Source organism: [Mycobacterium] fortunisiensis, from assembly GCF_019050325.1.
In the GTDB taxonomy this organism is placed as follows: domain Bacteria; phylum Actinomycetota; class Actinomycetes; order Mycobacteriales; family Mycobacteriaceae; genus Mycobacterium; species Mycobacterium fortunisiensis.
In genome coordinates this window covers 171,645-286,987 of sequence record NZ_VOMB01000002.1, presented here as the reverse complement: position 1 = coordinate 286,987, position 115,343 = coordinate 171,645, and the positions used below count along the sequence as shown (strand labels likewise).

Annotated in this window: 106 protein-coding genes (2 of these 106 cut by a window edge); 67 read left to right on the top strand and 39 right to left on the bottom strand. The window is 66.9% G+C overall.

The window, feature by feature from the left end; translation table 11 throughout:
• Together FR943_RS01815 and FR943_RS01810 are read left to right on the top strand one after the other, a co-directional pair.
• Nucleotides 1–37, top strand: partial view of a serine hydrolase gene (locus FR943_RS01815; protein WP_218045189.1) — the 3' end only. The gene continues 842 nt to the left of window position 1, outside the view; only the last 37 of its 879 coding nucleotides appear in the window; its start codon lies off the left edge, out of view; it ends in the stop codon at nucleotides 35–37.
• Nucleotides 38–170: 133 nt separating this feature from the next.
• Nucleotides 171–1,193: a coiled-coil domain-containing protein gene (locus FR943_RS01810; RefSeq protein WP_217154754.1), complete on the top strand. Its 1,023-nt coding sequence runs from the start codon at nucleotides 171–173 to the stop codon at nucleotides 1,191–1,193.
• A 4-nt stretch (nucleotides 1,194–1,197) separates the two neighbouring features.
• On the opposite strand, the gene FR943_RS01805 is transcribed toward FR943_RS01810, so the two are convergent.
• On the bottom strand, nucleotides 1,198–1,554 hold the full coding sequence (locus tag FR943_RS01805; RefSeq protein WP_308170411.1) for a DUF2834 domain-containing protein: 357 nt from the start codon (nucleotides 1,552–1,554) through the stop codon (nucleotides 1,198–1,200).
• Nucleotides 1,555–1,629: 75 nt separating this feature from the next.
• On the opposite strand from FR943_RS01805, the gene FR943_RS01800 reads away from it, so the two are divergent.
• A complete protein-coding gene (locus tag FR943_RS01800; protein ID WP_308170410.1) occupies nucleotides 1,630–2,235 on the top strand; it encodes a TetR/AcrR family transcriptional regulator in 606 nt (201 codons plus the stop codon).
• Between the two features lie 27 nt (nucleotides 2,236–2,262).
• A complete protein-coding gene (locus tag FR943_RS01795) occupies nucleotides 2,263–3,474 on the top strand; it encodes an acyl-CoA dehydrogenase family protein (protein ID WP_217154564.1) in 1,212 nt (403 codons plus the stop codon).
• A 24-nt stretch (nucleotides 3,475–3,498) separates the two neighbouring features.
• On the opposite strand, the gene FR943_RS01790 is transcribed toward FR943_RS01795, so the two are convergent.
• Nucleotides 3,499–3,765, bottom strand: coding sequence for a YdeI/OmpD-associated family protein (locus FR943_RS01790; RefSeq protein ID WP_217154563.1), 267 nt, complete (start codon nucleotides 3,763–3,765; stop codon nucleotides 3,499–3,501).
• 152 nt (nucleotides 3,766–3,917) lie between these two features.
• On the opposite strand from FR943_RS01790, the gene FR943_RS01785 reads away from it, so the two are divergent.
• Nucleotides 3,918–4,586: an SDR family oxidoreductase gene (locus FR943_RS01785; protein ID WP_217154562.1), complete on the top strand. Its 669-nt coding sequence runs from the start codon at nucleotides 3,918–3,920 to the stop codon at nucleotides 4,584–4,586.
• Nucleotides 4,587–4,616: 30 nt separating this feature from the next.
• Here the strand turns inward: FR943_RS01785 and FR943_RS01780 are convergent, their stop codons facing one another.
• The 5 genes from FR943_RS01780 to FR943_RS01760 form a co-directional block, all read right to left on the bottom strand.
• Nucleotides 4,617–5,711, bottom strand: a complete 1,095-nt coding sequence (locus tag FR943_RS01780) for a tartrate dehydrogenase (protein WP_217154561.1) — start codon at nucleotides 5,709–5,711, stop codon at nucleotides 4,617–4,619.
• 83 nt (nucleotides 5,712–5,794) lie between these two features.
• On the bottom strand, nucleotides 5,795–5,962 hold the full coding sequence (locus tag FR943_RS01775) for a hypothetical protein (RefSeq protein ID WP_217154560.1): 168 nt from the start codon (nucleotides 5,960–5,962) through the stop codon (nucleotides 5,795–5,797).
• Between the two features lie 179 nt (nucleotides 5,963–6,141).
• Nucleotides 6,142–6,996: a thioesterase family protein gene (locus FR943_RS01770; RefSeq protein WP_217154559.1), complete on the bottom strand. Its 855-nt coding sequence runs from the start codon at nucleotides 6,994–6,996 to the stop codon at nucleotides 6,142–6,144.
• On the bottom strand, nucleotides 6,993–9,902 hold the full coding sequence (locus tag FR943_RS01765; RefSeq protein WP_217154558.1) for an MMPL/RND family transporter: 2,910 nt from the start codon (nucleotides 9,900–9,902) through the stop codon (nucleotides 6,993–6,995). The genes FR943_RS01770 and FR943_RS01765 overlap by 4 nt, the downstream gene beginning before the upstream one ends.
• Nucleotides 9,899–10,333, bottom strand: coding sequence for an MmpS family transport accessory protein (locus FR943_RS01760; protein WP_217154557.1), 435 nt, complete (start codon nucleotides 10,331–10,333; stop codon nucleotides 9,899–9,901). The genes FR943_RS01765 and FR943_RS01760 overlap by 4 nt, the downstream gene beginning before the upstream one ends.
• A gap of 241 nt (nucleotides 10,334–10,574) precedes the next feature.
• Here FR943_RS01760 and FR943_RS01755 point away from each other — a divergent pair, with 241 nt between their 5' ends.
• Together FR943_RS01755 and FR943_RS01750 are read left to right on the top strand one after the other, a co-directional pair.
• Complete coding sequence (locus FR943_RS01755; RefSeq protein ID WP_246584756.1) at nucleotides 10,575–11,195, top strand: TetR/AcrR family transcriptional regulator; 621 nt, start codon at nucleotides 10,575–10,577, stop codon at nucleotides 11,193–11,195.
• 151 nt (nucleotides 11,196–11,346) lie between these two features.
• Nucleotides 11,347–11,910 carry a VOC family protein gene (locus FR943_RS01750; RefSeq protein ID WP_217154556.1) on the top strand — a complete coding sequence of 188 codons (564 nt, stop codon included), beginning with the start codon at nucleotides 11,347–11,349 and terminating at the stop codon, nucleotides 11,908–11,910.
• A gap of 1 nt (nucleotide 11,911) precedes the next feature.
• On the opposite strand, the gene FR943_RS01745 is transcribed toward FR943_RS01750, so the two are convergent.
• The gene (locus tag FR943_RS01745) at nucleotides 11,912–13,081 is read right to left on the bottom strand and encodes an aromatic ring-hydroxylating oxygenase subunit alpha (RefSeq protein ID WP_217154751.1); all 1,170 of its coding nucleotides are present in this window, start codon (nucleotides 13,079–13,081) and stop codon (nucleotides 11,912–11,914) included.
• A 63-nt stretch (nucleotides 13,082–13,144) separates the two neighbouring features.
• On the opposite strand from FR943_RS01745, the gene FR943_RS01740 reads away from it, so the two are divergent.
• The 12 genes from FR943_RS01740 to FR943_RS01685 all read left to right on the top strand — a co-directional run bounded on the left by FR943_RS01740 (nucleotide 13,145) and on the right by FR943_RS01685 (nucleotide 23,538).
• Nucleotides 13,145–13,765, top strand: a complete 621-nt coding sequence (locus tag FR943_RS01740) for a TetR/AcrR family transcriptional regulator (RefSeq protein WP_217154555.1) — start codon at nucleotides 13,145–13,147, stop codon at nucleotides 13,763–13,765.
• 241 nt (nucleotides 13,766–14,006) lie between these two features.
• A complete protein-coding gene (locus tag FR943_RS01735) occupies nucleotides 14,007–14,882 on the top strand; it encodes an MlaE family ABC transporter permease (RefSeq protein ID WP_217154554.1) in 876 nt (291 codons plus the stop codon).
• Nucleotides 14,882–15,724, top strand: coding sequence for an MlaE family ABC transporter permease (locus tag FR943_RS01730; protein WP_217154553.1), 843 nt, complete (start codon nucleotides 14,882–14,884; stop codon nucleotides 15,722–15,724). Before FR943_RS01735 ends, FR943_RS01730 begins: the two co-directional genes overlap by 1 nt.
• Before the next feature lie 7 nt (nucleotides 15,725–15,731).
• Nucleotides 15,732–16,757 (top strand): MlaD family protein, encoded by a 1,026-nt coding sequence (locus FR943_RS01725; RefSeq protein WP_217154552.1) that lies wholly within the window; start codon nucleotides 15,732–15,734, stop codon nucleotides 16,755–16,757.
• Nucleotides 16,754–17,776, top strand: coding sequence for an MlaD family protein (locus tag FR943_RS01720; RefSeq protein ID WP_217154551.1), 1,023 nt, complete (start codon nucleotides 16,754–16,756; stop codon nucleotides 17,774–17,776). The genes FR943_RS01725 and FR943_RS01720 overlap by 4 nt, the downstream gene beginning before the upstream one ends.
• Before the next feature lie 5 nt (nucleotides 17,777–17,781).
• Nucleotides 17,782–18,741 (top strand): MlaD family protein, encoded by a 960-nt coding sequence (locus FR943_RS01715; RefSeq protein WP_372448065.1) that lies wholly within the window; start codon nucleotides 17,782–17,784, stop codon nucleotides 18,739–18,741.
• Nucleotides 18,742–18,752: 11 nt separating this feature from the next.
• Nucleotides 18,753–19,817: an MlaD family protein gene (locus tag FR943_RS01710; protein ID WP_246584755.1), complete on the top strand. Its 1,065-nt coding sequence runs from the start codon at nucleotides 18,753–18,755 to the stop codon at nucleotides 19,815–19,817.
• Entirely contained in the window at nucleotides 19,814–20,818 is a 1,005-nt protein-coding gene (locus FR943_RS01705) for an MlaD family protein (protein WP_217154549.1), read from the top strand. Before FR943_RS01710 ends, FR943_RS01705 begins: the two co-directional genes overlap by 4 nt.
• Nucleotides 20,815–21,771, top strand: a complete 957-nt coding sequence (locus FR943_RS01700; protein WP_217154548.1) for an MlaD family protein — start codon at nucleotides 20,815–20,817, stop codon at nucleotides 21,769–21,771. Before FR943_RS01705 ends, FR943_RS01700 begins: the two co-directional genes overlap by 4 nt.
• 39 nt (nucleotides 21,772–21,810) lie before the next feature.
• A complete protein-coding gene (locus FR943_RS01695) occupies nucleotides 21,811–22,434 on the top strand; it encodes a hypothetical protein (protein ID WP_217154547.1) in 624 nt (207 codons plus the stop codon).
• 59 nt (nucleotides 22,435–22,493) lie between these two features.
• On the top strand, nucleotides 22,494–23,081 hold the full coding sequence (locus tag FR943_RS01690) for a hypothetical protein (RefSeq protein WP_372448064.1): 588 nt from the start codon (nucleotides 22,494–22,496) through the stop codon (nucleotides 23,079–23,081).
• On the top strand, nucleotides 23,068–23,538 hold the full coding sequence (locus FR943_RS01685; protein ID WP_217154546.1) for a hypothetical protein: 471 nt from the start codon (nucleotides 23,068–23,070) through the stop codon (nucleotides 23,536–23,538). Before FR943_RS01690 ends, FR943_RS01685 begins: the two co-directional genes overlap by 14 nt.
• 4 nt (nucleotides 23,539–23,542) lie before the next feature.
• Here the strand turns inward: FR943_RS01685 and FR943_RS01680 are convergent, their stop codons facing one another.
• On the bottom strand, nucleotides 23,543–24,073 hold the full coding sequence (locus FR943_RS01680) for a hypothetical protein (RefSeq protein ID WP_217154545.1): 531 nt from the start codon (nucleotides 24,071–24,073) through the stop codon (nucleotides 23,543–23,545).
• A gap of 79 nt (nucleotides 24,074–24,152) precedes the next feature.
• Here FR943_RS01680 and thiD point away from each other — a divergent pair, with 79 nt between their 5' ends.
• Nucleotides 24,153–24,959, top strand: coding sequence for a bifunctional hydroxymethylpyrimidine kinase/phosphomethylpyrimidine kinase (gene thiD / locus FR943_RS01675; RefSeq protein WP_217154544.1), 807 nt, complete (start codon nucleotides 24,153–24,155; stop codon nucleotides 24,957–24,959).
• 54 nt (nucleotides 24,960–25,013) lie between these two features.
• On the opposite strand, the gene FR943_RS01670 is transcribed toward thiD, so the two are convergent.
• Nucleotides 25,014–25,595 (bottom strand): TetR/AcrR family transcriptional regulator, encoded by a 582-nt coding sequence (locus tag FR943_RS01670; protein ID WP_217154543.1) that lies wholly within the window; start codon nucleotides 25,593–25,595, stop codon nucleotides 25,014–25,016.
• Nucleotides 25,596–25,712: 117 nt separating this feature from the next.
• Here FR943_RS01670 and FR943_RS01665 point away from each other — a divergent pair, with 117 nt between their 5' ends.
• The 3 genes from FR943_RS01665 to FR943_RS01655 all read left to right on the top strand — a co-directional run bounded on the left by FR943_RS01665 (nucleotide 25,713) and on the right by FR943_RS01655 (nucleotide 28,211).
• Nucleotides 25,713–26,651, top strand: a complete 939-nt coding sequence (locus tag FR943_RS01665; RefSeq protein ID WP_217154542.1) for an SMP-30/gluconolactonase/LRE family protein — start codon at nucleotides 25,713–25,715, stop codon at nucleotides 26,649–26,651.
• A 59-nt stretch (nucleotides 26,652–26,710) separates the two neighbouring features.
• A complete protein-coding gene (locus FR943_RS01660; RefSeq protein ID WP_217154541.1) occupies nucleotides 26,711–27,490 on the top strand; it encodes an SDR family NAD(P)-dependent oxidoreductase in 780 nt (259 codons plus the stop codon).
• Between the two features lie 82 nt (nucleotides 27,491–27,572).
• Nucleotides 27,573–28,211, top strand: coding sequence for a hypothetical protein (locus tag FR943_RS01655; RefSeq protein WP_217154540.1), 639 nt, complete (start codon nucleotides 27,573–27,575; stop codon nucleotides 28,209–28,211).
• Here the strand turns inward: FR943_RS01655 and FR943_RS01650 are convergent, their stop codons facing one another.
• The 3 genes from FR943_RS01650 to FR943_RS01640 form a co-directional block, all read right to left on the bottom strand.
• On the bottom strand, nucleotides 28,212–29,189 hold the full coding sequence (locus FR943_RS01650; protein ID WP_217154748.1) for a glycoside hydrolase family 6 protein: 978 nt from the start codon (nucleotides 29,187–29,189) through the stop codon (nucleotides 28,212–28,214).
• Nucleotides 29,190–29,239: 50 nt separating this feature from the next.
• Entirely contained in the window at nucleotides 29,240–29,809 is a 570-nt protein-coding gene (locus FR943_RS01645; protein ID WP_217154747.1) for a TetR/AcrR family transcriptional regulator, read from the bottom strand.
• A gap of 83 nt (nucleotides 29,810–29,892) precedes the next feature.
• Nucleotides 29,893–31,152 (bottom strand): lipase family protein, encoded by a 1,260-nt coding sequence (locus FR943_RS01640; protein WP_246584775.1) that lies wholly within the window; start codon nucleotides 31,150–31,152, stop codon nucleotides 29,893–29,895.
• Nucleotides 31,153–31,434: 282 nt separating this feature from the next.
• Between FR943_RS01640 and FR943_RS01635 the strand changes: the two genes are divergently transcribed.
• Genes FR943_RS01635 through FR943_RS01625 form a run of 3 tightly spaced genes read left to right on the top strand, consistent with a single transcriptional unit; the run spans nucleotide 31,435 to nucleotide 32,795 of the window.
• A complete protein-coding gene (locus FR943_RS01635; RefSeq protein ID WP_372448057.1) occupies nucleotides 31,435–32,142 on the top strand; it encodes a DsbA family protein in 708 nt (235 codons plus the stop codon).
• A gap of 42 nt (nucleotides 32,143–32,184) precedes the next feature.
• The gene (locus tag FR943_RS01630) at nucleotides 32,185–32,415 is read left to right on the top strand and encodes a type II toxin-antitoxin system Phd/YefM family antitoxin (protein ID WP_217154538.1); all 231 of its coding nucleotides are present in this window, start codon (nucleotides 32,185–32,187) and stop codon (nucleotides 32,413–32,415) included.
• Nucleotides 32,412–32,795: a type II toxin-antitoxin system VapC family toxin gene (locus tag FR943_RS01625; RefSeq protein ID WP_217154537.1), complete on the top strand. Its 384-nt coding sequence runs from the start codon at nucleotides 32,412–32,414 to the stop codon at nucleotides 32,793–32,795. The genes FR943_RS01630 and FR943_RS01625 overlap by 4 nt, the downstream gene beginning before the upstream one ends.
• 14 nt (nucleotides 32,796–32,809) lie before the next feature.
• Here the strand turns inward: FR943_RS01625 and FR943_RS01620 are convergent, their stop codons facing one another.
• Complete coding sequence (locus FR943_RS01620) at nucleotides 32,810–33,187, bottom strand: ArsR/SmtB family transcription factor (protein WP_217154536.1); 378 nt, start codon at nucleotides 33,185–33,187, stop codon at nucleotides 32,810–32,812.
• Nucleotides 33,188–33,254: 67 nt separating this feature from the next.
• On the opposite strand from FR943_RS01620, the gene FR943_RS01615 reads away from it, so the two are divergent.
• A complete protein-coding gene (locus tag FR943_RS01615) occupies nucleotides 33,255–33,674 on the top strand; it encodes a DUF5313 domain-containing protein (RefSeq protein ID WP_217154535.1) in 420 nt (139 codons plus the stop codon).
• Nucleotides 33,675–33,683: 9 nt separating this feature from the next.
• On the opposite strand, the gene FR943_RS01610 is transcribed toward FR943_RS01615, so the two are convergent.
• Together FR943_RS01610 and FR943_RS01605 are read right to left on the bottom strand one after the other, a co-directional pair.
• Nucleotides 33,684–33,935, bottom strand: coding sequence for a hypothetical protein (locus tag FR943_RS01610; RefSeq protein WP_217154534.1), 252 nt, complete (start codon nucleotides 33,933–33,935; stop codon nucleotides 33,684–33,686).
• Nucleotides 33,936–33,997: 62 nt separating this feature from the next.
• A complete protein-coding gene (locus tag FR943_RS01605; protein ID WP_217154533.1) occupies nucleotides 33,998–34,720 on the bottom strand; it encodes an IclR family transcriptional regulator in 723 nt (240 codons plus the stop codon).
• A gap of 95 nt (nucleotides 34,721–34,815) precedes the next feature.
• Here FR943_RS01605 and FR943_RS01600 point away from each other — a divergent pair, with 95 nt between their 5' ends.
• The 3 genes from FR943_RS01600 (at nucleotide 34,816) to FR943_RS01590 (ending at nucleotide 40,304) form a co-directional block, all read left to right on the top strand.
• Nucleotides 34,816–35,772 carry a TauD/TfdA dioxygenase family protein gene (locus FR943_RS01600; protein WP_217154532.1) on the top strand — a complete coding sequence of 319 codons (957 nt, stop codon included), beginning with the start codon at nucleotides 34,816–34,818 and terminating at the stop codon, nucleotides 35,770–35,772.
• A 328-nt stretch (nucleotides 35,773–36,100) separates the two neighbouring features.
• Nucleotides 36,101–38,143, top strand: coding sequence for a toprim domain-containing protein (locus FR943_RS01595; protein ID WP_217154531.1), 2,043 nt, complete (start codon nucleotides 36,101–36,103; stop codon nucleotides 38,141–38,143).
• Nucleotides 38,144–38,159: 16 nt separating this feature from the next.
• Nucleotides 38,160–40,304, top strand: a complete 2,145-nt coding sequence (locus FR943_RS01590) for a DNA gyrase subunit A (protein WP_217154530.1) — start codon at nucleotides 38,160–38,162, stop codon at nucleotides 40,302–40,304.
• A gap of 10 nt (nucleotides 40,305–40,314) precedes the next feature.
• Here FR943_RS01590 and FR943_RS01585 read toward each other — a convergent pair whose 3' ends face one another.
• On the bottom strand, nucleotides 40,315–40,887 hold the full coding sequence (locus FR943_RS01585) for a Uma2 family endonuclease (protein ID WP_217154529.1): 573 nt from the start codon (nucleotides 40,885–40,887) through the stop codon (nucleotides 40,315–40,317).
• A 194-nt stretch (nucleotides 40,888–41,081) separates the two neighbouring features.
• Here FR943_RS01585 and FR943_RS01580 point away from each other — a divergent pair, with 194 nt between their 5' ends.
• Nucleotides 41,082–41,891, top strand: coding sequence for a DUF1906 domain-containing protein (locus FR943_RS01580; RefSeq protein WP_217154528.1), 810 nt, complete (start codon nucleotides 41,082–41,084; stop codon nucleotides 41,889–41,891).
• On the opposite strand, the gene FR943_RS01575 is transcribed toward FR943_RS01580, so the two are convergent.
• A complete protein-coding gene (locus FR943_RS01575; RefSeq protein ID WP_443732530.1) occupies nucleotides 41,842–42,486 on the bottom strand; it encodes a TetR/AcrR family transcriptional regulator in 645 nt (214 codons plus the stop codon). The two genes, FR943_RS01580 and FR943_RS01575, sit on opposite strands and share 50 nt — an antisense overlap.
• A gap of 130 nt (nucleotides 42,487–42,616) precedes the next feature.
• Here FR943_RS01575 and FR943_RS01570 point away from each other — a divergent pair, with 130 nt between their 5' ends.
• A complete protein-coding gene (locus FR943_RS01570) occupies nucleotides 42,617–43,291 on the top strand; it encodes a class I SAM-dependent methyltransferase (RefSeq protein ID WP_217154526.1) in 675 nt (224 codons plus the stop codon).
• Nucleotides 43,292–43,324: 33 nt separating this feature from the next.
• Complete coding sequence (locus FR943_RS01565; RefSeq protein WP_217154525.1) at nucleotides 43,325–43,750, top strand: PPOX class F420-dependent oxidoreductase; 426 nt, start codon at nucleotides 43,325–43,327, stop codon at nucleotides 43,748–43,750.
• A gap of 32 nt (nucleotides 43,751–43,782) precedes the next feature.
• Here the strand turns inward: FR943_RS01565 and FR943_RS01560 are convergent, their stop codons facing one another.
• Nucleotides 43,783–44,625, bottom strand: coding sequence for an NHL repeat-containing protein (locus FR943_RS01560; RefSeq protein ID WP_217154524.1), 843 nt, complete (start codon nucleotides 44,623–44,625; stop codon nucleotides 43,783–43,785).
• A 168-nt stretch (nucleotides 44,626–44,793) separates the two neighbouring features.
• On the opposite strand from FR943_RS01560, the gene FR943_RS01555 reads away from it, so the two are divergent.
• From FR943_RS01555 to FR943_RS26585, 3 genes are all read left to right on the top strand, one after another.
• Nucleotides 44,794–46,641, top strand: coding sequence for a metallopeptidase domain-containing protein (locus FR943_RS01555; RefSeq protein WP_217154523.1), 1,848 nt, complete (start codon nucleotides 44,794–44,796; stop codon nucleotides 46,639–46,641).
• Between the two features lie 145 nt (nucleotides 46,642–46,786).
• Entirely contained in the window at nucleotides 46,787–47,044 is a 258-nt protein-coding gene (locus FR943_RS01550) for a hypothetical protein (protein ID WP_217154522.1), read from the top strand.
• Between the two features lie 268 nt (nucleotides 47,045–47,312).
• Nucleotides 47,313–49,655, top strand: coding sequence for a cellulase family glycosylhydrolase (locus tag FR943_RS26585; protein ID WP_217154521.1), 2,343 nt, complete (start codon nucleotides 47,313–47,315; stop codon nucleotides 49,653–49,655).
• 65 nt (nucleotides 49,656–49,720) lie between these two features.
• On the opposite strand, the gene FR943_RS01540 is transcribed toward FR943_RS26585, so the two are convergent.
• A complete protein-coding gene (locus FR943_RS01540; protein ID WP_246584754.1) occupies nucleotides 49,721–50,248 on the bottom strand; it encodes a GNAT family N-acetyltransferase in 528 nt (175 codons plus the stop codon).
• 310 nt (nucleotides 50,249–50,558) lie between these two features.
• On the opposite strand from FR943_RS01540, the gene lysE reads away from it, so the two are divergent.
• Together lysE and FR943_RS01530 are read left to right on the top strand one after the other, a co-directional pair.
• Complete coding sequence (gene lysE / locus FR943_RS01535) at nucleotides 50,559–51,158, top strand: L-lysine exporter (RefSeq protein ID WP_217154520.1); 600 nt, start codon at nucleotides 50,559–50,561, stop codon at nucleotides 51,156–51,158.
• 62 nt (nucleotides 51,159–51,220) lie between these two features.
• Entirely contained in the window at nucleotides 51,221–52,138 is a 918-nt protein-coding gene (locus FR943_RS01530) for an alpha/beta fold hydrolase (protein WP_246584772.1), read from the top strand.
• Between the two features lie 238 nt (nucleotides 52,139–52,376).
• Here FR943_RS01530 and FR943_RS01520 read toward each other — a convergent pair whose 3' ends face one another.
• Together FR943_RS01520 and FR943_RS01515 are read right to left on the bottom strand one after the other, a co-directional pair.
• Entirely contained in the window at nucleotides 52,377–53,231 is an 855-nt protein-coding gene (locus FR943_RS01520; RefSeq protein ID WP_217154518.1) for an SDR family NAD(P)-dependent oxidoreductase, read from the bottom strand.
• A 22-nt stretch (nucleotides 53,232–53,253) separates the two neighbouring features.
• Nucleotides 53,254–54,576: a cytochrome P450 gene (locus FR943_RS01515; RefSeq protein ID WP_217154517.1), complete on the bottom strand. Its 1,323-nt coding sequence runs from the start codon at nucleotides 54,574–54,576 to the stop codon at nucleotides 53,254–53,256.
• Nucleotides 54,577–54,728: 152 nt separating this feature from the next.
• Between FR943_RS01515 and FR943_RS01510 the strand changes: the two genes are divergently transcribed.
• Nucleotides 54,729–55,304, top strand: a complete 576-nt coding sequence (locus tag FR943_RS01510) for a TetR/AcrR family transcriptional regulator (protein WP_308170407.1) — start codon at nucleotides 54,729–54,731, stop codon at nucleotides 55,302–55,304.
• Between the two features lie 84 nt (nucleotides 55,305–55,388).
• On the opposite strand, the gene FR943_RS01505 is transcribed toward FR943_RS01510, so the two are convergent.
• Nucleotides 55,389–55,988 (bottom strand): carboxymuconolactone decarboxylase family protein, encoded by a 600-nt coding sequence (locus FR943_RS01505; protein ID WP_217154516.1) that lies wholly within the window; start codon nucleotides 55,986–55,988, stop codon nucleotides 55,389–55,391.
• A gap of 81 nt (nucleotides 55,989–56,069) precedes the next feature.
• Nucleotides 56,070–57,548 carry an amidase gene (locus tag FR943_RS01500; protein ID WP_217154743.1) on the bottom strand — a complete coding sequence of 493 codons (1,479 nt, stop codon included), beginning with the start codon at nucleotides 57,546–57,548 and terminating at the stop codon, nucleotides 56,070–56,072.
• Nucleotides 57,549–57,675: 127 nt separating this feature from the next.
• On the opposite strand from FR943_RS01500, the gene FR943_RS01495 reads away from it, so the two are divergent.
• Complete coding sequence (locus tag FR943_RS01495) at nucleotides 57,676–58,569, top strand: crotonase/enoyl-CoA hydratase family protein (protein WP_217154515.1); 894 nt, start codon at nucleotides 57,676–57,678, stop codon at nucleotides 58,567–58,569.
• A 17-nt stretch (nucleotides 58,570–58,586) separates the two neighbouring features.
• Here FR943_RS01495 and FR943_RS01490 read toward each other — a convergent pair whose 3' ends face one another.
• Nucleotides 58,587–59,087 (bottom strand): GNAT family N-acetyltransferase, encoded by a 501-nt coding sequence (locus FR943_RS01490; RefSeq protein ID WP_217154514.1) that lies wholly within the window; start codon nucleotides 59,085–59,087, stop codon nucleotides 58,587–58,589.
• 29 nt (nucleotides 59,088–59,116) lie between these two features.
• Between FR943_RS01490 and FR943_RS01485 the strand changes: the two genes are divergently transcribed.
• The 13 genes from FR943_RS01485 (at nucleotide 59,117) to FR943_RS01425 (ending at nucleotide 73,273) form a co-directional block, all read left to right on the top strand.
• On the top strand, nucleotides 59,117–59,686 hold the full coding sequence (locus FR943_RS01485) for a Fic family protein (protein ID WP_217154513.1): 570 nt from the start codon (nucleotides 59,117–59,119) through the stop codon (nucleotides 59,684–59,686).
• A gap of 55 nt (nucleotides 59,687–59,741) precedes the next feature.
• Nucleotides 59,742–61,661, top strand: coding sequence for a flavin-containing monooxygenase (locus FR943_RS01480; protein ID WP_217154512.1), 1,920 nt, complete (start codon nucleotides 59,742–59,744; stop codon nucleotides 61,659–61,661).
• A gap of 2 nt (nucleotides 61,662–61,663) precedes the next feature.
• Complete coding sequence (locus FR943_RS01475) at nucleotides 61,664–62,689, top strand: alcohol dehydrogenase catalytic domain-containing protein (protein ID WP_217154511.1); 1,026 nt, start codon at nucleotides 61,664–61,666, stop codon at nucleotides 62,687–62,689.
• Nucleotides 62,690–62,837: 148 nt separating this feature from the next.
• Complete coding sequence (locus FR943_RS01470) at nucleotides 62,838–64,790, top strand: universal stress protein (protein ID WP_217154510.1); 1,953 nt, start codon at nucleotides 62,838–62,840, stop codon at nucleotides 64,788–64,790.
• Nucleotides 64,791–64,890: 100 nt separating this feature from the next.
• The gene (locus tag FR943_RS01465) at nucleotides 64,891–65,841 is read left to right on the top strand and encodes an ABC transporter substrate-binding protein (protein WP_217154509.1); all 951 of its coding nucleotides are present in this window, start codon (nucleotides 64,891–64,893) and stop codon (nucleotides 65,839–65,841) included.
• Between the two features lie 27 nt (nucleotides 65,842–65,868).
• Entirely contained in the window at nucleotides 65,869–66,570 is a 702-nt protein-coding gene (locus FR943_RS01460; RefSeq protein ID WP_217154742.1) for a queuosine precursor transporter, read from the top strand.
• A gap of 74 nt (nucleotides 66,571–66,644) precedes the next feature.
• Entirely contained in the window at nucleotides 66,645–67,319 is a 675-nt protein-coding gene (locus FR943_RS01455; protein WP_217154508.1) for a 5-oxoprolinase subunit B family protein, read from the top strand.
• Between the two features lie 25 nt (nucleotides 67,320–67,344).
• Nucleotides 67,345–68,229, top strand: a complete 885-nt coding sequence (locus FR943_RS01450) for a 5-oxoprolinase/urea amidolyase family protein (protein WP_217154507.1) — start codon at nucleotides 67,345–67,347, stop codon at nucleotides 68,227–68,229.
• Nucleotides 68,230–68,385: 156 nt separating this feature from the next.
• A complete protein-coding gene (locus tag FR943_RS01445; protein WP_217154506.1) occupies nucleotides 68,386–68,976 on the top strand; it encodes a GNAT family N-acetyltransferase in 591 nt (196 codons plus the stop codon).
• Between the two features lie 110 nt (nucleotides 68,977–69,086).
• Nucleotides 69,087–70,502: a nitrate/nitrite transporter gene (locus tag FR943_RS01440; RefSeq protein ID WP_372448056.1), complete on the top strand. Its 1,416-nt coding sequence runs from the start codon at nucleotides 69,087–69,089 to the stop codon at nucleotides 70,500–70,502.
• A gap of 34 nt (nucleotides 70,503–70,536) precedes the next feature.
• Nucleotides 70,537–71,688 (top strand): uroporphyrinogen-III synthase, encoded by a 1,152-nt coding sequence (locus tag FR943_RS01435; RefSeq protein ID WP_217154505.1) that lies wholly within the window; start codon nucleotides 70,537–70,539, stop codon nucleotides 71,686–71,688.
• Nucleotides 71,685–72,380, top strand: coding sequence for a sirohydrochlorin chelatase (locus FR943_RS01430; RefSeq protein WP_217154504.1), 696 nt, complete (start codon nucleotides 71,685–71,687; stop codon nucleotides 72,378–72,380). Before FR943_RS01435 ends, FR943_RS01430 begins: the two co-directional genes overlap by 4 nt.
• Before the next feature lie 641 nt (nucleotides 72,381–73,021).
• On the top strand, nucleotides 73,022–73,273 hold the full coding sequence (locus tag FR943_RS01425; RefSeq protein WP_217154503.1) for a Fur family transcriptional regulator: 252 nt from the start codon (nucleotides 73,022–73,024) through the stop codon (nucleotides 73,271–73,273).
• Here FR943_RS01425 and nirD read toward each other — a convergent pair.
• The 3 genes from nirD to FR943_RS01410 all read right to left on the bottom strand — a co-directional run bounded on the left by nirD (nucleotide 73,258) and on the right by FR943_RS01410 (nucleotide 77,766).
• Entirely contained in the window at nucleotides 73,258–73,629 is a 372-nt protein-coding gene (gene nirD / locus FR943_RS01420; protein ID WP_217154502.1) for a nitrite reductase small subunit NirD, read from the bottom strand. The genes FR943_RS01425 and nirD overlap by 16 nt on opposite strands.
• The gene (gene nirB / locus FR943_RS01415) at nucleotides 73,626–76,211 is read right to left on the bottom strand and encodes a nitrite reductase large subunit NirB (RefSeq protein WP_217154501.1); all 2,586 of its coding nucleotides are present in this window, start codon (nucleotides 76,209–76,211) and stop codon (nucleotides 73,626–73,628) included. The genes nirD and nirB overlap by 4 nt, the downstream gene beginning before the upstream one ends.
• Nucleotides 76,212–76,353: 142 nt before the next feature.
• Nucleotides 76,354–77,766: an aminotransferase-like domain-containing protein gene (locus FR943_RS01410; protein ID WP_217154500.1), complete on the bottom strand. Its 1,413-nt coding sequence runs from the start codon at nucleotides 77,764–77,766 to the stop codon at nucleotides 76,354–76,356.
• On the opposite strand from FR943_RS01410, the gene FR943_RS01405 reads away from it, so the two are divergent.
• The gene (locus tag FR943_RS01405) at nucleotides 77,765–78,673 is read left to right on the top strand and encodes a DMT family transporter (protein ID WP_217154499.1); all 909 of its coding nucleotides are present in this window, start codon (nucleotides 77,765–77,767) and stop codon (nucleotides 78,671–78,673) included. The two genes, FR943_RS01410 and FR943_RS01405, sit on opposite strands and share 2 nt — an antisense overlap.
• A 36-nt stretch (nucleotides 78,674–78,709) precedes the next feature.
• Here the strand turns inward: FR943_RS01405 and FR943_RS01400 are convergent, their stop codons facing one another.
• Entirely contained in the window at nucleotides 78,710–79,174 is a 465-nt protein-coding gene (locus FR943_RS01400) for a hypothetical protein (protein WP_308170406.1), read from the bottom strand.
• 123 nt (nucleotides 79,175–79,297) lie between these two features.
• The gene (locus tag FR943_RS01395) at nucleotides 79,298–80,056 is read right to left on the bottom strand and encodes an isocitrate lyase/PEP mutase family protein (protein ID WP_217154497.1); all 759 of its coding nucleotides are present in this window, start codon (nucleotides 80,054–80,056) and stop codon (nucleotides 79,298–79,300) included.
• A gap of 199 nt (nucleotides 80,057–80,255) precedes the next feature.
• Here FR943_RS01395 and FR943_RS01390 point away from each other — a divergent pair, with 199 nt between their 5' ends.
• From FR943_RS01390 to FR943_RS01370, 5 genes are all read left to right on the top strand, one after another.
• The gene (locus FR943_RS01390) at nucleotides 80,256–80,552 is read left to right on the top strand and encodes an Rv0250c family protein (RefSeq protein ID WP_217154496.1); all 297 of its coding nucleotides are present in this window, start codon (nucleotides 80,256–80,258) and stop codon (nucleotides 80,550–80,552) included.
• A gap of 52 nt (nucleotides 80,553–80,604) precedes the next feature.
• Nucleotides 80,605–81,426: a succinate dehydrogenase subunit SdhC gene (gene sdhC / locus FR943_RS01385; protein ID WP_217154495.1), complete on the top strand. Its 822-nt coding sequence runs from the start codon at nucleotides 80,605–80,607 to the stop codon at nucleotides 81,424–81,426.
• A gap of 62 nt (nucleotides 81,427–81,488) precedes the next feature.
• Nucleotides 81,489–83,405 (top strand): fumarate reductase/succinate dehydrogenase flavoprotein subunit, encoded by a 1,917-nt coding sequence (locus FR943_RS01380; protein ID WP_217154494.1) that lies wholly within the window; start codon nucleotides 81,489–81,491, stop codon nucleotides 83,403–83,405.
• A complete protein-coding gene (locus FR943_RS01375; protein ID WP_217154493.1) occupies nucleotides 83,402–84,151 on the top strand; it encodes a succinate dehydrogenase/fumarate reductase iron-sulfur subunit in 750 nt (249 codons plus the stop codon). The genes FR943_RS01380 and FR943_RS01375 overlap by 4 nt, the downstream gene beginning before the upstream one ends.
• 295 nt (nucleotides 84,152–84,446) lie before the next feature.
• Entirely contained in the window at nucleotides 84,447–84,602 is a 156-nt protein-coding gene (locus FR943_RS01370) for a hypothetical protein (RefSeq protein ID WP_217154778.1), read from the top strand.
• 1 nt (nucleotide 84,603) lies between these two features.
• On the opposite strand, the gene FR943_RS01365 is transcribed toward FR943_RS01370, so the two are convergent.
• Nucleotides 84,604–85,089 carry a flavin reductase family protein gene (locus FR943_RS01365; RefSeq protein WP_217154492.1) on the bottom strand — a complete coding sequence of 162 codons (486 nt, stop codon included), beginning with the start codon at nucleotides 85,087–85,089 and terminating at the stop codon, nucleotides 84,604–84,606.
• Nucleotides 85,090–85,175: 86 nt separating this feature from the next.
• Between FR943_RS01365 and FR943_RS01360 the strand changes: the two genes are divergently transcribed.
• A complete protein-coding gene (locus tag FR943_RS01360) occupies nucleotides 85,176–85,838 on the top strand; it encodes a GAP family protein (RefSeq protein WP_217154491.1) in 663 nt (220 codons plus the stop codon).
• 30 nt (nucleotides 85,839–85,868) lie between these two features.
• Here the strand turns inward: FR943_RS01360 and FR943_RS01355 are convergent, their stop codons facing one another.
• The 4 genes from FR943_RS01355 to FR943_RS01340 all read right to left on the bottom strand — a co-directional run bounded on the left by FR943_RS01355 (nucleotide 85,869) and on the right by FR943_RS01340 (nucleotide 93,348).
• Complete coding sequence (locus FR943_RS01355; RefSeq protein WP_308170433.1) at nucleotides 85,869–87,614, bottom strand: AMP-binding protein; 1,746 nt, start codon at nucleotides 87,612–87,614, stop codon at nucleotides 85,869–85,871.
• A gap of 64 nt (nucleotides 87,615–87,678) precedes the next feature.
• Nucleotides 87,679–88,791 carry an acyltransferase PE gene (gene pe, locus FR943_RS01350; RefSeq protein ID WP_217154490.1) on the bottom strand — a complete coding sequence of 371 codons (1,113 nt, stop codon included), beginning with the start codon at nucleotides 88,789–88,791 and terminating at the stop codon, nucleotides 87,679–87,681.
• 57 nt (nucleotides 88,792–88,848) lie between these two features.
• Complete coding sequence (locus tag FR943_RS01345; protein WP_217154489.1) at nucleotides 88,849–91,860, bottom strand: MMPL/RND family transporter; 3,012 nt, start codon at nucleotides 91,858–91,860, stop codon at nucleotides 88,849–88,851.
• Between the two features lie 66 nt (nucleotides 91,861–91,926).
• Complete coding sequence (locus tag FR943_RS01340) at nucleotides 91,927–93,348, bottom strand: condensation domain-containing protein (protein WP_217154488.1); 1,422 nt, start codon at nucleotides 93,346–93,348, stop codon at nucleotides 91,927–91,929.
• Between the two features lie 170 nt (nucleotides 93,349–93,518).
• Here FR943_RS01340 and FR943_RS01335 point away from each other — a divergent pair, with 170 nt between their 5' ends.
• Nucleotides 93,519–104,633 carry a type I polyketide synthase gene (locus tag FR943_RS01335; RefSeq protein WP_217154487.1) on the top strand — a complete coding sequence of 3,705 codons (11,115 nt, stop codon included), beginning with the start codon at nucleotides 93,519–93,521 and terminating at the stop codon, nucleotides 104,631–104,633.
• A 74-nt stretch (nucleotides 104,634–104,707) separates the two neighbouring features.
• Here the strand turns inward: FR943_RS01335 and FR943_RS01330 are convergent, their stop codons facing one another.
• Nucleotides 104,708–105,787: an NAD(P)H-dependent amine dehydrogenase family protein gene (locus FR943_RS01330; protein ID WP_217154486.1), complete on the bottom strand. Its 1,080-nt coding sequence runs from the start codon at nucleotides 105,785–105,787 to the stop codon at nucleotides 104,708–104,710.
• A 236-nt stretch (nucleotides 105,788–106,023) separates the two neighbouring features.
• Between FR943_RS01330 and FR943_RS01325 the strand changes: the two genes are divergently transcribed.
• The 4 genes from FR943_RS01325 to FR943_RS01310 all read left to right on the top strand — a co-directional run bounded on the left by FR943_RS01325 (nucleotide 106,024) and on the right by FR943_RS01310 (nucleotide 110,178).
• Complete coding sequence (locus tag FR943_RS01325) at nucleotides 106,024–107,862, top strand: acyl-CoA dehydrogenase (RefSeq protein ID WP_217154485.1); 1,839 nt, start codon at nucleotides 106,024–106,026, stop codon at nucleotides 107,860–107,862.
• A 100-nt stretch (nucleotides 107,863–107,962) separates the two neighbouring features.
• Nucleotides 107,963–108,598 carry a DUF1361 domain-containing protein gene (locus tag FR943_RS01320; protein ID WP_217154484.1) on the top strand — a complete coding sequence of 212 codons (636 nt, stop codon included), beginning with the start codon at nucleotides 107,963–107,965 and terminating at the stop codon, nucleotides 108,596–108,598.
• 63 nt (nucleotides 108,599–108,661) lie between these two features.
• The gene (locus FR943_RS01315; protein WP_217154483.1) at nucleotides 108,662–109,315 is read left to right on the top strand and encodes a TetR/AcrR family transcriptional regulator; all 654 of its coding nucleotides are present in this window, start codon (nucleotides 108,662–108,664) and stop codon (nucleotides 109,313–109,315) included.
• The gene (locus FR943_RS01310; RefSeq protein ID WP_217154482.1) at nucleotides 109,312–110,178 is read left to right on the top strand and encodes a metal-dependent hydrolase; all 867 of its coding nucleotides are present in this window, start codon (nucleotides 109,312–109,314) and stop codon (nucleotides 110,176–110,178) included. The genes FR943_RS01315 and FR943_RS01310 overlap by 4 nt, the downstream gene beginning before the upstream one ends.
• 13 nt (nucleotides 110,179–110,191) lie before the next feature.
• On the opposite strand, the gene FR943_RS01305 is transcribed toward FR943_RS01310, so the two are convergent.
• On the bottom strand, nucleotides 110,192–111,103 hold the full coding sequence (locus tag FR943_RS01305) for a TIGR03564 family F420-dependent LLM class oxidoreductase (protein WP_217154481.1): 912 nt from the start codon (nucleotides 111,101–111,103) through the stop codon (nucleotides 110,192–110,194).
• 428 nt (nucleotides 111,104–111,531) lie between these two features.
• Nucleotides 111,532–112,869, bottom strand: a complete 1,338-nt coding sequence (locus FR943_RS01300; RefSeq protein WP_372448063.1) for an acetyl-CoA C-acetyltransferase — start codon at nucleotides 112,867–112,869, stop codon at nucleotides 111,532–111,534.
• 73 nt (nucleotides 112,870–112,942) lie between these two features.
• On the opposite strand from FR943_RS01300, the gene FR943_RS01295 reads away from it, so the two are divergent.
• A complete protein-coding gene (locus FR943_RS01295; RefSeq protein WP_217154480.1) occupies nucleotides 112,943–114,295 on the top strand; it encodes a 3-oxoacyl-ACP reductase in 1,353 nt (450 codons plus the stop codon).
• 12 nt (nucleotides 114,296–114,307) lie between these two features.
• Nucleotides 114,308–115,123, top strand: a complete 816-nt coding sequence (locus FR943_RS01290) for a MaoC/PaaZ C-terminal domain-containing protein (protein WP_217154479.1) — start codon at nucleotides 114,308–114,310, stop codon at nucleotides 115,121–115,123.
• A 32-nt stretch (nucleotides 115,124–115,155) separates the two neighbouring features.
• On the opposite strand, the gene FR943_RS01285 is transcribed toward FR943_RS01290, so the two are convergent.
• Nucleotides 115,156–115,343 carry the 3' portion of an ATP-binding protein gene (locus tag FR943_RS01285; protein WP_217154478.1) on the bottom strand. Its footprint extends 3,175 nt past the window's final position, so only the last 188 of its 3,363 coding nucleotides appear in the window; its start codon lies off the right edge, out of view; it ends in the stop codon at nucleotides 115,156–115,158.

Below are 115,343 nucleotides of genomic sequence, written 5' to 3'. Positions count from 1 at the left end.
GGCGGTCAAGACGATGTTCCCCGGCGGGCACATCTAGTCGGATGCTCGGGCTCGCCGATTGGCGACGGAGCACAACGGGTGGACATCGACCGGACCAGTTCGTAGCCTGTCCGGGAGATATACAGCCGGGCCAGGAGCGGTCCTCGCAATGAAGGATCGTGACAGTTCGAATGACCCGGGTGCGCCATGTGGTTCGGCGAACGGTGTGCGCCGCGGCGGCCGCGGTCTTGGTTCTGACGCCGATCGGCAACGTGAAGGCCGACCCTTCCTCTGACGGGCTGGCCAAGCTGAACGAGTTGTCCCGCCAGGCGGTCGAGAGCCGCGAGGCCGTCACCGCCGCCCAACGCGACGTCGATACCAAACTTGCCGAGCAGGCGGCAGCCGCAGAGCGTCACCGCGCCGACCTGGCAGCCCTCGAGGCCGCGACCACCCAGCTTCAACCCCATCAGGCTGCCGTCGACCGAGTGGCGGCGATGACCTACAAGAGTGGACGCACCGGCCAGGTGGCGGCAGTGCTCACCGCCGGCTCCCCGCAGGACCTGATCGACCAGATGTCGCTGCAGCGGGCGGTCGTCGACCGGGCAGCCGACCAGTTGCAGGCCTATCAATCCGCGCGCGAGGACGCGGCCACCGCCGCCGCGGAGTCAGAGAAATCGGCCGCTGATGCCCGCGCCGCGGCCGAGCAGGCCTCTGCGGTGCGCGCGGACCTGCAGGCCAAGTGGCGTCAACTGTTGCGTCAGATCGCCGAGGCGGAGGCACAGTACGGAGCGTTGACACCGCAGCAGCAGGCGGTGGTCGACAGCGCCCAGGCAATCCCCGGTGGCGGAGGCGACATCCCGGAATCGTTGCCGGTCGGCGTGGCCAACGAGGTCGGGTTGCAGCCCAACACCATCGTGGCGGCCCGGGCGGTCAGCGCACGGTTCCCGCAGATCGCCGAAATCGGCGGGGTCCGGCCGGACTCGAAGCCCTGGCATCCCAGCGGTCTGGCGATCGACATCATGATTCCCAATCCCGGCAGCCCCGAGGGCATCGCGCTCGGCAACGAGATCATGGCGTTTGCGCTGAGCAACGCGGCCCGGTTCGGGTTGCAGGACGTGATCTGGCGCGGCACCTATTACACGCCGGCCGGTCCGCAGGCATCGGGGTACGGCCACTTCGACCACGTGCACATCACCACGACGCCCCGGCACTGAGCGCTTACCCAAGTGGTGGTGGCCGCCGCCGCGCCAGCACCATCTGCCGACGGATCAGGTACAGCGGGAACGCAACGCTCACGGCGACGACCGCGCTGAGCACCAGATAGATCCACACCTTGGGCACACCGATCCGGCGCGCCTCGACGATCATGAACACGAAGGCCGCCAGGGCGAGCAGGATCAGGTCGTTGCTCAGCGAGGACGATCCGTAGTTGACGTAGCCGCTGCGGAACAGGTCGACGATGCTCGTGCTCTCGGTTCGGAAGAACGCGATGTTGTTCCACCAGGTGGCGACCAGCGCGATGACCGCCACCACGGCATACACGGCGCACAGGATTTTGTCGTTTCGACTCAGCACCCGCAGAACCTATCCATCCCGGGGCCGCCATGGGGCGGTTTGTCCGACGATGAGGTGAGTGAGTACTCTCTCACCGTGGCATCGGGACGGGACCGCCTGTTGGCGACGGCGTTGAAGCTGTTCGCCGCCAAGGGCTACGCCGCGACGTCGGTGGCCGAGATCCAGCAGGCCGCCGGCCTGGCCCCCGGCTCGGGTGCGCTCTACAAACACTTCGGGTCCAAACGCGAACTCCTCGAGGCCGCGGTGGCCCACCGCATCGACGCGATCGTTACCGCCCGCGAGCAGTACGACGCGGGCAATCCGGCCGGCGTCGAAGAAGCGGTGCGCAGTGCCGGGCAGTTGATCTGGACCAACCTGACCCAGAGTGAGGAACTGCTACGGGTCATGTTGCGGGAACCCGACGAGCTCGGTGAACTCGACGAGAAGACCTGGCAGGTGATCACGGACAACGCCTATCAACGGTTCGCCGATGAGCTGGCCGCCTCCAACCGGTCCGGGCGCACCCAGATCCCCGATCCCGAAGCCACCGCTGCCGTCGCGATCTCCGCACTCTCCTACGCCGCGACCCTGCGGGCCTTGAACGGGCGCGCCCCCGGCAACGTGGACCACGACCGCTTTTTCGAGGCCTGGGTCACCCAGACCGTCAGCGTCATAAACCAGTACCGAACGCAAAACAACTGATCACCAACATATTTCAGGAGCAATATCGTGACGTTCTCCCTGCAACTGAGCGACGACGTGATCGAGGTGCGCGACTGGGTGCACCAGTTCGCCGCCGAGGTCGTACGTCCAGCGGCCGCCGAATGGGACGAGCGTGAGGAAACTCCATGGCCCGTCATCCAGGAGGCCGCGAAAGTCGGGCTGTACTCCCCCGAACTGTTCGCGCAACAGGCCGGCGAGCCGAGCGGGCTGGGCATGCTGACGGTGTTCGAGGAGCTGTTCTGGGGTGACGCGGGTATCGCGCTGTCCATTCTGGGCACCGGGCTGGCCGCAGCGGCCTTGGCGGGCAACGGAACTCCCGAGCAGCTCGGACGCTGGCTCCCGGAGATGTTCGGCACCGCCGACGAACCCAAACTTGGTGCGTTCTGTTCCTCGGAGCCGGACGCGGGCTCCGATGTCGGCGCCATCCGCACCCGGGCCCGGTTCGACGAGGCCACCCGCGAGTGGGTGCTCAACGGCACCAAGACCTGGGCCACCAACGGCGGCATCGCCAACGTCCACATCGTGGTGGCCTCGGTGTATCCCGAACTCGGCTCCCGCGGCCAGGCCACATTCATCATCCCGCCCGGCACCCACGGTTTCCTGCAGGGACAGAAGTTCAAGAAGCATGGGATCCGCGCCTCGCACACCGCCGAGGTGGTGCTCGACAACGTCCGGTTGTCCGAGGACCTGATCCTGGGCGGCCGGGAGAAGTTCGAGGACCGCATCGCCCGGGTGAAGTCCGGCGCCTCGGCCCGCGGCCAGGCGGCGATGAAGACCTTCGAGCGCACCCGCCCCACCGTGGGCGCGATGGCGGTCGGGGTGGCCAGGGCCGCCTACGAGTACGCCCTCGACTACGCCTGCCAGCGTGAGCAATTCGGCCGCAAGATTGGCGAGTTCCAAGCCGTCGCATTCAAGCTCGCCGACATGAAGAGCCGGATCGACGCCGCCCGGATGCTGGTGTGGCGGGCCGGCTGGATGGCGCGCAACAACCAGCCCTTCGACAATGCCGAGGGCTCGATGGCCAAACTGGTCGCCAGCGAGACCGCGGTCTACGTCACCGATGAGGCGATCCAGATCCTCGGCGGCAATGGCTACACCCGCGACTACCCGGTCGAGCGAATGCACCGCGACGCCAAGATCTTCACGATCTTCGAGGGCACCAGCGAGATCCAGCGCCTGGTGATCTCCCGGGCCGTCACCGGGTTGTCGATCCGGTAGCGCCGGGACCCCGGGCTGCCGGGGCTACCGCCCGGTGCGTTCCCGGTGCTTGCACCCGGGCCAGCAACACGGGCGTCGCTGCCCGTCCTCCAACTCCTCCTGGGTGCGACGGATCCGCCGCTCGCGGGTGGCCTGCTGCTTGGCGTCCTCGACCCAGCAGATGAACTCGTTGCGCGCGAGCGGCGTGATGTCGTTCCAGGCGGCTAGCGCCGTGTCATTGCCGATCAGGGCGTCGCGCAGGTCCGTCGGCAACTTGTGGACCACCCCGCCGGGCACGCGTTGACCAGTCACCAGGCCAGGCTAAACCCAGGCGGTCAGCAACCGGATCGCGACGCGACATAGTCCTCATCGTGACCTTAAAGGGGTCTTATTTTTCTTAGAGTTGGGGTACGGTGGGCACTCAGGGCGGTCATCCGCCTCGGCAGTGACGGAAGGAACCCGACATGCAGCCTGCAGCCCCCACCCGGATTGCACTGGTCACCGGCGCATCGCGGGGTATCGGCGCCGACGTCGCACAGCAGCTCGCCGCCTCGGACACCCACGTCGTGGTCAACTACCGCGAGAAAGCCAAACGCGCCGACACCGTCGTCGACGCCATCCGCCGCGCAGGCGGCCAGGCGTCTTCCATCGGCGCCGACATCTCCGACGAGGCGGCCGCGACCGCGCTGATCGAACGGATCGGCCGCGAGTTCGGTCGGCTGGACGCCTTGGTCCTCAACGCCTCATGCGGTCTCGATCTGGGCGTCGATCCGGCCTACGCCATGCGGGTGAACCGCGATGCCCAGCGACGGCTGGCCAAGCTGGCACTGCCGCTGATGCCGGCCGGCGGGCAGATCGTCTTCGTCACCAGCCACCAGGCCCACTTCTTCCCCAACAAGGCGGTGCCGAAGGGGTATGCCCCGATCGCGGCGAGCCGGCGGGCCGGCGAAACGGCGCTCTACGCCATGCGGCCGGAGTTCGACCGACGGGGAATCGATTTCACCGTGGTGTCCGGCGAGATGATGTCGGCCGGCGAGTTGGCCACCACGATCACCCGGGCCGCATCCGCGCCGTACCCCTCCGGGATCGTCTATGTCGGCGGCCCCTACTACCTGCACCAGATGTCGGCCTGACCCTTAGCGGAGCCTGTTCGGCTTCGAGACCTATTGCGAACCAGCGATATTCGCCAGCAGCTGGTCGCGGACCGCGGTACCGAGTGCGCCCGTCGTCGCGGTCCCACCCATGTCGGGGGTCAGGATCTCTCCTCCGCGGGACAGTACATCTTCGACGGCTTTCAGGATCGCTGCTGCCGCGTCCCGCTCGCCCAGATGGTCGAGCATCAACGACGCGCTCCATATCTGTCCGATGGGATTGGCGATTCCGCGCCCGGCAATGTCGGGGGCCGAACCGTGGACCGGCTCGAAAAGACTCGGAAATCGCCGTTCGGGGTTGATGTTTCCGCTCGGGGCGATGCCGATGGTGCCGGTGCATGCCGGCCCCAGGTCCGACAGGATGTCACCGAAGAGGTTGCTGGCGACGACGACGTCGAACCAGTCCGGATGCAGAACGAAATTCGCCGCGAGGATGTCGATGTGGAACTTGTCCACCTCGACATCGGGGAACCGCTCGCTCATCTGCTCGACGCGTTCGTCCCAGTACGGCATCGTGATGGAGATGCCGTTGCTCTTCGTCGCCGAGGTCAGGTGCCGGTCGGGCCGCCGTCGGGCAAGCTCGAACGCGTACTTCAGAATCCGGTCGACACCCACTCGGGTCATCACCGTCTCTTGCAGCACCGTCTCGCGGTCCGTTCCCTCGAACATCTTGCCGCCGACGCTCGAGTACTCGCCCTCGGTGTTCTCCCGTACGACGACGAAGTCGACGTCGCCGGGCCCGCGACCGGCCAGCGGACTTTTCACCCCGGGCATCAGTTTGACCGGACGTAAGTTCACATACTGGTCGAAATGGCGCCGGAACTGCAGCAGGCTGCCCCACAGCGAAATATGGTCGGGCACAACGTCGGGCCAGCCGACGGCGCCGAAGTACACCGCGTCGAACCGGCTCAACTCCTCGAACCAGCCGCCGGGCAGCATGGCGCCGGTGTCGGTGTAGTACTCGGCACACGCATAATCGAACTGCTCGTAGTCGATGGCGAAACCGAAGGCCGCCGCCGCAGCCTCCAGCACCTTGAGGCCCTCGGGGACCACTTCCTTACCGATACCGTCGCCCGGGATCACTGCCAGCCGGTGGGTGGTGGTCATTCCGCCACCTTACGTTCCGGCGGTTCGCCACCGACGACAAGCGAGGGGCGCCCATCGGAGGCACCCCTCGCTGGTGTCGTGTGTCAGCGGCCGTCGCCGAATGTCGAGGTGACGGCGCTGGTGCTGGCGTGCTGCTGGATGTCGTGCACCCACTGGTGATGGGTGACATCAGCTTGGGCCGGGGCGGCCAGGCCGACGATGGCGGCAGCGAAGCCAGTGGCGATGATCCCGGCAAAACCAAACTTCTTCATGTCGAAGCCCTTCGTTCTGGGCGTTCGAGCCGTGGCGTGGCAGTCGCGGTTCGGACGTCTGTCCACCGGTTCGGGGGATTCCTACCCGGTCTGACTTCCACAACACGCTGCTCAGGACGGTTAGTTCCGTTGGCAGAAATTGACCGGCCGATGGCAGCAATCGCGCGACTCCGCTGGTTTCAGGCGCCCTTCGGGATCATCGCCAACTGACGGCTCTGCACGACAACCGCACCGGTCGCATCGAGAATCAGGTGATCCTCTTCGAACCAGGTCGTGCCCATGACCGTCGAGCTGGCCATCACCCGCAGCCACCCCGGCGACGGTCGCCGACGCAGGTAAGTGGTCAGCTGGACGGTCGGCGCCCAGCCGAACATGCCCCGGTTCATCGTCACCGGCGCGCTGATGTCACCGGCCATCAGCGCGAACAACAGCGCGGTGTCGGCTTCGGCTTCGTCAGCGGCGAACGGCCGCAACCACATCCGGTTGACCGGGTCCCCCTGTCGACCGCTCAAGAACAGCGCCGCCGACGGGTCCACCCGCAGATCGCATCCCTGCGCGACGTGCACGATCTGGCCCATCGGATGCTCGGGCGTCACGTGCACGGCCTCGGCTGTCGGCTCGGCGGGCAGCTGGGTCAACGGCACTGTCTCCTGATACCGAGGCTCCCCGCCGTCGAGGCTGCCGAGCGTGACCGCGGCCGTGACCGCCACCCGACCCGCTTGTGACAGTTGCACATCCACCGCACACACCTGCCGACCCATCTTGCGCACGCTCGTACTCACGTGCACCTCACCCGGATCGGGCGCGGCCAGGTAGTTGGCGCTCACCGCGATCGGCTGCAGCTCGGCGCCACCTCCGGCGATGAGAACGGAGCGACGGGCGGCAGCGGCGCAGATCGCCATCATGCAGCCGCCGTGCACCTTGGGCCCGATGGTCCATATCGGATCAACCGTCGCGCCGAAGCGCTCCGGACCCAGCTCGCGCAACGCGGTCAGCTCTGTGAACGGTCTGGTGCGGGTGAGGATCTCGGTCATGGGGTTCCTTTCGGGATCTGCACGGTGGGCTCGTCGTCGCTGAGGCCGCCGGCAGGCGCTGGAACAGGTTGCGGCACAGCCGGACCGGTAGGCACCGGGCGGCTGCGGACCTTGAGCGGCCACCAGAACCAGCGACCGAGCAGCGCGGCGATCGACGGGGTGATGAGCGAGCGGACGATGAAGGTGTCGAACAACAGTCCCAGCCCGATGGTGGTGCCGATCTGGCCCACCGAGCGCAGGTCGCTGGCGATCATCGAGATCATGGTGAAGGCGAACACCATGCCGGCCGCGGTGACCACCCCGCCGGTGGCGCCCATGGCCCGGATGAGCCCGGTCTTGATGCCGCCGCCGAGTTCCTCCTTCATCCGGGAGACCACCAGCAGGTTGTAGTCCGAGCCGACCGCGAGCAGCACGATCACCGACATCGCGATCACCAGCCATTGCAGTTCGATGCCCAGGATGTGCTGCCAGATCAGCACCGACAGCCCGAACGAGGCGGCCAGGGAGAGCACGACGGTTCCCACGATCACCATGGAGGCGACCAGGGCCCGGGTGATCAGCAGCATCACGACGAAGATCAGGATGATCGCCGCGATGGCCGCGATGAACAGGTCGTAGTGCGCGCCTTCCTGGATGTCCTTGTAAGTGGCCGCAGTACCGCCGAGGTAGAACTTCGCGTCGGCCAACGGGGTGCCCTTGACGGCTTCCTTGGCGGCCAGTAGTTCGGCGTCAACGTGTGAAATGCCTTCCAGCGTGGCGGGATCCACATCGTGGGTGATCAGGATTCGGGCCGCCTTGCCGTCCGGGGACAGCATCAACTCCATCCCGCGCAGGAAGTCCGGGCTGGAGAACGCCTCGGGCGGCAGGTAGAACATGTCGTCGTTCTTGGCGTCGTCGAAGGTCTGCCCCATGGCCGACGCGGTGTCGGTCATCTGCTCCATCTGGACGAGCATGCCGTCGAAGGTGCTGTGCAGCGTCAGCATCAGGTCGCGCACCTGGGTGGAGAGGGTGATCATCGGCGGGATCTGCGCGGCGATCTGCGGGGTGAGCCCGTCGACCTTGTCCATCTCGGTGGCCAGTGCTCTGGTGTTGTCGGCCAGTTTGTCGAAGCCGTCGGTGGCATCGAACACCGACCGCAGGGCGTGGCACACCGGAATGTTGAAACAGTGCGGTTCCCAGTAGAAGTAGTTGCGCACCGGCCGGAAGAAGTCGTCGAAATCGGCGACCTGGTCCCGCAGTTCGGCCATGGTGGCTTCCATGTCGTGGGTGGCCCCGACCGCACTGTGCGTGGCGTCGGACAGTTGCACGCTCAGATCGTGCAGGTGCTCCATGATCGCGATCATCGAGCTGAGGTGATCGGTCATCTTGAGGGTGTCGTCGAGCCGGGCCCGGACGAACTGCAAGGTCTCCCGTATGGTCACGCCCTGCGCACTGACCTGGAACGGCACCGAGCCGTGTTCCATCGGCGGTCCGAGCGGACGGGTGATGCTCTGCACCCGGGCGATGCCGGGCACCCGGAAGATGTTCTTGGCGATGCGATCGAGCACCAGCATGTCGCGTGGATTGCGCATGTCGTGGTCCACCTCGACCATGAGCATGTCGGGATTCATCCGGGCCGAGCTGAAATGCTTCTCGGCCGCTGCGTGCCCGATGTTCGACGGCACGTCGGCCGGGACGTAGTGCCGGTTGTCGTAGTTGGTCCGGTAGCCGGGCAGGGCGAGCACCCCGATCAAGGCGATGCCCGTGGCCGCGGCCAGGATCGGCAGTGGCCAGCGCACGATCGCCGTGCCCACCCGGCGCCAGCCGCGAGTCTTGGTGGCCCGCTTGGGATCCAGCCGGCCGAACCGCACACACACCGCCAGCACCGCCGGGGCGAAGGTCAGGGCCATCACCAGGATCACCAGCATGCCCAGCGCACAGGGGATCGCCAGGGTGTTGAAGTAGTTCAACCGGGTGAAGTGCAGGCACAGCATGGCCCCGGCGATGGTCAGGCCGGAACCGGCGATGACGTGGGTGACGCCCGAAATGGTGGTGTAGTACGCGGTTTCACGGTCCTCACCGGCGTTTCTGGCCTCGTGGTAGCGGCCGACCAGGAAGATCCAGTAGTCGGTGCCCGCGGCGATGGCCAACGCGGTGAGGATGCTGACCACGAAGGTGGACAGTCCGAAGACGTGCGCGGAGCCGAGGACCGCGATCAGCCCACGGGACATGCTCATCTCGGTGAGCACGACCACCAGCGCGATCAGCATGGCCCCGATGGAGCGGTACACCACGAGCAGCATGATCGCGATGACCAGCAGCGTCACCCCGGTCATCTTCACCATGCTCTTGTCGCCGGCTTCGTTGGTGTCGGCCACGAGCGCCGCCTGGCCGGTGACGTAAGCCCGGATCCCCGGGGGCGTGGCGGTGTGGTCGACGATCTCGCGGACTGCGTCGACGGACTCGACGCCCTGGGTCGAGCCCTGGTTGCCGGCCAGGTTCACCTGGACGTAGGCGGCTTTGCCGTCCTCGCTCTGCGAGCCGGCCGAGGTGATCCGATCGCCCCAGAAATCCTGCACGTGCTCGACGTGCTCGGGGTCGCGTTCCAGGTTGGCCACGAGTTCGCCGTAGTAGCGACGCGCGTCGTCGCCGAGCGGTTCGTCGCCTTCGACCACCACCATCAGGCTGCTGTCGGAGTGGAACTCCTCGAACTTCTCCCCGATGTGCTTCATCGCGATCACCGCCGGCGCATCGTGCGGCGACAGCGACACCGCGTTGTCCTTGCCGACGATCTCGAGCTGCGGCACCAGCACGCTCACTGCGATGGTGGCCGCCAGCCAGAACAGGATGATCGGCACCGACAGGGTGCGGATCAGGCGCGGATAGAGCGGCGGTTCGGTGGCCCCGGCACCGCGGTGCCCGCTCATGCTGCCTTCACCAAACAGCTTGTGGTGGCCGTGAATCCGTCGGCGGACCGCTCGTCACGCAGCTCGCCGTTGACGGTGATGCGGCAACCGAGCGCAGCGCTGTCGCCCTGCGCGACGACGTTCGCGAACACACTGGGCACGGTGGTGGTCAGGGTCAATGTCCACGGCAGGTGGCTGAACTGCGCCTCCTGCGACTGCGCGCGCTCATCGACGTAGCTGACCATCCCCGAGGTGTCGGCTGGCCCGTACACCTCGTAGGTGACGTACTTGGGCACCGTCGAGACGATGTTGTCGGCACCGGCCGCTCCACCCGGTCGCGGTGCGCCGAACACTCCGTGGAACCGGTTGATGACGAAGCCGCCGGCTCCGACCACGACGACGATCACCAGCAGGATCCACATCCGCGCCAGCGCATTCACCAGTGACTTCATGGCTTGCACCCCGCTACCGCACCTGACATGAGCGCTGACCTTACAACCATAAGCAAACAGCTGTAAAGTTGAGATACAGAAAGGCCGGTTGACGTTCGTTTACGCCGAACCGGCTTGGCGACAACCGTTTTGACCGGACCGATTCCGATGGCAGAGATCGGACCGGCACCGACGGGCCTATAGTGATCGAGAGCACCGGCGTCGCTCGCGCCCTAACCTAACGCGCGTTAACATACGGGTCATGGCCCCAACCCCGCGCCGACGCAACATGCGCGGCCAGGGCGCTCTGCTCCGCGACGAGATCCTCTCGGCGGCCACCCGCGTCATCGACGCCGCGCAGAACGAGGCCGAGGTGTCGCTGCGCAGCATCGCCCGCGAGGCCGGCATCGCCGCACCGTCGGTCTACGCACATTTCGCGGATCGCGACAGCGTGCTCGACGCGGTCGCCGAGGCCGGCTGGGCACAGGTGTCCGAAGAGATCACCCGCCACCGCGACTCCGACCAGACGCCGCGCGAACGGCTGTTCCAGGGTTGCCAGACCTACGTGTCGTTCGCCGAGCGACACCCCCTGCGCTACGCCCTGATGACCCAGATCACCGACACCTCCCCGGCTGCCCAACAAGCCCTGGCCGTCGTCACCCGGGGCCTGCTGGCGTGCCGCGGCGGCGACCCGCAGACGCCGCCGTCCTCCGAATCCGATCGGATCGCCGCGGCGCTGTCGGTCGCGGTGCACGGGGTCGCGATGCTGCACCGCACCGACACCCCGAACCTGTGGCTGAGCTCGTTCTCCACCGACGAGATCATTCGCACCCTGATCGATGCGGCCATCCTGCAGCTGGACCACGCCGCCGGAAATCGTTAGCGCGAGCGCCGTTTCGTCCGCCGGTTTTCTACGGCAGGGCGGCTGCAACCCAACCGGAACGACCCAGCGGTAGAAATCGGCGCGCCCGCAGCCCTTCACAGCCCGCCCACGGGGTACTACATTCCGTAGTAGTCGACTCTCAGGGGGCACCATGCGGTGGCGGGGCGTATGTCATGTCGAGTTCGCAGTCTTGGACTACGACGAATCGATCGCGTTTTACGACGCGATGCTGGGGTGGCTGGGGTACCACAGCTTCTCCTCACTCAACATGGAGTACCAATCGGTCTACTACATGACACGATTCGTCAACCCACACAGTTACATCGGCATCCAGCCGGCGCGTACCGGGGACAAGTTGACCCATACCGATCAGGCCGTCGGGATCAACCACATCGCGCTGTGGGCCCGAAACAGGAAGGAGATAGACCGCTTTCATCGTGACTTCCTGATCGCCCGGGGCATCCCGGTGACCGATGAGCCCAAGGACTACCCGCAGTACTGGCCCGGCTATTACGCGGTCTTCTTCGACGACCCGATCAACGGCATCCATTGGGAACTGGCCTGGGTACCGAAAGTTCCATCGCCACGGCAACTGTGGTCGTATTACCGCGCGCTGCGGACCTTCGCCAAACAACGCGCGGACCTGGCGAACTCGGTGCCCGGTCTCACCCGGCAGGCGATGCGCACCCTGCCCGGCAAGGAGAGTTGGACCTGAGTTAGCCCAACGCCACACCCAACTCCTGGGCGAACACCTTGATCATGTGCTGGACCGCAATTTCGTTGCGGCCGATGATCATATGGTCATGCTGGCCGTGCCGGACACCTTCACCGCACTGCGGCAGCATCGCGAAGTCCTCGTCGCGTACGGCGGCGTGCACACCTTCGTAGACGGCGTCATAGCCGGCCCGCATGTCGTCGTTGGTGGCCGGAACGCGGCCCATCCAGCTGTGCCGCACGGTGCAGCGGGTGGGTTCCCCCTCGGGCAGCATGTCGATGATCTCGACGCCGACCGGGCTGTTGGCCAGGATGAGGTTGGGATAGACCCAGTAGATGACACCCATGTTCGCCGACGGATCGAAGCTGCCGCTCGGATCCTCGCCGAGGTTCTTGATCCAGGTGAACGGGAAACCGATGCGGTGATGCTTGCCGAACTCGTCGTAGATTGCGGTGTTGGGCAGGGTGTTCTGCCCAATCAGGCTCTCCCCATGGACAAATGGGAAATGGTAGCCCTCGGCGAACGCCTCCAGCGCACCCTTCCAGGACACCTCCGAAGAGAATTCGCGTTCGGTGTGGTAGCCGTAGGCGTCGTAATTCCACTGCGCCAGTTCGGCGTTCAGCGGGCCGAGGTGGGCGTCGAGGTCGATGGTCGCGTCGGCGGTGAGCACCGCCCAGACGAATCCGTGACGTTCCTCCGACGGCAGCTCCACCAAGCCGTACTCCGCGGTGTCCATGGTGTCGAAACCGGCTTTGCCCGGGACCATGAACAGCTCGCCGGTGTTGCGGTAGGTCCAGGCGTGATACGGGCAGACGAACCGCGACGCATTGCCGGATCCGCAGGCGGGCATGGCGCCGCGGTGGCGGCAGTAGTTCAAAAACACGTGGGTGGCCCCGGTGCGATCCCGGGTGACCAACAATGAGTCGCCCAGCACCGAACGGACCACGAAGTCGTTGTTCTCCGGGATCTGCGCCGAGGGCACGATCGCCAGCGGTACCCGGCGCAGGATCTGCGACTCCTCGATCTCGGTGATCTTCGGATCCCGGTAGTAGTGCAGCGGCACCTTCAACACCTGATCGGCCATGTCCGTCGTGCCGTCGAGGGCGTGACGCAGGGCGCGGCGGGTCAGTTCCTCATCGGTACTGCTCACTGGGCTGATGATCATCATCAGACCATACAATGGTTATCGACTGTATTGTCAAGAATCGATCCCGATCCGTGCGACGATCATCGGATGCGCAGGCACGGCTGGTCGGGAGACATTCCCGCCGACGACGACGAAGCGGCCCGCCGCATCATCGCCGCCGCGCGCCAGGCCATCGATGCGCGCGGCACGGTGAGCGTGTCGGAGGTGGCACAGACCCTCGGGGTGACCCGCCAGACGATCTACCGGTACTTCCCCACCCAGGAAAGCCTGATGGCGGCCACCGCACTGTCGGCGGTGGACGGCTTCCTCGATCGGCTGGCCGCACAACTGGGCTCGATCACCGACCCCAGCGACGCCGTCGTCGAGGGCATCGCCTACACCGTCGAGCAGCTTCCGCACGACCGCTACCTCGGCCTGGTGCTGCAACCCGGCAAAGCCAGCGCGTTCACCGCCGGGGTGACCTCGGATCTGGCCATCGAGTTCGGCAAATCGATCGTTCAGCGTTTCGATATCGATTGGGCGGCAGCCGGTTTCGATGGGCACAAGCTCGACGAGCTGGTCGAATTCATGCTGCGGACGCTGCAGTCGTTCATCGTCGACCCGGGCGGGCCGTCGCGCCGGGATGCCGGGCTGCGCACATTCCTGCGGGATTGGATCGCACCGGCCATCGCCGCGCAGGCGCGCGCTTCTTCGCAACCGGCAAAATAACTGGACCGTCAGTTATCGATCGGGGTCGACCTCGGCCCGCGTCGTCGTCCACGCCGGCTGCACCCGCCACGACAGCCGCAACAGGCTCGCCACCGGCGGATTTACGAGAGTCAGACCACAACGGGGGCAGCTTGCTGACAAGTAGCTGAGGCTAACCTGACAACTTCAGACCTGCGCAAGTACGCTATCGCGGTCGCGGCACAATCCCCGCGACCTGCACGGCAGCAAAGAACGGGGAAGCATGGGGCTCGACGTCCGGACCGCTGGCGATGCGGTCCCGCCGTCGGGGCTGGACCGCGTGCGGCACACGGCCGCGCGCTCCGCGTCGCGGGCCGGCAGCATCCCGGCCCGCAGCGTGGGCACCATCGGCCGGGGCGTGCTGCTCGCCGGCGCGGTGCTCAAGTTCACCGCACGCGACCTGGTTTCCCTGCGCCTGCCGGTCGGTGAACTCCTGGTCCAGGCCTGGATGCTGCTCAAGGTGACGGCCACCCCGGCGATGCTGATGGCCGTCCCGATCGGGGCGGTGGTTTCGGTGCAGGTGGGCGGCTTGGTCAACCAACTGGGCGCGAGCAGCCTGGTCGGCGCCGCCAGCGGGTTCGGCGTGATCAGACAGGGTGCGCCCATGGTCACCGGGTTCCTGATGGGCGGGGTCGCCGCGGCCGCGATCGCCTCCGACCTCGGCGCACGACAGGTCCGCGAAGAACTCGATGCGCTCAAGGTGATGGGGGTAGACCCGGTCCGCCGGCTGGTCGTCCCGCGATTCCTGGCGCTCGTGCTGATCGCTCCGCTGCTGTGCTGCGTGATCATCGCCTCGGCGGTGTCGGCCTCCTATCTGATCGCGGTCGGCGTCAACGGCATCACCCCGGGCAGCTTCTGGATGTCCTTCGGCTCGTTCGCCAAGGTCCTCGACGTGTGGTTCGCGCTGGGCAAATCGATCGTGTTCGGCGCGATCGTCGGCATCATCTCGTCGCTGCGCGGCATGGAGGCCAGGCGCGGTCCGCGCGGCGTGGCCGACGCCGTCAACTCGGCCGTCGTACTCAGCGTCGTGTGCATCGTCATCGCCAACGTCACCATCACCCAGCTGCAGACCATGTTCTTCCCCGCGGAGGTCTCCTGATGCCGGCCGCCGGCACCGCCCTGGCCGGCTCGGTGCGGGGCTCGGTCTCCGAGTGGCTGCGCACCGTCGGCCAGTGGGCGGTCTTCATCGCCCAGACACTGTGGTTCCTGCCGTTGACCGTGCGGCATTACCGCCGCCAGATTTTGGTCGCCATGAACGGGCTGGCCTGGGGCCGCGGCTCGATCATCGTCGACGGCGGTGTCCTGAGCGTGCTGCTGATCATGGGGACCGCGATGGGCGCCTCGGTGGCGATCGAGGCCTACTCCACGCTCAACCTGATCGGCTTCGGCGCCCTCTCGGGCATCGTCGGCGGCGTCGCCAACGTCCGCGAGATGGCCCCGATCGTCACCGGCATCGCCTTCGCCATCCAAGTCGGATGCCGCATGACCGCCGAGATCGGCTCCATGCGGATCTCCGAGGAGATCGACACGACCGAGGCCATGGGGCTGCGGCCGATCCCGTTCGTGGTGGGCACCAGGCTGATCGGTGCGCTGCTGTGCGTGATCCCCGGCTACTTCATCGTGCTCACCGCGAGCTTCTACATCGCCCACGCCGTCGTCGCGGTGTTCCGGGGACAGCCCAGCGGCACGTACAACCACTACTTCGTGCAGTTCCTGTCCCCGACCGACATCGGCTACTCGTTGACCAAAGCCGCGGTCTTCTGCGTGCTGGTGACCCTGATCCACTGCTACTACGGCTATTTCGCGCACGGCGGTCCGGTGGGTGTGGGCCAGGCCTCCGGCCGTGCGGTGCGCGCCAGCCTGGTCACGATCGTGGTCGTGAACTTCACCCTGACCGTGGCCATGTGGGGCCTGCGACCCGAGTTCGTGTTCAAGGGGTGAGCGGGCCATGCTGTTCTTGACGACGACCGAGCGCGAGAGCGCGCTGCTGGTGCGCATCGGCCTGGCGCTCGTGGCGTGCGTAGCGGTGGCCGGCGCACTGATCGTGGTCAACCCGCTGGCCGACGGCGCCGCCGACGGCAAATCGATCACCATCGATTCGCCCTACGTCGGTCAGGGCGTGGTGCGCGGTACCCCGGTGCTCCTGCACGGCGTGAAGGTGGGCGAGGTGGCGTCGGTGGCCAACCGGACCGAAGGCGGTGTGCGGCTGGGACTGTCGTTGCAGCCGGAACCGACCGCCGGCATGACCGATTCCCTCGCCGTCGACTTCCGGCCGTCCAACTACTTCGGCGTCACCGGCGTGAACCTGATGCGTGGCCCCGACGGCGGCCGGCCACTGGCCGACGGGATGCGCATCGAGCTGCTGCCACGTGGCAACTTCACCATGCAGGCCCTGCTGTCGCGGCTGAGCGAGATCACCCACGGCGTGGTGACCCCGGAGCTGGTCTCGGTGCTGGACCGGGCCACCCGCTACGTCGACGGCCTGAACCCGATGTTGGAAACCGTGCTGCTGGTCGCCGACACCATCGCCAAGGTGCAGACGGTCAGCACCGCGCAGCTGGTCCGCAACGGTGCCGGAATCGCCGTCGCGGCACCGTCGTTCGTCGACGGCCTCACCGACCTGGCCGACCACGTGGACCACGGCGGCCTCGACGGCGACGAGCAGTTCTTCCAGGATCGTTTCCTGGCCACCGTCCAACTGGCCTCGACTGGACTGTTCGGCGCCGTCGGCGGATTGCTGTCCTCGCATGTCAACGAATTGCTTCCGGTGACCGAGGTGGTGCGGACCCTCACCGGGCCCATTCCCGGCATCGCCCAAACCCAGAACATCTCGGCGACGTTGGTGGAGTTGCGGACCCGGTTCGAGCGAATGTACGGAGGATCACCCGACCAGCGCGCCCTGCAGGTCCGGATCCTGCTCGACAGCCTGCCGGGCGTGGCCGCCGCGGTCCCGGCGATCGGGGCGCCGCGATGAGCAACCGCACGATCGTCATCAAACCGGCCGCGGCCCTGTGGCGGCTGGCGCTCAGCGCCGTGGTCGCCATCGCGCTGGGCGTGGTGGTGGTCAATGTGCTCCGGCAGCCGGTGGACGGCCAAACCCGTTCCTACACCGCAGAGTTCACCGATGCCTCGGGGCTGCACGTCGATGACGACGTTCGGGTGCGCGGAGTGCGGGTGGGCAAGGTCGAATCGGTGAAGCTCGTACGCCGGGCCGGCCAGAGCGTCGCGGCGGTCGGCTTCGGTCTTCAACAGCGGTTCGGCATCGTGGATTCGTCGCGGTTGGCCATCAAGTTCCAGGCCTTGACCGGTGCCCGTTATCTCGACATCGTCGCCCCGTCCGTGGGTGCGACGGCCGAGCCGCTCGTCACCCTGGTGCCCACCTCGATGACCCAGCCCTCGCTGGACATCACCACGTTGTTCAACGGGCTGCAACCGGTGCTCGCGACTTTGACTCCCGAGGAGATCAACACCTTCACCGACAACGTGACGACGTTCCTGGCCGGCGACGGCAGCGGGCTCGGCCCGATGCTCGACAGCATCCGCAAACTCACCCAGTTCGTGTCCGACCGGCAATCGGTCATCTCGACGTTGATGCAGAACCTCAGTGCGCTTTCCGATTCCGTGGGCGGCCGCTCGCGAGAGTTCATCCAGCTGCTGGAATGGGCCAACCGGCCGATCGACGCGGCGATGAGTGTCCTCGATGAGTTCCGCAAGTCCGATCTGTACGGCCCACAGTTCACCCAGGCCGTCGTGCGGTTGTTGAACCACCTGGGTTTCCAGCCCGGCGCCGATGTCGACGACGGACTCGACCGCGCGCTGACGAACTTCAACAACGCCATCGACGGATTCAAGATGATCCCGGTGGTGTGGGAGAACATCGGACCACCGAGTCAAGCCGGCGAACCGATGCCGTGCTCACGCGGGCGGGCCCAATTGCCCGCGACGATGGACGTGCTGCTCAATGGCCAGAGGGTGGTGCTGTGCAATCCCTGAAACGCCTGAAATGGCTGGGCAATCCCCATGTTCTGGGGATCTGTGCGTTGCTCATGGCCGGGATCGTGGCGGTCTCGGCCGCGATCGTCTACCTCAGCCCGCCGGGCCAGAAGCTGGTCTCGTTCTACACCGACGATGCGGCCTCGGTCCGGCCCGGAGACTCGGTGCGGATCGCCGGGGTGAATGTCGGCCGGATCAAGGATCTATCGATCGAACCGGACCGGGTACGCGTGCGGGCGTCGGTGGACAACGAGGCCTTTGTCGGCGATCAATCGCAGATCGAGGTGCGCATGCGCACCGTCGCCGGCGGCTACTACACCTCGATAACCTCGCTGGGCGACGAGCCCTTGGGTGACACGGTCATTCCCGTCGAGCGGGTCACCATGCCCTACAACCTGATCCGTACCGTCACCGATGCCACCAAGGTCACCGACAACGTGTCGGCAAAGTCCATCCGGGAATCGCTCGATGAGCTGCAGCGCGGTCTCACCGACAACAACGTCGACACGCTGGCCGCCATCATGGACGCGGGCAACAGCCTGACCGCGGCGATCGATCAGCAGCGGGGCCAGATCTCGTCGATCCTGAACCTCTCCGACGAGTACATCCACGCCCTGAGCAACTACAGCGACCAGCTCACACAGATGCTGATGAAGGTGTCGATCATCGAGCAGACCCTGGTGCTGTATTCGGCCGGGTTCGGCCAGGCCCTCAAGGGGATGGGCGACCTTCTCGATTCGATCAATCCGCTGGGCCAGTTCTATGCCGGCCACCGCGACAAATTCATCGAAAAGGTGCGCAACTGGCAGGAGATCGTGCAGACCTGGGCGGACCGCAGTGGCCTGGTGGTGCGGGGACTGCGGCGGGTGCGCAACAAGTTAGAGCGGGTCCTCGACGCTCAGAACGCCGGGCCGGATCTGCTGGCCACCGACCTGTGCATCCCAGTTCCGGGAAGTGCGTGCTGATGAGGGTGTCGATGCGACGACTGGTCGCGGTTGCCGCTGTCCTGTGCACGGTCGGGGCCAGCACGTCCTCGTGTGGCACCCGCTCCGCGGAATCCGCGCCCGAGTACTGCGCCGTCATGCCCGACGCCGTCGGCCTGTACGCGGGTAACCCGGTGACCCAGATGGGCTTTCAGATCGGCAGCGTCACCTCGGTGACGCCCACCGCCGGCGATGTCCGGGTGACGTTCACCGTGGCGGACCGCAAGATCCCGGCCGAGGCCAAGGCCGTCATCCGGTCGATGTCGATTCTGGCGGACCGTTCGCTGGAGCTCGTCGGCAACTACTCCGGTGGCCCGGAACTGACCGCTGGTCACTGTATCCCGCTCGGGCGCACCGCAACCCCGCAGAGTCTGTCGCAGGTGGTGGGCTCGATCGCGAGTTTCGTCGACACGGTGAGCCCCGAAGGGTCGAACAATGTGGCCGACACCGTCGCCGGCCTGGATCAGCTGCTGCAGGGGCAGGGTCCACGCAGCAACGAGTTCCTCACCCGGTTGTCCAGTGTCCTGGACAGCCCGGATCAGGCGATCAGTGACACCGGATCGGTCGTGTCCAACCTGGCACAGCTCACCTCTGAGATCAGTGGTGTCCGGGACACGCTCAAGCAGGTCCTCACCGACGCCGAGGCCACCACGCCAGACCTGGTGCTGGCCACCGACGGAGTGAAGCGGATGACCGCGACGCTGCCGCTGATGATCACCATGGTGGCCGATCTGGAACGTGAACTCGGCGGTCAGACCCAGCGGGTGCTCGACACCGTGTCGGTGGCACTGCGCAAGGCCAGCCCGCATGCCACGGCGATCTCCGACCTGCTCAATCCGATACCGGGATGGATCATGACCGCATCGGACCGGTTCAACGTGCAAGGGCTGCAGCTCAAGTGGCGTCCCCCGATGTACCGGATCCGAACCCAGGACGGGTTGCTGTTGTGCGGCACCATGAATGCACGGGTGCCGGGGAGCTGCGCCGACGTGGCCGGCACCCCGTATGCCGTGGATGTCGCCCTGCTGCAATATGCCCTCACCGAGGCGAGCCGATGAAAGCCCTGCTGCGCCGCCTGCCCGCGCTCCTGGTGGCCGCCGCGGTGCTGTGCTCGTGCGCCTCGGTCAACGTCACTTCCCTGCCGGCGCCCGGGACCGTGACCGACGGCTACGACGTGCTCATCGAATTTGAGAATGTGCTCAACCTGCCCGACCGGGCGAAAGTGGTGATGGACGGCGTCACCGTCGGTACCGTGACCGGCGTCCGGGTGGCCGGTGACCGGGTGGCCGTCACGTCGCGGATCCGCCCCGAGGTGCGCATTCCCGCCGACAGTCACGCCGTGCTGCAGCAGGCCACCGTGCTGGGAGAAATCTATGTGGCCCTGCAGCCTTCGGAGCACGCGCAGGCGCCGGCACCTCAGATGCCGGCGCTGGGTCCCGGCGACACGATTCCGCTGTCGCGCACCACCGCACCGCCCCAGATCGAGGACACGATCGCCAGCCTGGCCAACTTCGTGGCCAGCGGTTCGATCCAACGGGCGCAGAACACCCTGATCGGGCTGAACCGGCTGGCCGAAACCAGCGATGTGGAGCTGAGTGAGGTGGTGTCACGCGTCGCCGTCGACCTGTCGGAGCTGGCCGACAACATCGAGACCGTGGACCTGGCTTTGCAGGGATTGTCCGATACCGCAGCGGTTCTCGACAGCAAGCGCTCGGCCATGCAGTACTGGTTCTCGCCGGCGGGCATGTTGGGCTTCGACCGTGCCACCCAGGTGATGTCCCGGCTGAGCGTGATGATTCCCTCCATCGGCAGCGTGTACAGCGGGGGCTTCTGGCTGGTGCCGATGCTCACCACGCTCGGCGACGCCGCCGGCGCGGTGCAATCGTCGAAGTGGGCGGTAGAAGACGAGATCCCACGGTGGAGAACGTTGTTCACCGACTACTTCCTGCCCCAGGACAAGTACCCGGCGATCAACATCACCTCGATCGTCGGCCCCGACGGACGTGAACTGTCCGGCAATGTCGCCGATGTCCTGCGGATCCTGGGGGCGGCGCCGTGAGAATCCGCAACCTGGTCTCCTTTGCCGCGCTGGCCGCGATCATCGTGGTGGCCATCGGCTACATCGCCGGTCTCGGGGTCCGGCTCTCCCCGCCGGACCACCGCACCAACCTGTCGATGGCGGTCGAGAGCACCAACGGTCTGGTGGTGGGCTCCAACGTGTTGTTGCGTGGCGTACCGGTCGGCAAGGTGACCGCGATCCGGCCGACCGTCGACGCGGCCGCCGTCGATTTCTACATCGACGGTGCCCATCAGGTGCCGGTGGACAGCGTGGTGCGGCTGGACAATCTGTCCGCGCTCGGTGAGGCCTACATCGGTCTGTTTCCCCGGACCTCGGCAGGGCCGATGCTGACCGACGGGCAGCGCATCGCGACCGAGTCGGTGCAGCAACCTCCCTCGATCGCCGACCTGGCGGTCAGCGTGGGACGGCTGCTCGAACAGGCCGACCCCGAGCAGCTCAAACGGATTGTCGCCGAAGCGGATACCGCGCTTCCGGACCCGGACGCGGTACTGCCCAACATCTCCCGCGCCGGCGCGCTGCTGCGCAACGAGACGACGAGCATGAACGGCCGGGGCCAGCAGCTGCTGGACAACATCCAGACCTTGCTCGCCGAGGCCGGCTACGTCGGCCCGGCACTGGCCGGCCTGGCCCCGCGCCTCCACGAACTCGGGCCCAACATGCAGGCCATCTTTGCCGGTGCGATGGGTATCGTGCTGGCCGGTTCACCGGAATCGCTGCAACGCTTCAAGGATTATCTGGACCGGATTCAGAACTTCCTCGACACCCGGTCCCCCGACGTCAAGGTGCTGGCCGAAACCCTGTTGCCCAACATCCGTTCCATCGGTTCGGCGTTGACGAACTTCGACACCGGTCAACTCCTGGGCAACATGCTGCGCGGAGTACCGGCTGACGGCGCCATCAACCTTCGCGTCACCATTCCCCCGCCCGGGTAGCCCGCACACGTTCTCAGATTTCAAGGAAGGCAGAGACACATGGTCGAGCAGGACACCGAAGAAGCCGCCACCCCCGAGGGTGATGACGAGGCCGCCGAGGCCGCGCCCGTCACTGCGGGAAAGCCGCCCGCCGCGGCTCCCCGTCAGATCTCGGTTTCACTGCGCACGCTGGTGGTCAGTGCGCTGATCGCCGTGCTGGCCGTCGCCGTCGGGGTGTTGAGCTGGTTGTACCTCGACGCCAGAAGCGAACTCGGCGAGCAGGCCCGGCGCACCGCAGACAACCAGCGGGCCGAACAGGTCGCGCTGGACTACGCCGTCAACGCCGCACAGATGGACTACCGCGATCTCAACGCCTGGAAGGCCCGTCTGGTGGCCGGCACCTCACCGGAGTTGAAGGCCAAGCTCGGCGGGGCGGCCGATTCCATGGAGCAGATCCTCGGCCCGCTGCAGTGGCAGTCCACCGCCAAGCCGCTGACCGCGGTGGTGCGTTCCAGCACCGGCGGGGTGTATGTGGTGGACTCGTTCGTCAGCGTGCTGACCAAGACCACGCAGGCCCCCGACGGTCTGCAGTCCACCGCGACCTACAGCGTGACGATCGACAGCAACGCGGACTGGTTGATCACCGATGTCGGTGGCATCGACGCTGTGGTCGGGGCCCGGTAGCCATGTCCGCAGATCTGTTGCCGCCCAGGGCCGTCACTGCGGTGCGCCATCTCGCCACAGTGGCGCTGTGCATGGTCGTGGCGCTGTGCGGTGGCACCGTGCTGGGCGGGCCGGCCGGCGCCGATCCCCCGGGCCCGGTCGGTCAGGAACCCCCGCCACCGCCGCTGCCGGTCATCGTGCCGACGGCCTCTGATTGGCAGCCCATGTTCCCGTTCCCCTATGACCAGACACGCGAGTTCGTCACCGACGCCGACATCAACGCCCAGCGTGAGATGTGCCAGTGGTACAACGCCCAATATGAAGAGCTGATGCGCCAGATCGACCGGTTCAACATCAAGCTCATCAGTCGCAACGGCAACTGGAACATCGACGACATCCCCGCGCACGCGGATGCCGTCGTGGCCAACATCGATCAGTCCGTCGCATTCCTCGCCCCGCGTACCCAGGCCCTGACCCAACGCCGGGATTACGTCGGTGACAACTACTTTCCGCTCTACCAGGGTGAGAGCTTCTTCCTGATGTGGCAGCACCTGTCGAACGTCGGCAACGGGCTGCGTGCCCGTCAACCCGCGTGGTTCAGCGGCCCGTCGCTGCGCCGGGTCCAGTACTGGGGCAGCAGAATCAACCGGTCTCATGTCTGCCGCTGAGCGCACAGCCGGGCGTCGTACGCTGGCCGGGCTGTCGAGCATCTGCGCCGTCGGGATGCTGTGCGCGCCGATGGCGGGCGCAGAACCCGACGAAGGATTCGACCATGGCATCGCTTCGGTGCGAGCCGCCGGTTCCTGTGCCGCGCTGATCCGCGATCCCCTGGCGCAGAAGGTCGCCGAGATCTCCAATCGGTCCACCGAGGACTACCTCAACCACACTGCCCGCCACGTGCCGGTCGCTGATCCGCTCGCGGTGCTCAAGGATTTCGGCAGCGACGCCGGAAAAGCCGTGCAGCTCCAGGGATATGGCCGAACCGACGCCGCCGCCATCAAGGGCGCGTTGCTGCAGGGCCACACCGCACTGCCCGACTGCTCCTACACCACGTTCGGCAGCAGCCTGATCCGCAACCCCGAGCGCGGTCAGGTGCTGGCGGTGGCAGTGCTGGCCGGCCCGTGACCGACTACCTCCGCAGGTCCATCCACGGCGGGGTCAGCCAGGTGCCGGCCGGGGTGATCAGGAACTTCAGCGGCCCACGCTCGCAATAGGTTCCGTTGTCGTCCGTGACCGCGCAGGTGGTTCCCTGGTGTTCGACGACACTGCGCGGCGGCAGCGCCGCCAGCGCCCGGGTGGGTGGCATCCGCAACGGCACGGTCCAGTCATAGTGCATGGCACGGTCCCCGGTCACCCAGCCCACGGCCCTCGTCCCCGCCGGGGCACCCGGGATGTCGCCGCTGCAGGCGAAGCTGCCCCGGCCCCAGATGCCACAGTTCTGACCGGTGGCCGAGGTGAACCACAGTCCGTCGACCCCGGGCGGGAAGTATGCGCCGGGATCGGGGCGATCGAAGTATCGGAGGGTGGGCCACGGCTGGACCGCGGACTCGCCCGGACCTGGGTCGGCCGCCACCGGCGCCGCGGCGCTCAGGGCGGTTGCTGCAGCGGCGATGGCCGCGGTGACCAGCGCAGCCGGCGGCCGTGACCCTCGTGCCTGCACCGCTGACCCTCGCGTTCTGATGCCGCCCATTGTTTCGGCAGTTTATCGGTGTTTGCCGAGCTTGTCGTAGGCTCGTGGCGTGGTCGCGCTGTCGTATGTCATCGCCGGGTCCGAAGCCACCGGCGGTGCGGGTCTGCAGGCAGACCTGCGCACCTTCCAACAGCTCGACACCTACGGCGTGGGAACCGTGACCTGCATCGTGTCGTTCGACCCGAAAGCGAACTGGTCGCACCGATTCGTCCCCGTCGAGCCGCAGGTCGTCGCCGACCAGATCGAGGCGGCGACGTCGGCCTATGACCTCGATGTCGTCAAGATCGGCATGCTGGGCACGCCCGCGACGATCGACGTCGTCGCCGAGGCGCTGGCCCGGCAGACCTGGCGGCACATCGTCGTCGACCCGGTGCTGATCTGCAAAGGCCAGGAACCGGGCGCGGCGCTGGACACCGACACCGCACTGCGTCGGCAGATCCTGCCGCGGGCCACGGTCACCACACCGAACCTGTTCGAGGCGCGCACTTTGGCCGGGATGGCGGACATCGCCTCCATCGACGATCTCATCGAGGCCGCACGACGCATCGCCGACCTCGGGCCCGACTACGTGGTGGTGAAGGGCGGCGTCGACTTTCCCGGTGACGACGCGATCGACGTGGTTTTCGACGGGAGAGACGCCGAGATCCTGCGGGCCCCGAAGGTCGGACAGGCGCGTGTCGCCGGCGCGGGATGCACTCTGGCAGCAGCGATCACCGCGGCACTGGCCAAGGGATCGGATGTCCTCGACGCGGTCCGGCTGGCCAAAGAGTTCACCACGGCCGGAATCGTCGAACGCATCGGCGGCAACGCGCCGTTCGACACCGTATGGCAGGGCGCGAGCCAGACGGGTCGTTGAAATGCTGCTCGTTCGAACTCGGGTGCCCGACTCCGGGGCAAGAGCAATGGCGAACTACCGAAACAAGGCACGGGCGATGTTGGCAAAGTGCTGCCGCACCGCGGGTTCATCCATGTCGAGGATGAGCTGCGCGATCACCCCGTCGTAGACCGTGACGAGCGCACGCGCCATATCGGCGGGCGTGGGCAGGGAATCCGGAAGTTGCGGCGCCCGGTCGCCGACATGCTCGGCGAGCATGCGGGTGAAGTCCTCGCGCATGCGGGACCGTTCGGTGGCGAGGTCCAGCTGCACGTCCGGTCGGCGTGCGGCGTACAGGACGAAGTCGGTGTTGATCAGCAACCAGTCCCGATCGATGGGCAGTTGCCGGGCCCAAGCCTGAATTGTCTCCTCGACGGAGTCGACGGGTTCGGCGGCCAGGAATTGCGCGGTGTGCTCGGCGAACTGACGGGACTGCTCCCGGTACAAGGCCAGGAACAACTCGTCCAGGCTGGTGAAGTTCGAGTAGAACGCCCCCTTGGTGTAGCCCGACGCCTGGCAGATGTCGTCAATCCTGGTGCGTCCGAAGCCCTTTGCCGCAAATACCGAAAACGCCGCGTCCAGGAGCCGCCGACGGGTCTCGATGCGCCGGCGCGTCATCGTCCGCGGGGATCCTTCCGATCGACCGTCGCCACTCTGCACCACCCCATGATACCTTTTGGCATCGGATACCAAAAGGTATCTAATTGGGTCGGGGTTAACTCAGGGGGCGAATCCATGCCGCAAACAACATGCCGGGCCGCGTTGTGCGCCATCGCAATCCTGTTCGCAGTGGCCACACCGACCGCGCAGGCGACACCCAGGGCCGCCGAACGCACCGACGCCTGCCACACCTGGCCGGCGACCACGGTGGCCAGCGGGCTCGGCGCCCTGGAGAACCTCGAGCCCGACGGTCATGGCGGTTTCTACCTGAGTGCGATCGAGGACGGCCGACTGCTCCACGTCGACGCCCACGGGCACAGCGACACGGTGCTGTCGGGCCTCGATCACCCTGCCGGACTGAGACTTTCGGGGCGCGACCTGTATTTCCTGACCGGCAACAACCCCGGCACCTCGCGCGGCACGCTGCAACGCCTGGACCTGAGCTCTGGCGAAGCGACGACACTACTGACCGGATTGTCCTCGCCGAACGGTCTGCTGTTCCTGCCCGACGGCGATCTGATCTTCTCGCAGCTGAGCATCCCCCCGAAAGGCATCGACCGCTACAACCCCACCACCGGACTCCATACCCGATCCTGGTCGGACACACCGCTGCCCAACGGCCTCGCCCTGACCCCCGACCGCACCGCGCTGTTCACCGAAAACTCCGCTCTGTCAACCATTTTGCAGCTGCCGCTGGACAACCCCGATGCCACCTCCACGGTCGCTCGGCTGCCCGGCCTCATCGCCGGCTCCGACGACATGCAGGCCACCCGCGACGGGACGCTGTATGTCGCCGGGGACACCGCGGGTGAGGTCTACGCCGTGAACACCGACACCGGCCGGGTGTGCACGATCGCCCGCGGACTCAGCAAGCTCGCGTTGCCACCCAACGGGCCGACGTCGGTGCGAGTGGGCCCCGGACCCAATGGCAACGCGCTGTATGTCACGGCGTTCGACGGCGCGCTGCGTCGGCTGCAACCCCCGCCCGGAACCGATCTCACACCTGTTGTCTGACGAACCGGGGCCCGCGGGGCGTAGCGTGCCACATCTGGCCCTCCAGAAAGGCAACTCCCATGTCCAATTACAGTCATCCGCACTCCCTGGACGGCCACGTCGCCATCGTCACCGGGGCCGCCCGCGGCGTCGGGAAAGGCATCGCCTCGGCCCTGCTGTCGCGCGGCGCGCGGGTGCTCGTGACGGACGTTCTCGGCGACGTATTGGCAAACACCACAGCAGAATTCGCCGATGCCGAGGGTGAGGTTGCCTCCGTCGTCGCCGACCTGCGCGATCCCGACAGTGCGCAGCACATCGTCACGGCGGCGCTGGACGCCTTCGGAAGCGTGGACGCGTTGGTCAACAACGCGGTTGCCAGCGCCGGCCCCATACCGTTCGTCGACATCCCCACCGACGAGTACGAGAAGGTCTACGACACCGGCCCGCGGGCCACGTTCCGCCTCATGCAGGCGGTGTATCCGCATCTGGTGAAGGCCGGGGGCGGATCCATCGTCAACCTCGGCTCGGCGGCCGGCACGGTCGGCACCGCGCAGTTCGGCGCGTATGCCGGCGCCAAAGAGGCGATTCGCGGGATGTCCAAGGTTGCCGCGCTGGAATGGGGTGTCGACCAGATCAGGGTCAACGTGGTCTGCCCACTCGCCGAAACCGACGGCCTCAAAGTGCTGCGCGATGTGGCGCCGCGACGCTACGAGCAGGTCGCCAGGAGCACGTCGCTCAAACGAATCGGGGATCCCACCACCGATATCGGTGCGGTCGTGGCATTTCTGATCGGGGACGATTCCACCTATCTGACCGGGCAAACTCTGCTCGTCGACGGTGGGGCGGGTTCATTCCGCTGATGCCAATTCCCGCCGAATCGTAGATCACCCTTGTAGGTTCGAAATTGTCGACGAAAGCACGAGCCAAAAAGGAGGAAGACCAATGACGAATCACAATGGGAGCGCGTTCTCCCGCCGCACGTTCATCCGCGGTGCCGCCTTGACGGTGCCTGTCGTCGGCGCTGCGGCACTGGCCCCGGTCGCATTCGCGGCCCCTCAGGAATGCGGTGACCCGTCCGGAAAAATCGGAAATTGTGCGGCTCAATTGCCGCAGGAATTCACCTCGACGAGTTTCAGCACCACCGCGATTGCGGGCGGCACGAATTATTCGATCTTGTTCAGCACCAATATTCGCCGGGGACCGCTCATCCCATCGGGGACCACCGGCTACCGCATCAGAAGTGTCAGCGTGTCCGGCACAAAGCTCGACGGCACACCGTTTTACCTCACGCCGGGGATCGGGGAGGTCGGCCCGCGGCTGCTCAATGCCTTGTCCGCGTCGTCCCTGGGCTTCGCCCTGGACGTGCCATGGGATGCCAACCAGCTGGTGCGTTCGTTCCTCTACACCTACGACGTCGAATTCCTCATCGGGCTGACGGTCAATCAGACGTGCCGTTACACGACGACGATGACGCTCGCCGACAACGGTATGACCCTCGGCGGGGTGGGGTCGGTCAACTTCTCCACGCCGACACTGGCCGAGTGCGAGGCGGCGCCGCCGGCACCGCCACCGCAGCCCTGATCAGCGGCCCGCGTTGCGGGTCAGATCGATCGCGTACTGGCTCACGAAGGTGCCCGCGGAGGCCTCGCCCGTCCCGCATGCCCCGTCGGACTCGCCCGGGCGCTTGACCCACAGGAAGGCGTCGACGTTGCCGTTGCCGGTCGCCGTGGTCGGCGCCGCGCCGAGGGCCCGTCCGCTGGGGTTGCACCAGTACATCTCGCCCTCGGCCGGTCCGGCACCGTTGCGCGAGGTGTCGATCACGTAGTGCTTGCCGCCGGTCATCCCGGAAATGGCGTCGCCGTAGCCCATTTCCTCCTCGGTGGTGAAGAAGTTGGCGGTGTTGAGGCTGAAGCCCCGGGCCTTGGCCACCCCGACCCGGTTGAGCCGGTTCGCCATCTCATTGGCGGCCGTCCACCGGGAGTGGCCCGCGTCCACATACACCGCGGTGCCCGGATTGCGGGTCAGTGTGTCGACGGCGTAGCTCATCAGGTCGTAGCGTTCCTCACGCTGGTCACCCGACAGGCAGTCGGCCATGGCCAAGGCATCTGGTTCGAGGATGACCGCGGCCGGCCCTGAACCGATGGCGGCGGCGACGCCGTCGATCCAGCCCCGGTAGGCCGCGGCCGAGCCGAAGCCGCCCGCGGCGTAGCTGCCGCAGTCGCGGTGCGGGATGCCGTACAGCGCCAGAATCGGCATGGTCCCGGCGGCCTGGGCGGTGGCGATGTACTTCGCGTCCACCGCGGGGGTGGAGACGTTGTCCATCCAGTAGGCCGTGGGCGTGTTGGCGATGGCCTGCAGCTCGGGGCTCGGGTTGGCCTGCGCGGCACGCATCGCCTTCGAGGCGGGGTTGACGTAGAAAGCCTGGCCCTCCAGCGGGTTGGCGTCACTGACCAGGCGCACCGCCGGGGCGGCGTCGGTGACCAGGCCCGCGCCGACCACGGCGGCAACGGTGAGGGCAGGGGCGATCCAGCGCGCGACGGCGCCAACAGCGGAGGAGATCACCTCAGGGAAAGTAATGGGGCGGGGCGATTGGCGCCAGTCGCTGCCCGTCACGGGGTCCCGTCAGCCGGCCATCCCGCCAGGACTCCTCGGATCAACCGGTCGAGTTGATCGGCGTCGGCCACCAGGGGTTGTCCGACGACGAACGTCATCATCACCCCGTTGACGAACGAGAACAGGGTCTTGGCCTGATCGTCGATGACTTCCAGTGGCGTCGGATTCTCGTCGGAGGCATGCCATTCGGTGACGACAGCGCGCGCGAGCCCGTAGAACCCGTCCATGGACTCGCGCAACGTGGCGGCGAGTTCGTCGTCGCGGCCGGCCTGCAAGGCCAACTCGTACCGGGCTTTGGTGCGGGTGAGCCAGGGCTCCGAGGCCGAATACATGACGAGGGTGGCAAATCCGATCGTTCCGGTGAACTCCGTCGGATCGGCGTCGGTCACCTCGCTGAGCAGCGAGAGGTCGGCGAGATCGAGCTCGTTGAGGCGCGCAGCGATCGCGTGCATCAGGGCTTTGCGGGTGCGGAAGTAGAACGAGGTGGTGCCGTCGGGAACCCCGGCCTTCTTGTCGACCTTCGGGTGGCTGACGCCGCGGGCGCCGTCAGCGCCGAGGAGCGCGATGGCGGCGTCGGCCAGGTCGCGGCGACGTTGTGCCGGGTTGTACTTCCTGCGTGCAGCGATGCCCGCAGTTTAACGACCGGGCCTCAGAACGCCCCGCAGTTGGGTGTGGTGGGTTCGCCGTTGAAGCGGGCGGCGATCCACTGCATGGCGGGCTCGCCGTCGACCAGCATGGGCAGCGCGTGATTGATGACCAGCTTGTTGAGGAAAGGTGGTTCTTCGTTGGTGCGGAACTCGACGTCGGCACCCTGCGCGCACCAGTCCCGGCCCAGTTGGTTGGCCGCCGTCCACGGCACCAGCGGGTCGTATCGGTTGCTGTTGATCAACACCGGCGCGTTGGGCTTGTACCGGCCGAGCTTCTGCAGTTCGAACAGGCTGCTGAACGGCTCTTCGTTGACGAGCTGGTGGATGTCCTCGGTGAAGTAGGGCTGCAGATGACGGAAGGCGAAATCGATGATCGTCTGGCCGACGCATTGGCGCGACACCGACTCGAGCATGTCCTTGCCACGCTGGGTCAGCTTCGACCGGATGGCGTCGGCGGCTTCCGGGTAGGCGGCGATGACGCCGTTGAGTGCGTAACCCACCACCCCGACCAGCGCGCTGCCGTCGGCGTAGGGCAGCAGCTCCTTGAGATCGGCCGGTGGGGCGCCGGCGTAGGTGCCGACGATGTCGAGTTCCGGAGCGTAGGCCGAGGCCAGCTCGGCAGCCGACGCGGTGGCCCCACCGCCCTGCGAATAGCCCCAGAATGCCACCGGCCCATGGGGATCCAGCGACGTATCCGGTAGCTTCATGGCGGCCCGGCCGGCATCCAGCACGGCGTAGCCCTCGGCCAGGCGGTTGACGTAGGTGTGCATCGAGTCGGTGCCGAGACCTTGGTAGTCGGTCATGGCGATGGCAAAACCACGGGCCACCATGGTGGCGATGAACGCCTCCTCGTAGTTGATCATGATGTCCCAGCCGCCCGAGTAGTGGATGCCCTGGTTGAACTGGCGCGACGGCGCGCACTGGTTGCCTTGGCCCTGCGTTCCGGGCGCGTAGACGATCAACGGACGCGGCCCCTTGCCCGGCCAGTCGTTGTACGGCTCGAAATAGGTGCCGGTGACGGCGATCGGCTTTCCTCGGGAATCGGTGCTGCGGTACATGATTCGCGTTCCGGTGGCCATGATGGCGCCCAGCTGACCGGAGGGCTCGAGCACCAACCGGCTCGGTTCGGTGCGGATCACGTCGCCGGGCGCACCGGCGGGCAGCGGATCCGGCGGGAGATAGAACTCCTGATACTGCGGCTCGTCGCCGGTATCGGCGAACGCCGGCGACGTGGCGGTGACGAGCAAACCGATCAGCAGCATGAGGACAACGACGATCCCCCCGGCGTGGCGCATTACCGGACAGTAACAAGAAAGTGTCCGGCTGTGCCACTTTTCCTCTAACTAACTAGAGCAATTGCAGGACATTGCAGCTCAACTGCGGTTTCTTGCTCGCGCTCAGGGTCGCCGCCGGTTTCTACACCCGGGCCGTGACCTCGGCGAGACAGCAGCCACCCTGCAGAAAGCGGCGGCGCCGATCGACATCATCCGACATGACGCACCGGCCCGGTAGCCCTCCGCGAGACCTCCGTGACAATGGAACCCATGAGCCTCCAACCGACGCCCACCGAAGCCACACACCGGCCCCCGTCCCGCGCGCTGTACCTGATGCTGATGGCCGGCCTGCTCGCGGTGGCCCTGCTGTGGGGTCCCGGCGCCGGACGCGCGTATGCCGCCGAAGCCGCACCGACCGGCGACGTGCTGTCCATCGGCGACCCGGCTGCGCCGGGACAGGTGGACCTCTATCTGGATCCGCTGTGCCCCTACAGCGGGAAAATGGTCCAGGAACAGGGTGCCGAAATCGGGCGGCGCATCGAGGCCGGCACGCTGCACCTCAATGTGCGGTTCGTCGGTTTCCTCGAAAAGTACTCGGCCAGTGGCAATTACGACAGCCGCGCGATCTACGCGGCGTTCATCGTCGCCGATCATTCTCGCTCCAGCGAGGTCACCTGGCGCTTCATCGAGCAGATCTTCGCCGCCGACCACCAGCCCGAAGAGGAGGGCGAGACGGATCTGAGCAACGATCAGCTCGCCGACCTGGCCACCCACGCCGGTGCCCCGCAATCCGCGCAGAACATGATCCGGCTGGGGCTGCCCATCCCCTTCGACGGGCATGCGATCGCGGCGAACAACCTCCCGCTGCTGCGGCAGTTCCCCGATGCCGGGGTGCCGTTGGTGGTGCTCGACGGCGCGGTACCCGACGCCAAGGTGGTCGACGGGAACTCCGATTGGCTCGATCAGCTCCCGCACTGATCGAACCTAGTCTGACTGGACTAAGTCCAGTACGCTGGGTTCATGTCGACGGTCAACATCCACGACGCGAAGACGCACCTGTCGCAGCTGCTCACCCGGGTCGAGAACGGCGAAAAGATCACGATCGCGCGGGCCGGAAAACCGGTGGCCGATCTGGTCCCGCACACCCGCATTGACATCGCCTTCGGCGGACTGGCCGGCCAATTCGATTACGACACCGAGCACTTCGATGACACCGACAGTGACCTCAACACGTTGTTCGGCCTCGAATGACGGGCTTGTTACTGGACACCCACGTCCTGCTGTGGCTCCTCGAAGACAATCCGCGGCTGGGCGCCGAAGCGCGCAATCGCATCACGCACAGCCCGGTGGTGTTCGTCTCCGCAGCCAGCACCTGGGAGCTCACCATCAAAGCGGCGATCGGCAAGCTCACCCTGCCCGATGGCCTCGATGAGGCCATCAGCCGGTCCGGCCTGCGGGATCTGCCCATCACGCGACGTCACACGCTCGCTTCGGACATCACCGCGCTGCCACACAAGGATCCATTCGACGCGATCCTGGTCGCCCAGGCTGGCGTGGAGCGGTTGGCGCTGCTCACCGCCGACGCGAAACTGCTGGCGGCGGTCCCCGAAGCCATCGACGCCACGCGGTGACGGGGCTGATCGGATTACCGAGGCGTCCCGATCGGCGGCAGTGAACCCACTGCCTCGAACTGGTCATGCTGAGCCGCGAGGGTGTCGGCGAGGAACGTCCGGGCGATGAGCAACAGCTCGGCGATCTTGGGGTGCGCGAGGGTGTAGTACACGGCGTTGCCGACGCGATGCCCGCTGACCACGTGGTGGCGTTTGAGGACCGCGAGATGTTGAGAGAGCAGCGTGGGCTCGATATCGCTGGCGGCCAGGATGGCGCTGACCGGCGTCGGGCCGTCACTCGTCGACAAGATCTCCAGCACCCGGATCCGGGCCGGATGCGCCAGCGCCTTGAACAGGTTGGCCTTGATCTCGTACAACGGCCGCTCGGGGCCATCGAGAATGCTGTCGGCCACCGTTGCCCCAATGCTTGACGGATTGATGAAATTCGCAATCCATCATAGCGGGCGTTACCCTGCATCAATGCCCACCGGCCAGACTCCACGCACCAAACCGGGCCCGCTGCAGTATGTCGCCTACTGCTATGGCAAGCGGCTGCCCGACTCCATGCGCGAGTGGGTGGCCAATGACCTGGCCGGTCCCGGGGCCACCATCCGGATGATGGTCCGCGTCGCGATCCCGGCGATCCTGGTGCTGGCGCCGATCTGGTTCATCCCGATGTCGCTCTACCTGCACGCCAGCATGACGGTGCCGATCTTCATCCCGTTCGTGTACTTCTCCCACGCACTGAACAAGGTGTGGCGTCGCCACATGCTCGCCAAGCACGGCCTGAACCCCGGCCTCGTCGACGAGTTGTCACGCAAGAAGAACGCGCACATCCACCAGGCCTACGCCGAACGCTACGGACCCCGCACCGGGCCGAGCAGCAGTCACGACGTCTGAGTGGGCGAATTACGCCCCGAGTTCCGATATCTCGCTGTCCAGCTTGGCGGCCTCCTCGGCCATCTGCTGCTCGGACAGTTGTGCTCCATGAGTGTGCTCGATCAGGTCGGACCGGGATACCACCTGCAGCGCGCCGCGGTACTCATCCGAATCGAGCTGCTGCGCGGGCACCACGTCGGTATGGCCCTGCACCAGTATCAGGACGGCGTCTGCCGCATCTGAGACCAGCAGTCGCCGAACGTCGTCTGTCGAAATTGTCATGGGTACGCCTCGCCCTCGTACGTTGTCGGCCAGGCTTTAGCTATGCCCGTTCGCGGCCCGGTCTATTCGCCGGCGCCGCGCGACACCCGATTGGCGGCCTGACACACGAATTCGGCCAGGCGGGGATGACCCTCGGGCGGCATCCGCTCGGCCGGTCCGCTGATCGCCACCACCCCGATCGGCCGGCCATCCACCTCGAACACCGGGGCGGCGATGGTCATCGACGGGTCATCCACCTCGGCGCTGGCCGCGTAGCCACGGGCGCGGCAGGCCTCGATCAGGGCGAGGAACTCCGGATCAGGCGGTCCGCCAAGCAATTCGATCTGTTGTTCACGGCGCAGGTACGGCAGCAGGATGCGGCCGGTGGCGCTTTCCCGGGCGGGGACGACGGCCCCGATCCGCGGCACCATGCGCAACTGCTGCCGGCTCTCGGCCACCTGCGACACCACCAGATGCGCGCCGTCGGGCTCGTTGAAGATCGCGGTTTCCCCGGTCTGCGTCGCCAACCGTTCGAGCGCCGACTGGATGTTGCGGCGCAGGTCGGATTTGGCCCGCACACTCTGGGCGATGTTCAGGATGCGCACCGTGGTCTCCCACTGCGTCGCCTGACCCTCGCGCGCCCGGATCCACCCTTGCTCGCCGAGCGTGACCAGCGCACGCTGCACCGCGCTCTTGTCGACGTCGAGCATCCGCGACAACGTCGCGACCCCCACCGGCTGGTTCGCGGCCACCGCCTCGAACACGGTCAATACCCGCGCAGCGGTCGAACTGCCCTTGACGGCCATGGGAACCCTCGATAACTTGTGTGTGTTAAATAATGATCGACCGTATCAATATTTGATACAGCTTGCAAGCCGGTTCACCGTCGGGAGGAAAACGCATGTCACTCATCACCGTCCGTCCGCTGCGGGACGACCTGTCGTTCGGTGCGCGGATCACCGGCGTCACCCTGGCCACGCTGGAGGACCACGAGGTGCGTGAACGGCTGCGCCGGGTGTTCGACGAACGCGGCATGATCCTGTTCGAAGACGTCGACCCCGACGGCAAGCTGCAGGTGGAAATCAGCAAGGTGTTCGGCCCGCTCAAGGACCATCCGATCCCCACCGTGCCGCGGGCGGGCGGAGCTCTGCACCCCGGCGTCATCGAGATCGGCCAGGCGCCGCGTGAGGGCAACATCGTGCTGGTCGACGGCAAGGAAGTCACCTCGTGGCTGCCGTGGCACTTCGATCACTGCTACAACAACCAGCTGAACCGGGCCGGCGTGCTGCGCTGCATCACCGGCGTCACCGAGGGCGGCGAGACCGGGTTCGCCGACGGAATCCAGCTCTACCACGCCCTTTCCCCCGAGCTGCGGGAGCAGATCGAGGGCCGGGGCATCCTCTACACCCTGAACCTGCGTTTCCGCGACATGCGCTTCGGCCTGGCCGACGGATTCGTCGAGATCCAGCCCCACATCGCCCTGCAGAAGACCATCGACTACGGCAAGAAGCTGCCACGCGCCGTTCATCCCGCGGTGTGGACCCGTGACACCGGCGAGAAGGTGCTGCACGTCTCGCCGTGGATGGCCGAAGGCATCGAGGGCGCCGAAAACCCCGAGGGCGACGAACTTCTCGAAGCGGTGTGCAAGGAGCTGTTGACCAAGATCACACCGTACTTCCACAAGTGGCGCGCCACCGACATGGTGATCTGGGACAACCTGCGCATGCTGCACGCGGTGAGCGGCCACGATCCGGATGAGCCACGCATCATGCACCGCACCACGATCGAGGGTGACTACGGCTTGGGCTACTTCGAAGGCAATGCCGTCGGTGACAAGATTCTGGAGATGACAGTCTAAAGCTGTTGCTGCGGACGGGGTTTGCCCTCCCCGAGCAGCCGCACACCGCCCCGCGCGCCATCGGCGATCGCGGGGCGCCGCGTTTTCCGGGGCCGCCGTGCGCCGCCACATCGGCCGCAACGCGCCCCGGCCCGACGCGGTTTTTAGCCAATCTAGGCATCGAGTAGGGTGGCCCACCGGCTTCGTCGTAGGCCAAGGACACGCGCCGCAGGCACGCCGAGGGCTGAGCAAAGCTGTCGGTTCAGCCGCTTACGATTCCTGCGGCACACGTGTGCGGGACCCTGCGTGTATCGGTCCTTCCACGCGGCCCTGATGGAAAGGACCAGCAGTGAGTTACAACGCTGCAGACATCACCGAACTCGACGATGTCCAGCACACCCGCCTGCGGCCGGCGGTGAACCTGGGCCTGGACGTGCTCAACACGGCAATGCGCGAGTTGGTGGACAACGCCATCGAAGAAGTCGCCGATCCTGGTCACGGCGGTTCCACCGTGACCATCACCCTGCACGCCGACGGGTCGGTCAGCGTCGCCGACGACGGCCGCGGCCTGCCCGTCGACTCCGACCCAGTCACCGGGAAGAACGGCATCGTCAAAACCCTGGGCACCGCGCGCGCCGGCGGCAAGTTCTCCGCGCACTCCGACGCCACAAGCACTGGCGCCGGCCTCAACGGCATCGGGGCCGCGGCGGCGGTGTTCATCTCCGCCCGTACCGACGTCACGGTGCGCCGGGCCGGAAAGACCTACCTGCAGAGTTTCGGACGCGGCTACCCCGGTGTGTTCGAGGACGCCGGGGACCGGGACTTCGACCCCGACGCCCCGTTCACCCGCGCCGACAGCCAGAAGCTGCGCGGCGCGGGCAACCGCAAGCCCAACGCCCACGGCACCACCGTGCGCATCCTGTTCGACACCGCCGTGGTGCCCGATTCCGCCCTGGATATCGGTGAGGTGCTGTTGCGCGCGCACGCCTCGGCGCGGATGTCGCCCGGAGTGCACCTCGTCGTGGTCGACGACGGCTGGCCCGGCGAGGAGGTTCCGCCCGCGTTGCTCGAGCCGTTCGACGGGCCGTGGGGCACCGATGCCCTGCTGCAACTCATGTGCACCGCGACCGGCACTCCCCTGCCCGACGTGCGTGCCGGCGTGGAGGGTCGCGGTGAATACACCACCGGACGCGGACCGACCCCGTTCCGTTGGTCGTTGACCGCGGGCCCGGCCGAACCGACCACCGTCGCCGCGTTCTGCAACACCGTGCGCACACCGAACGGCGGGTCGCACCTGACCGCCGCGGTGAAAGGTCTCTCCGAAGCCCTGGCCGACCGGGCTTCCCGGATCCGGGATCTGGGGCTGGCCAAGGGCGAGGACGGGCCGGAGCCACAGGATTTCGCGGCGGTCACCGCACTCGCGGTCGACACTCGCGCACCGGATGTGGCCTGGGATTCCCAGGCCAAGACCGCGGTGTCGTCGCGTTCGCTGAACGTGGCGATGGCCCCGGACGTGGCGCGCAGTGTGACGATCTGGGCGGCCAACCCGGCCAACACCGACGCCGTGACGCTGTGGACCAAGCTGGCACTGGAGTCCGCCCGCGCCCGGCGCAGCGCCGAGGGGGCCAAGGCCCGGTCCCGTGCCGCGTCGAAGGCCAAGGGCCTGGGAACCAATCTGTCGCTGCCGCCGAAGTTGTTGCCCAGCCGGGAGACCGGTCGCGGCTCGGGCGCCGAGTTGTTCCTGTGCGAGGGCGATTCCGCGCTGGGCACGATCAAAGCGGCCCGGGATGCGACGTTCCAGGCCGCCTTCCCGCTGAAAGGCAAGCCGCCCAACGTCTATGGGTTCGCCGTGAGCAAGGCCCGGGGCAAAGACGAGTTCGATGCGATCGAACGCATCCTGGGCTGCGGTCTGCGTGACAACTGCGACCCCGAACTGTGCCGCTACGACCGGATTCTGTTCGCCTCCGACGCCGACCCCGACGGCGGCAACATCAACTCGAGCCTCATCTCGATGTTCCTGGACTTCTACCGGCCGCTTGTCGAGGCCGGGATGGTCTACGTGACGTTGCCGCCGCTGTTCGTGGTCAAAGACGGTCAGGAACGGATCTACTGCCAGGACGAGTCCGAACGCGATGCCGCGGTGGCGCAGCTCAAAGCCACCTCCAAACGCAAAGTGGAGGTGCAACGCAACAAGGGTCTCGGTGAAATGGACGCCGACGACTTCTGGAACACCGTGCTGGATCCCGAGCGGCGCACCGTGATTCGGGTGCATCCCGACGACGGTGAGAAGAAGCTGCACCACACCCTGTTCGGCGGGCCGCCCGAGGGCCGGCGCACGTGGATGGCCGATGTCGCCGCCCATGTCGACACCGCAGCGCTCGACTTGACCTGAGACGTAGGAAAACACTGTGACTGCCACCCTGGATGTTCCCGAACAGAACCCCGACCTGGTGCTCGACCAGAGCGCCGACGACTACTGGAATCACTACCAGCTGACGTTCGCGCTCTACAGCGTCAGCGATCGCGCCATCCCTTCGGCCTTCGACGGGCTCAAGCCGGGCCAGCGCCGCCTGCTCTACCAGATGCACGATTCGAAGCTGCTGCCCGGCAACAAACCGCAGAAGTCCTCGAAGGTGTGCTCGGCCGTCACCGGCAACCTGCACCCGCATGGTGGCGCGTCGATGTACGGCGCGGCGGCGCTGATGGCCGCCGACTTCCAGCGCGTGAAAGTCATTGACGGACAAGGTGCATTCCCCCGCATCCAAGGTGACATCCCGGCCGCCGACCGCTACACCGAGATGCGGCTGTCCGCGCCCGGTGCGGCACTCACCGCCGAACTCGACAGTCACGCCGTGCCGATGGTGTCGACCTTCGACGGTGAATGGATCGAACCGACGGTGCTGCCGGCGCAGTGGCCGGTGTTGCTGTGCAACGGTGCCGTCGGCATCGCCGAGGGCTGGGCCACCAAGGTGCCCGCGCACAATCCGCGCGAGGTGATGGCGGCCTGCCGGGCCCTGTTGAAAACCCCGAACATGACCGACGATCGGTTGGTCAAGCTGATTCCGGGCCCGGACTGGGGCTGCGGGGCCACCGTGGTCGGCACCGCCGGGTTGCGGGAGTACATCACCACCGGCCGCGGCGCATTCACCGTGCGCGGCACCCTGACCGTCGACGGTAAGAACGTCGTCATCACCGAGCTGCCGCCCGGCGTGGCGAGTAACACTGTGCAGGACCGGATCCGGGCGTTGGTCGAATCGGGCGAATTGTCCGGGGTGGCCGACATGTCCGACCTCACCGACCGGCGCAACGGCCTGCGCATCGTCGTCACCGCCAAACGTGGACACAGCGCCGAGACCATCCGCGACCAGCTGCTCGCGCTGACGCCGCTGGAGTCGACCTTCGCCGCCAGCCTGGTCGCGCTCGACGAGGACCGGGTGCCGCGCTGGTGGTCAGTGCGTGAACTGATCAGCGCCTTCCTGCACCTGCGCGATTCAGTGGTGTTGCGCCGCAGCGAGTATCGACTGGAGAAGGTCGCCGCCCGCCGTCACCTGGTGGCCGGCCTGATGAAAATCCACCTGGACATCGACACTGCGGTGGCGATCATTCGTGCCTCCGAGACCGTCGACGAGGCCCGTCAGGGCCTGCAGGAACATTTCAAGATCGACACCGGGCAGGCCGATTACGTTCTGGGACTGCAACTTCGACGCCTGACCAAACTCGACGTCATCGAGCTGCAGGCCGAGGCCGAGAAGCTGGACGCCGAATTCGCCGAACTGACCGAACTGGTGTCCAACCCGGATGCCCGCCGGGTGGTGATCGACAAGGAGCTGGTCGAGACCGCAAAGCTGTTCAAGGGCCCCGAGTTCGACCGTCGCACCGTCCTCGATTTCGACGCCACGCCCGTCACGGCCGGCGCCGACGACGACGGGCCGCGCGAACGCAAGGTCAACGCCGCCTGGCGCCTCGATGACCGGGGTGTGTTCTCCGACAGCCACGGCGAGCTGTTGACGTCAGGCCTCGGTTGGGCGGTATGGACCGACGGACGGGTCAAGTTCACCAGCGGCAACGGCCTGCCCTACAAGATCCGCGACATCCCCGTCGCGCCGGACATCACCGGGCTGTTGTGCTCCGGAGTGCTGCCCGACGGCTACCACCTGGCGCTGGTGACCCGACGCGGCAAGATCCTGCGCGTCGATCCCGCCGCGGTGAATCCCCAGGGCGTGGCCGGCAACGGTGTGGCCGGGGTGAAGCTGGTGGCCGGTGACCCGATGGACGCAGTGATCGCCGCGCTGCCGGTGACGTGCGAGAACGGCGAGGCCATCCTGTCGATCTCCGAGAAAGCCTGGAAGGTCACCGAAGTCGCCGACATCCCGGTCAAGGGGCGCGGCGGCGCCGGCGTCGGATTCCACCCGTTCGTCAACGGTGAGGACGCACTGCTGTCGGCAACGATCTCCCCGACCGGGTTCGTGCGCGGCGGGCGGCCGGTGCGCGCCGAGAAACGCGCGAAGGCCTCGGTGAAGAGCGCCGGGACGGGGATCACCCCGGCCACGTAGGGCCGGGGCCTCAGGCCCGGGTGAGCTCGTCGAGCGTGAAGTCGAGCGTCACCGGCTCGCCGGTTCGAACCCGCTCGCCGACAAGGGCTTCGACGCGCTGGTACGTTCCGTCGTGGATCCGGTGCACCAGGAACCGCTCTTCCGCGTCTGAGTCGAGATCGACAATCCAATAGTGTTCGATGTCGGCTTTCGCATACTCGTAGAGCTTCATCACCCGGTCGGTCCGTCGCGAACCAGGGGACACGATCTCGACGACCAACGCGACATCGTGGGCGTCGACCCGCACGGGATTGCGATCCACGACGCTGCGATTCACCACGACAAGGTCGGGATCACGCACTGTCGGCGGGAAGCGCGCCTCGACGGTGATCTCGACTTCCTGCAGCACCGCGAGCGACTCCGGCAGCACCGCCCGGATCAACTGCCGTAGATTTCCCGACACTATCTGGTGAAGCGGACGCGGCCGCGGTGTCATGACGATGCCCCCCTCGACGAGCTCCCAGCGACGCGCCTCATCCAGCTCGAGGGCGTCCCACTGTTCGAGCGTCACCAGGTCACGGGGCAATTCGGCCAATCCCGCCATGCTGCACCTCCAGGGCCACCTACTTCAGAGCACGTTACGCCTGCTCACGGTTCCGCTCGTGGTCGAGTTTGCCCGCGGGCACCGACAAACAGCCAAAGATTTTGGGCTGGCTCGAGGTCTTGGCGCGAATGCCCCGTTGCGCCGCCCCGGCGTGGCCACACAGTTAACAACAGTCACTTTGTTAACATCTGCCCATGCAGGACTCGCCTGGGACCGGCGGCCTGCGCCGATCAGCCCCGGTTTCCCGGCGAGACGCGCTGCGCCTTGCCACCGCGGTGTCGGCGCTGGCCGGGCTCGGCGTGGCCGCGGCAAGCGCCGGCGCGCCCCGGGCGTCGGCCGCCGCTCCGACCCTGATCGACTTCGCCCAGCGGCAAATTCCGGCCCGGGACATCCGGTCTGCCGGGCATTCCGGGGTGATCAACTACGTCTCGACGTCACGCCCCGGGTCGACCTTTGGCGCCAAGCCGATCACGCTGCCCTACGCCAGGGAGCTGACCGCCGCCGGGCTGGTGATCGTCAGCAACTTCCAGTACGGCAAGCCGGGCGGGACGGCGCCGTCGGACTTCACCCGCGGCTATGCCGGGGGCGTCGCCGATGCGCGCACCGCGTGGCAGTTGCATACCGCCGCAGGTGGGGGCCGGAGCGCACCGGTCTTCTTCAGCGTCGACGACGACATCGACCGCAACGCCTGGAACACCCTGGCACTGCCGTGGTTTCGTGGAATCAACTCGGTGATCGGCGTCCAGCGCACCGGCATCTACGCGGGTATCAACCCGTGCCAGTGGGCCATCGAAGACGGTGTCATCGGCAGGTCGGGGACGCCCGGACGCGCGTGGGCGTGGCAGACCCGGTCCTGGTCGCGCGGTCAGGTCCACCCGGCCGCGGTGCTCTACCAACGGATTGTCAGCACCGCGTCGAACCCCGGCCCGGTGGTCGGCGGCATCGAGGTCGACGTCAACGATGTGCTGGCCCAGGATTGCGGTCAGTGGAACATGCATCCGTGACGTCGTCGTCGGCGTGAATCAAGGTCTGCAGCAGTGGCGTGATCAGGCGCAGGATGTCGTCGGTGCCGGCCTCGCGCAGGTCTGGCATGTGCAGCAGGTAGCGGTGGCTGGCCACGCCCATCAGCATCGCCCCCAGTAATGCCGCGCGCAGCCGCGCGTCGGGCGCGTCGATGGTGTCGGCCAGCGCGGTGACGGCTTCTGAGGTGATGTGGTCGCGCAGAATTTCGGCGGCGTCCTCACTGGTCATGCTGGCTCGCAACAGCACCGTCATGGGGCTGTTGGGGTCGGCGGCCCAGGCATCGAACATGCCGCGGGCCAGGTTCTCCGCGGTTTGCGCGGGAGTGTCGCCCACCGCGTCGGCCACCGGGATGCTCCAGTGCACGGCCTCGCGGAAGAGGTTCTTCTTGCTGCCGAAGTACTGGATGACCGAGGACTTGTCGACGCCGGCGGCCGCGGCGATACCGCGGATGGTGGCGCGTTCGTAGCCGAGGTGGGCGAAGACACCACGGGCGGCGTCCAGAATCCGGCGTCGGGTGCGCTGCCCCTTGCTCTCGCTCTCGACGCCGGCCGGATCCGGCACCGGTTCTGCACTCACCGCGCTCTCCCTCATGATCGGTTCCGCTGGCAATCGTACAAGCCGCAGGCGGCTTACCAGCTAATATAGACAACTGTTGAGTTTTGTGGGCACACTGGTAGCGACAGAGTCGATTCACTTGGGAGGACCAATGACGTCACCACGCATGAACATGGATTGGGACAGCGCCTACCGGCTCGACACGCCACCGCCGTGGAGCATCGGCAAGCCGCAACCGGAGTTGGCTGCCCTGATCGACCAGGGCAAGGTACGCAGCGACGTGCTCGACGCCGGGTGCGGACACGCAGCGCTGTCCCTGGCGCTGGCCGCACAGGGTTACACCGTGGTCGGCCTGGACGCCTCGGCCACGGCCGTGGCGGCCGCCACCGCAACCGCAGCCGAAAAGGGCTTGACCTCAGCCACATTCGCCCAGGCCGACATCACCGCGTTCGACGGCTACGACGGCCGGTTCGCCACCGTTCTCGACAGCGGACTGCTGCATTCACTACCGCCGGAAAAGCGGGCAGACTACGTGCGGGCGATCTCGCGGGCCGCCGCCCCGGGCGCCTCGCTGTACATCTTGGCGTTCGCCGCCGACGCCTTCGGTGACGCCCTCCCCGACGACCGACCCGGCCCACGCGGCTTGACCGAGGCCGAGTTGCGTGAGGTGGTCTCCACCGACTGGGAGATCGACGACGTGCATGCGGCCAAGCTGTACGGCAACGACAGCGCCTTCACCGCAGCGCCCGATCTGGCGCTCGAACGCGACAACGAGGGCCACGTGCTGATGTCCGGCTTCCTGCTCAGCGCCCACAAGCCGGCGTAGCGCGGATCTACCGAAGAGAACAGGAGTACGGATATGGGGCTGTTCACCCAGAAGGAAAAGGACTACCTCGCATCACAGCGGGTCGGCCGACTGGCCACCGTCGGCAAAACCGCTCAGCCACATGTGATTCCAGTGGGTTTTCACCTCGATACCGACAGTGAGTCGATAAAGATCGGCGGGCACTCTTACCGCGGTCAGGCTCGGCTCTACATTCGGCACCTGCAGAGCAATCCGCAGGCCGCGTTCGTCGTCGACGACGTCGTCACCGAGCCGCAATGGGCGCCGCGCGGAGTTCTGATCAAAGGTCCGGTACGGATCCACGACACCGGCGGCGAGGCACTGGGCCCCGGGTTCGGGCCCCGCTGGATCGAGATCACACCGCAATGGGTGAATTCGTGGGGCATCAACGCCGATCCGTTCGCCGAACCCAGCGCACCTCGCAAAGCCACGGACACCTGACGTTCGACCCGCCGAGGCAGGGCCGGTGACCGCTATGTGGCAGCGAGCCTGGCGATCTCGGTGCCCAGCTTGTTGACGACGTAGACATTGCCGTCGCCGTCAACGGCAATGTCGGCCGGAGTCTGCAATCCATCGAACGGCAGCTGGGCCCAGTCGCCACCAGGGGTCACCGTTCGCGACACCGTATTGGCCTGCAAGTCTGTGGCATACAGGTTCCCCGCGGCGTCGACCGCCAGGCCGCCGGCGTGGCCGGTCACACCGGCCACCGGCTCGGCCGTGGTTGCGCCCTTGGCGATCTTGACGATCTTGCCCCGCATGGACACATACAGGTTGTCGTCCCCGTCGACCACCATGTGCCCGAGGCCGTCGACTTCACCGACGGCGAGCTCGGTCGGAACTCTCTTCCCGGGTGCGAGTTTCAGTAGCTTGTGTTGCTCGTTGTCGCCGAGATAGACGGTGCCGTCCCGCGCCACCGCGATCTTGCTGAAGTGCCGAAGCCGGTCGAACGGCAGCGGTTCTGCTGTGGTGGCGCCCGGTTTGAGGGTCTCGACGACACCGCCGAGTTTGACGAATGACACCGTGCCATCCGGGGCGACTGCCATCGACGACACCACGGGCTGTGGATCGAGATTCATCCGCGCCGGTTGGGCAGCCCCGGGCGCCAGTGTCGACAACCCGCCCGAACCGCCCAGGTACAGCACGTTGTTCGGGCCGGCCTCGATCTCGCTGATGCCGATCGGATCGACTGGAATCGTAGTCTGCGCACCCGCTTGCAGCGGCGCGTCCGCCACCGGCGAGGCCGGGCCCGGCGAGCACGCCACCAGCATGCTTCCCACAGCGAGGGCGGCCACCCCCAGCAGGTGTCCGACGGCCATGCCGCGCCGTCGCCACCGCGATGTGGGTGGTGGCCCGCGACGTGTGGTGGTTTCGGGCTCCACTCCCGGGATCCTAGGCCGTGCGGCCGCACTCCAGAGCAGAACGCGATCGCGCCGAATTGAGGTAGCGCATTACTCGCGCCGTAGGGCCACGCCCGCGATGACGATGTGGAGTGTGGCTCGGCCACATCACCCACCACAGCGAGCGACGGCCGCGGCATCCTCAGCCGTCCTGAAATATTGGGGGACCCAATGACACAGGCACCAACCCTTGCCGACTTCGGGCATGGCGCAATGCTCCAGCGAGGCCGGGCGGCGACCGGAACCCGACCCCTGCTGATCGTCCTGGCGGAGTATTCCGATTTTCCGCCGTTCTCGGACTACCATCCGCCGAATTACTACCCGGACCTGGCATTTGGGACGCCTGCACCGCCATTCGGCGGCGCCAATCCGGCGAGCTTGCGCGAATACTTTTCGGAAAACAGCGATCGCCGGTTCAGGTTCGAGGACATCGGTGTCGTCGGTCCGCTGGCGATGGGAGAATGGGTTCCGGGCCTGGGCGACAAACCCGAAATTCGCTGGCGCACCATTCTCGATCTCGTACCCCAGGAAACCTTTGCCGGGTTGGACGTGAACAATGACGACGAGATCACCGCAGAAGAACTTTGCGTCGTCATCTTCGAGAATTACCACGTTCCGGGAAATCCGGCGCAGCCGGCCAATCGGGACAATTACGCGGTGCTCAAGATGATCGGGAACCCCCCGCAACCGACCGAGCTCACCGTGCACGTCGCCGGCGCCGGCCCGCTGACGCCCTTCTACCAGATAGCACACGAACTGTCGCATTCGCTCGGGACGATCGACCTGTACGGCTACGGCGGTAATTATCTGCTCACACTGATGAGTGGATATTCTTTCGACGCCGACGACCAGGTCCCCGTGCACCTGGATTCGTGGCACAAGCTGCACCTCGGCTGGATCGAACCAAAGATTCGCGACATGGCCGCCGCGGGATCAGAAGTCGTGGGTACCCAATCGAACGGCTCGATCATTCTCTGGGACACCGCGAGACGCGAGAACGAGTACTTCCTGTTCGAACGGCGCGGTCCGAACCTGCCGGGCAGGACATACGACTCTGGGGTGGCCGGCGACGGGGTGCTGGTGTGGCGGGTCAGTACCGACGTCGCTCATCTGGGCGACCCCTCGCTCACCTACGGCGGTTCCTCGGTGTGGACCGCCGGCGACCAGACCCCGCTGCTCCGATGGGCCGACGGCACGTCGTCGGGCACCTCCGTGCGAGTGGCCACCGGTGCCGACGGCGCGCTCCGTATCGAGTGGATGCCGTGGGGAGCCGAGGTGACGCAAACGGAGCCGGAGGCGACCGTCATCGACGAAGGCGGTCGCATCACCCGCACCCGCAGAGACAAGTGCGGGAACGTGTTGCGCTTCGGCAGCTGGAAAACAACGACCACGGTTACCTTCACGGTTGCCACCGTGGGATTCGTTGGGCCACAGATCACCTGGGCTGTCGAGGACAAGCCGATCGCGGCCGGTGCGACAAGCCTCGCCGTAGACCTCGGGCCTCGCACGTTCACGCTTGGCTGTGCGATGTCTCCAGATGGCCGCTCCCTCACCCTGACATCGCCGCCAGGCGACGTGTTCCAGATGGGCGTCAGTGTGCTGGTCAGCGACGGCGCCGGGCATTCCGCGCAGGTGAAGGCTGCCTTCTCGGTCGACAGCGGCTCCTACACGGGCATGCACCCAGACGACATTCGCCGCGCTGCCCAGTGCATCGCGGACACCATCCCCGTCCAGGTGGAGCCCGGCGATTTCATCATTCCGCTGGAGTGGCCGGGTTGGCGGATCGAACAGTGGAAACGCAATGCCCTCACTCGGCTGCAGGCCCATCCCGATCTCGGTGGGGCAGACCGCGACACCCTCACCTCCCTCATCGAGCTGCAAGTGGAATCACCGCAGTTCAAGGTGGCAGCAGCCGACAAACTGCTCGGACGTTAGACGACCGCGCCGGTAGACCCGTAATTTCGGCAGTACGAGCAGCGGGGGTCGTGTAGTCATGATCCATGGACACATCGGCGTATGTGGGTCGTGTCGGCGGGCTGGCAGTTGCGCTGGGGATCGGGGCCGCGCTGGCCTCCGGCAGTTGGGTGGCATCCGCCGACACCGGCGGTTCCTCCGGGAGTTCCGCGAGCGGATCCAACGACGGCAACGCCAAAGCTCGATCGAGCGCCGATTCGTCTTCGTCGTCCACCGAGACCGGCCCACGCCGCAAGGCGAGATCGCCGAAACCAATGGCGGACAAACCGTCGGCAGGAGCAACCCGCTCGGCCGGGGCCGGATCCACCGAAAGAAACGCCAAGAGCACGGCGAGCCGTTCCGCCGGCGCTGCGAGATCGCATGATGCGCACATCAACTCATCTCCCCGTCGCGTCCACCGAAAGCACGGCGGTGACCCGACCCGACGCTCCGCTGACAAGAAGACCAAACCCGAGCCCGCCGCGGCCACCGCTGACGATTCACCGTCCACGCCGGTACAGCGAGCGGAACCGGCGCGGTTACACGCATCCACGGCGGTGACCGCAACGACCGAGCGAACTACCCGAACTTCGTCGGGACCAACGGCGGTCGCGGAAGCCGCGCACGACGCCGAGCCGGCGACACCACCGGTCATGACGCAACAGCCGATCGAGCCGGCCAACCCAGTCATCCGCATGATCGCGGCGGCCAATGTGCTGCCCGGTCTCGGGGGCGTGTCGCCCGCCAAAGATCCGACCGCTCCGCCGGATTCCAATCCGTTGACGTGGGCAGCGTTGGGGTTGGCCAGCCGCAGGACGATCACGGCCGGGTCGACTACCGGCAACCACGGCGCGGTGGTGAACACGCTGTCGCTGGAGTCGCCGGCTGCCGTCGTCGGGACTGTCGTCTACGACCCCCTCCACGACGCGGTGCAATTGTGGATCACCAGCCCGGTCGGGCAAGCGATCGACGGGTTCATCAACACCGTGGCCGGGACCTACGTGATCGGCAACGGCTCGGCGGGCACCGCCGAGCACCGGGACGGAGGCGCCGGCGGTTGGCTGTTGGGTGACGGCGGCGCGGGCTGGAACAGCACCTCGGCTGGGACCGCCGGTGGTACGGGAGGGTCTGCCGGATTGCTCGGCAACGGCGGCGTCGGCGGTACCGGAGGTGCCGGCGCAGCTGGGGGCGCCGGGGGCGCCGGCGGACTGCTGATGGGCATCGGTGGTCTCGGCGGGGACGGCGGTTCCGGCACCGCTGGGGCGCGCGGAGGTGCCGGAGGTTTCGGTGGCGGCGGACGCGGCCTGCTCTTCGGTCTCGGTGGCGACGGCGGCAACGGTGGCGACGGCGCGGTCGGCGGCGTCGGCGGAGATGGCGGCAACGGCTCCAGGCTGTTCGGCATCGGTGGCGACGGTGGCGACGCGGGCGACAGCGCCGTCGGTGGCCCGGCGACCGGCTTGGTCGCACTCGGCGGCGCGGGCGGCATCGCGGGGATCTTCGGCACCCACGGCGACGTCGGTGGTTTCGGCACTATCGCCGGAGTCCCGCCGAGCATGGGGAACGTCGACAAGCTCACCACCACCGGCACCTGGTTCACCAACAGCGACGGGCAAGTCGTCCTCATGCACGGGGTGAACGTGGTCTACAAGGTGCCGCCGTATGACCCATCGGCGATGGGCTTCAGTGACGACGACGCACAATTCCTGGCGGACAACGGGTTCAACGTGGTGCGACTGGGAATCAATTGGGCTGCAGTGGAACCCGAACCCGGTGTCATCGACACCGACTACCTGGCCGGAATCAACCAGACCGTACAAACTCTGAGCGACCACGGCATCTACACCTTCATCGACATGCACCAGGACCTGTACAGCACCGAGCTGCACGGTGAAGGCGCACCGGCTTGGGCCACCCAGACCGGTGGTCTGCCCAACCCAGACTTGGGTGCGCTCCTGGGCCAATTCGTCGTCAACTACTACCTGAGCCCGGCGCAGAACCACGCCTGGGACGCGTTCTGGGCGAACTCCGATGCCCCCGACGGGGTCGGACTGCAGAACCACTACGCGCAGAGTTGGCAAGCTGTCGCCGGCTACTTCGGTGACAACCCCAACGTCATCGGCTACAACATCATCAACGAACCGTGGGTCGGCTCCGGTTGGCTCGCAACGATTCTCAACGGTGCCTTCTTCGGGACCCAGCAACTCACCCCGATGTACAACCAGACCATCGCCGCGATCCGGTCGGTGGACCCGAACACCCCCGTGTTCGTCTCACCGGCCAGCCCGGCCGTCGACGAGATCAGCGCGATCCTGTTCGGCCAGCCCGTCGCCCTGGGCGAGATCTCCGATCCGAATACGGTCCTCGAATATCACGGGTACGGCAACGTCGCCGGTATCAATCTGAGTTTCCTGGTCGGGCCGATCCTCGCGGGCCGCGCCGACAGCTACAGCACCGAGCACGAGATGCCCGCCATCATGGGTGAATTCGGGGCCACCAGCGATCCGGATGCCCTCGCGGACGAGACGCGAGCCGCCGACGCCAAGCAGATCAGCTGGGCCAACTGGGCCTACACCGGTGTCGGTGAAATCACCAGCAGTGCCAGCCCCACCGACCAGTCCTTGGTGTACGACCCGTCCTTGCCACCGGTCGGCGACAACGTCAATTCCAGCAACCTTAAGGTGCTGTCCAAGCCGTACCCGCAGGTGGTCTCCGGAACCCCGCAGGGTTGGACCGTCTCCGAGGACGGGACGTTCAACTTCACCTACTCGACCGCACGAGTCGATGGATCGGGTGACTTCGCCGCGGGATCGCAGACCATCATCTCGACACCCACCGTCCAGTATCCGAACGGCTATCAGGTCACCGTCACCGGTGGTCACGTGGTGTCGGCCCCGAACGACCCCAGGCTCGTCATCGCCTCAGATCCGGGCGCAACCGTTGTCACAGTGACGGTTACGGGTAACGCGGCCACGTCTGAGTCGCTGGTGTCCGTCTGATGGTTGCTCATACCGGGACGCGGCCGGCATCGCCTGCAGATAGCCGGCATCGGTCCCCAGGCTTGTCAGATCCCGAATGGTGGAGCGTAGCGGACGGTCCCGCTCGGCAGCTGCTCGGAGTCGAGGCCGAGCACCATCAATGCCTCGTCGGGAATATCGATGTTCAGTCGAACCCCGTACTGCGATGCGCGGGTGAACCCGAACCGTGGGTAGTAGGTCGGATGCCCGAGGACGACCACGAAGTGCTCGCCCGCCTGCTCCGCCGCCACGAGAGCGGCGCGGATCGCGGCAGAGCCCGCCCCGGTCCTCTGGTACTCAGGCAGGACTGCGCACGGTCCCAGGCACAACGCCGGAGTGTCGTCGATGTGGCAGCGAGTCAGCAGGGCGTAACCGGTGGGCTTGCCGTCCGGTCGCGCGCTGATGATGGACAGGCCGGCTATCCAGGCCGGATCGGCGCGCAGAGCATCGACGAGGTCGGCTTCCTCGGCGGTTTCGAACGCGGCGAGGTTGATCGTGCGGATAGCGGGGATGTCGGCGTCGGCCTCGGCGCGAGTGACCCAATTGCTTTCCGTACACAAAACAGTCGTCTCCAATCATGGTGGCCAGCTCGGTTGCGGTTTCGTCACCGTCCACAACGTCGCCAACCCCGACAAACCGCAGGCGGTAGCCGACGGGGTGAAGCCGATCTAGCGGCGGGATGACCACCGGCATGCCGAAAGCATGCCGCATCTCGCGCGTTACGTCGGCGATGGATTCCGGATACCTGGGTAACTGGTCCACGTGGCACTCGTCGTCGGCACACCTCGGTTGTGTTCCCCATCCGACCCAGACGCATTAGAACTACTAATGTATCATCACAATCATTAGCTGTACTTGATCCACTGACCGCCATACCGTCAACGCATGGCTTCACCCGTGCTCGTCGGATTCCTCACCACCATCGCGCTGATCGCCGCGATCGGCGCACAGAACGCCTTCGTATTGCGTCAGGGCATCCGTGGCGAACACGTCGTGGCGGTGATCGCGCTGTGCACGGTCTCCGACCTGATCCTGATCGCGGCCGGCATCGCCGGCGTCGGCGCCCTGATCACCGCCCACCCCGACGCGATGGCGGTGGCGAAGTTCGGCGGGGCGGCGTTCCTGATCGGCTATGGCGCGCTAGCTGCGCGCCGCCCGTTCCGCCCCTCGACGCTCGACCCGTCCGAACGCACCCCGGCCCGGTTCGCCGAGGTGCTCGTCACCTGCCTGGCCTTGACCTGGCTGAACCCGCACGTGTACCTCGACACCGTGGTACTGCTCGGCTCGCTGGCCAATGAGCACCGCGACCAGCGGTGGCTGTTCGGCGCCGGCGCGGTGGCCGCCAGCGCGGTCTGGTTCACCGGCCTGGGCCTGGGCGCCCGTCGGCTGGCCGGCCTGTTCGCCACCCCGATGACCTGGCGCATTCTCGACGGCGTGATCGCGGTGATGATGATCGCGCTCGGCGTGAGCCTCGCGATGTCCTGACCTGTGCCGGGGCGGGTCTCGAGCAGATTCTGGCGATGCGACAGAATTGCCAGGTGAATCGCATGTTCCGGCGTGGCCAGGCCGCGGCCCCGCATCCTATGGCGGACGCTCCTCCGTGGTTCACCACCGCCCTGGACCACACGCCGCAGCACTCGACGATCGACGTCGACGGTTGCCCCATCCACGTCCGCACCTGGGGCGATCCCGACAAGCCGCCGCTGGTGTTCGTCCATGGCGGCGGCGCCCACTCCGGTTGGTGGGACCACATCGCACCCTTTTTCACCCCGACCCATCTCGTCATCGCCCCCGACCTGAGCGGACACGGAGACAGCGGAAGCCGCACCGAATACGCCCTGTCGATCTGGGCCAAGGAAGTGCTCGCGGCCTCCGACGCGTCCGGCTCCTCGGCCCGGCCCACACTCGTCGGCCACAGCATGGGCGGCTGGGTGGGCGCCTCGGCCGCCACCCACTACGGCGCGCAGATCGACAGCATCTTGGTCATCGATTCACCATTGCGCGATCGCGCACCCGAGGAAGTCCGGTTGCGCAAGCGGCGGCGGGACACCGCCGGCTACCCCACCGAGGACGACATCCTGGCCCGGTTCCGCGCGGTACCGAAGCAAGACGTGACGCTACCCTACATCGGTCACCACATCGCCACCGAATCGATTCGCCAAACCGACCACGGCTGGGTATGGAAGTTCGACCCCGACATCTTCGGCGGCCTGCTCATGGACGAGACACCTGCCGACGAAGAGATCCTGGAGAACGCCTTCGCCCGAATCCCCTGCCGCATAGGGTATTTACGGTGCGAGAACGGGGTGGTCCCACCCCGGATGGCCGACCAGATCCGCTCGATCCTGCAGCTGCGCGGGCCATTCGTCGAACTTGCCGAAGCCGGTCACCACCCCATGCTGGATCAACCCTTACCGCTGGTGGCGACCATCCGGACCTTGCTGGAGTTCTGGTCGATCACCTGAGTACGAGTGATCCGATGCTGAACGTCACAGCGTTGTACGGTCGTCTTGTACTGCGAAAGGTTCGACCGTGACTATCAGCGCTAGTGAAGCTCAACAGCACCTGTTCGCCTTACTCGAACAGGTCATAACCGATCACAACTCTGTGCGTATCACTTCCGACGCAGGCGACACAGTACTCCCTCGTATTGCCATGCCTTCACGACTTCACTCCACTTCTGTGTCCGAATATACGATGGCTTCAGCGCACCAGGGTCGCACCGCCGTCCAACCGGATCTGCTGCCCGGTCATGAACCGTGACTCATCGGCCAGCAGATACAGTGCCGCATAGCCGGTTTCCCAGGCGCTGGCGCGGCCCATCTTCAGCTTCACCACCTCACGGTAGGCCTCATCGACCTCGTCGGGCTCGAAACCGAACAGCGATTGGGAATCGGTGTTGCCCAACGTCGAATCGATCGGACCCAGCATCAAGGTGTTGGCCCGAACTCCCGCATCGGCGTACTGGGTGGCGGTGAGTTCGGTGATGTAGTTCAGGCCGCACTTGCCCAGCGCGTAGGGCATGATCCCGATGTTGAGCCCGACTTCGTTCTTGATGCTCGCAATCGACGAGATGTTGATGATGCTGCCGGTGGAACCGCCCTCGTTCTTCTCCATGCATTGCGCGGCGAAGAGATTGCAGTAGTAGGCACCGAGCATGTTCACGTTGATCCCGTGGTTGAAGTCCTCCTCGGTCATCGAGTTGTTCACCCGGTCGAACGGCGGGTTGATGGCCACGCTGTAGACCATGCCGTCGACATGCCCGCTGTTCTGCATCGCGGTGTCGAAAATCCGCTGACAGTCGTCCTTCTCGGCCACATCGGCCGCCACGGCGTAGGCACTGCCGTCCTCTGCGGTGATCATGTCCACGGTTTCCTGCGCGGCAGCCAGATTGCGGTCGACGACCACCACCTCGGCGCCGTGACGTGCCGCCACGATGGCGGTGGCCCGGCCGTTGCCGATCTTGGGGCCGGGCATCTGCCCGCCGCCCACGACGACCACCACCTTGCCCGACAGGTCGAATACGGCACGATCGCGACGTGCGAAATCTGTTGACATTGTTTTCTCTTTCCTTGACTGGTCAGCGTTCGGCCGGCGCCAGCGTGACGTGCAGATCGGTCAGGCCGCGCAGGATGTAGGTCGGCACATAGTCGTAGCGGCGGGCGTCGGCGGCGCCATGGTGGGCCTCGTCGATCTGGATGGCACTGGTGCTCGCCAGCAGCCGTTGAATGACCACTTTCGCTTCGGCCCGGGCCAGCGGCGCCCCGATGCAGCTGTGGATACCGCGCCCGAAGGCGATGTGCTGGCGGGCATTGTGCCGGTCCAGGTCGAACACGTCAGGGTTGTCGAACTGCCGCGGATCACGGTTCGCCGCACCGTAATGCACCATCACCACCGCCCCGGCAGGGATCTCGACGTCTCCCACGCGCGTGGCGGCGCGGGCGAGCCGGAAATCCCCTCGGATGGGACTCTCGAATCGCAGGGCCTCTTCCACGAACTTGGGGACAAGCTCAGGTGAGCGCCGTAGCCGCTCCTGCAGCTCGGCATCCTCGGCCAGGATCTTCACGGCCGAGGACAGCAGTCGCACAGTGGTTTCCTGGCCGGCCGAGAACAGGTTGGCGGCCACCCGCACCACGTCGATGACCTCCGGAGTCGATCCGTCCGGGAAGGTGGCGTGCGCCATCTCGGTCAGGACGTCGCCGCGAGGATGCCGGCGGCGCTCGGAGATGTAGTCGCCGAACCGCGTGTAGAGGAACTCCAGCGGAGCGTGCTCGATGGCGGTTTCGTCGGTGCTGCCCAGCGATACATCACCGGTCAGCCTTTCGGTGAGTTCGGGCCGGTCGGCTTCGGGGACACCGAGCAGATCCGCAATCACCAGCAGCGCCACGGGATTGCCGACCGCACGGATGAATTCACCGCCACTCCCGGCGACATAGGGCTCCAGCACCTGATCGGCCAGGCGCCACATGAACTCCTCGTTCTCCTTCAACCGTTTCGGGGTGATCAGCCGGGACAGCAGCGAACGGTGCGCGGTGTGCTTGGGCGGATCGAACGACGGGAGCTGGTCGTTGAACGGCAGCTCGTCACGGTGCGCCTCGATCAGATCGCGGACCGTCGCTTCATCGAGACCTTCCAGCTGCACCGGGAAGCCCGGCACCGGACCGGTGACGGTGTTGCACGACGAGAACGATTCGTGGTCGGTGAGCACCGCCTGCGCTTCGCGGTAACCGGTGACCACCACCACGTCGAGGGACGGTTCGCGAAGCACGGGACTGGTGGTTCGCATGCGCTCGAGGACCGGGTAGGGATCTGCGACCATGGCCGCGTCGTGAAAGAAGTCGACGCCTTCCAGCGGCGAGGTGTCGACAGGTAACTGCTGGTGAGACGCGGTACTTGATGTCATGGAACGCTCCTCGGACGGCTGGGCACGTCGGCCAGATCGACTCCAAAACTGACCAAACGTAAAGCTCCTTCCTGACCAATCGTACAGGTATAAACTGTACGAATGGTCAGGAAGCCACATATTGTTAGGCACACTACATTTTGGGTGGAGTCGTGAGCCCGGCAGTGAACAGCCCCGCAGCCGGCGCCACCCGGCAAAAACTGATCGAGGCCGCCATCGACCTGTTCCGCCGGCACAGCGTGGCCGGCACATCCCTACAGATGATCTCCGACGAGCTCGGGCTGACGAAATCCGCCATCTACCACCATTTTCGAACCCGCGACGAGCTCGTGAGCACGATCATGGAGCCCGTCGTCGACGAGCTGGAAAAGCTCGTCGAGGCCGCCGAGGCCCAGCGCGGACCGCGGGTGCAAGCCGAATCGATGCTCGCCGGCTACGTCGCCCTGGCAGTGGCGCACCGCGACCTGTTCCCCATCCTCAGCGGCGACCCCGGCGTCGCCGACCTCCTACGCCAACGACCGCGCTGGGCGGCGATCGTCAAACGCCAAGCGGATCTGCTGGCCGGCGCCGAACCGGGCACCAGCGGCCAGATCAGAGCCGCCATCGTGATGTCCGGTATCTCGTCGGCCGTCGGAGTGGCGTTCGACGGTGTCGACGACCGCGAGCTGCGCGATGAACTGGTCACCACCGCTCGACGCACCCTCAATCTGCGCACACCACGGCGGTGAATCACGCGTCGCCACAATCGCTTCCAGTACAGCGGCACGCTGGTTCGCGACAGCGACGGTCAGCTCTGCCGGCACGCCCGCATCTCAGCCGAACAGCTCGCCGTAGCGCGCCATCAGGGCGGCGATGTCGTCATCGATGGTCAGGCCCAGCGAGCTGAACATCCGGGCCAGTATGTCGTAGCCGCCGACCGTGAAGATCAGATCGAGAAGCTGTCGGGTGTCCAACTCGGCGGCCAGTACCTGCCAGGTGGATTCGCTGATCGCGCCCGGTTCGATGAGCTCATCCACCGCCTGCAGCATCGCGGCCTCCAGTGGGCTCCAGAACGGCGCCTCGGGTCCATATGCGATGCGCCCGATTTCCTCATCGGTGAGTCCGGCGTCGCGTGCGACGAAAAGATGCTGGGCCCATTCGTAGCCGCACTTGCGCACCGCAGCCACCCTCATGATGAGCAGCTCCCGGTGCCGCTCGCTCAAGGTTGTGCCCAGCAGGAGGTGGCCGTTGAAGGTGAAGTAGGCCTGGGCCAGCTCGGGGTGATGCGCCATGGCACCCAGGACGTGCATCGCCTTGGGGCGGTCGGTGGTGGGCAGCGGCGTATGCCTAGGGTTGGCCGGACGCAGCGCCGCCAGGGCAGCACGCATCTCTTTCGGAAACTCTTTGGCGCTCAGGGGCTCTATACGTGCCATGTCAGCCGATCGTCCTTCCGTCGTGACACCGTTGGAGTGTCCCGAACGTAGCCTGCCCCTTCGCTCCGGTGTGGATGCAGGTCATCTCTCATCGAGAGGAGGGAAGCGGCCGGCCCACGGCATCGCTTCCTCGAGCCGGCCCGCCAGCTTCAACAGCAACGCTTCACCGGCAAGCGGTGCGACGAACTGCACACCGAGCGGCAGACCTTCGGCCGTCCAGTGCAGCGGCAGCGAGATCGCCGGGCGGCCAGTGATATTCGCCAGTTGCGTATAAGGCACCCAGCCAAGGTTCTTGTCCACCATGTCGTCGACGATCTTGGTGTAGCGCAACATGCTCGCGGTCCGGGTCTTGATCAGCGCGTCCGCAGCGCGCTGTAGCACAACCGGCAGATCAAACTCGCCGATCCGCGGCGGCAGGGTCGCCAGGCTGGGCGTCAACAGCAGGTCGTACGACTCGAAGAAGGTGGTCAGCCGCCGCGTGTGGTCGTGGCGCCGCTGCACCGCATCCAGGTAGTCGATACTGCTCGTGGCGCGGCCGAGCGCCGCCATGATGAGCGTGTCACGTTCAAAAGCGTCGTCGCTCGCGCCGGTCAACCGCTTGGCTTCGGCGAGCTCCCATGCGCTGTAGACAAACCAGGTCAGCAGGAAATCGCGGGCCAGTGCGGCGTCATCGAAAGGCGCTTGCGGCAGTTCCTCGACATGGTGGCCGAGTTCGGTCAGTGCGGCAGCGGTGGCCTCCACGGCGGCGAACGCCTCGGGATGGGGCGCCGGGTTGATCGCCGTCGGTACCCGCAACCCGATCCGCAGTTTTCCGGGATCGGCCCCCACACAGGATGCGAACGGCTCCTCAGGCACGGCCGGCACATACGGTCCCCAGGGTTCGCCGCCACTGAGGACATCGAGCATTCCCGCCGTGTCGCGCACCGTCCGGGAGACGACGCCCTGAACAGCCGCACCGTGCATGGATTCACCGACCAGCGGGCCCGACGGCGTCAGCCCGCGGCCCGGTTTCAGCCCGACGAGTCCACAGCTGGCCGCCGGGATGCGAATCGATCCGCCGCCGTCGTTGGCGCCGGCGCAGGGCACGATGCCCGCCGCGACGGCGGCCGCAGATCCTCCCGAGCTCCCACCGGGCGACCTTGCCAGATCCCAGGGGTTGCGGGCCGGTCCCCACGCGTCCGGTTCGGTGATCCCCTTCGCGCCGAACTCTGGGGTGTTGGTTTTCCCGAAGATGACCAGGCCCGCGTCGATCCAGCGCTGCACGACAGTGGCATGCTCGGAGGCTTTCAGCGACATCAGCGCACGTGAACCGGCCGAGGTGGGCAACCCCGCATAGTCCTGCGCCAGGTCCTTGATCAGGAACGGGACCCCGGCGAATGGGCCGGTCAGATCGTCCGATGGCGCGGCCGGAACGTCGCGCACGATGGCGTTGGTCTTCGGGTTTACCGCCGCTGCCCGCTCCCGGGCCGTGGCGAGCAACTCAGCCGCCGAAACCTGCTTGTCCGCAACCAGTTTCGCCAAGGATGTGGCGTCGTGCGACCGATACTCATCGAAGTCCATCCCATGAACGTAGACCGTGTCGACGTTGCACGGTGGGCTATCGCCGGCAGGGCCCATGGGGGGTCATTGCCGGCGGGCTCTCCGACTTGGGCAAGCTGAGTAGCAACCAACCCGAGGAGGAGCATCCGTGGACTTCACGACGATCCGGCACGAACTCGACGACGGCATCCTCACCGTCGTCCTCGATCGCCCAGAGAACCTCAACGCGTTCACCGTCGAGATGGCCGACGAGTTGGAGCGCACCTTCGTTGCGGTCAATGCCGACGACGCGGTGCGTGCCGTCATCGTGACCGGCGAGGGCCGGGCGTTCTGCGCCGGTATGGACCTGTCCAGTGACGGCAACGTGTTCGGTCTCGACGAGTCGAAGTCACCAACGCTGGCCGACATGGCCGACCTCGACGACCCTGAACTGCGCCGGGTCCGCGACACCGGGGGCCGGGTGACCCTGGCGATCTACGCCTGCCGCAAGCCCGTCATCGCCGCCATCAACGGGGCCGCGGTCGGCATCGGCGCCACGATGACACTGGCCATGGACGCCCGGCTGATGTCGACCAAGGCCCGCTTCGGGCTGGTCTTCGGAAAGCTGGGCATCACCCCCGAAGCGTGTTCCACCTGGTTCCTGCCCCGGATCGTCGGTATGCCAACGGCTTTGGACCTGGTGTACCGATCCGACATCCTCACCGCCGACGCAACCCACGAGCTCGGACTGGCCCAAGCCGTGCACGAACCCGACGCCTTGATCACCGAGGCACGGACGCTGGCCGATGCGTGGACACGCGACCGCTCACCGGTTTCGGTCGCGCTCATGCGGCAGATGCTCTACCGCAATGCCGCCGAACCCCACCCGGTCGATGCACACCGGGTGGACTCCCTGGCGATGTTCTACACGAGCATCGGAGACGGCCACGATGGCGTGCGGGCGTTCCTGGAGAAGCGGCCACCGCAGTTCTCCGGCCGGGGTTCCGAGATGCCGCCGTTCTACGAGGAGTGGGTCGCGGGCGGCGACCTGCGATTGCCGTAACCGCTAGCGGGGATGACCTACGCGGGGTCGAGCTCGAGCTTGTATCCGATGTGCGTGGCGACGAAGCCCAGACGTTCATAAAAGCGATGGGCATCGACACGTCGCTCGTCGCTGGTCAATTGGACGAGTGCACAGTCACGCCGCTGCGCTTCCGCTATCGCCCAGCGCAGCATCGCACCCCCGACCCCTGTCCCCCGATGATCCGCCCGGACCCGGACCGCCTCGATCTGCGCACGCGTCGCCCCGCGACGTGCGAGGCCCGGAAGAAAACTCAGCTGGAATGTGCCTACCACCGCTCCGTTACGATCAGCGGTCACGAGCAGTTCGCTCGGGTCGGCATCGAGAGCGTCAAACGCATCCAGATACGGAGCGATGTCCCGGTCCGGGAGATCGCCACGAGTCTGAGCAACCGGGTCTGAGGTGATCAGCGCGACGAGTTCGGCGACGTCGGCACGACGGGCGCGCCGTAAGGTGATCACCCAGTCGGGCTTCAGTGCGATGGTCGCCAACACATCCACCTCGCCAGTATGGATGACAGCCAGCCTCAGTGCCTCTCGCGCAGATCGCGGTAGCCCATGCCCAATTCGAGACCATCCACCCGTTCACCGACGGCAACGGCCGCACGGGCCGGGCGCTGGCGCAGTCGATGCTGCGCAACAAGGGCTTGACCCGGCAGGTGACGGTCCCCGTGTCCGCCGGGTTGCTGTCCGATACCGACGGCTACTTCGCCGCACTCACCGCCTACCGAGAAGGCGATCTCGCGCCCATCATCGAGCGGTTCGCCCGCGCCAGCGAGCGCGCGGTGGCCAACGGCCGGCAACTGATCACCCAGCTTCGTGAGATCCGGGCGAGCTGGAATGACCGGGTCACCGCACGGTCGGACTCGGCTGTGTGGAGAGTCGCCGACCTGTTGACCCGGCGGCCAGTCGTCAACGGTGTGCTCCTGCGCCAGGAGCTGGGGATCTCCACTGACCATCCCCGTCGTTATATCGGTCCTCTCACCGGGGCGGGCATCGTCGTCGAGTTCACCGACCGAGCGCGTAACCGTGCCTGGCACGCACCTGAAATCCTGGCTGCACTGGACGATTTCGCCGAACGAGCCGGACGACGTGCGTGATCACGCTTCAACCAGCCCTTGTCACATAACGCTACGGGCAGTAGCGTAACGCCGCGTGACCCGGAGCTTCCACGTCGGCCAGCCCTTCACCACCCCCGATGCCGAGATCGCGGCGGCGTTGGAGCAGGTCAGCATCCCGACGCTGCTGCTCTCGCTCGTGCACATCACCGGCGACCCGCGCTTCATCCGCGAGTTCAAACAGGCCGGCCTGTTCCTCAACGAGGTGCAGGGCTTCATGAGCGAAGAGGACAAGGCCCGGGCCCGTGAGGTCGCCCTGCCGATACTCGCCGACTACCGCGACCGCGGCTGCCCGGTCCCTGACCCGCTGCCCGCGGAACTGGTCAGGGAGATGCTGGACTGGGCGGCCTGTGAACCGGTCGACGAGGACAACGTGCCGCTGATGCTGGAGGAACTCGACCTCGAGGGCGTCGATCCGCGCCGGCCCGCCGCCCTGGGCGAAGATGCCAGGAACTTCCACGTGATCGTGATCGGCTGCGGGGAATCCGGCGTGCTGGCCGGGGTCCGGCTCAAGCAGGCCGGCATCGGCTTCACCATCGTGGAAAAGAACGCCGGCCCGGGCGGAACCTGGTGGGAGAACAGCTATCCCGGTGCCCGCGTCGACGTGGCCAACCACTTCTACTGTTACAGCTTCGAACCCAGCAACCACTGGGACCACTTCTTTGCCGAGCAGCCCGAACTGCGCCAGTACTTCCGTGACGTGGTGGACCGCCACGGCCTGCAGCCGAACATCCGGTGGAACACCGAGGTGGTGTCGGCCGCCTGGAACGGCGAGCGCTGGGACGTCACGGTCCGCTCGGCGCACGGCACCGAGACCCTGCAGGCCAACGCCGTCATCACCGCCGTCGGCCAACTCAACCGGCCGCAAATCCCCGACTTCCCCGGCGCGGAAACCTTTGCCGGACCGGCCTTTCACTCCGCCTCCTGGGACCACAGCGTCGACGTCACCGGCAAGCGGGTCGCCCTGATCGGGGCCGGCGCCAGCGGCTTCCAGATCGCCCCGGCCATCGCCGACAAGGTCGCCCATCTCACGGTCTTCCAGCGCACCGCGCAGTGGATGTTCCCCAACCCGATGTATCACGAACCGGTCGCCGACGGGGTGCGCTGGGCGATGGAACACCTTCCCTACTACGGCCGGTGGTACCGGTTCCTGCTGCTCTGGCCTGGCGCCGACAAGGGCCTGGACGCCGCGCGGGTGGACCCGGACTACGCCGATCAGAGCAATGCGGTCAGCGAGATCAACGCGATCGCCCGCATCATGTTCACCGACTGGATCACCACCCAGGTCGGTGATGATCCGGACCTGCTGGCCAAGGTGTTGCCCGACTATCCGGCCACCGGCAAGCGCACGCTGCAGGACAACGGCAGCTGGCTGGGCACGCTCAAGCGCGACAACGTCGAGCTGATTCGCACCCCGATCGAGCGCCTGACACCGGCTGGCGTCGTCACCACCGACGGTCAGACGTACAACGTGGATATCATCGTGTACGCCACCGGTTTTCGGGCCACCGAGGTGTTGTTTCCGATGACGATCACCGGGCGCGACGGTGTCGACCTGCACGACGTCTGGGGACAGCGGCCCTACGCCTACCGCGGCATCACGGTGCCCGGCTTCCCCAACTTCTTCATGACCTACGGGCCCGGCACCCACCTGGCCCACGGCGGCAGCCTGATCCTCAACTCCGAGCTGCAGATGCGCTACATCAACCAGTGCCTGGAGCACCTCGTCACCACACCCGCGAAGTCCATGGAACCGCTTCCGGAACCGACCCGGGAGTGGCACCAGCGCTCACAAGAACAGATCCGCCAAACGGTGTGGGCGCACCCGTCGGTCAAACACTCCTATTTCAAGAACACCGACGGTGAGATCCACACCGTCAGCCCGTGGCGGCTCAGCGAATACCGCGCCGCCATCGACGAACCCATCTGGTCCGACTTCACCGTGCAGGAGGCCTGAGTATGCGTGCAGTCGTGGTCGATGCCGCCGGCAAGATCCATGTCGGGGACCGGCCCGATCCGGTCCTGCCCGGGCCGGGCGGGGCGATCGTCAAGGTGGAGTCGACCGCCATCTGCGGTTCGGACCTGCACTTCCTCGAAGGCCACTACCCGATCATCGACCCGGTGTCGCTGGGCCACGAAGCTGTCGGCACCGTTGTCGAAACCGGCTCGGCGGTAACCGGTTTCAAGAAGGGCGACCGGGTCTTGGTGTCCTCGGTGGCCGGCTGCGGCGCCTGTAGCGGCTGCGCCACCCAAGACCCGATCCGCTGCGTGCAGGGCCCGCAGATCTTCGGTTCCGGCGTGCTCGGCGGCGCGCAGGCCGAATTGCTCGCGGTGCCGGCGGCCGACTTCCAACTGCTGGCCGTCCCGGAAAACATCAGCACCGAGCAGGCGCTGCTGTTGACGGACAACCTGGCCACCGGGTGGGCGGCGGCCAAACGCGCCGACATCCCGCTCGGTGGTTCGGTGGCGATCGTCGGACTCGGCGCGGTGGGCATGTGCGCCCTGCGCAGTGCACTGACGCTCGGTGCCGCAAGGGTTTTCGCGATCGACCCGGTGGAATCCCGGCGCATCCGCGCACAGAAGTGGGGTGCGGTGGGGATCGCGCCGCCTGCGGTGCAGACGATCCGGGAAGCCACCGGCGGCCTGGGCGTCGACGCGGTGATCGATGCGGTGGGCAGCGACTCCTCCATCACCGACTCGATCGAGGCGGTCCGCACCGGCGGCACGGTGTCGATCGTCGGCGTACACGATCTGCAGCCCTACCCGCTGCCCGCGCTGGCCTGCCTGATCCGCAGCCTGACCATCCGGCTCACCACCGCCCCGGTGCAGCAGACCTGGCCCGAGCTGATCCCGCTGTTACAGGCCGGCCGTCTGGACGTCGACGGGATCTTCACCGACACCATGCCACTGGACGACGCGGCCGCGGGCTACGCCGCCGCAATGGCGCGATCCGGGGACCACCTGAAGATCCGGCTGACCACGTAACGCCCGTCACAGTTTCCTTGCACAGGGAATAAGTTGCCCGGCCCGGCCGGTTTCCGGGGCACGTGCCCCAACCACACCCGCCAGCCGACTGTCCGAACGCGGCGTCCAAGCGCCACGCCCCGCTCACAGCCCGCTCCGGGCGGCGCTGATGCGCCAGGGCCCCCTCGCCGGCCGGTACCCCGCGGTGGCCACCATGGTCACCCTGGCCTTGATTCCCTATCTGGCGCTGTCGGCCGCGGTCGACCCGTTGGTGCCGATCATCTCCGAACAGCTGCACATCTCGGCCCAGACCATGAGCCTGGGCTTCGGCCTGGGCAACGCCGCGTATGCCGTCGGCACCGTGCTGGCCGTGCAGTTCGCCCAGCACCTGCCCCAACGCCGGATGCTGCTCGCGTACGCGGTCGTCCTCGTGGTGGGCTCGGTGCTGGCCGCGTCGGCGCTGAACGCCACCATGTTCATCGGTGGCCATGTCCTGCAGGGGTTGTCCACCAGCATGCTGCTGATCGCCGCAGCGCCGCCACTGACCATCGGCTTTCCGCGCGACAAGCTGCGCTACACCGCCGTGATCATGAACATGTGCGTGTTCGGGGCCGTCGCCCTGGGCCCGTTCATCGGCGGCGCCCAGGCCGAGGCCCTGGCGTGGCGCCCGTTGTTCTGGATCATCGCCGCGATCTCGGTGGCAGCGCTGATCATGGCGGCGCTGACCTTCGAAGACGCCCCACCGGCCGACCTCGACGCGCCGCGCGACCTCAAAGCCATCGGCCTGGCCTCCATCGGCTGCGCCGCGGCCTTCATCGGTGCGGCCCAACTGACCAGCCACGAGTTCACCGACCCGGTCGCGATCCTGCCGATGCTCGGCGGCCTGGCGCTGATCGTGGCCCTCATCGTCTACCAGTTCCGGGCCCGCCGTCCGCTGCTGACCATTCGCACGATGCTGACCAGTTCGATCCCGGTGGCCGGGGTCGGCCTCGCGCTGTTCGCCGCCGCGGCCTCGGTGGCTGCCACCGCCCTGACCGCCGAGGTCTTCATGCAGACCTACAGCCCCGTGCAGGTCGGGCTGCTGTATCTGCCCGAGCTCGCCGGTGCCGTGGTGATGGCGTTCGTGTTCGGATTCGTCATCACCCGCCGCGCCATGCACTACCTGCCGCTGGTGGGCATGGTGCTGCTGGCCGCCGGAATCCTGGTGTTCCGCATGGCCCTGCCCGCCAACCAGCCGCTGGCCCTGCTCGCCTCCGCCTTGACCGGGCTGGCGCTGGGTGCCACGGTGGCCCCGGCGTTGTTCGTCGCCGGATTCTCGCTGCAGTCCAACAGCCTGCAGCGGGTGTTCGCGATCATCGAACTGCTGCGGGCGGTGGCGGCATTCATGGTCGCGCCGATCTTCGCCCATTTCGCGGCCCGGGCGGCCGGCGGGCTGACCGCCGGCGCCGACAGTGCCCTGCTGATCGGATTCGGGCTCGCAGTCGGTGGCGCGGTGTTCGGGGTCGCCGTTTACGCGCTCAGCGGGGCCCGACCCCAGCAGCCCGACCTGGACCAGTTCCTCGACGGCGAGTCACCGGCCTGGTACTCGCCACCGCTTTTGGCCCGGCTGCGGCCCGGCCTGCCGCCGCCCGTCGAACCACAGCCGGCCCGTCCGGCCACCCCGGCCCCGCGGCACGAAAAGCCCTCTGTCCCAGGGCCGGTGCTGTTCGCCTACGACGGCACCGCCCGCGCCGCCTCGGCCATCGAACGCGCGGCAGCCGAATTGCCGGCCGGCCGCGAGGTCCTAGTGGTGTGCGTCTGGCAGCCCGTCGACGTCGGTTTCACCCCCGTTGCGGCCACCCACTTCGATGCCGATCAGGCCACCGAGGTACGTCGGGTCGCCGAGCAGACTGCTGCCCACGGGGCGACGTTGGCCACCCGGGCCGGGTTCGATGCTCGCAGCGTGGCCGTCGAATCCGCGCCGATCTGGAAAGGCATCGTCGAGACCGCCCGCGACCACCATGCGAGCCTCATCGTGATCGGGCCGCACCGGCGCAGCGGACTCCTGGGTCACCTGGAAGGCAGCGTGGCCGGTGCCGTCGTCGCGCATTCGACGACGCCGGTCCTCGTCGTGCCCGAGTGACGCTTCGAATGGCCACTTGTCGCACGCGTTTGGCCGTATCGCGTGTCATAAGTGGCCGTTCGACAGCTTGGGACCACCGGGTAGCGGTTACCCTGGCCACGTGCCGACAACCTGGTCACGGCGAGGGTTTTTCACGGTCACCGCTGCGATGACCCTGATCGCCGCATGCAGCACGCAAAAGCCCGGCGAAGTCGCCAAAGACGGTTCCACGCTCGTGCGCCACCAATTCGGTGACACCACGATCCCCGGGCCACCGCAACGGGTGGTGAGCGCCGGTTTCACCGAACAGGACGCGCTGCTGGCCCTCGGTGTGGTCCCGATCGCGACCACCGAGTGGTTCGGCGGTCAGCCGTTCGCTGTGTGGCCGTGGGCGCAACCGAAACTCGGGGATGCCAAACCCACGGTGCTGAACCTGACCGACGGCATCCAGGTGGACAAGATCGCGGCGCTCAAGCCCGACCTGATCGTGGCCACCAACGCCGGGCTCGACGCCGACACCTACACCAAGCTGTCCGAGATCGCCCCGACCGTCGCGCAATCGGGGCCGGAGGCCTTTTTCGAACCCTGGCGCGACCAGGCCACCCAGATCGGCCAGGCGGTGTTCCAGAACGACGCGATGACGGCCCTGATCGCCGGCATCGACGAGAAGTTCAAGGCGGTGGCCACCAGCAACCCGCAGTTCGCCGGGAAGAAGGCCCTCCTGCTGGGTGGCACCCTGTTCCGCGACAGCGTGCAGACCCACGCCGACTGGCGCACCGAGTTCCTCACCGAGATGGGCTTCGCGGTGCCCCCGACACCCGAATTGATCCCACGCGACGACATCGCCTCGGTTCTCGACGCCGCCGATGTGCTGATCTGGACCACCGAGAGCGACCAGGAACGCGACGCCCTGTTGGCCGACCCGACGATCGCCGAGCTACGGGCCACCACGCGCAAACGGCACGTCTTCACCTCCAAGGACCTGGCCGGCGCCATCGCCTTCGCCTCACCGCTGTCGTATCCGGTGGTTGCCGACCAGCTACCGGCGCTGCTGAACCAGGCGCTGACCTGACACACTGACCCGGTGACAAACGACCCGGTGACAGGCACCAAGGAACACGAGCATCGCGGCACCGCGGCCGTCGGTTCGGCCTACTATCCGGTGTTCGTCGCGGTGTTCACCGCCCTGGTGATCATCTCCAACGTCACCGCCACCAAGGGCGTCGCCTTCGGCCCGATCATCGGCAACTGGTCGATCATCACCGACGGTGGGTTCATCGTCTTCCCGCTGACCTACGTGATCGGCGACGTGCTCTCCGAGGTGTACGGCTTCAAGGCCGCGCGGCGCGCCATCCTCCTCGGCTTCTCGATGAACGCCCTTGCCGCCCTGGCCTTCTGGATCACCGTCTATCTGCCGGCCGCCGATTTCTACGCCAACCAGGAACACTTCGAGAACATCGTCGGCGCCTACACCCAGTTGATCGTGGCGGGCCTGGCCGGCTTCCTGGTCGGACAGACCATCAACGCGTGGGCGGTGGTCGCGATCAAGCAGCGGACCAAGGAGAGGCATCTGTGGGCTCGCCTGATCGGATCCACGTTCGCCGGCCAGCTCGGTGACACTCTGGTGTTCTGCGCCATCGCGGCCGGCGCGATCGGCATCGACAGCGTCGGCGACTTCGTCACCTACACCGCGTTGGGGTGGCTCTACAAGACCGCGATCGAGGTGATCATGCTGCCGATCACTTACCGCGTGATCGCCGCCGTCAAGCACCGCGAGCCCACATATCAGGCCGCCGTGTGAGGCTTCGATAAGGCAGCTCTGGCAAGGTTCACAGAGCTGGCGCTTTCTTAGCTACCGACGGGTAGCTTCAGGTCATGAGTGTGACATCAGAGGTGATGGACGCGAGGGGCCCCAGCCTGAACCCCGGCACCACTCGCGAATACGGCGACCAGGCTCTGCTGCTCGAGTTCGACAGCACTGCCGATGTTCTGGCATGGACCGCCGCCCTGACGGCGGCCCAACTGCTCGGTGTGGTCGACATCGTGCCGGCCTCCCGCACGATCCTGATCAAACTGGCCGATCCGCGCTACCAGGCGCCCACCCGGCAACGGCTGGGCACACTGCGTCTGCAGCCGGGCGCGGCGCCGGTCCGGCCGCTCGGCGGTGGTGTGGACGTGACGATCGACGTCGTCTACGACGGCGCCGACCTGCACGACGTGGCGGCACACACCGGGCTCACCCCGGCGCAGGTGATCGCCGCCCACACCGGCACCCCGTGGCAGGTCGGATTCATGGGCTTCGCCCCCGGCTTCGCCTACCTCGTCGGCGGTGACGAGCGGCTACGGGTACCGCGCCGGGCCGAGCCGCGCACCAGCGTCCCCGCCGGGGCGGTGGCCCTGGCCGGCGAATTCAGCGGCATCTACCCACGCCAGTCGCCCGGCGGCTGGCAGGTGATCGGACGCACCGACGCGGTGCTGTTCGACGTCCATCGCGACCAACCCGCACTGCTCACCCCGGGCACCTGGGTGCAGTTCCGGGCCATCGGCTAGACGGCTCATCGGCGAGGAGGACACCATGACAACAACATTCGAAGTGCTGCGCACCGGACCGCTGGCCCTGCTCGAAGATCTCGGCCGCCCGGGCATGGCGCACCTGGGTGTCACCCGCTCGGGTGCCGCCGACCGTCGGGCCCACACGCTGGCCAACCGGCTGGTCGCCAATCCGGGTGAGCACGCCACCGTCGAGGTGATGTTCGGTGGTTTCTCGGCCCGGGTGACCGGCGGGGAGGCGACGATCGCCGTCACCGGCGCCGACACCGACCCCGCGGTCAACGGGATTCCCTTCGGCACCAACAGTATTCACCACGTGCGGGCCGGCGACGTGATCTCACTGGGCGCTCCGCACTCCGGGCTGCGCAGTTATCTGGCGGTGCGCGGCGGCATCGAGGTCGAGCCGGTGCTGGGCTCGCGCAGCTACGACGTGATGTCGGCGATCGGCCCCGCTCCCCTGCAACCCGGCGACATCCTGCCGGTCGGCGAGCACACGGCCGATCTGCCCGAGACCGACCAGGCCCCGGTCGCCGCGATCACCGGTGACGTGCTCGAGCTGAACGTGGTGCCCGGCCCCCGCGACGACTGGTTCGTCGACCCCGACGTGCTGATCCGCACCAACTGGCTGGTGACCAACCACAGCGACCGCGTCGGGATGCGCCTGGTCGGTATGCCGCTGGACTACCGCTGGCCCGGCCGCCAACTGCCCAGCGAAGGGGCGACCCGCGGGGCAATCCAGATACCGCCCAACGGTTTTCCGGTGATCCTCGGGCCCGACCACCCGGTGACCGGCGGCTACCCGGTGATCGGCGTGGTGACCGACGAGGACATCGACAAACTGGGCCAGGTCCGGCCCGGACAGACCGTGCGCCTGCACTGGTCGCACCCTCGTCGGCCGTTCGAGGATTAGTCACCTGGGCCGTTCGCGTCGTCATTTTCTACGTCGTGGTTGCGATCCCGGCGATCAGCGACCCAGGTGTGAAAACAGCGCCCGGAGAGTTCGGCCTTCACGCTGGACGGTCCGCAACGTAGAGACACCGGCGCGCAGCGCTGGTAGAACATGGGTGTGCCCATCCAGGATGTCAGCGCGCCGCCCGTCCGAGGCGGGATCCTGCACACCGCGCGTCTGGTCCACACCGCTGATCTCGACCACGACACCCGCGAGGGCGCCCGGCGCATGGTCATCGATGCCTTCGAGGGCAGTTTTACCGAAGCCGACTGGGAGCACTCCCTCGGTGGCATGCACGCACTGATCTGCCACCACGGCGCCCTGATCGCACACGGCGCCGTCGTCCAGCGGCGCCTGCTCTACCGCGACACCGCACTGCGCTGCGGCTACGTGGAAGCCGTGGCGGTGCGCGAAGATTGGCGCGGCCAGGGGCTGGCCACCGCGGTGCTGGACGCCGTCGAGCAGGTGCTGCGCGGCGCCTACCAACTCGGCGCGCTCAGCTCCTCGGAGATCGCGCGGGACATGTACCTGTCCCGCGGTTGGCTGCCCTGGACCGGCCCGACCTCGGTGCTGCGGCCGGCCGGGGTGACCCGTACGCCTTCGGACGACCGGTCACTGTTCGTGCTGCCGATCGATCTGCCCGACGGGATGCAGCTGGACACCTCGGCAGAGATCGCCTGCGACTGGCGCGACGGGGACGTCTGGTAGCCACCGGGCAACACCGCCTCACACCGTCGCCACGCAGCAGGTGAGCGGAAGTTCACGGCCGGGTCACCGCAGGGAGCGTCCGCGCAATAAACGCTTCCTACTTTTGCGCCATGCCCACTCTGCTGAAGTCGAAGCGCATCACCAATTGGGATCCCGAGGACACGGTGGCCTGGGAGGCCGGAAGCAAGTACATCGCGCGCCGCAACCTGATCTGGTCGGTGTTCGCCGAACACGTCGGCTTCTCCGTCTGGTCCATCTGGTCGGTCATGATCCTGTTCATGCCGGAGGCCGTGTACGGCTTCACCGCCGGTGACAAATTCCTCCTGGGCGCCACCGCGACCCTCGTGGGTGGCTGTCTGCGCATTCCCTACACCCTGGCCACCGCCACATTCGGCGGCCGCAACTGGACGGTGTTCTCGGCCTTCGTACTGCTGATCCCGACGGTGGGAACCATGGTGCTGCTGGCCAATCCGGGCCTACCGCTGTGGCCCTATCTGCTGTGCGCGGCGCTGGCCGGCTTCGGCGGCGGCAACTTCGCCTCCTCGATGACCAACATCAACGCCTTCTACCCCCAGCGCCTCAAGGGCTGGGCCCTGGGACTGAACGCCGGTGGCGGCAACATCGGCGTGCCGATGATCCAGCTGATCGGCCTGCTGGTGATCGCCACCGCCGGCAACCGCGCCCCGTACTGGGTGTGTGCGGTCTATCTGGTGGCGCTGGCGGTGGCCGGCATCGGCGCGGCCCTGTACATGGACAACCTCGAACTGCACAAGGTCGACTTCGGTGCGATGAAATCGATTCTGGCCGTGCGTGATACCTGGGTGATCTCGCTGCTCTACATCGGCACCTTCGGATCCTTCATCGGCTTCTCCTTCGCCTTCGGCCAGGTGCTGCAGATCAACTTCGCCGCCGGCGGGCAAAGCGCCGCCCAGGCCTCGCTGCACGCCGCCCAGATCGCCTTCATCGGACCGCTGCTCGGCTCGGTGGCGCGGGTGTACGGCGGCAAGCTGGCCGACCGGATCGGCGGCGGCCGGGTCACTCTGGCAGTGTTCGGCGGAATGATCCTGGCGGCCGGACTGCTGGTCGGGATCAGCGTGTTCGACGATCACTCCGCGGGTGCGGCCAACACCCTGATGATGGTCGGCTACGTCGTCGGCTTCGTGGCCCTGTTCCTGCTCAGCGGCCTGGGCAACGGCTCGGTGTACAAGATGATCCCGTCGATCTTCGAGGCCCGCAGCCACTCCCTGCAGATCACCGAGGAAGAGCGCCAGCAGTGGTCGCTGTCGATGTCCGGCGCACTGATCGGCTTCGCCGGGGCCATCGGCGCCCTGGGCGGCGTGGGCATCAACCTGGCCCTGCGCCAGTCCTACCTGTCCAGCGGCTCGGCCACGGCAGCCTTCGTGATCTTCCTGGCCTTCTACCTGCTGGCCTCGGCACTCACCTGGATGCGCTACGTCCGCAGGCCCATTGCGACGCAGGTCACTGTGGTCCCCGAAGACCGACACGCCTCAGCAATGGTTGGTTAACAGCTTGGAAACACCGTCTGCTTACACAAGACACATGAGTGATCCCGATTGGGCGCCGCTGACCGGATTCCGGGTCGCCGTCACGTCCTCCCGCCGCGCCGACGAACTCGGTGCGCTGCTGGAACGGCGTGGTGCGACGGTGACCAGCGCCGCTGCGATCACCATGGTGCCGCTACCCGACGACGACGAGCTGCGCGCCCACACGGCGTCGCTGATCGCCACGCCACCCGACATCGTGGTGGCGACGACGGGGATCGGGTTTCGCGGCTGGATGGCCGCAGCAGACGGCTGGGGTCTGGACCGCAGCCTCACCGCCGCCCTGAGCACCGCGCGCATCGTCTCGCGTGGCCCGAAGGCCACCGGGGCGCTGCGGGCGGCGGGGCTGCCCGAGGAGTGGTCACCGGAATCCGAATCCTCCCGGGAGGTGCTGCGCTACCTCATCGAGCAGGGAGTGGCCGGCCAGCGGATCGCGGTGCAACTGCACGGCGCCACCGACGAGTGGGATCCGTTCCCGGAGTTTCTCGACGAATTGCGGTCCGCGGGCGCCGAGGTGGTACCGATCCGGGTCTACCGTTGGCATCCGGCCCCGCGCGACGGCGAATTCGACCAGTTGGTCGCCGGGATCGCCGACCACCGTTTCGACGCAGTCAGCTTCACCTCGGCGATGGCGGTGGCATCGGTGTTGATGCGGGCTACCGAGATGGGGCTCGCCGACCGGGTACTGGCGGCGCTGCGCACCGACGTGCACGCGATGTGCGTCGGACCGGTCACCGCCCGGCCCCTGGTCCGGCTCGGGGTGCCGACCTCGGCGCCGGAACGGATGAGGTTGGGCGCCTTGGCCCGTCACATCACCGACGAACTGCCGCTGTTGCAGACGCGCTCGATCCGGGTCGCCGGGCACACGCTGGAGATCCGAGGCACGTGCGTCCTGGTCGACGGCGCGGTCAAGCCGCTGTCCCCGGCCGGGATGTCGACCATCCGGGCGCTGGCCCACCGACCGGGTGCGGTGGTGTCCCGATTCGACCTCCTCAGCGCACTGCCGGGCGCCGGCACAGACACCCACGCCGTGGAAACCGCCGTGCTGCGGCTGCGAACCGCGTTGGGCGACAAGAACATCGTGTCGACCGTCGTCAAGCGGGGTTACCGGCTGGCGGTCGACGACTCCGAGATGGTCCGGGCACTGTGAGCCTGGTACTGGTGGCGCACGGGACCCGCAAACCCGGCGGCGTCGCGATGATCGGCGATCTCGCCGAACGGGTGTCCGAGATGCTGGGCCGGCCCGTACACGTGTCCTTCGTCGACGTGCTGGGGCCCACCCCCAGCGAGGTGCTGGCGGCGCTGCCGACCGACTCTCCGGCCGTCGTGGTGCCGGCCTTCCTGGCCGCCGGCTATCACGTCCGGGTCGATGTCCCCACCCATGTGGCTGCCAGCGCGCATCCCTGGGTCACCGTCACCCAGCCGCTGGGCCCGTGCCCCGGCACGGTTCGGGTACTGGCCGATCGACTCGTCGAATCAGGCTGGCGCCCGGGAGATTCGGTGATCCTGGCGGCCGCCGGGACCTCGGACAGAAGTGCCCAGTCCGACCTTCGACGCACCGCCGCGCTGTTGTCAGCCCTGACCGGCGACCGCGTAGAACTGGCTTTCGCCGCCACCGGGGCGCCGAGTGTTGCCGAAGCCGTCGCCGCGCAGCGCCGCCGCAGCGATCGCCGCATAGCTGTGGCGTCCTACCTGCTCGCCGACGGACTGTTCCAGGATCGGCTGCGTGAAGCCGGTGCCGACCTCGTGAGCGAACCGCTGGGCACCCACCCGGGCATGGTCCGGTTGATTGCGAACCGCTTCCGGCGCGCGGGCGTGCTGAGCCTGCCGGCTGCGGCGTGACCGGATCGACCGTGCGACCAGGGGCCCGGCGGCCACCACCAGAAGCAGCGCACCGCCGGCGCCGGCGACCACGAACACCGTCGATCGCCGCTCGGTGACCAGTGCCGAACATTGCTCGACGTAATCGCTCGGCACATACCCGGGGCCGGCGAGCGTGTGCTGGTCCAGGTTGAGCCGGTCCTGCTGGGCGGCCACCTGATGGTCCGGCCGCGCACCGCTACCACACGGGATGGGCTGACCGGCACGGTCAACCGCATCCAAACCCAGCGGCATGAACGCTGCTCCAAGTGCGCCGAGCATCGCCGCAGCCCCCAGGAGATTCAACACAGAACGCGCAAACATCCCTTGTCAACCCCTCAGAAGACGCTCACCTGACAAGGAGTCTAAACACACCCAGCGAACTATTCTAGTTAGCCAGTGAGATGCCTGCGGCACGATCGCGCAAGCGTCGGCAACGCGCAGTTCTGGCAAATCCGGCGCCGTCACCGGTGCGGTCGTTTGCCAGGCCGGTATCTGTGTCGGAGCCGCCCAAATTCTCGGCTATCGTTATGCCGGCCAGCTGGGCGAAGTGATGGGAGTCGAAGTAAAGGTGCAGGTGACAACACCATTGGACGCGGTACGCCGCGACGACGCAGACAGCCGTGCGACCCGGTAACCGGGTCTCGGCCGAACACCTGCGTCAGCACCTGCTCCACGCCCTGGAACGCACCTCACGGCCGATGACCACCGCACAGCTACGTGACGACATGCATGCGCATTTCCATGCCCCGGTCGTCATCGAATCCGTCTACCGCAACCTCACGGTGCTGGAGCGTCGCGGCGACGTGGAACGCCGCAAGCTCCAGGGGCGCGATGCCCACTGGAGCCGTGCGGCCGATCAGCCCGCGACCTGAACCATGCCCTCGGCGGTGACCCGGGTCCGGTACACCGGAATGGACACCGCGGAATCGTCCAGGCAGCTGCCGTCATCGAAGGCGAACGCCTGTTTCTTGATCGGTGACTGCACCGTGGCACGTCCGCCCCGGTCCCCGGTCAAGCCCCGCGAGATCACGGCTGCCCCGGAGAACGGGTCGATGTTCCCCACGGCGTGCAGCGTGCCGTCATCGAGCCGGAACAGTGCCACCTGAGCGCCATCGGGCAGCAGCACGGCCACGCCGCGCCCCGGGATCAGGAAGTCGTACGCGCATGCCGTCGTCCACACCTGCCCCACTCCGGCGTTGACATCATTGCGGTCGTCGAGCACGGTCATGGCGCCTCCTGTAGCGAACGGATCGTGGGCATTCCGATGGGTACCGCCTGCTCGGCCGGGGCCGGGACCTTGCGGCCCGCGCGCTCGGTGAACGTGACGGTGGGATCGTCGACACCGGGGGCGTTGACGAACGAGACGAAGCGCGACAACTTCTCGGAGTCCTCCAGCACGCCCTTCCATTCACAGGCGTAACCGTCGACGTGACGCTCCATGGCCGCCTCGAACTCCGAAGCCAGACCGAGCGAGTCGTTGCACACGACGTCGCGCAGGTGGTCGAGCCCCCCATCCATCGCCTCCAGCCACGGCGCCGTGCGCTGCAGCCGATCGGCGGTACGGATGTAGAACATCAGGAAGCGGTCGATGTAGCGGATCAGGGTCTCGTCGTCGAGATCACCGGCCAGCAACTGGGCGTGCCGGGGCGACATGCCACCGTTGCCGCAGACATAGAGGTTCCAGCCCTGTTCGGTGGCAATGATGCCGACGTCTTTGCTTTGCGCCTCGGCACATTCACGCGCACACCCCGACACGGCCATCTTGATCTTGTGCGGCGCGCGCAGGCCCCGGTACCGCTTCTCGATCTCGACGGCCATGTTCACCGAATCCTGCTGCCCGTACCGGCACCAGGTGCTGCCCACGCAACTCTTCACGGTGCGCAGGGACTTGCCGTAGGCGTGGCCGGATTCCATGCCGCCCTCGACCAGCCGGCGCCAGATCTCGGGCAGCTGATCCACCCGGGCGCCGAACATGTCGATGCGCTGGCCACCGGTGATCTTGGTGTAAAGGTCGAAATCCCTGGCGATCTCACCGATCAGGATCAACTGCTCCGGGGTGATCTCACCGCCCGGCGACCGCGGCACCACCGAGTAGCTGCCGTTCTTCTGGATGTTGGCCAGGAAGTGGTCGTTGGAATCCTGGAGCGAGGCCTGCTCCCCGGAGAGCACGTGATCGGAGCTCGTCGACGCCAGGATCGAGGCGACCGTGGGTTTGCAGATGTCGCAACCCTTTCCGGTGCCGAACTTCTCGATCAGACCGGAAAAGGTGCGAATCTCGGTGGCGCTGATGATCTCGAAGAGCTCGGCGCGGGACTGGCTGAAGTGCTCGCACAACGCCGTGGACTGCTCGACCCCCTCGGCCTCCAGCAGCTGCTTGAGCAGCGGCACACAGGACCCGCACGACGTGCCGGCCAGCGTGCACTTCTTCAGGCTGGGCACATCGTCGCAGCCTCCGCAAATGGCTTCCTTCAGATCACCTTTGGTGACGTTGTTGCAGGAGCAGATCTGGGCGATGTCGGGCAGCGCCCCCACACCCAGGGTCGCCGCGCCGCCTTCGGCTGCCGGGGCGATCAGTGATAGCGGGTCACCAGGCAGCTCGCTGGCCACCATCGGACGCAGCACACCGTAGGCCGACGCGTCGCCGACCAGGATGCCGCCGAGCAGCGTCTTGGCGTCGTCGGAGAGCACCAGCTTGGCGTACGTCTTCTTCACCGGGTCGTTGACGACGACGTCCAGGCAGTTGGGCGTGCGCCCCTGGGCGTCACCGAAACTGGCCACATCCACCCCGAGCAGCTTGAGCTTGGTGGACATGTCGGCCTCGGGGAATTCGGCCTCGCCGCCGAGCAGCCGGTCCACGGCCACCTCCGCGGAGGTGTAGCCCGGGCCGACCAGGCCGTAACACCGGCCCTCGATGGCCGCCACCTCGCCGATCGCGTAGATGCTGGGATCGCTTGTCACACACGACAGATCGGTCATCACACCGCCGCGCTGCGCGATGTCCAAGCCGGCTTTGCGGGCCAGTTCGTCACGCGGACGCACACCGGCGGCGAACACCACCACGGACGCATCGATGCTGCTGCCGTCATTGAGCGACAGCCGGACCGAGTCGTCGTTCTTGGACTTCTTCAGCGGCTTGTGCCGCTGCACCGGGTGGATGCTCTCGGTGCCGACACCGGTGTGCACCTGGATCCCCAGACCCCGGATCATCCGGTTGAGCAGGGCACCGCCGGCCGGATCGAGCTGGGCGGACATCAGATGCGGCGACATCTCCAGGACGTGTGTGGTCAGCCCGAAGGCGCGCAGCGCGTTGGCGGCTTCCAGACCGAGCAGACCGCCACCGATCACCGCTCCGACCGGCGTCTTGGTGTCCATCGCGGCCCGGGCGCCGTCCCGGATGGCGTCCAGGTCGTCGAGGGTGCGGTAGACGTGGCAGTGCGGCAGGTCGTGGCCCGGCACCGGTGGCACGAACGCGTACGAACCGGTGGCCAGCACCAACGCGTCATAGCCGAAGCTCTGGCCGTCGACCGTGTGCACGGTCTTGGTCTCCCGGTCGATCTCGGCCACCGCACAACCCAGCCGCAGATCGACCAGGTCGTCACCGGCATAGTCGTTGCCGGGCAGGGCCAGCTGGGTGCGGTCCCAATGTTCGGTGTAGCCGGTCAGGCCCACCCGGTCATATGCGGCGTCTGCTTCTTCGGACAGGACGGTGACCCGCCACGCGCCCGCGGCGTCGCGCGACCGCAACGCCTCGACGAAGCGGTGGCCCACCATGCCGTGTCCGATGACCACGACGTTCTGTGTTGACGACATACGGCGAGGTTAGGAACCCGAAGTTGCCGAAATGTCGCGCCGTGTGAAGCGCCCGTCACGGAGTGCTCACGGTCGCCGCCGCGCACATGTGAGGTTGCGCGGCGGTGAGGTTTGACGATGTCGTCGAGGCAATCCGGTCGCGTCAATCCAGCTGGTCGGCCAGAGCCCGGCCGAGAATCCGGCAGCCCTCGCCGAAACGCTGCGGATCGGGTCCGCAGTAGTTGAGGCGCAGGTAGGGCCCGCAGCGCTCGGCCGGAAACCACTCGTCCCCCGCGGCCACCAGGACCGACCCGGCTTCACAATCACGCACCAGGCGCGCCAGATCGACCGCGTCGGGCAGGCGAAGCCACAGGTGCAGCCCGCCGCGCGGAACGTGCTCCAGCACGGCGCCGGGCACATGCTGCGCCAGGGCCTCGATCAGCAGATCGCGCCGGGCCCGCAGCTGCTGCCGCAGATCACGCAGGTGGGTCCGCCAGGCCGGCTGGGTGACCACGTCGAGCGCTGCGGCCTGCAACACGCCACTGACATACATCGCTTCGGCACCCCGGTCGGCCAGTATCCGGTCCCGCGCCGGGCCCCGGACCACCATCGCGGCCACCCGGATGGCCGGCGACACACTCTTGGTCAGCGACCGCAGATAGATGACGTGGCCTGCGTCATCGGATGCGGCCACCGGCCGCACGTTTCCCTCGATGCCGAAATCGTGTGCCCAATCGTCCTCGACCAGAAAGGCGCCGTGCCCACGGACCACATCGAGAATCTGCCCGGCACGTTCGGGATCCCACTGGGCACCAGTGGGATTGGCGAATGTGGGCTGCGCGTAGAACACCCGGGCCCCGGTTTCGCCGAAGGCCCGCGAAAGCTCCTCGGGCTCAGGGCCATTCGGGCCGCTCGGCACCGGCACCAGCCGCACCCCGCACTGCGCCGCGGCCAGGATCGCGCCCCAGTAACTGGGCGACTCGATCAGCATCGGCTGCCCGAAACCCACCAGCGCGCGAAAGATCGAGCTCAACCCGCTCTGGCTGCCGGGCAGGACGATCACCTCACGGGCCGTTGGCGGGGTGACGCCGGCCCCGAAGGCTTCTCCCAATTCCTGGGCGAACCAGGCCTGCAGATCGGGCCGACCCGCCGCGGGCGCCGGGCTCAGCGCGGCATCGGCACGGGCGGCCCGCGTCAGGGCCGCCCGGACCAGCCGCTGAGGCAGCAGTTCGCGGACGGGATAGCCGGAGTGCATGGCGATCACGTCCGGAGGCGCATCGCGCAGCGGTGTCGACAAATCCGGGATGCGCGCGTGCGGCGACCGCAACGCAGCGGTCTGCCAGCCGTAGTCGGGCAACCGGGCGGCACGGCTGGCACGCACGAAAGTACCTACCCCAGGCCGGCTTTCGACCAGCCCGAGGGCACGCAAGCTTCGCATGGCCTTGGCCACCGTCACCGGACTGACCCCGTATTCGGCCACCAGCGCCCGGTTCGACGGCAGCTGCGCGCCGGGGGTGGCGTTGGCGATCCACCGACGCAGGCCGGACACGATGCGCTCAGTGCTATCGTTATCCATGTTGATACAGAGTAGCGCTACTCGCCAGAATGCTTTAGCGCTATCGGGCTCCGGGCTCGGGTGGGGACTGCTGGGGGTGACCGCCTTCTCGTTCACCATCGTGTTCACCAAGGTCGCCATCGGCGGACTCTCCCCGCTGTTCATCGGCGCCGGACGAGCCGTGGCCGCCGCCGCCATCGCCGGCGCCGCACTGGCCGCAACCCGGCAGGCGCTGCCCACCCGCCGACAGTGGGTTCGACTCACCGTGGTGGCCGGCGGCGTCGTCGCCGGCTTCCCGTTGCTGACCTCCTATGCGCTCACCGTCGTGCCGGCCGGCCACGGCGCCGTTGTCGTCGCACTGCTACCGGCGGCCACCGCGGTGTGCGCCGTACTGCGCGGTCACGAACGTCCGCCGGCCGCTTTCTGGGTCATGGCTTCGGCCGGCGCGCTGGCCGCCGTCGTGTTCGCGATGCTGCACGGCGCCGGGCTCGGCCACCTGCGCTGGGCTGACCTGTTGCTGTTCGGCGCGGTGCTGGCGGCCGCGATCGGATATGCCGAAGGTGGCCTGCTCGCGAGGGAACTCGGCGCCTGGCAGACAGTGTCCTGGGCGCTGGTGGTCGCAGCGCCGGTGATGGCCGCCCTGACCGCGGTAGCGGTCGCGCAACAGCCGCCACACGCCACGCCGGCGCAATGGGCCGCGTTCGGCTACCTGGCGGCGGTCAGCATGTATCTGGGCTTCTTCGCCTGGTACCGCGGCCTGGCCATCGGGCCGATGACCCAGGTGAGCCAGGTGCAGCTGATCCAACCGGTATTGACCATCGGCTGGGCGGCGCTACTGCTGCACGAAGGACTGACCTGGTCCACCGCACTCGGCGGAGCCGCAGTGATCGGGTGCGCCGCGCTGGCCGTCCGAATTCGGCTGCGGTGAGTGGAATCCACGGGATTCCACTCCATTTCGCCGGCCTCAGACTTTGACCGGGTAGTCCGTGCTGTACACGTCGCTACGGATGCGCCCCGGTGCCGGTGGGCCTTCGACCACCACCCAGGCCGCCGTGGTGCCGTCGACCTCGGGCCCGGAGACCGTGATGGTGGACGTGCCGCTGGCATCGGTGTGCAATATCCCGCTGGACACGCCTGGATCACCAGCACTGCAGGTCGCCACCGACGACCGGGGCAACTGGATGAGCCGGACCCGATACTCGGTGTCCGGCCGCGCCGATTGCAGAGTCACCCGGGCACTGACCTGCGCGCCATCGGACCCGATGTCGGCAAATCCGTTCCCGGTGCCCGCGCCCATCCCGTCGAGGAACTGACCCTCCACGAAATCGCACTGCCGGATGTGATTCGACAACGGCACCATCGTCGACGCCGTTGCGGGCGCCGTACCGGCCCCGCTGAGCACCACTGCGCCGGCTACCGTCAACGCCACTGCCTGTCCTGCGCGCCACCCCATCGCCTGCATCCCACCTGCTCGACGTATCCCTGGGTCATTATTGGCACAGATTGACCGCCGAGAGCGGGCAGTTTGCCCAAAATCGCCGATCGGTGATGCTTACCGCCAGCGCGCCAGCACCCGCTTGGCCTGTGCGCTCAGCGCCGCCTGCAGGAACGGCCCGAAGGTGATGCGCCCGACACCGAGTTCGGTGAGCGCGGCGAGATCGGCCGTATCGGGCGGGACGGTCACGCTGACCGGCAGCGAGACTGCGGAGACGAAGCGCGCCAACCCTTCTGGATCGGCCAACCCGGCCGGGAACAGTGAATCGGCGCCGGCCGCGGCCGCCTCGGACAGCCGGGCGACTGCCCGATCCACGCGATCACCCGCATCACCGTCTTTGCGCAGGAACATGTCGGTGCGCGCGTTGATCACCACGTGCACCCCGGCGGCGTCGGCGGCCGCCCGCAACTGCCCCACCAACTCGGCGTGCTCGGCCGCGCTGCGCAGCCGCTTGCCCTCCTTGTGCACGGTGTCCTCGATGTTCAAGCCGACGGCCCCGACGTCGAGCAGGCCCTCGATCAGCCGCTGCGGGCGTTGTCCGTACCCGGACTCGATATCCACCGAGACCGGCACCTCGACCGCATCGGTGATCTGGCGGACCCGGGTCAACAGATCGTCGAAGGTCATCACCTCGCCGTCGGCCTTGCCGATGGAATCGGCCACCGGGTGACTACCGACGGTGAGCGCGGAGAAACCCGCATCGACGGCCAGCGTCGCCGACCAGGCATCCCAGACCGTCGGCAGCACAACGGGGTTGCCCGGCCGGTGCAGCGCCAACAGCGTCGCGGCCCGGTCCTGCAACGGGGTCTCGCTCATCGAACCTCCAAGGTCCTCACCCACGCCATGTGGCCAGGCGTGGTGTCAACACGATCAACAATATGGCCGGGACGCCGATCCGCTCCGGACGTGCACGGTCGCACCGTTTCGACGTGATGTGCATCACGTCCCGATCGTGATGTGGCTAGCATTGGGTGTCGTACTGTGAGCCCTGACACCTTCAGCCCGAGGAGGTCACTTGTCCACCACTACCGAGTTCTCTGAACTGCACAAGTTGATCGGCGATATGCGCCGGTGCGTCAGCACGTTGGCGTCGAAATACGGGGATTCCCCTGCCATGCGCCGAGTGACGAACGACGCCGAGCGGATCCTCAACGACATCGAGCGGTTGGACATCGACGCCGAAGAGTTGGAGATGCGTCACGGCGTGACACGCCAACAACCGACCCGCGAGAAGATCGGCATCCCCGACACCCAATACGGCAGCGAGTTCTGGCAGGACGTCGCTGACGAGGGTCTCGGCGGATACCGCTGAGCTCGCGGGCGGTTGCCGCCCGACAGACAACTGAACCTGGAGAAAGGGAACCGTGAGCGCACCCACCGCTGACCGTCGCGCGACCGGGGTCTTCTCGCCCACCCGCGCGCAGATACCCCAACGCACCCTACGGACCGATCGGTGGTGGCAGGCACCACTATTGACCAATCTGGGGCTTGCCGCGTTCGTCATCTACGCGACGATCCGGGCGTTCTGGGGCAGCGCGTACTGGGTGGCGGATTACCACTACCTGACGCCGTTCTATTCGCCCTGCGTCAGCACGGCGTGCGCGCCCGGATCCAGTCACTTCGGCCAGTGGGTGGGCGATCTGCCCTGGTTCATCCCCATGGCGTTCATCTCACTGCCATTCCTGTTGGCCTTCCGGCTGACGTGTTACTACTACCGCAAGGCGTACTACCGGTCGGTGTGGCAGTCGCCGACCGCCTGCGCGGTGGCCGAACCACACGCGAAATACACCGGGGAGACCCGACTTCCGCTGATCATGCAGAACGTGCACCGGTACTTCTTCTACGCCGCGGTGCTCATCTCCCTGGTCAACACCTACGACGCGATCACCGCATTCCATTCCCCGTCCGGTTTCGGCTTCGGCCTGGGCAACATCATCCTGGTCGGCAACGTGATCCTGTTGTGGATCTACACGGTGTCCTGCCACTCGTGCCGGCACGTCACCGGCGGCCGGCTCAAGCACTTCTCCAAACACCCTGTCCGGTACTGGATCTGGACTCAGGTGAGCAAGCTCAACACCCGCCACATGCAGTTCGCCTGGATCACGCTGGGCACCCTGGTACTCACCGACTTCTACATCATGTTGGTGGCCAGCGGCACCATCTCTGATCTCAGGTTCATCGGCTGACTCGGTCAACCGAGTTTCTTTGGCCGACAAGTACGTACACGCAAGAAGGCGAGTGGAAATACATGAGTGAGTTGGAACGGCACTCCTACGACGTCGTCGTGATCGGGGCCGGTGGAGCAGGCCTGCGCGCGGTGATCGAGGCACGCGAACGCGGTCTGCGGGTGGCCGTGGTGACCAAGTCGCTGTTCGGCAAGGCACACACCGTGATGGCCGAGGGCGGCTGCGCGGCAGCCATGCGCAACGTCAACACCAAGGACTCCTGGCAGGTGCACTTCGGCGACACCATGCGCGGCGGCAAGTTCCTCAACAACTGGCGGATGGCCGAACTGCACGCGCAGGAAGCCCCGGACCGGGTGTGGGAACTGGAAAGCTATGGCGCGCTGTTCGACCGGACCAAGGACGGCCGGATCAGCCAGCGCAACTTCGGTGGACACACCTACCCGCGGTTGGCCCACGTCGGCGACCGCACCGGCCTGGAGATCATCCGCACGCTGCAGCAGAAGATCGTCTCGCTGCAGCAGGAGGACAAGGCCGAGTTCGGTGACTACGAGGCCCGGATCAAGGTCTTCCACGAAACCAGCATCACCGAGTTGATCAAAGACGGAGAGCGCATCGCCGGGGCGTTCGGTTACTACCGCGAGAGCGGCAACTTCGTACTGTTCGAGGCCCCGGCGATCGTGCTGGCCACCGGCGGCATCGGCAAATCGTTCAAGGTGTCGTCGAACTCCTGGGAGTACACCGGCGACGGCCACGCCCTGGCGCTGCGCGCCGGGTCCGGCCTGATCAACATGGAGTTCATCCAGTTCCACCCGACCGGCATGGTCTGGCCGCTGTCGGTGAAGGGGATCCTGGTCACCGAAGGGGTCCGCGGCGACGGCGGCGTGCTCAAGAACTCCGAGGGCAAGCGGTTCATGTTCGACTACATCCCCGCGGTGTTCAAAGGTCAGTACGCCGAGACCGAGGAGGAAGCCGACCAGTGGCTCAAAGACAACGACTCCGCGCGACGCACCCCTGACCTGCTCCCCCGCGACGAAGTGGCCCGGGCGATCAACTCGGAGGTGAAGGCCGGCCGCGGCTCGCCCCACGGCGGCGTGTATCTCGACATCGCCTCGCGCATGTCCACCGAGGAGATCAAGCGCCGGCTGCCGTCGATGTACCACCAGTTCATGGAGTTGGCCGAGGTCGACATCACCAAGGACGAGATGGAGGTCGGCCCCACCTGCCACTACGTGATGGGTGGTATCGAGGTGGATCCGGATACCGGTGGGGCGGACACGCCCGGGCTGTTCGCCGCGGGCGAATGCTCGGGTGGCATGCACGGATCGAATCGCCTTGGCGGCAACTCACTTTCGGACCTGCTGGTGTTCGGCCGCCGCGCCGGCCTGGGCGCCGCCGATTACGTGACGACGCTGCCGGAACGACCCGCCGTCTCCGAGGCGGCCATCATCGAGGCCACCCGATTGGCCTTGTCGCCCTTCGAATCTCACGCGCATCCGGAGAACCCGTACACACTGCACGCCGAGCTGCAGCAGTGCATGAACGACCTGGTCGGCATCATCCGCAAGGCCGACGAGATCGAGGAAGCACTCGGCAAGCTCGCCGAACTGCGGACCCGGGTGCACAACGTCAGCGTCGAGGGCGGTCGCGTCTTCAACCCCGGCTGGCATCTGGCCATCGACATGCGCAACATGCTGCTGGTCAGCGAGTGCGTCGCCAAGGCCGCGCTGGCCCGGACCGAGAGCCGCGGCGGACATACCCGAGACGACTATCCGGACATGGACCCCAATTGGCGCAACACGCTGCTGGTGTGCCGGGCCGCCGGCGAGGAGGACCAGGTGGTCCCAGACGTGACGGTGACACCCGAGTCACAGCTGCCCATGCGGGAGGACCTGCTGGCGACGTTCGAACTGACCGAACTCGAAAAGTATTACACCGAACAAGAATTGGCTGAGCACCCCGATCGGAAGGGCCGAGCATGAGTGCGTACAACGCGAACCTGCGGGTCTGGCGCGGCGACGACACCGGAGGCGAGCTACACGATTACACCGTCGAGGTGAACGACGGTGAGGTGGTGCTCGACATCATCCACCGGCTGCAGGCCACCCAGGCCGGTGATCTGGCGGTGCGGTGGAACTGCAAGGCCGGCAAGTGCGGATCCTGCTCGGCGGAGATCAACGGCCGCCCACGCCTGATGTGCATGACCCGGATGTCAACCTTCGACCCGGACGAAACCGTCACTGTGACGCCACTGCGCACGTTCCCGGTGATGCGTGACCTGGTGACCGACGTGTCGTTCAACTACGAAAAAGCGCGGCAGATCCCGTCGTTCACCCCGCCGAAGGATCTGCAGCCCGGTGAATACCGGATGCAGCAGCAGGATGTGGAACGCAGCCAGGAATTCCGCAAGTGCATCGAGTGCTTCCTGTGCCAGAACGTCTGCCACGTGGTGCGTGACCACGAGGAGAACAAGCCGGCCTTCTCCGGGCCGCGGTTCTTCATCCGGCTGGCCGAGCTGGACATGCATCCGCTCGATGTCGTGGACCGCAAGGACCTCGCGCAGGAAGAAGCCGGCCTGGGCTACTGCAACATCACCAAGTGCTGCACCGAGGTGTGCCCGGAGCACATCAAGATCACCGACAACGCCATCATCCCGATGAAGGAACGGGTGGTCGACCGCAAGTATGACCCGATTGTCTGGCTGGGCAACAAGCTGTTCCGCCGATGAGCGCTTGCGCGAAGAGGAAACAGCACGCATGAGCGCTTGCGCGAAGAGGAAACAGCACAGCTAGGCTCGGCTGACACCAGGCAAGGACAGGTGCGACTACTACGGCCTGGTTCGGGGCATGATCGTCAGCGTCATATGTCCACCCGCGCAGAAGGACGCCGGCACCCAACTGTTCCGCAAGGTCGTCATCGGGCTCCAGGAAGTCTGAGGCGCTCATCGAACATTCGGCGTCAAGGTTCGGCGCGTAGGCTCGAAGCACAGCAGCCAATCACCGTCGAAAGGCAGCTTCATGAGCATGGGACAGACTCACAGCGTCAACGAGATCCGGACTGCGATCCGGGAACTGTCGGCCCGGGCCGAGCTGGCCCGTAAAGAGGGCCGCCCCGCCGACGCCGACGAGATCGAACAGCGCATCGCCAAGTACCGCGACGAGCTCGCCGCGCGGCCCTGACCTAAGCGCCGAGCTTACGGAACGTGCTGCGGTGGAACACGATTGGTGCCACGTCGGCGTTCACCGTGATGTCGCTGACCCGTAGCACGACGATCGTGTGATCGCCGGCCTCCACCAGCTGATCGATGGAGCTCTCCAGCCACACACTGGTCCCGTGGATGAACACCGCGCCAGATTCGCGTGACTCGGTCTCCAGCCCGGCGAAGCGATCCCCCGTCTTGGCCGCCAAGGTGCGCGCCGCCGCGTCGTGGGCCTCGCCGAGCACGCTGATCCCCAGCGACGGCAGGTCCTTGAGCTTCGGCCAGGTGGTCGACGAGTTCTGCACGCAGAACGACACCAATGGGGGATCCAGCGACACCGGCACGAAAGTGCTGGCCGCCAGACCGACCAAGGTGCCTTCCACCTCGGCAGCGATCGCGATGACACCGGACGGGAAATGGCCGAACGCTTCACGCAGCGACGTCGGGCTCAGTTCTGTTGCGCTCATAACACCTCCATCTTCACACAGCCCGGAATTCCCCACCCGGGCTACGTCCCCGGCCGATCCGGTACCGCCGGTAAGTTGGACCCATCATGTGGATCACGCTCCTGGTGATGGCCGCCGCAGTCAGCCTGGAGCCATTCCGAATCGGTATGACAGTCCTGATGCTCAACCGGCCGCGGCCGCTGCTACAACTCCTGGCGTTTCTCATCGGCGGGTTCGTGATGGGCACCGCGGTGGGATTGATCGTGTTGTTCGCGCTGCGGCCGGCCCTGGGCTCGGCCCATTTCACCCTGCCCCGGGTGCAGCTGGTGGTGGGGGCGCTGGCGCTGGTGGCCGCGGCGTTCTTCGCCACCGGCCGCCCCGCGGCCCTGCTGGCCCCGAAACCGGACCGGGAACCGGGATGGCTGATGACCCGCACCAAGCAGCTGCTGGGCGGACATTCGCTGTGGACGGCCAGCGTGGCCGGCCTCGGCATCGCGCTGCCCTCGGTCGACTATCTCGCCGCGCTGGCGCTCATCGTCGCGTCCGGCGCCGCAGCGAGCACCCAGGTCGGCGCCCTGCTGCTGTTCAACGTGGTGGCGTTCGGTCTCGTCGAGATTCCGCTGATCTCTTACCTGATCGCCCCGGAACGCACCCGGGCCACGCTGTCGGCACTGCAGACCTGGCTGCAGACCCAACGCCACCGCAAGGTCGCCGCAGTGGTGGCGATCGTCGGCGGTGTGCTGCTGATCGCCGGACTCGTCGGGCTCTAGACTCCACCGGCCCCGCGCACGCGCCGCCCGTTAGGCGTCCAAACGGGCGAATTCGTCCTGGCGGTACTGCTCTACACACGCGGCGCGGCGGATCTTCCCGCTCGTCGTCGTCGGGATCGAACCGGGCGGCACCAGAACGAGATCGCCGACGTTCAAGCCGTGCGCATTGGAGATCGCGGAGGTGACCTCGCTCTTGACCCCGCTGAGCCAGTGCACCGCCTCCCCACCGGCATCGCCGCGCTTCTTGACCTCGATGACGGTCACCAGCTTCTCGGTACTGTTCACCGGCACCGATATCGCCGCCACCCGGCCACCGGTGATCTGCTGGACCGTCGCCTCGATGTCCTCGGGATAGTGGTTGCGCCCGCGGATGATCAGCAGATCCTTGATGCGGCCGACGACAAACAGCTCACCACCGGAGATGAAGCCCAGGTCGCCAGTTTTCAGCCAGGGCCCCTCGACGGTGCCGGGACTCGGATCGACGAGCGTGGCGCCGAAGCATCCCTGCTCTTCCGGGGGACGGCTCCAGTAGCCGGACGCGACGTTCTCGCCGTGCACCCAGATCTCGCCGACCACATCCGACGCACATTCCCGGTTGGTCTCACCGTCCACGATCCGCACCATCGGCGACTGCGGGATCTGGTATTTGACCAGCGCGGACCCGCTGCCACGGGCACAGCTTTTGGCGCGGCCGGCCGACAACTCGTCGGCATCGAAGTAAGTCTCCGACGATTCACTCCAGGTGCCGGTCGCCACGAAGACGGTGGCCTCCGCCAGCCCGTACGACGGACGTAGCATGTCGTCGCGAAAATTGAAGTGGGCGAACCGATCTGCGAACCGCTCCAGGGTGGCCGGCTCGACCCGCTCGGCGCCGTTGATGATCCCCACGACACCACCGAGATCGAGCCCGGCCAGGTCGCTGTCGGACGTCTTGCGCGCGGCCAGATCGAAGGCGAAGTTGGGTGCTGCGGAAAAAGCCCGGGGATTCTCGCCGAGCGCCCTCACCCACCGCGACGGCTTCTCCAGGAACGCCAGCGGGCTGGTCAGCACCGCGGAATAGCCACTCAGGATGGGCGCACAGACACCCAACACCAGACCCATGTCGTGGTAGAAGGGCAACCACGACACGATCGTGGCATTGGTCGTCGCTTGCACCTGGCCTTCGCTGAAGAAGCAGCGCATCAGCTGCTCGAAATTCGCCTGGAGATTGCGGTGCGAAATCATCACCCCGGTCGGCAGCCGGGTCGACCCGGAGCTGTACTGCAGATACGCCGTGGTGGGGAACTCGGCGCCGGCATCCGGGCCACTGCCGGAACCGTGATCGGCGTCCAGATCCAACAAATCGATCTCGACGATCTTCGGTGCGACGTCCAGTGGCGACTGATCGATGTAATCGCCGACGTCGGGCGCCGCCGCGCTCGTGGTGAGAACCACCGCCGGCGTGGTGTCGGCGAACACCGCACTCACCCGGTCGTGGCTCGAGCCGCGGTGCGGCAGCGGCAGCGGCACCGCGATCAGCCCGGCCTGCATGGAGCCCAGGAAGGCCAGGATGTATTCCAGGCCCTGCGGGGCGAGGATCACCGCGCGGTCGCCGACCACGCCGTGCAGGCGGATCTCGCGGGCCACGTTCATCGTGCGACGGGACAGTTGTGACCACGTCACGCTCACCGAGACACCCGCCGAATCGTCGACGTAGTCGGTGAAGGTAAAGGCAATATCGTTGGGCCGCATGCTGGCACGTCCGTGCAGCATCGACAGGATGGGCGATTGGGATATGGGCATCATCGGCGTCACTTCACGTCCGTAGTAACTCATCGAATCCGTTGACTCGGTGGCGCGGTCAGCGTCCACCGTTGAGCAGGGACAAGGCACCGTTGGCGATCTCCGACATGGGATCGGTGCCGCCACCGAACGTCGCATCGTTGGCCGGTGCGGTGACCTCCGCGGGGTCGAAGCCGTTCACCGGATCCACGGTGATCGGTGCGGTAGCCGGGTCGTCGTTACGTGAATACCCCGCATCGACTCGGGGCTGCAGAATCGCGTCGAGCTGATTCAACGTGCCCTCGTCATATCCGAGGTATTTGAACGGCAACACCAGCGGCAGGTGCTCCTCGGGGACCAGGTACGTCGTCGTCGTCGCACCCTTCGAGTTGACCGTCGTCCTGATGTTCTGCGCCGGCACATTGCTCGGATTGGTGAACGCGATCGCGGTGTGACCGGTGGCCAGCCCGGCGATCGCGTTGATGACGCTCATCCAGTGGTCCGGCCGGTCCGGCCAGTCGGCGATGCTGTCGTAGGCAGAGACGAACTGGTCGGTGTGGTACTGGCTCTCCACGGGAGCCGGAATGCGGTAGTCCATGAACGGCACGACACTGCCGACCGGAAAGTTCTGGGTCAAGAAGCTCTCGCCGAAGGGATGCCTGGCGATCGGGTCGCCGAACGTGGCGAAGGACAGCTGATCCGGCGGCGGCGCAGTCGGGTCATTGGCCAGTCGCGTCTTCACGGCGTTGAGCACCAGCGCTCCCTCGGACAGCCCCATCGCTCGTCCCTTGCCGCCGGCGCGGATTGCCGCGTCGAGGTTTCCCTCTCCCTCGTCGACCGACTCGCCGATGCTCGGACCGTCGAGACCGATGCCTGGATAGATCTGTTCGCCGATCGCGCCGATTCCGGGGAAGAACCGTTCCAGGGTGTGGCCCTGCACCTGTCCCGCCGGGTAGTCGACCTTCACCCGTTTCATCCCGGGGAACCACTGCTCACCGGTCATCCGGATGTACTCGTCATAGGGAATACCGAGAACGTGGGCGCCACCGAGGGCGTACGCGGTACCCGGGTCCGACGGTGCGGGAGCCGGGGCGGGCGGCTGCGCGTCATCCGCACTCGCCGAGCCGGCGCCGAAACATCCTGTGACACCGGCAGTTACCAGCACCGAGAGTCCTGCGAGTAGCTTCTTCATCTCTACCCCTGCCCGCATTGCTTCGTTTCGTAGTTTCACATACATGACCGTGCCGCGCTAACCCAGCTGCCCGGCGGGTTCGGCCGGCGGCGGTAGGTCAGCTGACGTCCGCCGTGGTTGTAGCCGTGACGGCCACCAGTTCGCCTGGCCGATCAGGGTGGCGATGGCGGGCACCGTGATGGTGCGTACCACGAAGGTGTCCAGCAAGATCCCCACACCGATGATGAACCCGCCCTGGATCACGATGCCGATACTGGAGAACATCAGACCGCCCACCGACGCGGCGAAGATCAGGCCCGCCGCCGTGATCACCCCTCCGGTCGAACTCAAGGTGCGGATGATGCCGTACCGCAAGCTGTGCGGAGACTCGTCGCGCATTCGTGAAATCAACAGCATGTTGTAGTCGGCACCCACCGCGACCAGCACCACGAACGCCAACGGTGGCACGCTCCAGTGCAGATGCTGGCCGAGTATCACCTGGAACACCAGGACACCGACGCCGAGCGCGGCGAAGTACGAGACCACCACCGAGCCGACCAGATAGAGCGGCGCGACGAGGGAACGCAACAGCACCATCAAGATCATCATCACGACGATGATGGTCGCGGCGATGATGAACCGGATGTCCTGCTGGTAGTAGTCGCGGGTGTCGCGCAGCGCGGCGGGGAACCCGCCCATCGAAATGGTGGCGTCGGCCAGCGCGGTGTTCGGCTGAGCCCCGCGCGCGATGTCCTGGATCTGATTGACCTGGTCCATCGCCTCGGGGCTGAACGGATTGAGCTTCGTCTGCACCAGATAACGCACCGAGCGGCCATCCGGCGAGACGTACGCCGCGGAAGCCTTCTTGAAGTCCTCCATGCCCAGCACCTCGGGCGGGATGTTGAACCCCGCCTGCGCCGGGTCCGCGGCGTCGCTGCGCATCGACAACAGGAACGACGAGGCCTGGTCCAATCCGGCCGAGATCACCTTGATCTGCTTGACCAGCTCATCCACGCCGCCGGCCACCTCCCGGCTGCCGCCGGCCAAACGGTTGGCGCCCGACTGCAGGCCTTTCAAGCCGGCCTGCGGGCCGCCGGGGGAGTTCATCCCCATGGCCTTGACCGCCTTGTTGACACTGGCAACCGCATTGTTCAGCTTGGTGACCGTGGCGTTGAGCGATTGCTTGTCACTGCCCTGGAGTTGATGGGCAAGGTCGTTGATGTGGTCGAGGCTGCCGTCCTGGTTCGCATCCATCAGCCGCTGGAACTGGATGCGGGTGTCGGCGCACGACGGATTGGCATCGCACACCGCGTTGTTCTGCAGCGCCGCCAGCACCGGGCCGATCCAGCCGAAGATGTTCTTGACGGCCGAAAAGTTGTAACCCATGGAAAGGGCCAACGCGTTGACGCTGTCCACGAGCTTGGCGGCGGTGTCGACGTCCTTCACCAGCCGGTCGCCACCGTATTCGGTACGCACCGAGGAGAACGTGTCGACCACACTCTGCAAACTGGGCGCCACCTGATTGATTTGTTGGCGCACGTCGGCCAGGGTGTCGGCCAACGTGTCCGCCCCGGACGCGAGCCGGTTGAGATCCCCGGTGCGCTTGTCGATCTGGCTGGAACCGTCGGCCAGCCGGTCACCGACGATGCCGGCCTGGAACGTCGCCCGGAACTCGTCGGGCACCTCCCCCAGCGGCCGGGTGATGCCGCTGACCAGACCGACGTCGGGCAGCTGCGCCACCCGGGAGGCCAGTTGCTCCAGATCGGCCAGGGCCCGCGGGGTACGCAGGTCGTGCGGCGACTGGATCAGGATGTACTCGGGGATCGACTGGGCGATCGGGAAATGTTTCTCCACCGCGGCGTAGCCGATCGAACTCGGCGCCGAGGCCTCCACGACCTTGCGGTCGTCGTAGTTGTACTGCGCGAAGATCGCGAAGCCGGCCAGCAACGCCAGCACCAGCAGACTGGCGACGAGGTGCGGCACTGGCCGGCGCACGATGCGGATCCCCGAACGCCGCCAGAACCGCGAGGTCAGTTCCCGTCGCGGCTTGATCCAGCCGCGCGGCCCGGCCAGCGTCAAGATGGCCGGCAGCAAGGTCAGGCCGGCGAGGTAGGCGACGCCGATCCCGATCGCCGCCGACGTTCCGACGGTTCGGAACACGCCCATCTTGGTGAAGCTCAGCAACAGGAACGTCAGCCCGACCGTGGCGGCGGAGGCGGTGATGACCTTGCCGATCGACAGCATCGCGGCCCGCACCGCCTCGTCGTACCCACTACCCGATCTCAGATAGTCGTGATATCGGCTGATCAGGAAGACCGCATAGTCGGTTCCGGCGCCGGCCATGATCGCGCTCAGGAACACCACGGACTGGTTCGAGACACCCGCACCGGTGAGCGCAGAGAAGCCGGCCACCACCGCCTGCGCAATCAGCAGGGAGGTGCCGATCGTGATCAGCGGCAGCAGCATCGTGACGGCGCTGCGGTACACCAGCAACAGCACCGCCAGCACCAGCACGGCGATCGCCAGTTCGATCGGCAGCCGGTCCTGCTGGCCGGCCACGGTGAGATCAGCGGCGGTGGCCGCAGGGCCCGTGACGTGCACTTCCAGCGGGCTGCCTGCGGTGGTGCGTTCGACGATGTCGGACACTCGGTTGAACGAGTCGATCGCCCGCGGCGTGCCCAGCTCACCGGTCAGGCCCACCGGGAGCACCCAGGTGGTCTTGTCTTCACTGGTCAAGAAATTCCGCAACTGCGGGGTGCTGACGAAATCCTGCACGCTCACCACATCGGCCTGGTCATCGTGCAGCGCGTCGACCAGCTTGCGGTACGCCGCCTCGTCGGCCGGTCCCAGCCCGTCCTCGTTGATCAACGCGATCAACATGAGGTCGTCGTTGCTGGTTTCGTGGAAAGCCTCGGTCATCTTCGCCGCGGCGACACTCGACGGTGCGTCACTCGGCAAAATCGCGAGCGGATGCTTCTCGGCCATCTCACCGAGAGACGGGCAGGCCAGCGGGAGGGCGACCAGCAACGCAGCCCAGATGCCGATCACCGCCCAGGGCCATCGCACCACAAAGTCAGCTAAGCGTTTCATATCGCCCCCACCTTCGACCCGAAGCCGGGTATCGCGAAAAATCCATGACCATCGATCCGTACTCCGCTAGGCGACGCGGCCCCACTGCCCGGTGTCGGCGACCCGTGCGGACACCGACTTCATCGCCGCCATGTAGCGGGTGACCGATTTCTTGGCGACCGGATTGTCGGGATGCATGATCGCCATGACCGTGCCCTCCCCGTACCGGAAAATGTAGATCGTCAATTGGTAGGAAAACCGGCCGTCGGGGTAGATGCCGATATTGTTCGCCAGGCCCATGTCGGACGCGGCGAGAATGGCGTTGAGCGGGGCCGCACCGCCGTGCAAGAAGTTCGTCACCGGGAAGTTCGGCCGGGGCCAGTTCAACCACGGCGCCAACTCCAGGACCCGGTAATACGGCACCCGCGCCATGTCCAGGCCGGAATCGAAAGACGCCTGCGCCGCCCAGGCGGCGTCGCTGAAAGAGGTGGCCGCCACCGGGACGGTGATCGGGATCAGGCCGGTGAACCAGCCTTGCGTCATGAAATTGTCGCTGGCTGTGCGGGAATCCCGGGGGGTGAGCCCGTAATACGTCAGGGCGCCGGTGAATTCGTGTTCCACCAGCCCCAGACAGGCGAACAGACCGCCGACGAAACGTGCACCGGCAGCCGTGCAGGCCGATTCGAAGCGTTCCGTCTGCGCCGGGTCCATCAGGACTTCCGACGTCATGTCACTACTGGTTGCTTCCATCGGATTCCCCAGCGGCAGCGGGAATTCCGGAAAACCGTCGCGGTTGTTCTCGGCGAATTCGATCCAGGCCCGCACCCCAGGTGAATCCACCGTCAGCGCCGAAGTGTGTTCGCGCTCGCGCACACAGAAATCGTCGAAACTACCGGCGTCGGGCAGTGTCAAAGCCTGACCGGTGCCGCTCAACGCCGAATACATGCCGTTGGCTTCCAACATTGTGGTGCCGATCAGCGTCGCATCTCCGTGCACGTGATCCATTGCGGCAAAGAATGTGAAGTGATTCTCATTCTGGATAATCCCGAAAGTGAAGCAGCCCCACTCCAATGGATTGGGGATGTCGATGACGTGCGCTTGTATTTCCTCGACCGACATGACACCTTGGTCCACCGGTACGAATTCGATATCGGCAGGGTCCTCGATGGCGTGCCGTACAAATTCGCCGTCACCAAGGTCTTTGAACCAGCTGCGGAATGTGTCGTGCCGGCGGAGGTAGGCGTTGACAGCCTGGTCCATCGCTGCTATATCGCACGTACCAGGCACCTCGCAACTGGCGATGATCTGCCGAGAGAAGTTCAGCCCCAACACTTTGCGTTCGCAATAGTTGCGCAGGTGCTGGCCCTGCATGTAGCTGACCGGTACCGAACTGACCGGGGCTCGCATCGCTTTTTCCTGTGAATCCGCTGTCGGATGCCACGAGGTTACCGAGCCCGCACTCAATGTCCATTCATCAAGTGCGCCAACTGTTATCTTCCCAATGCGCAATGCGCCGTCCTCCCAGCTAGGCGACCGCCATCCCCCGAAGTCCGGTCAAATCTTCGACCGCAACACCCTCGCATGCCACCGATGTACATGCAATAGTGTGCGCGGGGGGTTGGCGTGCGCTGGGCGCACGAAGGGTCGCAATCTGACGACGATGCTAGGAGTGCACCGGCATGGAATCCGCCGACCTTACAACCGAACTCGCTCCGCGATTCGCAATCGTCGGCTATGCCGCACGGCTCCCAGGAGCGCCGGATACCGACGAATTCTGGGACTTGCTGCGCGATGGCCGCGAAGCGATATCCGAGGTCCCTGAGGACCGCTGGGACGTCGATGAATTCTTCGATCCCGAACCCGGCGCACCCGGCAAGGTGGTCACCCGCCGCGCCGGCTTCGTCGACGATGTGACCGGGTTCGACGCACCATTCTTCGGCATGTCGACCCGCGAGGTCCGGTTGCTGGACCCGCAGCACCGACTGCTGCTCGAAACGGCGTGGCGCGCCGTGGAACACTCGGGTACCGCGCCTACGTCCCTGGCCAACAGCAACACCGGCGTGTTCGTGGGTCTGGCCACCCACGACTACCTGGGAATGGCCTCCGACGAGCTGACATACCCCGAGATCGAGGCCTACATGGCCATCGGGACCTCCAACGCCGCCGCGGCCGGCCGGATCAGCTACCGGCTGGGCCTGCAGGGCCCCTCGGTGGCCGTCGACACGGCCTGCAGCTCCTCCCTGGTGGCCATCCACCAGGCCTGTCAGGCCCTGCGCCTGGGCGAATGCGACCTGGCCCTGGCTGGCGGCGCGAACGTGCTGCTGACCCCGGCCACCATGATCACCTTCTCGAACGCGCACATGCTGGCGCCCGACGGCCGATGCAAGACCTTCGACGCGGCCGCGGACGGCTACGTCCGCGGCGAGGGCTGCGGCGTGATCGTGATCAAGCGACTCGAAGACGCGATCCGTGACGGCGACCGGATCCGCGCGGTGATCCGCGGCAGCGCGATCAACCAGGACGGCGCCTCGGGCGGCCTGACCGTTCCGAATGGTGTTGCGCAGCAACATGTCATCTCCGAAGCGCTCAAGCGCTCCGGCCTCAAGCCCAGCGACGTGAACTACCTGGAGGCGCACGGCACCGGGACGTCCCTGGGCGATCCGATCGAGGCCCAGGCCGCCGGCGCGGTGCTCGGCACCGGACGCGAGCCCGACCAGCCCCTGCTGATGGGATCGGCGAAGACCAACATCGGGCACCTGGAGGCGGCCGCCGGGATCGCCGGCGTCATCAAGGTCGTCCTGGCGCTCGAGAACGAGACGCTGCCCAAGCACCTCAACTTCGAAAACCCCTCACCACACATCCCGTGGGACCGGCTCGCCGTGCAGGTCGTCAAGGAGACCATCCCCTGGGAACGCAACGGCCGGCCCCGCATCGCCGGGGTCAGCTCGTTCGGGTTCGCCGGCACCAACGCACACGTAATCCTCGAAGAAGCCCCCGAACAGCCGGCACCGGCTGCCGCCGAACCCGAAACCAACCGGTTCGGGCTGCTGCCGCTGTCCGCCCACACCCCGGCCGCCCTGGTGCAGATCGCCGACCAGTACCGCACCTGGTTGACCGCCCACCCGGAAGCCACCCTGGCTGACGTCTGCTACACGGCAGGCACCGGCCGGGCGCACCTCGAGCACCGGGCCGCGCTGGTGGTGGGTTCCAGAGACGCCGCCGTCGAGCTCCTCGGCGCCCTCGCAGAAGACCGCCCGGCCCCCGGCCTGGTGCGCGGTGAGTCCTACGACAAACCGAAGACGGCGTGGTTGTTCACCGGCCAGGGCAGCCAGTACCCCGGCATGGCCCGGGAGTTGTTCGACACCGAGCCGGTGTTCGCCGAGACGGTGAAACAGTGCGCCGCCGCGGTGGCCGATGTTCTCGAAAAGCCGCTGCTGGACGTTATTTTCGACGTCGACGGTCCGGATGCCGAGGAGACGCTGCGCCAGACGTCCTACGCCCAGCCCGCGCTGTTCGCGATCGAGATGGGCTTGGCCCGGCTGTGGCAGTCATGGGGCTTCGAGCCCGACGTGGTACTCGGGCACAGTGTCGGCCAGTACGCCGCAGCCTGCGTCGCAGGGGTTTTCAGCCTTGAGGACGGCGCACTGCTGATGGCCGAACGCGGCCGGCTGTTCGGCAGCCTGCCCGCCGGTGGCCGGATGGCGGCGGTGTTCGCCGCAGCCGAGCGGGTAGAAAGCCTCACCGACGAGTTCCCGACCCTCTCGGTCGCCGCCTACAACGGTGCCAACACCGTATTGTCCGGTCCGGCAGCCGATCTGGAGAGGGCTGTGGCCGCGCTGACCGCCGACGGGATCCGCTGCGACTGGCTGGAAACCAGCCACGCATTCCACTCGGCGCTGCTGGACCCGATCCTCGATGAGTTCGAGGCGTACGCGAGTCGATTCACTTTCGCAGCCCCACAACGTATCTTGATCGACAACCGCACCGGTGCCGCGCTCGGTAGAAGCGTGAAGCTCGACGGTGCGTACTGGCGCCGGCACGCACGGCAACCGGTGGAGTTCGCCAAGAGCGTGCGCACCCTCGCCGAGATGAACTGCAAGCTGCTGTTGGAGATCGGTCCGCGACCGGTTCTCACCGCTGCGGCCCTCGGCGCCTGGCCCGACCCGGCCACCGCGCCGCGGGTGATCGCGTCGCTGCGCCGCAACACCGCCGACAACCGGCAGATCACCGAAGCCCTCGCCGACGCATACGTCCTGGGCCACCTGCCCGATTTCGCCGCGCTGCGCCGCGAACATGCCGGCAAGCTCGACCTGCCCACCTATCCCTTCGAGCATCGCCAGTACTGGTATCGCGACGACCGGGAACGCCCCAACCAGATGCAGCACCTGGGCGGCCCGCGCACCGAATCCATCCGGCTGCTCGAGGACGGACGGATCGACGAACTCGCCGCCAAACTCGGCGGCGCCGACGGTGACCGCCAGATCATCGATGTGCTGACCAAGCTTGCCGCACAACACAATCAGCAGCGCACCACGCAGACCATCGCCGACGATCGCTACGAGTTCACCTGGGAGAAATCCCCGGCGCCGCTGTCCGGGGCAGATGCCGGTGCGGGCTCCTGGATTCTGGTCGTCGACTCCACCGCCGCGGCACAGCCCCTGATCGACGCGTTGACCGCACGCGGTCACCGGCACCAGGTCGTGGGTCTGCCGGTGTCCGACACCGAGGAAGCGCAACTCGCGGAGGCGTTGCGGGCCGCTGCCGCCGGCGATGCCGCGCTGCACATCCTGAACGTCGCAGCCGTCGACACCGATCCGGAAGCGCAGTCCGGGCCGTCGATGCAGACACTGCTGCGGATGCAGCACCGGATCCTGGGCGGCACCCGTCGGCTGTTCCGCGCGGCGGCGGCGGCCGAACTGCGCAGTCCTATCTGGACGGTGACCCGCGGCGCGCAGCGCGTCGATGACACCGACACCGTGGCCCCCGATCAGAGTTCCGTGTGGGGATTCGGCCGGGCCGCGGCCCTGGAGCTGCCGCAGGTGTGGGGCGGGCTGGCCGATCTGGCCGAGGGCAGCGCCGAGGAATGGACTCAGCTGATCGACCGGGTCGGCGCAACACGCGACTCGGCGGCCAAGGAGGACCAGATCGCGCTGCGCGGTCCGGCCGTCTACGTTCCCCGGCTGGTTCGGCGCCCCGACCTGCCGAGCGGAACACCGCTGCAACTACGCAGCGACGCTGCATATCTGGTGACCGGAGGCCTCGGGTCCATCGGCCTGGAAGTCGCCGGCTACCTGGCCGCGCACGGCGCCAAGCATCTGGTGTTGACCAGCCGACGCGCCCCCAGCGAGACCGCGCAGCAACGTATCGACGCACTCAGCGGGCAACACGACTGCGAAGTCCGGGTCGTCACCGCCGACGTCGCCGACGCGCACGACGTCGCCCGCCTGTTGGCCGGCATCCAGGCCGACCTGCCACCGCTGGCCGGTGTCGTGCACGCCGCGGGCGAGAACAGCACCACCCCACTGAGCGAACTCGATGACGCCGAAGTCGACCGGGTATTCGCCGGAAAGGTCTGGGGTGCCTGGCATTTGAGCGAGGCTGCGGCCGACCTCAAGCTCGACTTCTTCGTCAACACCTCCTCGATCGCCTCGGTCTGGGGCGGATTCGGCCAGACGGCATACAGCGCCGCCAACGCCTTCCTGGACGGGCTGGCCTGGCGGCTGCGCGCCCGGGGCGTCGCCGCGTCCAGCGTCAACTTCGGACCGTGGTCGGCAGGCATGGCCGATGCCGAGTCCCGGGCCCGCTTGGAGCAGCGTGGAATCCGGACCCTGTCCCCCGCCGACGCGCTGGCCGGTCTGGCCGACGTGATGGCGGCGGCCAAGGCCCAGGGTGTGATCGCCCGGATCGACTGGGCCCGTTTCCTTCCGCTCTACCAGCAGGCCGGCCGGCGCGCGTTCCTGGCCGAACTGGAGCGCGAGATCCCCGCCGAGTTGACGGCCACGACGACGCCGTCGGGCAAGACCCGGTTGGTCGAGCAACTCACCAATGCGCCGGTGCAGCAGCGCAAGAAGCTGCTGACCGACTACCTGCGTGACGCGGTGGCCGAGGTGACACGGGTGGACTCCGCCGAGATCCGTGAGGACGCCGGGTTCTTCGATCTCGGCATGGATTCGCTGATGGCCGTCGAACTGCGGCGGCGCATCGAGCAGGGGGTGGGCCACGAAATACCCATCACCCTGGTGATGGATTACCCGCGGCTGTCCGACGTGGCCGATTACCTGCTGACCGACGTGCTGGAACTGAACGTGCAGGCGCCGGCCAAGACGGCGCCTGCAGCGGTGACGGCGCGCACGGACGACCCGATCGCGATCGTCGCGGTCTCGTGCCGATTCCCGGGAGCACCCGATCCGGAAGCGTTCTGGGAAGTACTCGCCGGCGGTGTCGACGCCATCCGGGAGGTTCCGGAGGAGCGATTCGACATCGACGAGTTCTACGATCCGGATCCGGACGCCCCGGGCAAGACGTACACCCGGTTCGGTGGATTCCTGGACGGCATCGACGGATTCGATCCCGAGTTCTTCGGTATCTCGCCGCGTGAGGCCGTCTGGATCGAGCCGCAGCAGCGGCTGATGCTCGAAACCGCCTGGGAAGGTCTCGAGCGGGCCGGTTACGCACCAGCGTCATTGCGCGGCAGCCGAACCGGAATTTTCGTGGGTGTGGCGGCCAACGAGTACGCACACCTGCTGTCGGCGGAGCCGATCGACAAGATCGAACCTCACTTCATCACCGGCAACGCCCTCAACGCCATTTCGGGTCGGGTCGCGTTCGCGCTCGGGCTCGAAGGGCCGGCCGTGGCGATCGACACCGCCTGCAGCTCGGCCCTGGTGGCCGTCCACCAGGCCTGCCAGGCACTACATTCCGGTGATTGCGACATGGCGCTGGCCGGTGGCGTGAACGTCCTGCTGAGCCCGGTGACCGTCATCGCCGCCTCCCGCGCCCGGATGCTGTCCCCGGTCGGGCGCTGCAAGACATTCGACACCTCCGCCGACGGCTACGTGCGCAGTGAAGGCTGCGGGATTCTCGTGCTCAAGCGACTGAGCGACGCGCAACGGGATGGCGACCGGATCTGCGCCGTCATCCCGGCGAGCGGGTTGAACCAGGACGGTGCATCCAGCGGCCTGACCGTCCCCAACGGCGGCGCACAGCAACGGCTCATCAGCTCGGTGCTGGGCCGCGCCGGTCTGACCGGCGGCGACGTCGATTACCTCGAGGCACACGGCACCGGCACCCCGCTGGGCGACCCGATCGAGGTGCAAGCCGCCGCGGCCGCCTACGGCGGTTCACGGGACGCGGACCGGCCGCTGCTGATGGGTTCGGTGAAGACCAACATCGGCCACACCGAATCCGCCTCCGGCGCAGCAGGTCTGATCAAGGTCGTGCTGTCGTTGCAGCACGAGCTGCTACCGCAGAGCCTGCACTTCGACAACCCGTCACCGCACATCCCGTGGGATTCGCTGCCGGTGCGGGTGGTGGACAAGGCGATCCCGTGGCAGACCAACGGCCGGCCACGGCGCGCCGGCGTCAGCTCCTTCGGGTTCACCGGCACCAACGCGCACGTGCTCATCGAGGAGGCACCCGCCCCGCCGGCGCCGGACGAGACCCCGGCCGACAGCACCGACACACCGGACACTGCGGCCGCCGCGGACACCACGGAGGCTTCGGACGCCTCTGCCACTGCGGCGACTTCGGACCCGCAGAGCGACGAGCGTTCGGTCAACGTGCTCGCACTGTCGGCACGGTCCCCGGAAGCGCTTGTGGCACTGGCACAACGCTACGAGGGCTGGCTGACCGCCCACCCCGATGCCGATATCGCCGATGTCTGCCTCACCACGGGAACCGGGCGTTCGCACTTCGAGCATCGCGCCGCACTGGTGGTGGATTCCATCGAGGACGCCCGGCTGGGCCTGGCCGATCTGGCGGAGAACCGCACCCGCCCCGGCGTGGTGCGGGGCGAGCATGCCCACCACCCGACGACGGCCTGGCTGTTCACCGGTCAGGGCAGCCAGCATCCCGGAATGGCTCGGGAATTGTTCGATACCGAGCCGGTTTTCGCCGAAACGGTCACCCGGTGCGCGGACGCGGTGAAGGACATCCTGGCGCAGCCACTGCTGGAGGTGATGTTCGCAACCGGCGGCGAGGCCGCGAACACGTTGCGGCACACCTCTTATGCACAACCGGCGCTGTTCGCCGTCGAGATGGGTCTGGCCCGGCTCTGGCAGTCCTGGGGCATCCAGCCCGATGTGGTGCTGGGACACAGCGTGGGCCAGTACGCGGCGGCATGTGTGGCCGGGGTGTTCAGCCTTGAGGACGGCGCCCGACTGATGGCACAACGCGGACGGCTGTTCGGCAGCCTGCCCGAGGGTGGACGCATGGTCGCGGTGTTCGCCGACCCCAAGCAGGTCGAGGAATTCGCCGGCGACCACCCGCGGGTGTCGGTGGGCGCCTACAACGGGCCCAACACCGTGCTCTCGGGCCCCGGTGAGGACCTGGAGCAGATCGTCGCCAAGTTCGAGAACGAAGGCATTCGCTGCACCTGGCTGCAGACCAGCCACGCCTTCCACTCCGAGTTGCTCGATCCGGTGCTCGACGAGTTCGAGGCGTTCGCCGCGCAGGTCGAGTTCGCCGTGCCGACATTGCCGTTGGTCTGCAACCGCACCGGCGCCGTGCTCACCGCCCAGACCCCGCTCGACGCGCAGTACTGGCGGCGGCACTCCCGCCAGCCCGTGCAGTTCGCCGAAAGCGTGCGCACCATCGCCGCGTTGGGCTGCTCGGTGTTGATGGAGATCGGCCCGCAGCCGGTGCTCACCGGTGCCGCGGTGCAGGTGTGGCCGGAGCACCTGGCCGCGCCCCGGGCAATCGTCTCGCTGCGCAAGGGGATTGACGACCGCCGGCAGATCGCCGACGCCCTGGCCGCCGCGTACGTTGCCGGGCATCGTCCCGATTTCGCCACGCTGCACGCTCAGCACGGGGGTGGGCTGGGCACCGCGCGTCCGCGCCGCAAGCTCGAATTGCCCACCTACCCGTTCCAGCGGCGTCGCTTCTGGCCCAAGGGTGGGGCAATCGCCGTCGAGGGCGGGGTCGGCTCTGCCGGCTCCGGAATCCTCGGCAGCGGCAAGGACCTGGCGTCCGGCGACTCCATCTACACCAGCCGGTTGTCCGTCAAATCCCAACCGTGGCTTTCCGATCACGTCATCTACGGCACCGTGGTCGTCCCCGGCGCCACGTACGCGGCGATGGCGTTGGCTGCGGTCGGCACCCCGGCGCACGCCAAGGACGTGTTCTTCTACGAGCCGATCATCCTGCCCGAGAAGAGTTCTCGCGAGGTGCAGCTGACATTGCACCCGCAGCAGGAGGGCGAGTGGACGTTCCAGGTGCACAGCCGTCCCTACGGTGAGCGCGGGGTGGACTGGTCGCTGAACGCCGAGGGCACTGTCGCCGCCGGCCTCGCCGACGACCCCGAGGATCCGGCGGCAGAGAACGGCCCGATCGACGAGGCCATCGAGCGGCTGGAACGCATGCGTCCGCAGGAACTGTTCGAGACGTTCGCCGACCTGGAACTGGCCTGGGGCCCAACCTGGTCCGGCTCGCTGAAATCGCTGTGGCTCGGTGAGGGCGAGGCGATCGGCGACATCCTCGTCGGCGCGGAACTCGCCGAACAGCTGGGCACCGAGCCAATGCACCCGGTGCTGATGGACCTGTGCACCGGCGTCGCGTTCCCGGCGTTCCCGGCGCTGCTGGCCGCCGAACAAGGGGTGAACGATCTGTTTCTGCCGCTGCGGTACGGACAGGTGACGTTGAAGGAGAAGATGCCGCGGCGGTTCTACTGCCGGGCCAAGTGGCACGAGAGCGCACTCGACAGCGAGACCCAGGTCTTCGACCTGGAGTACCTCGATCGGGACGGCCGTCACCTGGGCGGGGTTCGCGAGTTCACGGTGAAGCGCGCTCCGCGCGAGGCATTGCTGCGCGGCCTGGGTGGTGACGCCACCCGGCTGCTCTACACCCTGGGCTGGCACGAGGTTCCGCCGCCGGCGGCCGACGACGAGGAGGCCGCAAAGGTCAGCGGGACCTGGCTGATCGCCGGATTCGACGAGCTTGCGGCCAAGGTGCCCGGCTGCATCCCGTTCGACCGCAACACCGATCCGGAGTTGCTCGGACAGCTGCTGACCCAGGCGCACGACCGCGGCATGGGTTACTCGGGCGTGGTGTGGCGCGCGGCCGCACCGGGCGCAGCGGAATCGAGTGAGGCTGAGTCCGCCCGCCTCGAGGCCGAGATCGAGAACCTGCTCAGCGCGGTGCACACCGTGCAGAGCGGCCCGGTGAAGCTTCCGAATGGTCTCTGGATCGTCACCGAACGGGCCGTGGCCACCGAATCGGGCGAACCGGTCGACCCGGTGCAGGCGGCACTGTGGGGCTTCGGGCGTACGACGATCAACGAAGAGCCGGCGCTGCGCGCCAAACTGGTCGACACCGACGGATCGCCCGAGGCGGTGCAAGCCCTCGCCGGCCTGCTCGCCACCCCGGTCGACGAACCGGAAATCGCGGTGCGTCAAGGAAAGTTGCTGGCATCGCGGTTGTTGCCGTGGGCACGAAGCGGTCATCTGGCGGTGCCCCACGGCACCGACTATGTGCTCGCTCCCACCGAACGCGGTGCGATCGACAACTTGCGGATCACCGAGAAGGAAGTGCCGGCACCGGACGAGGGCTACGTGCAGGTGCGGGTTGAGGCCGCGGGCCTGAACTTCCGCGACGTGCTCAACGTGCTGGGGCTCTACCCGGGTGATCCCGGACCGGTCGGTGGTGACTTCGCCGGCACCGTCACGCAATTGGGCGAGGGTGTCACCGGGCTCGAGGTGGGCCAGCGGGTCTACGGCTCCATGCAGGGGGCCTTCGCCAGCCGCTTCAACGTGCCGGCCCAGTTCCTGGCACCGATCCCGGACGGGGTGAGCGCGGTCGAGGCCGCGACCATTCCTGCCGCGGCGCTCACGGTTCGTCTCGCGTTCGACTGGTCCAAGCTCAATCCCGGCGACAAGGTGCTCATCCACGCCGCCAGCGGCGGCGTCGGGCTGGCTGCCATCCAGATGGCGCAGAAGCACGGCGCCGAGGTCTACGCGACGGCCAGCACCTTCAAACGGGCGACCCTGCGGAAGCTGGGCGTGAAGTACGTCTATGACTCACGCACAACCGATTTCGCCGACCAGATCCTCGCGGACACCGACGGTGCCGGCGTGGACGTGGTGCTCAACAGCCTGACCAGCGAGGGCTTCATCGAGGCGACGGTGCGAGCCACCGCCAAGAACGGCCGGTTCGCCGAGATCGCCAAGCGCGACATCTGGACTCCCGAGCAGATGGCCGAGGTCCGTCCCGACATCGCGTATGAGATCGTTGCGCTGGACACCGTGATGTTCACCGAGCCTGATCGCATTCGCGACCTGCTCACCGAGGTGTCTCAAGGGTTGGCCGATGGCGAGTGGACTCCACTGCCTGCCGAGATCTATCCGCTCACCGAGGCACGGACCGCGTTCCGCCGCATGCAGCAGGCCCGGCACATCGGCAAGATTGTCTGCCAGATGCCGACTCCGCTTGCACCACAGCCGGATCGGAGCTACCTGATCACCGGCGGTTTGGGTGCGATCGGTCTGCACACCGCGGCGTATCTGGCCCAGCGCGGAGCCGGCGACATCGTGTTGACCAGCCGGCGTACCCCCGATGCGAATGCGCAGCAGGTCATCGACGACATCACCGAGCGCTACAAGTGCCGTGTGCACGTCTTCACGGCCGATGTCGGCAATGAGTCGGAGGTCGCCAAGCTGCTCGATCGGATTCGCGCCGAGTTGCCGCCCCTGGCCGGGGTGGCCCATCTGGCCGGTGTGCTCGACGATGCGCTGCTGGGTCAGCAGAGTCTGGAGCGGTTCCGAACGACAGTGGTACCCAAGGCGTTCGGCGCCCAGTACCTGGACCGCTTGACGAAGGACGACCACCTGGACTTCTTCATCGTGTCCTCCTCGGTGTCGAGCTTGTTCGGGTCACCCGGCCAGGCCAACTATGCGACTGCCAATGCGTTCCTCGACGGCCTGGTGGCCGAGCGACGGGCGCAGGGTCTGCCCGCCACCGGCGTCAACTTCGGTCCGTGGGCCCAGGGCGGCATGGCCTCCTCGGAGGCGGCCACCGCCAATATCAGTGCGCAGGGCCTGATCCCGCTGGAGCCGTCGGCGGCACTGAGTGCGCTCGCCGAGGTCGTCGCCAACGGCACCGGCCAGGCTGCTGTCCTCAAGGCCAACTGGCAGCGGGCGGCGAAGGTGCTGGGCAGCTCGCGTCCACCGATCCTCGATCTGGTGCTGCCCAGTGCGGCCGGTGAGGTGACCGGCGACAGCGAGGTTCTCAAGCAGCTGCTGGAGATCCCGGTGCCCCAACGTGCCGGGTTCGTGACCGAGTTCCTGCAGAAGGAGGTGCAGAACTTCCTGCGCCTGGCGCAGCCGCCGGCGGCCACGAGCCGGTTCCTGGATCTGGGTACCGACTCGCTGATGGCGATCGAACTGCGCAACCGGCTGCACAGCCAGTTCGGCGGCAAGTTCACGCTCAACGCGACCGCGGTGTTCGACTACCCGACCATCGGGGGCCTGGCCGAGTATCTGGTGGCCCAGTTGCCCGACGCGGAAGCGCCGTCGGAGCCGGCGCCCGCTGAGCAGACGGACGCCGAGCCGGAACCACAACCGGAGGCCAAGCCGGAGGACTGACCCGACGAGCAGACGCGGAGGTACCCGAGAACGCCAAGTTCCGGGTACCTTCGCGTCTTTTCGTCTGAAAAAAATCAGGCCCAGCGGGTGGCTTCGACCTCAGCGGGCAGCGGCGGGTGCAGCGGAACGTCCAGGCCGTCGTAGATGCCGGGCTTCTGGGTGGCCAGCCAGTCGATCGCGCCGAGCAACCGGTTGGCCGCGGTGGTGTTGCCGCCATCGGCTCGGGTTCCGCCGGGCACGTCCGCACGCACCACGATGGTCAGCTGTGGATCGCCGTCGATGATGACGCGGTGGTCGCCGACGCCCTCATCGGGCTGCGGCCACTGCGGCGCGCAGGCCGGGTCGATGCGGGTGATGTGCTCGACGATGACCCGCTCGACGCCCTTCGACCAGCCGATGACCTGGAGGCGGAACGCTCCCTGGGTGCCGGCCTCGAAATGGCCGAGCACGTTGTCGACCGACTCGGTCAGCGGCAGCCGCTCGACCTCTTCGGTGATCTCGTCGATCTCGCAGCCCAGCCCGCGGCCGATCAGCCGCACATTGCCGCCCCACACCATGGTGGGAATCGAGGGCAGCAGCATCAGCGGCGTCTCGTCCATCGGGCCCCCGAAACCGCACCGCACCCGCACCGCCTCGGGCTGGTCGTAGCTGGAGTAGTCGAAGATCTCCTGGCACCGGATGGTGCGGATGCGGGTACATAAGCCGGCCGCGATCACCGCGAGGGCGTCGTTGCCCCAGCCCGGGTCCACCCCGCTGACCAGGAGGGCGGAGTTACCGGCCACCGCGGCGTCGGTGAGCCGGTCGACCCATTCGGCCGGCGCTGAGGCCGGGTCGTAGAGCGAGTACAGCGACGGTGTCACCACCTGCTTGCCGGCGCGCAGGCACCGTTCGATCTCGGTAATCACCTCGTCCGGACGGATATCGCCGGAGGCCATGTAGGCCACCGCGTCGCAACCCTCGAGCGCCGCGTCGACGTCGGTGGTGGCGGTGACGCCGGTCGGGGCGTCCAGCGCGGCGAACGTCGCAGCGTCCCGCCCGGCCTTGTCCTCGGCGGATGTGATGACGGCGGCCAGTTCCAGGCCGGGAAATGCCGTGGCCGACCGAATGGCCGTCGCACCCATGTTCCCCGTACCCCACACCGCGATTCGACGCATCCGCCCACCCTAATCAGCAGACTCGTGAGGATCGTCACATTATGCTGAATCTGCTGGTCAAGAAGTTTTCTGCACCAAGGTACAAAGCTCGATCAACCACTGGGTTGGTTAGGTCCCAGAAATTGCTCGGACTTCCTTTGCGTTGAAGTTACCGAGCGGTATAGTTAGCCGCAGTTACTGGTGGGTAACTTATCCCGAGTACCCAACCTCAGGTGGCATTCTCACAAGGAGGAAAAGTGAGCCACTACAAGAGCAACGTTCGTGACCAGGAATTTAACCTGTTCGACGTCTTCGGCATCGACAAGGTGTTCGGCACCGGCAAGTTCGCCGATCTCGACCAGGACTCGGCGCGTGAGATGCTCGCGGAGATCGCCCGTCTGGCCGAGGGGCCCATCGCCGAGTCGTTCGCCGACGGCGACCGCAATCCCCCGGTCTTCGATCCCAAGACTCACTCCGTCACGCTGCCCGAGTCCTTCAAGAAGTCGATGCGCGCTCTCCTCGAGGGTGGCTGGGACAAGGTCGGCCTGTCCGAGGAACTCGGCGGTATGCCGGTGCCGCGCGCCCTGCAGTGGGCCGTGATCGAGCACGTCCTCGGCGCCAACCCGGCGGCCTACATGTACGCGATGGGCGCGGGCATGTGCGAGATCTTCTACAACAACGCCACCGAAGAGCAGAAGAAGTGGGCCGTCCTGGGTGCTGAGCGCGGCTGGGGCGCCACCATGGTGCTGACCGAGCCCGACGCGGGCTCCGACGTCGGCGCCGGCCGCACCAAGGCCGTCAAGCAGGACGACGGCACCTGGCACATCGACGGCGTGAAGCGCTTCATCACCTCCGCCGACTCCGACGACATGTTCGAGAACATCATGCACCTGGTGCTGGCCCGCCCCGAGGGCGCCGGCCCGGGCACCAAGGGGCTGTCGCTGTTCTTCGTACCGAAGTTCCACTTCGACCACGAGACCGGCGAGCTGGGCGAGCGCAACGGCGTCTTCGTCACCAACGTCGAACACAAGATGGGCCTGAAGGTCTCGACCACCTGTGAGCTGACCTTCGGCCAGCACGGCACCCCTGCGGTGGGCTGGCTCGTCGGCGAGGTGCACAACGGCATCGCGCAGATGTTCGACGTGATCGAGCAGGCCCGAATGATGGTGGGCACCAAGGCCATCGCCACCCTGTCGACCGGCTACCTCAACGCTCTCGAGTACGCCAAGGAGCGGGTGCAGGGCGCTGACCTGACGCAGATGATGGACAAGGCCGCCCCGCGCGTCACCATCACCCACCACCCCGACGTGCGTCGCAGCCTGATGACCCAGAAGGCCTACGCCGAGGGCATGCGCGCCGTCTACCTGTACACCGCGACCTTCCAGGACGAGGACGTCGCCAAGGCTGTCCACGGCATCGAGCCCGAGTTGGCGCACAAGGTCAACGACCTGCTGCTGCCGATCGTCAAGGGCTGCGGGTCCGAACGGGCTTTCGTCCTGCTGGGCCAGGAGTCGCTGCAGACCTTCGGTGGCTCCGGCTTCCTGCAGGACTACCCGCTCGAGCAGTACGTCCGCGACTCGAAGATCGACTCGCTCTACGAGGGCACCACCGCCATCCAGGCGCAGGACTTCTTCTTCCGCAAGATCGTCCGCGACAAGGGCCAGGCGCTGGCGTTCGTGGCCGGCGAGATCGAGCAGTTCATCAAGAACGAGACCGGCAACGGCCGCTTGAAGACCGAGCGCGAGCTGCTGTCCACCGCACTGCAGGATGTGCAGGGCATGGCCGCCTCGCTGACCGGATACTTGATGGCCGCGCAGGAGGACCAGGCCAGCATCTACAAGGTGGGCCTGGGTTCGGTGCGCTTCCTGATGTCGGTCGGCGACCTGCTGCTCGGCTGGCTGCTGGCTCGCCAGGCCGCGGTGGCGATCGAGAAGCTCGACGCCGGCGCGTCCGGCGAGGACCGCACCTACCTCGAGGGCAAGATCGCGGCCGCATCGTTCTTCGCCAAGAACATGCTGCCGCTGCTGACCAGCACCCGTCAGGTCATCGAGACCATCGACAACGAGGTGATGGAACTCGACGAGGCTGCGTTCTAAACCTCACGAGCACACGCGAAAGCCCCCTTTTCCCGGTGGAATTGGGGGTTTTCGCGTCTGCCCGTCCGGTCCCTGTGCCGCGACCGGGCACACTGGACCGATGACCGAAGCCCGCGGCATCCTGCTGGTCGTCTCGCTGATGGCGACGACGGCACTGACCCTCGCCCTCGGCATCACCGACCCGGCCGCGCCGATGACCTACCCCACCAAGTTCCTGGTGTGGAACCTGGTGCTGGCCTGGATCCCGATGGTCTTCGCGATCGCCTTCGACCTCGTGGAGCGTCGGCTCTGGCTGCTGCCGCTGGGGTTGGTCTGGCTGGCGTTCCTGCCGAATGCCCCCTATCTGGTGACCGATCTGGTCCACCTCGGCGAGGGCTACGAACTGTGGCGCCACGTGCTGCAGTACGGCTTCGCCGCGTGGACCGGAATCCTGCTCGGCGTGGTGTCGCTGCTGTTGGTGCACAAGCGCCTGGACGACGAGTTCGGCGCATTCTGGGGCTGGTTGGTGGCGGTCCTGTCGGTCGGGCTGTGCGCGGTCGGGGTGGTGATCGGCCGGTTCCAACGCTGGAACTCCTGGGACCTGGTGACCCGGCCCGACGCGGTCGTGGCAGCGACGTTCGACTGGGTCCGGGCACCGCTGTCGTATGTGCAGTCGACGGGAGTGGCCGTCGCGGTCGCGGCGTTTTTCGGCTTGGCCTACCTGACGGTGTGGGCGCTCAACGGGCTGCGCGGGTAAGGACCGACCGGGGATTTAAGAAATAATATTGACATATTATTTCTTCCGGAGCAGGCTTGCGGTATGTCACCGGCCACACCCGCTCGCCGAACTCAGGCCGAGCGCACAGCTCAGACCCGCCGCGCCCTACTCGACGCCACATTCGAGTCGCTGGTCCAGGTCGGGTTCAAAGCCACCACCACGGCCGGGGTCGCTCACCGCGCGGGTGTGTCGATCGGTGCATTGCAGAGCCATTTCCGAACCAAGACCGAACTGCTCACCGCCGCCGTGACGCACTCGTTCGACCGCCGCATCGAGGAGTTCGGACTGCTGATGTCCGGCCTCGATCCGTCAGCCGACAAACTCGATGCCGCTATCGACCTGCTCTGGTCGATGTTCTCGGAGTCGACGTTCACCGCCTGGCACGAGCTGTGGGTGGCCGCGCGCACCGATCCCGACCTGGCACGCGCCGTCATCGATATCGACACACAGTTCGCCGCCGCCTGCGAGGGCGTCTACGCCGAGCTGTTCCCGTCCAGCGACGGTGCTGCGGCTCTGGACCCACGCACCGCAGTCCACATGATTTTCGCGCTCATGAACGGCTTGGCAGTCGGAACGGCCATCGAAGGGTACGACCCCTATCCCGCCGACGATGTCCTCGCCGCGTTCAAGTCGATCATCCGCCCGCGGCTCACCGCCGAGCCGCACGACCACCGACCACCACAGGAGCCAACATGAACGTCACCGAAAACTCCGCTGCCGCAGTCAAACCAACCGTTCGCGCCCGGCGCATCCGGTTCTCCTACCCCACCGGATCGCTCGATCGTCACTTCGTCGACGGCGATTTGGTGATGAGCCATATCGTCGCCCATCTTTCTGCGACATTTCCGGAGGGTGAAGATTTCTTCGTCCGTTCGGTGCGCCGCTTCGCCGATCAGATCACCGACCCCGAATTGAAGTCACAGGTCCAGGGCTTCATCGGGCAGGAGGTCACCCACGGTCGCGAACACCGTGCGCTGAACGAGCGACTGCAGCAGATGGGCTACCCCACCCGCCGGATCGACCGAGGCACACACCTGGACGTGACGGCCTTCGAGCGCCGCCTGTCACCACTGACCTGCCTCGCGATCACGGCGGCCCTCGAACATTTCACCGCGGTGCTCGCCGAAACCCTGCTCACCGATGAGCGGGCCCAACAACTACTGGGATCGACCGAGGTGCGGTCGATGCTGCTGTGGCACGCGGTCGAGGAATCAGAACACCGGGCGGTCGCATTTGACGTGTACCGGGCGGTCGGCGGGACCGAGCGCCGGCGAATCTGGACCATGAGGATCATCAGGCTCACCTTCACCATGAATGTCGCTCTGTTCTCGACTATTTCGATACTGACAGACCGCGCCGCCCGCAATCCCGTACGCCTGTTCCGCAGCCTGGCCCAGCTGCGCCACTCACCGTTCGTGAACCGCGCAGTCCTGGCCCGGCTGCGCGCCTACACCAAACGCGGATTCCATCCCGATGACACCGACAACGCCGCTCTACTCGAGCATTGGACCGAGGTCCTGTTCGGCGAACAGGGCGCCCTGGCCCACCATCTGCACTGATCCCTGCTCGCGGTCAGCTTTCCAGCGAACGCAGCAGCGCCCGGGTACGGGCCCTGGTCTCCGGCGACGCGTCGAACGCCACCCCGACATACTCGTCGACGCCGTCGGCGCTCAACGACCGGATACGTTCCGCCACCGCACTTTCGTCGCCGATGATGGCGGCGTCCTCGGGACCGGCGTATCCCTCCCGGTCGAGCATGGCCCGGTAGGACGGCAGCTGCCCGTACATGGCGAACTGTTGGGCAGCCTGGGCGCGGGCCCCGTCGACGTCGTCGGTGACGCTGACCGGTAGCGCTGCCACCACCCGGACCGAACGCTCCCCGGCCGCCTCGCGCAACGTCGGTGCGACGTGCTCGGCCAGCGTCTTGGGGCCGGTCATCCAGGTGACGGTGCCCGCCGTACGACGGCCCGCGAGTTTGAGCAGCTGTGGCCCCAGGGCGGCGATGTACACGTCCGGCGCCGAGGCCCCCGGAATCTGCAAGGCGCCCCGGGTCGTGACGGTCTCACCGGGCGCATCGGCCGGCTCACCGGCCAGCAGCGGTTGCAGCCCGTCGAGATATTCGCGGAGCCGACGCACCGGCTTGTCCCACGGGATGCCCCACATGCCCTCGGTCACCGCAGCATGGGTCATGCCGAGCCCCAGCAGGAAGCGGCCCCCACTGATCAGGCTCAGGGTCAGCGCGCGCTGCGCCAACAGCATCGGGTGCTGGTTCTGGATCGGGATCACCCCGGTGCCGACCTCGATGCCGTCCACCTCACGGAAGGCCACCGCCAGCACGGTCAGCAGGTCGGGTTCATACGGCATCTGGGTCATCCAGACACGGCGGAATCCCTCGTCACGCAGCTGCGCGAGATTTTCTACGGTGGCGTCCACCGGGGACCGACCGCCGGCTTCGCTGAGTGAGGCAAGGATGCTGATCTGCATGCCCCCACGCTATGGCGTCAGAAGGCAAAAAAGGGCGGGTTCGGGAGGACACCTGGGGGCGTTACTTTTCGACTCACGCAGTCGGTCTTTCACCCCTGTACCGACTCTTTGGATCAGTCACTCCCGAACCCGTCGTAGCGTCGATCGTACGCCTCGGGTACCCCTCAAACCAGAGGAAAATACGGTCGAATTTCGCCGGAGCCCGATAGCTAGGTCGCTCCGTGTTGCCGTCGGGTCGGGGGGTCAGACGGCAACACGGAGCTACCCGTGTATCGACCCTTGTCCCGTCGCCGTTACACATCCAGAGAACAAACTTTTCGGATGTTTCCGCCGCGGCGGTCGGGCCTGGTCAGCCCTCGCTACGCCTCCACTCCCCGTGGTCGGCTCCGCAAGCTACGCCTCCACACCCCCATGGTCGGCTCCGCAAGCTACGCCTCCAAAATCGCGGTGACGCCCTGCCCCCCGGCCGCACACACGGAGATCAGGCCGCGCACCGGCTTACCCGTTTCCTTCCGTTTCTCAGCCAGCTGCTTGGCCAGCTGCGCCACGATCCGGCCACCGGTGGCCGCGAACGGGTGTCCCGCTGCCAACGAGGAACCGTTGACGTTGAGCTTCGTGCGGTCGATGCTGCCGAGCGCTTTGTCCAGACCGAGGCGTTGCGTGCAGTACTCGTCGGACTCCCAGGCGGCCAGGGTGGCCAGCACCACCGAGGCGAACGCCTCGTGGATCTCGTAGAAGTCGAAGTCCTGCAGGGTCAGCCCGTTGCGGGCCAGTAGCCGGGGCACCGCGTAGGTCGGTGCCATCAGCAGACCGTCGGGCCCGTTGACGTAATCGACCGCCGCGGTCTCGCCGTCGACGAAGTAGGCCAGCGGCTCGTGACCATGCGCGGCGGCCCAATCCTCGCTGGCCAGCAGCGCCACCGAGGCCCCATCGGTCAACGGCGTCGAGTTGCCCGCGGTCATGGTCGCGTCGCCGGCCTTGACGCCGAACACCGGCTTGAGCTTGGCCAGCTTCTCCGGGGTGGAGTCCGCGCGCAGGTTGTTGTCGCGGTACAGCCCGAGGAACGGGGTGACGAGATCGTCGAAGAAGCCGCGGTCGTAGGCCGCAGCCATGTTGCGGTGGCTCGCCGCGGCCAGTTCGTCCTGGTCGACGCGCTTGATGCCCATCTTCTTGGCGGTCACCGCGGCGTGCTCGCCCATCGACATGCCGGTGCGGGGTTCACTGTTGACCGGGATCTCCACCCCGAGGGCGGCCGGCAGCTTGCCCACCAGCTTGAGCCGGTCCAGGTTGGACTTGGACCGGCGCAGGCCCAGCAGCACCTGGCGCAGGTCGTTGCCGAAGGCGATCGGGGCGTCCGATGCGGTGTCCACGCCACCGGTGGCGGCGGACTCGTACTGGCCCAGCGCAATGGCGTTGGCCGCGGTGATCGCGGCCTGCAGACCGGTGCCGCAGGCCTGCTGGAGGTCGAATGCCGGCGTGTACGGCGACAACGAGCTGCCCAGCACGCATTCGCGCATGAGGTTGAAGTCGCGACTGTGCTTGAGCACCGCCCCGCCGATCACCGCGCCGAGCCGTTCACCGGCCAGATCGAACCGCTCGATCAGACCGTCCAGGGCTGCGGTGAACATGTCCTGGTTGGAGGCGTTGGCATAGGCGCCGTCGGACCGCGCGAACGGAATCCTGTTGCCACCCAATACGGCAACGCGTCGCCGGGTCGTGTTGTTGGCCATCTGTTTGCCCTCCACTGTCGGGTTGTCCGGGGCCATATTACCCACTGTTCTTACTCTGGAGTAAGTTCGGTATGGACAACGCAGCACTGCGAAGCGAAAGGCAGCTGAAGTGGCTTCCGACCTGTTTTCCCAAGTGGTCAATTCCGGGCCGGGATCGTTCCTGGCCAAACAGCTGGGCGTACCGCAGCCCGAGACGCTGCGCCGCTACCGGGCCGGCGACCCGCCCTTGGCCGGGTCTCTGCTGATCGGCGGGGAGGGCCGCGTCGCCGAGCCCCTGCGCACCGCCCTGGCCGGCGACTACGACGTGGTGTCCAACAACATCGGCGGCCGTTGGGCCGATTCCTTCGGTGGAGTGGTGCTCGACGCCACCGGCATCACCGACGCGACCGGACTCAAGGAGCTCTACAAGTTCTTCACCCCGGTGTTGCGCAATCTCGGCTCGTGCGCACGCGTGGTGGTCGTCGGGACCACCCCGGAGCAGGCCGGCAGCGTCCACGCCCAGGTCGCCCAACGCGCGCTGGAGGGCTTCACCCGCTCGCTGGGCAAGGAGCTGCGCCGGGGCGCGACGGTGGCCCTGGTGTACCTGGCCGCGGACGCCGACCCGGGTGCGACGGGCCTGGAATCCACCATGCGGTTCATCCTGTCGGCCAAGTCGGCCTACGTCGACGGTCAGGTGTTCCGGGTGGGTGCCGCCGATTCGACCGCGCCCGCCGATTGGGACAAGCCGTTGGCCGGCAAGGTGGCCGTGGTGACCGGTGCGGCCCGCGGGATCGGCGCGACGATCGCCGAGGTGTTCGCCCGCGACGGCGCGACCGTGGTGGCCGTCGACGTTCCCCAGGCCGCCGAGGACCTGGGCAAGGTCGCCGAGAAGGTGGGCGGCAGCGCACTGACCCTGGACGTCACTGCCGACGATGCCGTCGAGCAGATCGTCGCCCACGTCACCGCCCAGCACGACGGCAAGGTCGACGTGCTGGTGAACAATGCCGGCATCACCCGCGACAAGCTGCTGGCCAACATGGACGAGGCCCGCTGGGACGCCGTGATCGCGGTGAACCTGCTTGCCCCGCAACGCCTCACCGAAGGCCTGGTGGAAGCCGGAGTGCTGGGTGACGGCGGCCGGGTGATCGGGCTGTCCTCGATGGCCGGCATCGCCGGTAACCGCGGGCAGACCAACTACGCCGCCACCAAGGCCGGGATGATCGGGCTCACCGAGGCGCTGGCCCCGGTGCTGGCCGAGAAGAACATCACCATCAACGCGGTCGCCCCCGGGTTCATCGAGACCAAGATGACCGAGGCGATCCCGCTGGCCACCCGCGAAGTCGGCCGCCGGCTGAACTCACTGTTCCAGGGCGGACAACCAGTGGATGTGGCCGAGCTGATCGCCTACTTCGCCAGCCCGGCGTCGAATGCGGTCACCGGCAACACCATCCGGGTCTGCGGCCAGGCCATGCTGGGGGCCTGAGCGGTGAACAACATGCTCCGCGCTGTCGTCGGCGCCCTGCCGTTCATTCCGCGCGACGAGACCCTGCCGGACCGCACCGTCACGGTCGAGCAGCTGCCCATCGACCCGGCCAACGTCGCCGCCTACGCACAGGTGACCGGGCTGCGGTTCGGTGACACCCTGCCGTTGACCTACCCGTTCGCGCTGACCTTCCCGACAGTCATGTCGCTGGTCACCGGATTCGATTTCCCGTTCGCGGCAATGGGTTCGGTGCACATCGAGAACCACATCACGCAGTACCGGCCGATCAAGGTGACCGACACCGTCAGCGCGGCCGTGCACGCGGAGAACCTGCGTGAGCACCGCAAGGGGTTGTTGGTCGACATCGTCACCGACCTGAAGGTCGGCAACGATGTGGTCTGGCATCAGGTGACGACGTTCCTGCATCAACAGCGCACCAGCCTGTCCGGTGAGCCGAAGCCCGAGCCGCAGAAACAGCCGAAGTTGCCGCCGCCCAACGCGGTCCTGAGCATCACCCCGGGCCAGATCCGGCAGTACGCGGCAATCGGCGGGGACCACAACCCGATCCACACCAACGGGTTGGCCGCCAAGCTGTTCGGCTTCCCGACCGTGATCGCCCACGGGATGTTCAGCGCGGCAGCGGTACTGGCCAACATCGAGGGGCAGCTGCCCGACGCGGTCAACTACTCGGTGCGGTTCGCCAAGCCGGTGGTGCTGCCGGCCAAAGCCGGGCTCTATGTCGAGCGCGACGCCGACGGCTGGGAGCTGACGCTGCGCAACCTGAAGAAGGGCTACCCGCACCTGAGCGCGACGATCAGCCCGGTCTGAGCCTGGATTTACCCGGCGAGGCCAGGGCACCGTCACGCGCTGGGCACGGCATCCCCGGGAGTGCGTCGCAGATCGGCGAATTCGGAGATCGACGCCGACGTGACCGAGGCGACGGGCCGGGCATTGGGCGCCGACGCGTCGGACTTGGACACCATCACGACGTTGTCGATGTAGGGCTGGATCGTGGTGCTGTTCTGCACGGTCGACACGATCACCAACT

Excerpts from the sequence above, each read along its gene's own strand:
- FR943_RS01810 (WP_217154754.1), top strand. The coding sequence starts at position 171 with ATGACCCGGGTGCGCCATGTGGTTCGGCGAACGGTGTGCGCCGCGGCG.
- FR943_RS01785 (WP_217154562.1), top strand. The coding sequence starts at position 3,918 with ATGCAGCCTGCAGCCCCCACCCGGATTGCACTGGTCACCGGCGCATCG.
- FR943_RS01780 (WP_217154561.1), bottom strand. The coding sequence starts at position 5,711 with ATGACCACCACCCACCGGCTGGCAGTGATCCCGGGCGACGGTATCGGT.
- FR943_RS01775 (WP_217154560.1), bottom strand. The coding sequence starts at position 5,962 with ATGAAGAAGTTTGGTTTTGCCGGGATCATCGCCACTGGCTTCGCTGCC.
- FR943_RS01770 (WP_217154559.1), bottom strand. The coding sequence starts at position 6,996 with ATGACCGAGATCCTCACCCGCACCAGACCGTTCACAGAGCTGACCGCG.
- FR943_RS01765 (WP_217154558.1), bottom strand. The coding sequence starts at position 9,902 with ATGAGCGGGCACCGCGGTGCCGGGGCCACCGAACCGCCGCTCTATCCG.
- FR943_RS01760 (WP_217154557.1), bottom strand. The coding sequence starts at position 10,333 with ATGAAGTCACTGGTGAATGCGCTGGCGCGGATGTGGATCCTGCTGGTG.
- FR943_RS01755 (WP_246584756.1), top strand. The coding sequence starts at position 10,575 with ATGGCCCCAACCCCGCGCCGACGCAACATGCGCGGCCAGGGCGCTCTG.
- FR943_RS01750 (WP_217154556.1), top strand. The coding sequence starts at position 11,347 with ATGCGGTGGCGGGGCGTATGTCATGTCGAGTTCGCAGTCTTGGACTAC.
- FR943_RS01740 (WP_217154555.1), top strand. The coding sequence starts at position 13,145 with ATGCGCAGGCACGGCTGGTCGGGAGACATTCCCGCCGACGACGACGAA.
- FR943_RS01735 (WP_217154554.1), top strand. The coding sequence starts at position 14,007 with ATGGGGCTCGACGTCCGGACCGCTGGCGATGCGGTCCCGCCGTCGGGG.
- FR943_RS01730 (WP_217154553.1), top strand. The coding sequence starts at position 14,882 with ATGCCGGCCGCCGGCACCGCCCTGGCCGGCTCGGTGCGGGGCTCGGTC.
- FR943_RS01725 (WP_217154552.1), top strand. The coding sequence starts at position 15,732 with ATGCTGTTCTTGACGACGACCGAGCGCGAGAGCGCGCTGCTGGTGCGC.
- FR943_RS01720 (WP_217154551.1), top strand. The coding sequence starts at position 16,754 with ATGAGCAACCGCACGATCGTCATCAAACCGGCCGCGGCCCTGTGGCGG.
- FR943_RS01710 (WP_246584755.1), top strand. The coding sequence starts at position 18,753 with ATGCGACGACTGGTCGCGGTTGCCGCTGTCCTGTGCACGGTCGGGGCC.
- FR943_RS01705 (WP_217154549.1), top strand. The coding sequence starts at position 19,814 with ATGAAAGCCCTGCTGCGCCGCCTGCCCGCGCTCCTGGTGGCCGCCGCG.
- FR943_RS01695 (WP_217154547.1), top strand. The coding sequence starts at position 21,811 with ATGGTCGAGCAGGACACCGAAGAAGCCGCCACCCCCGAGGGTGATGAC.
- FR943_RS01685 (WP_217154546.1), top strand. The coding sequence starts at position 23,068 with ATGTCTGCCGCTGAGCGCACAGCCGGGCGTCGTACGCTGGCCGGGCTG.
- FR943_RS01670 (WP_217154543.1), bottom strand. The coding sequence starts at position 25,595 with ATGACGCGCCGGCGCATCGAGACCCGTCGGCGGCTCCTGGACGCGGCG.
- FR943_RS01665 (WP_217154542.1), top strand. The coding sequence starts at position 25,713 with ATGCCGCAAACAACATGCCGGGCCGCGTTGTGCGCCATCGCAATCCTG.
- FR943_RS01660 (WP_217154541.1), top strand. The coding sequence starts at position 26,711 with ATGTCCAATTACAGTCATCCGCACTCCCTGGACGGCCACGTCGCCATC.
- FR943_RS01655 (WP_217154540.1), top strand. The coding sequence starts at position 27,573 with ATGACGAATCACAATGGGAGCGCGTTCTCCCGCCGCACGTTCATCCGC.
- FR943_RS01640 (WP_246584775.1), bottom strand. The coding sequence starts at position 31,152 with ATGCTGCTGATCGGTTTGCTCGTCACCGCCACGTCGCCGGCGTTCGCC.
- FR943_RS01635 (WP_372448057.1), top strand. The coding sequence starts at position 31,435 with ATGAGCCTCCAACCGACGCCCACCGAAGCCACACACCGGCCCCCGTCC.
- FR943_RS01630 (WP_217154538.1), top strand. The coding sequence starts at position 32,185 with ATGTCGACGGTCAACATCCACGACGCGAAGACGCACCTGTCGCAGCTG.
- FR943_RS01625 (WP_217154537.1), top strand. The coding sequence starts at position 32,412 with ATGACGGGCTTGTTACTGGACACCCACGTCCTGCTGTGGCTCCTCGAA.
- FR943_RS01615 (WP_217154535.1), top strand. The coding sequence starts at position 33,255 with ATGCCCACCGGCCAGACTCCACGCACCAAACCGGGCCCGCTGCAGTAT.
- FR943_RS01610 (WP_217154534.1), bottom strand. The coding sequence starts at position 33,935 with ATGACAATTTCGACAGACGACGTTCGGCGACTGCTGGTCTCAGATGCG.
- FR943_RS01605 (WP_217154533.1), bottom strand. The coding sequence starts at position 34,720 with ATGGCCGTCAAGGGCAGTTCGACCGCTGCGCGGGTATTGACCGTGTTC.
- FR943_RS01600 (WP_217154532.1), top strand. The coding sequence starts at position 34,816 with ATGTCACTCATCACCGTCCGTCCGCTGCGGGACGACCTGTCGTTCGGT.
- FR943_RS01585 (WP_217154529.1), bottom strand. The coding sequence starts at position 40,887 with ATGGCGGGATTGGCCGAATTGCCCCGTGACCTGGTGACGCTCGAACAG.
- FR943_RS01580 (WP_217154528.1), top strand. The coding sequence starts at position 41,082 with ATGCAGGACTCGCCTGGGACCGGCGGCCTGCGCCGATCAGCCCCGGTT.
- FR943_RS01570 (WP_217154526.1), top strand. The coding sequence starts at position 42,617 with ATGACGTCACCACGCATGAACATGGATTGGGACAGCGCCTACCGGCTC.
- FR943_RS01565 (WP_217154525.1), top strand. The coding sequence starts at position 43,325 with ATGGGGCTGTTCACCCAGAAGGAAAAGGACTACCTCGCATCACAGCGG.
- FR943_RS01560 (WP_217154524.1), bottom strand. The coding sequence starts at position 44,625 with ATGGCCGTCGGACACCTGCTGGGGGTGGCCGCCCTCGCTGTGGGAAGC.
- FR943_RS26585 (WP_217154521.1), top strand. The coding sequence starts at position 47,313 with ATGACGCAACAGCCGATCGAGCCGGCCAACCCAGTCATCCGCATGATC.
- lysE (WP_217154520.1), top strand. The coding sequence starts at position 50,559 with ATGGCTTCACCCGTGCTCGTCGGATTCCTCACCACCATCGCGCTGATC.
- FR943_RS01530 (WP_246584772.1), top strand. The coding sequence starts at position 51,221 with ATGTTCCGGCGTGGCCAGGCCGCGGCCCCGCATCCTATGGCGGACGCT.
- FR943_RS01520 (WP_217154518.1), bottom strand. The coding sequence starts at position 53,231 with ATGTCAACAGATTTCGCACGTCGCGATCGTGCCGTATTCGACCTGTCG.
- FR943_RS01515 (WP_217154517.1), bottom strand. The coding sequence starts at position 54,576 with ATGACATCAAGTACCGCGTCTCACCAGCAGTTACCTGTCGACACCTCG.
- FR943_RS01505 (WP_217154516.1), bottom strand. The coding sequence starts at position 55,988 with ATGGCACGTATAGAGCCCCTGAGCGCCAAAGAGTTTCCGAAAGAGATG.
- FR943_RS01500 (WP_217154743.1), bottom strand. The coding sequence starts at position 57,548 with ATGGACTTCGATGAGTATCGGTCGCACGACGCCACATCCTTGGCGAAA.
- FR943_RS01475 (WP_217154511.1), top strand. The coding sequence starts at position 61,664 with ATGCGTGCAGTCGTGGTCGATGCCGCCGGCAAGATCCATGTCGGGGAC.
- FR943_RS01470 (WP_217154510.1), top strand. The coding sequence starts at position 62,838 with ATGCGCCAGGGCCCCCTCGCCGGCCGGTACCCCGCGGTGGCCACCATG.
- FR943_RS01455 (WP_217154508.1), top strand. The coding sequence starts at position 66,645 with ATGAGTGTGACATCAGAGGTGATGGACGCGAGGGGCCCCAGCCTGAAC.
- FR943_RS01450 (WP_217154507.1), top strand. The coding sequence starts at position 67,345 with ATGACAACAACATTCGAAGTGCTGCGCACCGGACCGCTGGCCCTGCTC.
- FR943_RS01440 (WP_372448056.1), top strand. The coding sequence starts at position 69,087 with ATGCCCACTCTGCTGAAGTCGAAGCGCATCACCAATTGGGATCCCGAG.
- FR943_RS01435 (WP_217154505.1), top strand. The coding sequence starts at position 70,537 with ATGAGTGATCCCGATTGGGCGCCGCTGACCGGATTCCGGGTCGCCGTC.
- nirD (WP_217154502.1), bottom strand. The coding sequence starts at position 73,629 with ATGACCGTGCTCGACGACCGCAATGATGTCAACGCCGGAGTGGGGCAG.
- nirB (WP_217154501.1), bottom strand. The coding sequence starts at position 76,211 with ATGTCGTCAACACAGAACGTCGTGGTCATCGGACACGGCATGGTGGGC.
- FR943_RS01405 (WP_217154499.1), top strand. The coding sequence starts at position 77,765 with ATGTTGATACAGAGTAGCGCTACTCGCCAGAATGCTTTAGCGCTATCG.
- FR943_RS01410 (WP_217154500.1), bottom strand. The coding sequence starts at position 77,766 with ATGGATAACGATAGCACTGAGCGCATCGTGTCCGGCCTGCGTCGGTGG.
- FR943_RS01395 (WP_217154497.1), bottom strand. The coding sequence starts at position 80,056 with ATGAGCGAGACCCCGTTGCAGGACCGGGCCGCGACGCTGTTGGCGCTG.
- FR943_RS01380 (WP_217154494.1), top strand. The coding sequence starts at position 81,489 with ATGAGTGAGTTGGAACGGCACTCCTACGACGTCGTCGTGATCGGGGCC.
- FR943_RS01375 (WP_217154493.1), top strand. The coding sequence starts at position 83,402 with ATGAGTGCGTACAACGCGAACCTGCGGGTCTGGCGCGGCGACGACACC.
- FR943_RS01370 (WP_217154778.1), top strand. The coding sequence starts at position 84,447 with ATGGGACAGACTCACAGCGTCAACGAGATCCGGACTGCGATCCGGGAA.
- FR943_RS01365 (WP_217154492.1), bottom strand. The coding sequence starts at position 85,089 with ATGAGCGCAACAGAACTGAGCCCGACGTCGCTGCGTGAAGCGTTCGGC.
- FR943_RS01360 (WP_217154491.1), top strand. The coding sequence starts at position 85,176 with ATGTGGATCACGCTCCTGGTGATGGCCGCCGCAGTCAGCCTGGAGCCA.
- pe (WP_217154490.1), bottom strand. The coding sequence starts at position 88,791 with ATGAAGAAGCTACTCGCAGGACTCTCGGTGCTGGTAACTGCCGGTGTC.
- FR943_RS01345 (WP_217154489.1), bottom strand. The coding sequence starts at position 91,860 with ATGAAACGCTTAGCTGACTTTGTGGTGCGATGGCCCTGGGCGGTGATC.
- FR943_RS01335 (WP_217154487.1), top strand. The coding sequence starts at position 93,519 with ATGGAATCCGCCGACCTTACAACCGAACTCGCTCCGCGATTCGCAATC.
- FR943_RS01330 (WP_217154486.1), bottom strand. The coding sequence starts at position 105,787 with ATGCGTCGAATCGCGGTGTGGGGTACGGGGAACATGGGTGCGACGGCC.
- FR943_RS01320 (WP_217154484.1), top strand. The coding sequence starts at position 107,963 with ATGACCGAAGCCCGCGGCATCCTGCTGGTCGTCTCGCTGATGGCGACG.
- FR943_RS01315 (WP_217154483.1), top strand. The coding sequence starts at position 108,662 with ATGTCACCGGCCACACCCGCTCGCCGAACTCAGGCCGAGCGCACAGCT.
- FR943_RS01310 (WP_217154482.1), top strand. The coding sequence starts at position 109,312 with ATGAACGTCACCGAAAACTCCGCTGCCGCAGTCAAACCAACCGTTCGC.
- FR943_RS01305 (WP_217154481.1), bottom strand. The coding sequence starts at position 111,103 with ATGCAGATCAGCATCCTTGCCTCACTCAGCGAAGCCGGCGGTCGGTCC.
- FR943_RS01300 (WP_372448063.1), bottom strand. The coding sequence starts at position 112,869 with ATGGCCCCGGACAACCCGACAGTGGAGGGCAAACAGATGGCCAACAAC.
- FR943_RS01290 (WP_217154479.1), top strand. The coding sequence starts at position 114,308 with ATGCTCCGCGCTGTCGTCGGCGCCCTGCCGTTCATTCCGCGCGACGAG.